This is a genomic window from Pantoea sp. CFCC18179 (assembly GCF_059412405.1).
Genome location: NZ_JBNBPM010000002.1, coordinates 458,850 through 574,192, shown reverse-complemented (window position 1 = coordinate 574,192; position 115,343 = coordinate 458,850). Strand labels below are relative to the sequence as shown.

The following is a 115,343-nucleotide window of genomic DNA, read 5'->3' as shown; positions in this document are numbered from 1 at the left end:
CGCGCCCGTCAGTGCATACTTCGCCCAATGTGCTTTCATAACTTTCTCTTTTTATCGATTGTTTGCCTGGCGACGATAGCAAAGGGGCGCAGAGAATGAAATCCGTCGCTCGCGGCCTTGCTCACATCTGTATAATAAATAAGCGAATGGTGGGTTTGTTCACCAACTGACTGTAAATTTGAAGCTTTGTCTCAAAAAGGGGTTGCATCACAGCGCGCCGAGAGTATAGTGCGCATCCACGGACGCGGGGTGGAGCAGCCTGGTAGCTCGTCGGGCTCATAACCCGAAGGTCGTCGGTTCGAATCCGGCCCCCGCAACCAATTGTCTTAAGAAGAATGGATGGGAAGTAAAGTGTCGCGAAATGCGTCAATCGGACGCGGGGTGGAGCAGCCTGGTAGCTCGTCGGGCTCATAACCCGAAGGTCGTCGGTTCGAATCCGGCCCCCGCAACCAATTGTCTTAAGAAGAATGGATGGGAAGTAAAGTGTCGCGAAATGCGTCAATCGGACGCGGGGTGGAGCAGCCTGGTAGCTCGTCGGGCTCATAACCCGAAGGTCGTCGGTTCGAATCCGGCCCCCGCAACCAATTGTCTTAAGAAGAATGGATGGGAAGTAAAGTGTCGCGAAATGCGTCAATCGGACGCGGGGTGGAGCAGCCTGGTAGCTCGTCGGGCTCATAACCCGAAGGTCGTCGGTTCGAATCCGGCCCCCGCAACCAATTGTCTTAAGAAGAATGGATGGGAAGTAAAGTGTCGCGAAATGCGTCAATCGGACGCGGGGTGGAGCAGCCTGGTAGCTCGTCGGGCTCATAACCCGAAGGTCGTCGGTTCGAATCCGGCCCCCGCAACCAATTGTCTTAAGAAGAATGGATGGGAAGTAAAGTGTCGCGAAATGCGTCAATCGGACGCGGGGTGGAGCAGCCTGGTAGCTCGTCGGGCTCATAACCCGAAGGTCGTCGGTTCGAATCCGGCCCCCGCAACCAATTGTCTTAAGAAGAATGGATGGGAAGTAAAGTGTCGCGAAATGCGTCAATCGGACGCGGGGTGGAGCAGCCTGGTAGCTCGTCGGGCTCATAACCCGAAGGTCGTCGGTTCGAATCCGGCCCCCGCAACCAATCATTTAAACACCTTAACGGGTGTTTTTTTGTTTCTGCTGTTCGGAAAAAAGCGGCATTGCTGCCACTTTTCCTCTTATCGATGCGCCAGCGCCGCGCCCTTATCAAAATACGCCTTAATGCCATGCAGAATCGCCTCAGCCACTTCATGCTGATAGCGCGGTGTGCGCAATTTGCGCTCCTCTTCCACGTTACTAATAAACGCGGTTTCCACCAGGATGGACGGTATATCCGGCGCTTTTAATACTGCAAATCCCGCCTGATCTACCGTGCGTTTGTGCAGATGATTGATGCGCCCCATGCGCGTCAGCACCTCTTTGCCAAACTTCAAACTGTCGCTAATGGTTTGGCGCTGCACCATATCGAACATGGTGTGATCGAGGTAGCGATCGCCGCTCATACTGACGCCGCCAATCAAATCGGCTTCATTCTGCGTCTGGGCAAGGAAGCGTGCTGCCGCTGAGGTCGCGCCGCTGGTTGAAAGCGCAAACACCGATGAACCACGCGCAGCCCGGCTGGTAAAGGCATCGGCGTGAATCGAGATAAACAGATCAGCACGCTGTTTACGCGCTTTCGCCACCCGCACGCGCAGCGGAATAAACACATCCTCGTTGCGCGTCATATAGGCTTTCATGTTGCGTTCTTTGTCGATCAGCGCCTTTAGATAGCGACCAATCTTCAGCACAATATCTTTCTCACGCGTTTTGTTTTTGCCGTGCGCGCCGGGATCTTCCCCGCCATGACCGGGATCGATCATGATGATAATCGGTCGATCGCGCCCCGCTTTACCAGGTAACGCGGCTTGCACCGGCTGATCGCGCTCCAGATCGCCCTGATTGTAATCCTGCAGTAATGCCAGTAAGGGATCCTCTTCCTGCGACTTTTGGCTCGGATAGAGATCGACCACTAATCGATGCTTGATGCCCGCGACAGGCGCCAGCGTGAAGGTCTTCGGCGTAATACTGCGCTTCAGTTCCAGCACGATACGCACGGTATTGGCGTCGAATTGGCCGACACGCGCGGTTTTAATGTAGGGATCGTCAACACGCACCAATTTATCGACACCTTTCAGTACCGGATTAATGTGCATATTTTCGATATCAATCACCAGCCGATTAGGATTACTCAGCGTGAACTGCTTGTACTTGAGAGGAACGTTGGATTCCAGAGTAACGCGGGAGTAAGTCGATGATGGCCAGATGCGCACCGCCACAATATGCTGGCTAGCTGCCATCCCGGTGCGCGTGACGCTAAGCAGCCATAATGCGCCTGCGCCTTGTAATAATCGTCGTCGTGTAAAAGCTTCGGACATGCCGCTCCAACTGCTGTGCTTTGTCTAAAATATCGTCATTTGATGACCAGAAGGCGAAAACTTTATTCAATCAGGAATGTCTTGTCTTGCCGGAAAAACCAGATAATGCAGGCTGTTAGCGTGGGTTGCATCAGGAAAATCGTAAAGTAACGTCAGGTCCGACGCTTGCATTAATCGGCAAAAGAGCATAAAAATACGAAAATTACGAATAAACATGCATAGAGGGTTTGCCGTGAAGGAACGTAGTACAGAGCTGGTTCAGGGTTTTCGTCATACCGTTCCCTATATAAATACCCACCGTGACAAGACCTTTGTCATCATGCTGGGTGGTGAAGCCATCGAGCATGAGAACTTCTCTAGCATCGTAAATGATATTGGCCTATTGCATAGCCTCGGCATTCGCTTAGTGGTGGTCTACGGCGCACGTCCGCAGATCGATGCCAGCATGGCCCAGCAAAATCTGGAACCGATTTACCACAAACACACCCGTGTGACTGATGCACAGTCGCTGGAACTGGTGAAGCAAGCGGCGGGTCGTTTGCAGCTGGACATCACCGCGCGTCTGTCGATGAGCCTCAACAATACGCCGCTGCAAGGCGCACATATTAATGTGGTCAGCGGCAACTTCATTATCGCGCAGCCGCTGGGTGTCGATGATGGCGTGGATTATTGTCACAGCGGCCGTATCCGCCGTATTGATGAAGAGGCGATTCATCGTCAACTGGATAACGATGCGATTGTGTTGCTCGGCCCGGTGGCCGTTTCAGTGACCGGCGAGAGCTTTAACCTGACCTCGGAAGAAGTGGCGACGCAGTTAGCGATTAAGTTGAAGGCCGAGAAAATGATCGGCTTTTGCTCTGAGCAAGGCGTAACCGATCGCGATGGCAACATTATCTCCGAGCTGTTCCCGAACGAAGCGCAAGCGCGCATCGACGAAATGGAAAGCGATGGTGATTTCCTCTCCGGCACAGTTCGTTTCCTGCGTGGTGCGGTGAAAGCCTGCCGCAGCGGCGTGCGTCGCAGCCATTTAATCAGCTATCAGGAAGATGGCGCGTTGCTGCAAGAGTTGTTCTCGCGCGACGGTATCGGTACGCAGATTGTGATGGAGTCCGCTGAACAGATTCGCCGTGCCAACATCAACGATATCGGTGGCATTCTGGAACTGATTCGTCCGCTGGAACAGCAAGGTATTTTGGTGCGTCGTTCACGTGAGCAACTGGAGATGGAGATCGATAAGTTTACCATCATCCAACGCGATAATTTGACCATCGCCTGTGCGGCGCTTTATCCGTTCCCGGATGAGTTGATTGGTGAGATGGCGTGCGTTGCCGTACATCCGGATTACCGCAGTTCTTCACGCGGCGAGCTGTTGTTGGATCGCGTGGCGCTCCAGGCACGTCAGATGGGCTTGAAGAAGCTGTTCGTGTTGACCACGCGCAGTATTCACTGGTTCCAGGAGCGCGGATTTACACCGGTGGATATTGAGTCGCTGCCTGAAAGCAAGAAGCAGATGTACAACTATCAGCGCCGCTCAAAAGTGCTGATGGCCGATTTGGGTTAACGCCTGATGTATGTGGTCGCCATGAATGGCGACCCTACAACATCTTGGACGTAAGGTCGCCATTTATGGTGACCTGGCTGAAAACCGCACGGAATTGCCAACAATCACTCCCCGCCCAACCGCTCCAGCAATCCGCTGCGACGCTGCGTACGTAACTGCACCGCGCGACGGAATACGCTTTCATCGCTATATAACGTCAACTGCTTACGCGCACGGGTAATCGCGGTGTAGATCAATTCACGTGTCAGCACCGGCAGGAATTGCGCGGGCAGCACCAGCGCGGTGTGATCAAACTCCGAACCTTGCGATTTGTGCACCGTCATCGCCCATGCGGTATCGTGCGTCGGTAGACGGCTTGGCTGCACCGCCTTGATGCTGCCATCTGGCAACGGGAAAAAGACTTTAAGCAGGCCTTCATCATCGAACAACGTAATGCCGATATCACCGTTAAACAGGCCAAGCGCATTGTCATTGCGTGTCACCATCACCGGACGACCTTGATACCAGCGACTGCCGCCCGTTGGACGACGAATCAATTGCAGTTGAATCAACTTTTGCTCAATGCGCTGATTCAATCCCTGCACCCCAAACGGGCCCTCACGCAAGGCGCACAACAACTGATAACGACCAAACGCCGCGATGATCTCCGCCGGATCGGCGCGCTGACTAATCAGCTTCAGGAATGGCTGATAACCTGCGGCAATCTCCGCCAACATCGCTAGATAAGCATCGCCATCATTCAACGGCTGGCGTGTGATATCACTGAATCCGGCCTGAAATGCAGCGTCGACAGCTTTAGCATCACCGGCGTTTATCGCGGTTGCCAGCTTGCCAATGCCGGAATTGGCATCAAAACGATAACTTTTACGCAGCAGACAAATCGCATCACGCACCGCTGGCGCGCTGTCATCATCAACACCTTCCACCGTGCAGCCGGTTAACTCGCTCAACTGCGCAGCGCGCGCCACGCTGTAACCTGCTTCGGCGCAACGACAGATATCGCCCAGCACCGCCCCAGCTTCTACCGACGCTAACTGATCGCGGTCACCGAGGAAAATCACCCGCGCCTGCGGCGGCAGTGCCGCGATAAAATTTGCCATCATGCCGAGATCGACCATGGAAGCTTCATCCACCACCAGCACGTCCAGATGCAATGGATTGCCTGCGTGATAGCGCAATCGCTGCGTTTCGGGCTGTGCGCCAAGCAAGCGGTGCAAAGTGGTGGCATCGGTAGGAAAGCGTTGGCGCTCTGCCTCGCTAACCGGCAGTTTTTGCAATGCTTTACCCAATGATTCAGTGAGTCGCGCCGCCGCTTTTCCGGTTGGCGCCGCTAATTGAATGCGCAATGCACCTTGGCTAAGACGAATCAGCGCCGCCAACAGTTTTGCCACCGTGGTGGTTTTCCCGGTGCCGGGACCGCCAGAAATCACCGCGGTTTTCTGCGTCAGCGCCACAGCCGCCGCGATTTTCTGCCAGTTGTCTGGCTCGGTGCCAAACAGCTGATCCAGCACCGCCCTGACGTCTTCTGGCGCAAAATGTTGTACCGCAGATGCAGACTGGAAGAAACGCGCCACCTGACCTTCGTTTTGCCACAGTCGATGTAAATACAAACGACCGTTACTCATAACAATCGGTGCCGCCTGTTCATCGGTACTGAGCGCTGTCCAGCCACTGACGATGGCTTGCCAATCTTGCGGCGCTCCCGCCACCTGCCAAATCGCATTGGCTAATTCCGTATGGCGGCTATTAAAAAGATTGTCGCGGCTCAATTGCTTCAGCGGCAAGCAGACGTGCCCGTCGCCCGCTTCGGCACTCAGACACGCCGCCAGTAGTAATCGCGCAGGCTGCTGATCATCCGCCAAAAGTTGGGCAAATTGGATATCCAGCGATCGCAGCAATCGCAGTTCAGCCGCCTGAGCTAATAACGCCGTCATCCCGCTCACGCTGCGGCTCCTGGCCCGCGAAACAGGCTATCCAGTTGTGAAACGAAGTCGAACGTGGGTCGCGTATGGAACACGCCATTGTCCGGCGAGCTGCCATCCATGCCGCGCAGGAACAGATAGAAGACGCCGCCAAAATGCTGCTCATAATCGTAATCCGGCACGCGATGTTTCAAATAACGATGTAGCGCCAGCGTGTAGAGTTGATACTGCAAATCGTAGCGGTGGTCGATCATCGCTTGCGCCATGGCTTGAGGCGTATAGGCTTCATGGCTTTCACCGAGCCAGTTAGATTTGTAATCCAGCAAGTAATATTTACCCTGCCAGCGGAACACTAAATCGATAAAGCCTTTCAGCATGCCTTGCACCTGACGGAAATCCAGCGGCGGCGCCTGTGCGGACAATGCATCCTCGGCAATCAACGCGCTCAAATCACGTGCCGTCAGCACATTATCAATCGGCAGATAAAATCCCATTTCCACTAAGCAATCACTGCGCTGCACGCCTGCCAAATGAATACCTTCTGCGTTTAGCGGTGTGCTGACGACACGGGCGATCCACTCGCTGAGCATCGGCTGCCAGTGCAGCGGATAACCGTTGTTTTGTAGATGCTGCGCCAACGTCTCGTCTGACGGCGGCTGCGGGAAATCCAGTGATTCGAACAGTTCATGCAAGAAGGTGCCGGGAGCCGCACCGCGCGGAAAATGATGTGGCGTCAGCGCGGCCTGCAAATCATCTTCACGATCCTCCTCGCCCGCCGCTTCAACATCAAAATTGGGCATCACCTCTAACACACGATGCGTGCCATGCTGCTGCAATCCAGAATAACTGGTGACGCGCCATGGATCGGCCAACAAACGCGTTATGCTGCGAGCAGCAAGCTGGCTGTCCGCAACTGCGTCAACCTGCCAACGCTCAGCCTGAATATTGTCCGCCACCACCACATCGGTGTCGCTGGCAGCTATTTCGTTGAGTAAGCTGGCGAGTTGTTCTGATGTCGCCGCTTCGCCACGTTGTAGCAAGTAACCCAGCGCACTTTTGTGCAAATCGCTCTCGCCCTCTTTTTTGCGCGTGCCACGAAACAGCGGCGCGACGCCCACGCTACAGTGATAGATCGAACGCGTCAGCGCCACGTACAGTAAGCGCAAATCTTCGGCCAGACGCTCTTGCTCGGCCAGCGCCAAACTCTCCTCGTCGGCTTGCAGATCCAGCACCGCGTCAAAATTTTCGCGGTCGTGATACAGCGCGGTATCCGCTTCCCGAAAACCGGCGGCAAACGGCAGCCACACCAACGGATATTGCAGCCCTTTGGATTTATGGATGGTGACGATTTGCACCAGATGGCGGTCGCTTTCGAGGCGCAATTGCTGGCTGGATGATTGGCTATCGGGCCGTGCAATTTGCTGTGCCAGATGACGCACCAACGCATGCGGGCTGTCGAGTTGAGACGCGGCTTCCTGTAACAGTTCGCCGAGATGCAGCAAATCGGTCAGGCGTCGCTCGCCGTTTTCCGATGCCAGCAAGTTTTCCGCCAACTGACGCTCCAGCATCATTTCGCGCAGCATCGGTAATACGCCACGCTGCTGCCACACCAGTTGCCAGCGGGCAAAAGTATCCACCAGTTCATCCCATCCGCGTGCATCCTGATCCAGGGCATCAAGTTGCGCGGCGTCGAAAGCAAACAGCGACGTTGCCAGCGCGGTTCGTAGCATGCGCTCTTGCTCTGGCGCTAATACCGCCTGGAGCAACCACAGCAGTTCACGCGCTTCCGGTGTGGTGTAAACGCTGTCGCGGTTGGAGAGATAGACCGACGGGATGCCCAGTTGATTGAGCGCTTCACGAATCAGGTTGGCTTCATTGCGACTGCGCACCAGCACCGTGATGTCAGACGCTTGCACCGGCCGTAACGCTAGGGCTTTGCCCAGCATGGCACGCTGTTGCTGTCCGGCTTGCAGCCAGCGGCTGATATCCGCGGCACATTGCTGCGCCATGCGCTGTTGATAATCGGCCACGCTGCAACTTTCCGGCTGTAACCAGAAACGCAATGCCGCTTGTTCAACCCGATCGATGCTCAGCGAAAGCAGCTGATTCGGCGGCGCGAACTGTACCGGCAAGAAGGGAATTTCGCTGAATAAAAACGGTGCATCGAGGCGAGTAAACAGCTGATTAACGCTATTCACCATGGCAGGAGAGGAGCGCCAGTTAGTGTCGAGCGTATAGTGGGCGCTAACTTCATTACGCGCGCGAATATAGGTAAAAATATCCGCGCCGCGAAAGGCATAAATCGCCTGCTTGGGATCGCCAATCAGCAATAGCGCGTGCTGCGGTTGATTAACATACAGCGTGCTGAAGATGCGGTATTGCAGCGGATCGGTATCCTGGAACTCATCGATTAACGCCACCGGGAAACGCTGGCGAATCGCTTGCGCCAATTGTTCACCGCTCGGCTGTTGCAGCGCTTCGTCCAGCCGACTGAGCAAATCGTCAAAACCTAATAGCGCCTGCTGGCGTTTCTCTTTCCGTACCGCAGCGCGAATGTCCACTAACGCACGCGCAATCACCAGATCGCGTAGCGATAACGGCTGGGCAATAAAGCGATCGATAGCATCGAATAAGGCATGCTGCGGCGGATTGCCCTTTTTGGTTTTCTCATCAAGCATGCGTTGACCAAAGCGCGCCAATTCAGCTGGCACCTGATAATCATGCGTTTCGCTTTGTGCCCAGAAACTGATTTTGCTAACCCAAACGGGCAAGTTTTTACTGCTGTAGCTGCGCTTATCCACATCGGATTGCCCAACCAGCGTCAACACGTCGTCACCGACCGCTTGCCATTGCGCTTTAATCGCGGCAATACGCGCCAGGTTTGCGCTGTGACGTGATGCCAGGGTTTCATTATCGCCAGGCGGTAAAAGCAGGCTGGGCGATTCACCTTGCAGCCACGGGCGCAGCGTTGCCAGCAGTTGTTCTGGACCACTCCACTCACTGACAATCACCCGTGCGACATCCAGCGTCAGCGGATAGCAATGTCGACGCCAGAAATCTGCCGTCGCCTGGCGCAGCAGCAGTTGTTCATCTTCGATTAATTGCTGTTCAAACAGCATGCCGGACTCAAACGCATTGAGATTCAGCATGCGCTGGCAGAAGCCGTGAATGGTGAAGATTGCCGCTTCATCCATCTGACGTTCCGCCGCCAGCAACAACGAAGCGGCATCAGCGGGCTGCGGGATCTCTTGCAGCAGTTGCATCAGCATTGGGTTACTGCTGACGCCGCGCAGGCATGCTAACCGCAACTCGTGGATATTGGCACGAATACGCCCACGCAATTCAGCGGTGGCAGCCTCGGTAAAGGTCACCACCAGAATCTCCTCCACCGACAGCGGGCGAGAATAGGCATTTTGCCCACCCAAGCCCAGCAGCAAACGCAGGTAGAGCAAACCGATGGTGAAGGTTTTGCCTGTTCCGGCGGAGGCCTCAATCAGACGTTCACCGCGCAGCGGCAGCGTCAAAGGATTGAGCGATTCAGGTAGTTGACTCATTGCACATCACTCTTTACAGGCAAGGATTGTTGTAACTTCTGCACTTCATCCCACGTGGTCCAGCCCGGCAGTTGCGCATAATCATCTTTGGTGGCGCCATCATGGCTACCGCCAATTTGCGAGATCATCGCCATGCCCTGTTGGCTTAACACCGCCTGATGGAAGAAGTCCGCCAAGCCAGTAGGCGTTAGTTTCTGGATCTGCTCAATGGCTTTTTCACGCGTATCGAAGGCAAAATTCTGCCGTTTAAAATCGCGATTGAAGCGGTTTGCTTCTTCATCCAGCGTTTGCGGGCGCTGTTTCATATCATTGATCAGCGACTGTTGATACTGGGCGAAATCTTCCGCTTTCATGCTGCGCAGACGCTGTTCCGCCTGCGTATAGAACGCCTGGAAGCGTTGCAGCAAATAGGCTGGCTGCTTGCTGTTACTTTGCAGCAAGAAACCGATGCCCCATTGACGGCCAATCGGCATCTGATAAGCAAATACCGCGTAACCGAGTTGTTCCTCGGTACGAAGCTGGTTGTAGAACCATGGCTGCACGATCTGGCTCAACATGGTGCTGTTCGCCATGCTTTGGTACTCGTCATAGCCCAGCGGCACATACAGCGCGGCCAATGCCGAATCGGTGCTGCTACCCGCTTTTTGCAGGTTGGCTTTCATCGCTTTATCTACCGCCACATAATCGCTGTGCCAGTAGCCATGCCCATCGCTTTGCAACTGTTGCTTTAGCTCGCCGCCGAGCGTTTTGACGCGATCGGCAGAGAGATTCCCCACTACCATCATTTCCGGCGTCGCATGATGAATCAGCGCATCACGATAATCCGTAACCTCTTTCAGCGTGATGTCTTTCACCAGATTGCGACGGGTTTCGCGCTGGGTGTAAGGCAGTTGCGACAGCATCTGCATCGGCTGAATCGCCTGCTCGAAGGCTTTGCCTTTTTCTGCCGCTTCCAGACGATCCAGATACCATGATTTGGCCTGTTCTAGCTGCTGCTGATCCGGCGTAAAGGTGGCGTAGCCTTCCACCAGCTTTTTCAGCAATTCCGGCAAGCGCTGAGTGAAGCCACTGGCGCTAAATACGATGCCATCATCTTCGCCGGTAGAGAAACTGATGCCGCCGACAGAAGCCTGCGAGTTCAGTTCATCCAGCGCCACGCTGGAAAGGTAGTCATTGAGACCAAACAGCACCTGCTGACGCGCATCGCTGATTGCCGCTTTGTTGCGCAGCGCCAGCGTAATCGCCGCTTTGGGTTCGCTGGCGAACAGCTGGCTTGGCATCCAATAGATGCGCATGCTATCGCCATTAGTCAGCGCAATCGGGTGCTGATAGTTTTTGCCGTCAGAAGGCATGATAGAGAAATCAGAAGGAATGTAGGGATTCAGCGTCGGCATCGACAGGTGTAGCTGTGTAGCGCGTTGCTGCCAATCGCTGAACTGGGCGGCGCTGATTTTATCCACCTGATACGGTGCATTGACAAAATAGGCTTCTTTGTTGTGCGGCTCTTGCGGGCTGATATACCAGATTCGCGCATTTTGCGGCGTCATTTCATCAAGGCGAGATTTGATGGCGGTGGGATCAAACTGATCGGCGAGATAAGGCGCATCCAGCGTGTGTTCGACCGGCACGCGCAGCATGGTATCCACTAACCATTCGATGTAATCCATGTCACGTGTGATCGACGGATAACGGAAATCCAGCGCCAATACATGTGAGACTTCATCAAAGTAATCCTGGCTGATGCCTTTATCGCGCAGCATGTCGAGATAGCTAAACACCGCTGCCACCACTTCGTCGCGCTGCGCCAGGCCTTTATCGGTTAACGACACGCTGATGGCAAACACGCCGCTGTTGCGCTCGGTCATTGGATCGGCCCCGGCACTGACACCGTCCGCCAAACCTTGTTTTTGCAGCCAATCATTCAACGTGTTTTTGCTGCGATTGCCGAGAATGTAGCTGATCAGCGTATCGGTTTTGCTGCGGAATTTGTCGCTGTTGTTGGCGATGCGGAATTCAATTTTTAACTGCTTGCGCGGCTGAGCGGGTACGTAATGGATGATGATGCCTTTCTGCGCATCGGTCACCACCGGGACTTCAATCTCCGGCACTTTGGTTTGGCTATTGGCCACGCGGCCAAAGGTTTTCGCCGCAATATCCGCCATTTTCGGCAGCGGTTTGTTGCTGTAGATCACCGCCTTCATCAGATTGGCTGAGTAGTGGCTATGATAAAAATCAGTCAGCGCCTGATGCAGTTTGCTGTCCGGTTTGTCACTCAACGTATCAAGGTTACCGCCTGAATAGCGCGAACCAGGATGCGCGGGATTGAGGGTTTCCGCACCGACTTGCGCCATACGCAAGCCATCACGCGAGCGCGCCATGGTCAATTCGGCATTGACCGCATGACGTTCACGATCGGCATTAACCGGATCGAGCAACGGTTCAGCAATCGCATCCGCCAGACGATCCACCGCCGGTTGCAGCGCATCGTTCTCCACTTCCAGATAGAACGCGGTGCGATACGAAGCGGTGCTGGCGTTATGGCTACCGCCGTGTTTTTTCAGAAATTCGGCAAGATTGTCGGGCTGTGGATAGAGCTTTGAGCCCATCAACACCATGTGTTCGAGATAATGCGCCAGTCCCAATTGCTGATTGGGATCATCCAGCGAACCGATAGGTAACGTCAGTGCTGCCAGTGATTTTGGTGCATCAGCATCCGAAACCAGCAGAACCGTCATGCCGTTGCTTAATGTGATCGCCTGATAACTGCGCGGATCGTGGTCACTTTTACGAATAGTTTCTTTGATAGGTTGCCAACCGCTATCGACATCGGCAAAGGCATTCAGCGCTACGGTACTCAGCAGCAGCGCGCCTATCCAGCGTGCGTTAATCCGCATTTAAACCCCTTTCATTACCCTATATCGCTGGCTGTGTGCCCAGCGATGAAATAAAACCAATTTTTATAGTGTTGGCAGTCGCGCAAGACACGCTTCTACCTGTTGCTATGCATCATTTTGCTGTGCGAGACGCACCGGTAAATACCATTGTTTTGCTGCCGCGATAATCGCCTGAACGGCATCGTCATCTAAGGTTCGGCTTAGGCGTTGCAAATAGGGATCACTGCCCTCGCCTTCCACTTGATAACCACCCTGCCAGGCTTGCAGCAGTTTGTTAAGTGCCTTTTTCTGCGTTGCTTCGTCTTCCAGCAATTGCTGTGACTTGCTATCAAAGCTGGCATCCAGCCATGCACCACCGCTTTTGTTCAACAACATCAGCGGCTGCATTAATCCGGCCTGATATCCTTCAACGTACTGATTCAGCAGAAATAATGCCTGTTCGGCTGGCAGCGCAGTGAAACGCCAATGGCTTTGCTTGCGCCCATACATGCGACTTTCACCCGATCCACCTAAGGCGCAGTACACCAGATGCTCCAGCCAAAGTAGCAAACCATCGTTCATGTTCAGCACGCCAGGCCGCCAGCGCAGCAATCCGTCAGCTTGCACCTGAGTCAGCCAGCCGGTCAATTGCACGTCACCTAAGGTGAGGTTGATTTCCCAACTTTCAGCCGCTTGACGCTGACCGCTGACTTCCGCCGCCACTTCCTGCATCTCTTCGGTCTGACTCTGCCAGAAAAGTTCCCCAAACGCGCCATAGGGCAGATTGCCTGCGGCACGATGGCGCGCATATAACTGCGCCGGATCGTCGCCGTTGACCAGCGTATTCAATAGCTGAGCGTTGATTTGGTAACGTTCTAAACTATCGGGCGCGAACGGTTCGCTATCCGGCAATTCGCTCTCCTCCATCCAGAAAGCCACACCTAAACGCTGCTGGAACCAGGCACGCACCGGATGACGCCAGAAGCGTAACAATTGCTCCAGCGATACGGTTTCCACTGGCTGCGCAGATAACGGCTGGATGAAATCAGGCTGCGCCACGCCGCTGCCGGTGGCGGCAGGCAACCACTCAGCGGCAAAGCTTTGTCCATATGCGCCCGGCTGGAAGTTTTCCGCCGCGAACGGCATACGGCTGTGCACCGTTTGCAGATGCTCACGCACGCGTTGTTCGCTGACATCTGGCTCGCACTGTTCATCGCCCGGCAAACAGAAACTTTGCCCCAAGTAATCGACCAGTTCGCTCACCAGAACCGATGGATAGCGTTCGGTATTGTCCTGAATCGCGCGGCCGATATAGCTGATATACAGCTGTTCTTGCGCCGAAATCAGTGCTTCGAGGAACAGATAACGGTCATCATCGCGACGACTTCGATCGCCTTTGCGCATTTGCTGCTGCATAAGATCGAAGCCAAGCGGCGCTAATGTTCGTGGGTAAACACCATCGTTCATTCCCAGCAAACACACCACCTTGAAGGGAATGGAACGCATTGGCATCAACGTACAGAAGTTGATTGGACCGGCCAGAAAACGCTGGCTAATGCGCTGTTGGTCAAGGCGCGATCGCAGCTCATCGCGTAAGAGCGTGACCGGAATGGGTTGTTGATATGCTGCCTGCATGCCCTGTTCAATGATCTGCTGCCATTGCGTTTCCACCAGCAACAGCGCGGCATCGCTTTCCGCATCGCCAGCGAAGAAGCACTCCACCAGCTCACGGCACAGCGGTAGCCAATCGGCAAGTGTGCGCTCAGCGGCCAGTTTTGCCCGCCAGTCTTCAAGCCGTGACAACAATTCCGCCAGATGCCCCGCCAACTCAGCGATTAAACCGCTGGATTCGTCATACGGCAGAATGCCTTGCCAGGCACCGTTGTGGCTCTCTAGCGCATAGCCGAGCAGCATGCGCTGCAAGCCGAATCGCCAGGTATGTTGTCCTGTTACCGGCAACGCTAATGCTTCCACGCTGGCATCATCCAGACCCCAGCGAATCCCCGATTCCATCACCCAACGGCGCAGCAGGCGCAATCCGCTTTCATCCACGGAGAATCGCTGCGCCAGCGCCGGAACTTCCAACAGCGCCAACACGTCTTCCGAAGCAAAACGACTGTCTGGCAACGCCAGCAAGCTCAGTAACGCCAGAATCGCCGGGTGCGCCTGGCTGGCACGACGATCCGAAATCGCGAAAGGCAAATAGCGTTCGGCTGGCGCGCTGGCAAAAGCTGCCTGAATAAAGGGCGCGTAGCTGTCGATATCCGCCACCATCACGATGATGTCGCGTGGCTTTAGGTCAGGATTTTCCTCCATCAATGCCAGCAGATGATCTTGTAGCACTTCCACTTCACGTTGCGCGCTGTGACACACTTGCAACGTAATTGAGCGATCATGTGGATCGAGCAGACGTTTTTCGCTGCTGTTAGCCAGCTCACCGGCATTCAGGCCGATCACCGCTTTGTCATCCAGATTCAGCAGATCCGCTTGCAGGCTATGCAGCAGGTTGTCCGGCGTGAGCTCAACAAAAGCATCAATATCGTTGGCAGCTGACTCCATCTGGCTGAGCAAAAACAGGTTATCTCGCCCCAACTTGCCCCATGAAGCCAGCAACGGATTTGTCAGTTGTTGTTCGCCGAGATCGTTGAATAACGCGGTTGCACCAGCAGGATGGCGGAATAGCGGCTGCATCTCGTCGGATTGAATGCGGCGGCGCTGGCGGCTTTGCAGCTTCGCTAAGAAAGCATAATCCTGAATGTCGCCCCAATAATGGCGGCAAGGATTGGTGAACAGCAGATGGATATCAATGTGACGGCCCAGCGCTTCCAGCGCTTGCAGATAGACCGGCGGCAGCGCGGAAATACCGCAGATGAACACGCGCTGCGGCAAACCAGGCGGCGGCGTTTGTGCCTGTTCCAGCTCGCGAATAAAGCGTGCATAGAGATTGGCACGATGCCACATCGGCTGACCGAGACTTTCGGTGAAACTGACCAGATCACACCACAGCGGCGCTTGCCACAATTGTGATTCGCCTAAGCCGTCAATAAGTTCACCACGCTCCCAACTGTTAAGCCAATCCGAGCGGTACACCAGATATTGGTCAAACAGGTCTGCAACACGAGCGCTAAGTTGATACAGCTTGCGCTTGTCTTCGTCGTCGTTGAGATAGTGACGCAGCGGCTGAAATGCTTCTTGCTCCAGCAGAGTCGGCAAGCGATGCATTAGCTTCCAGCTCATGCTGGCTTTGGTAAAAGCGCTCTCTTCGGGAATATCCGGCAGCACCTTAACGAACATGTTCCAGATAAAACTGGCGGGCAGCGGGAAGTCGATATTGGCGGCGATACCGAAACTGTTTGCCAGTTCCATTTGCAGCCATTGCGCCATACCGGGGCTTTGCACCAGCACTTGCTCTGCGGCAAGAGGATCGGCAAGCGGCTGATTTTCAATCAAAATACCTGCCAGATTTTTTAGCAAATCAAGCTGATTAGAGTGATAGACCCGGAACATATTTCTCCTAATGTTATACCCGTCATACTTCAAGCCACAGGTGCGTTGGCTACACTTGCTCACCCCAGTCACTTACTTGAGTAAGCTCCTGGAGATTCACAAGCTTGCCGCCTTCCTGCGACTCAAATTATTCGGGTATAAAAGTATGCATACAGCTCGGCCACTCTACCGTTTATCACCGGTGATGCCTACCGCTAGTGGCAATTGAGCTGCGCCAGCGAAGCGCTACGTTGCTGTGGCCCTGTAACGGTAACGCGTTCCAAAATGCAACCGCCAGAAAAGCTCTGCTGCTGGCGCTGTATCTGCCAATCAGCAACCTCCCGCCCCAACAGCGCCTGACCTGCGACGCGCCATGCCTGTCGCTGTTGCCACTGCTGGCTGAAACCCAACGCTAAAGCGCGATGGTATTGCAGCAATGTGCTGATGGTCATCGCTAGCAGCAGCATCGCCACCAAGGTTTCCGCTAAGCTAAAACCCTGCTGCTTCGGGCTGACACAAGGTTGTCTGCGACAACGGGCAGTAATCGATCCAGCCGTGTTCTTGTAATTCCGGCTGCGTATTGCGCATTGATACCCAGCGATATAGCCATAGCGCGCGCCCTTCTCCGTGCCCCGATAACAACGCATTGTCATCCTCCATGCGTAATAAGCAGCTTTGCCATTGTTCAGCCGTCCATTGCTGACATTGCCAGCCGGTTTGCTGCGGCCAGTTTTGCACGCTGCCCCAGGTTAAGGCAGAGTGCGCCAGCCAGAAATCCTGATGATGTTGTTGTTCATCCGCCACCAACACCATGTTTTGCGACAGTTGGCTACGCGTCGCGTGCAACGTTAATCCGCCCATTAACAACATCATCAACACCATGCCCAGCGTACTGTTCCCTGTTTGCTTCACAGATTGATTCCTTCAATCCAGCTTTCAAGCTCAACGCTTTGATTGCTGGCGTTGGCTGCCAGTTGCAGGATAAGACGTGAACCTTGCCGCTCAAGTTTGAAAGCGCTGATGGTGAGAAAGGCCGGATCGGATAATCTTTCCCAGCCAGCGCTGTTACATTCATCGACGCCACGTTGCATTTCCAGCTGTCCACTGCGCAGCCGATAACCGTAATAATCACTTTCACTGTGGCCGACACCTTCCCAGCGCCCGTTACTGTTCTCATCCCAACGCAGCAATACACAGCTTCCGTTAGCAGCAAGTGTCAGAGCCGATCCGCTGCATTGCCCATGACAATAACCTGCGCGTCGTAGCGACTTGTGCAGCGTATTGGCGATCTGCTGCAACTCTTGTTGCAACTGCACGCGCTGTTGCAGGCGCAGATTTTGCTCCATCAGCAGCGGCAAAAATCGGCCTACACTGACCATCAAAATCGCCCCGACCGCTATGGCGATCAGCATTTCCAGTAGGCTGAATCCGCTTTGCCGCACTCTGCCACTTACTCGCATCCTTTCTCTCCCGGCTGGCAGGCGCGAATACGCGCTCTGGCGGAGATGATGAGGCGCCAGCGTCCTGCGGCGCTGGCAATATCCACGCTGCCAGGGCGAGCTACATCACGGCGACCATAAAAGCCCACTTCACCATTGATCGCGACCAGGCGCACGCCTTCATGCGGCAGTTTGAATAACCAGCGTGAAGCTACAGCACAGCCTTCTGCGGGTTTTGTCCCCGCGCCCAGGCAGCCGTTTTCGCCCGGCTGTAACCACAACACCACGTCGCGATTGTGCCAGTTGGCATACGCGCGTAATCGCAGTAGATATCCCTGCAATTGCTGCACGCTGTCGCGCAGTTGTTGATACTGCTGCCAGCGCTGCCAACCTTGTAATGCGCCAACGCTGAGTATGCCGGCAATCACCATCACCAATAGCAGTTCGGGCAAGGTGAAGCCGTGGTTCGGGTTTCTGTTCATGGCGAGTAATTTGCGCGTCAGGAAGAGAGACAACAAGTGAGAGAAATTGGTGTTGGAAAGCGTTACGCAAGGAATCGCTGCGGTGTGCAGTGGGATACAGATTTTTGCGAGCGGGATTCAGAATCAGGATGGTGCGAGGGTTCGGTCACCATAAATGGCGACCCTACGACAAATGGATGCGGTTTTGTAGGGTCGCCATTTATGGTGACCAAACAGATTCAGCATAAAAAAGCCCTGCACGCTGGCAGGGCTTATCTTCAATCGTGGAAGCGTTAGATCGCGACCGGCGCTTTAATCGCCGGGTGCGGATCGTAACCTTCAATCTCAAAATCGTCGAACTGATAGTCGAAGATTGAGGCAGGTTTACGTTTGATCACCAGCTTTGGCAGCGGGCGCGGTTCACGCGTCAGTTGCAGACGTGCCTGCTCTAAGTGATTGCTGTACAAGTGCGTATCGCCACCGGTCCAGACAAAATCGCCCACTTCGAGGTCGCACTGCTGTGCCACCATATGCACTAACAACGCATAACTGGCGATGTTGAATGGCAGGCCAAGGAAGATATCGCACGAACGCTGATACAGCTGGCAAGAGAGCTTGCCGTTCGCCACGTAGAACTGGAAGAAGGCGTGGCAAGGTGCCAATGCCATTTGGTCCAATTCACCGACGTTCCATGCCGAAACGATGATACGGCGCGAATCTGGATCGCGCTTCAACTGCTCAATCACTTTGCTAATCTGGTCAATCTCTTCACCAGAAGCCTTACCCCAGCTACGCCATTGCTTGCCGTACACCGGACCAAGATCGCCGTTTTCATCCGCCCATTCGTCCCAAATGGTCACCTTGTTATCTTTCAGATAACCAATATTGGTGTCGCCTTTGAGGAACCACAGCAGCTCATGAATAATGGAGCGCAAGTGTACTTTCTTGGTGGTCACCAGCGGAAAACCGTCTTGCAAATTGAAACGCATCTGGTGGCCAAAGATTGAGAGCGTGCCGGTTCCGGTGCGGTCGGCCTTTTCTGCGCCTTCATTCAGCACATGTTGCATTAGGTCCAGATACTGTTTCATTTTACCTCTCGAGTTTGCTGCTGCGGATGACGACGATAGGCCCAGATCATCATAATCACACCGGCCAGAATCATTGGAATCGACAAGATTTGTCCCATGCTGACGCCACCTTCAAACAGACCAAGCTGCGCATCCGGCTGACGGAAGAACTCCACGATAATGCGGAAAGCGCCGTAACCAATCAGGAACAGGCCAGAAACGCTGCCCATTGGACGTGGTTTGCGAATAAACAGGTTGAGAATGATGAACAGCACGATGCCTTCCAGGCACAGTTCATACAGCTGTGACGCGTGACGCGGCAGCACACCGTAGGTGTTCATTAACTCTTGATATTGTGGATTATTGGCCGCCAGCGCGAGATCTTCGCTACGTGAACCCGGGAACAGCATGGCGAATTTGAAATCCGGTGCCACGCGGCCCCACAGTTCGCCATTAATGAAGTTGCCGAGACGACCCGCGCCCAAACCAAATGGAATCAACGGAGCGATGAAATCACTCACCTGGAAGAAGGTGCGTTTGGTGCGACGCGCGAAGATCAGCATCACCACGATTACGCCGATCAAGCCGCCGTGGAACGACATGCCGCCATCCCAAACCTTGAACAGATACAGCGGATTTTCCAGGAACAGCGGCAAGTTATAGAACAGCACATAGCCGATACGTCCGCCGAGGAATACGCCAAGGAAACCGGCATATAACAGGTTTTCAACTTCCTCTTTTTTCCAGCCGCTGCCGGGTTTGTTGGCGCGGCGCGTTGCCAGCCACATGGCAAATACAAAGCCCACCAGGTACATCAAACCGTACCAGTGAAGCGAAACCGGTCCGATAGAGAAAATTACCGGATCGAATTGGGGAAACGAAATGTAGCCGTCAGTCATCTTTCACCATCGTTTATTCTGCCGTGAAACGGGTTTTGGCAATAAAAGGCTGCGCATAATAGCACAGCCGGTTTTTACACAGGTCGCGAAGAATGTAACTAACGTCCGCCGCGAATCAGACCGCCTAAACCTCGGCGCTCCATAAAGGTTGAAACCAGATGGCGCACTTCCGATGCGGTATGTGCCGCCAATCCATGCTCGCTCAGCTTCTGCGCTTCTTCAAAATCGAGATGACGCAGCAGATATTTCACGCGCGGAATGTTTTTGCCGTTCATGCTGAGGTGGTGATAACCCATGCCCACCAACAGCGCGACACACATTGGATCGCCGGCCATTTCACCACACAAACACAGCTCTAATTTGGCCTGGCGGGCTTCATGGGCGATGGTGTGTAGCGCGCGCAACATCGCCGGATGCAGCGAATCATACAGATTGGCGACACGCGTATTGTTACGATCAACCGCCAGTAAATATTGCGTCAAATCGTTGGTGCCAACCGAAACGAAATCCACGCGATCGGCCAGATGCGGAATCATAAACAGCATGGATGGCACTTCGATCATGATGCCGATTTGCGGTTTAGGAATCACATAGCCGAGCATCTCTTCCACTTCACGACCGGCGCGATCAATCAAACGACGCGCATCATCGATCTCATCGATGTGGCTGATCATCGGCAGCAAAATGCTCAGATTGCCCGACGCCACGTTAGCACGCAGCATGGCGCGCACTTGCACCAGGAAGATTTCGGGTTGATCGAGCGTTAAGCGAATGCCGCGCCAGCCGAGACACGGGTTTTCTTCGCTGATCGGCATATACGGCAACTGCTTATCCGCGCCGACATCCAGCGTACGCAGCGTGACCGGTTTGTTGTAGAACAGCTGCAACATGCCTTGATACTGCGCCACCTGCTCCTCTTCAGACGGGAAGCCGTTGTGCAGCATAAACGGGATTTCGGTGCGATACAGACCAATGCCGTCGACCCAATTATCCAGCGCCTGTTCATGCTCCGGGCTTAAGCCAGCATTCAGCATCACCTGCACACGTTCGCCGCTTTTCAGCTCGCCCGGTTGCTCGACCACACCTTCCGCCATTTTGCTCAGCGCGTTCTCTTCGCTGATCAAACGCTGATATTCCTGCACCAATACCGGTTCAGGATCGATCAACACTTCGCCGCGATAACCATCAACGATCAGCAAACGTTTGTTGAGCTGCGCCGGCAGGATATCCGCGCCCATTACAGTGGGAATGCCCATCGCGCGCGTCAAAATTGCCGCATGCGAGTTAGCGGCACCATCGCGCACCACTACGCCAGCGAGACGTTCCTGCGGCAATTCTGCCAGCGTGGTCGCCGTCAGTTCATCGGCCACCAGCACAAAGCGTTCTGGCCACGCGTTGGTGCCCACCAAAGTATCATCGAGGTGAAACAGCAGGCGTTGTCCGAGCACGCGAAGATCGCCGGCACGCTCGCGCAGATATTGATCCTGCAAGTTGGCGAACTGTTCGGCGAACTTCTCGATCACCGTTTTGACCGCCCATTCGGCAACCGATCCGCGATCGATCTCGTCGAACAGATCTTTTTTCAAGCGCGCGTCGGTGAGCAAGTGCGAATAGAGATCGAAGATCGCCGCACTCTCTTTCTGCACGCTGGCGGCAAAACGCTTGCTGAAGCGGCGAAACTCGTTACTCGCATCCCCCATCGCCTGCACCAGACGTTCACGCTCACGCGCCACATCTAATGTTGAAGCCGCAGAAACCTGATCAAGCAGCGGCTGGGTTTCATCTACCCAACCCGGCGCAACCGCCACGCCCGGCGCGGCAGCAATCGCTTTTACCCGCGTTTGGCGAAACTGACCAAACAGTTGACCAAGTTGCGATTGCGACAACAATCCGGCCATTTGTGTGGCAAGCGTGACGAGGAAAGACTCTTCGCTTTCATCAAACTGACGGTGTTCGCGCTGCTGAACCACCAGCACGCCAAGTAACTGGCGACGACTGATAATTGGTACGCCGAGGAAGGAGCGATAACGCTCTTCTTTTACAGAAGGAATATATTTGAAGCTGGGATGGCTTTGCGCATCGGCGAGGTTGATCGGTTCGGCTAAACGTCCAACGAGGCCAACAATACCTTCGTCAAACGCCAGCGTGACCGTACGACCGCGCGGCTTTTTTAGCCCGCGCGTCGCCATTAAGTAGTAGCAACGACGATCGTGATCGGCGAGATAAACCGAGCAAACCTCGGTTTCCATCGCAAGGCAAATTTCGTTGACCAGAATGTCGAGTGCTTCATTTAAACGTGGAGCACTCGCCACTTTTTCGACAATTTCGCGTAACTGAGTGAGCATAAAGGGCGTGGCCTATCCTCTTTTACGTCGTTGGGCGGCGTTATTACGCTGCCCGGCACTCTCCTGCATCGACATCACTACGCCCGCGAATTCTTTCATCACGCGGCGATAGACATCGCGTTTGAAAGAGACCACCTGACGTACCGGATACCAGAAGCTCACCCAGCGCCAGCCGTCAAACTCGGGCGTGCTGCTGTGTTGCACATTGATCTCCGCGTCACTACACATCAACTGCAGAAGAAACCACTTTTGTTTCTGGCCGATACACACCGGCTTTGTGTCCCAACGCACCAAACGTTTTGGCAACTTGTAGCGTAACCAGTTACGGGTGGAAGCAAGTATTCGAACATCTTTGCGGTGTAAACCCACTTCTTCGAACAGTTCGCGATACATCGCCTGTTCAGCGGTTTCACCCGGATTGATGCCTCCCTGAGGAAATTGCCAGGAGTGCTGTCCAAAGCGCCTGGCCCATAACACTTGTCCTTGCCTGTTACAGATTACGATACCAACATTCGGGCGGTAGCCATCATCATCGATCACTGGACTACCTCAAAGCTAAATTTGAATAGCCTGATTGTTTCACACTCCTTACAGGCGGTAAACCACTGGATATCGTGGCGATCGCGGAATAAAAGCATGATAACTCACAGAGAATAGCCAAGTTATAAACAGCAAGGCAGATTTAAGGGTGATCTTATTCACCTTTTCTGTGGATAGCTTTGTGCAGAACACGGGAATGAATTGAATAACCGCTTCAGAAACATCTTAGTGCCAATGATAAAAATAGCCATAAAGATGTTGTATTTCATAATGATATAAATAATTCACAGCTAAAATCTCATCAGGATCAATAGCGGTATAGTTTTACATTTTGGCGATCGGTTAAAGATCCATCACCGTCGTTTTTATCCACAGAGAATGCCCTAAACCTGGTCAAAGAAAGGAAAAAAAGCGTTCAAAACGCGAAAGTCAAGGCTGTAAATGGAAACAGGGGTCGTTGCGCAGGGGTGTTATCCCACTTTTCTGTGGATAACTAGGCTCAACATCTGTTCATTGTCGATAACAAGCTGGGATAACCTTGGCATACCATTAACGGTATTCATCCTATCGCGATAAAAAAGCATGCTGAATCATGCTATTATCACGGTTATTCACCTTAATGCCGTGTGGACAAACTGATTACGATTTTACTGTTCACTCTTCAACCAATGTGAGTTTTAGCATGTCATCCGCCGCTTTATTGCCACCACCGCCTGAAAATGAAACAGAGCTGCTGCAACGCGCGCAAGGGTTAGCGGGACAAACCTTCGCTGCATTGGCGGCACAGATCAATCTGCCGATCCCGGCGAATCTCAAACGCGATAAAGGCTGGGTCGGCATGTTGTTAGAGCTGCATTTAGGTGCCAGCGCCGGTAGCAAAGCCGAGCAGGATTTTGCCCATCTCGGCATTGAACTGAAAACCATTCCGGTCGATGCGCAAGGTAAACCGCTGGAAACCACCTTTGTCTGCGTGGCACCGTTAACCGGCAACAGTGGCGTCACCTGGCAAACCAGCCACGTGCGCCACAAACTGGCGCGCGTGTTGTGGATTCCGATTGAAGGCGATCGCGCCATGCCGCTGGCGGAACGTCGCGTCGGATCGCCGCTGTTGTGGCGTCCCAATGAAGAAGAAGAGCAGCAGCTACGCGAAGATTGGGAAGAGTTGATGGACATGATCGTGCTCGGCCAGGTTGAGCGCATCACCGCACGCCACGGCGAGTGGCTACAAATCCGTCCAAAAGCCGCCAACAGCAAAGCCTTAACCGAAGCGATTGGCGAACATGGCGAACCGATCATGACTTTGCCGCGTGGCTTTTATCTGAAGAAAAGCTTCACCGGCCCGTTATTAGCGCGACATTTTTTACTGTAAATGCATATTGCTGCCGATAATTTTAGGAATGATGCGATTACTCCTAACGACGAAAGCATTTATTACTACACTTTTGCTGTTGAAGTTGCGTGAAGGAGAAAGGAATGAAAGGGTTGGCGAGTGCAGTGGGTTTAGCATTGGTAGCAGTATTGCTGAGTGGTTGCAGCAGTGATTACGTGATGGCGACCAAAGATGGCCGCATGATCATGACAGATGGCAAACCGGCCATTGATAAAGAAACGGGTTTGGTGCAATACACCGATGAGAAAGGCCATCAGATGCAGATCAATGGTGACGAGGTTTCCACCATCATTGAGCGTTAAGTGCCAAATTGCCTTGCCTGCACGCGTTTTCCCCCTGTGCAGGCGATTTCCCGAACTTTCCCCTCTTCCTTCCGCGCGGCTTCACACGTTATAGTCCCACAGGACACAACATTCCCTTTCATAATGAAAAAAGGATGCCGGCAAATGCACTATCACCGTATTCCCCATAGCACGCTGGAAGTGAGTCAGCTGGGGCTAGGAACCATGACGTTTGGTGAGCAGAACAGCGAAGCCGACGCCCACGCACAGCTTGATTACGCGGTTAGCAGTGGCATTAACCTGATTGATACCGCGGAAATGTATCCGGTGCCGCCGCGCCCGGAAACGCAGGGATTAACTGAACAGTACATCGGTAGCTGGCTGAAGAAGCGTGGCAGCCGCGACAAAATCATTCTTGCCAGCAAAGTGGCCGGCCCGGTACGCGGCGCTGATGCGTCGATTCGTCCCAATCAGGCGTTAGATCGTAAAAACATCCGCGAAGCGCTGGATGCCAGCCTGAAACGCCTGAATACCGATTATCTCGATCTTTATCAGCTGCACTGGCCGCAGCGTCAAACCAATTTCTTCGGCAAACTGGGTTATCAATACAGCGATAACAGCGTGCCGGTTACCTTGCTGGAAACGCTGGAAGCACTGACCGAACAAGTGCGCGCCGGTAAGATTCGCTACATTGGCGTCTCGAACGAAACTGCATGGGGCGTGATGCGTTATTTGCAGCTGGCTGAGAAGCATGAACTGCCGCGCATCGTCACTATTCAAAACCCGTACAGCCTGCTGAACCGCAGCTTTGAGGTCGGTTTGGCGGAGATCAGTCAGCACGAAGGCGTTGAGCTGCTGGCCTATTCCAGCCTGGCGTTTGGTACCTTGAGTGGCAAATATCTGAACGGTGCGAAACCCGCTGGTGCGCGCAATACTTTGTTTAGTCGCTTTACCCGTTATAGCGGCGAGCAGTCAAATCAGGCCATTGCCGCCTATGTGGATTTGGCGAAGAAGCATAATCTCGATCCTTCGCAGATGGCGCTGGCCTATGTGCGTCAACAGCCGTTTGTTGCCAGCACCTTGCTGGGCGCAACGACGCTGGAGCAGTTGAAGATCAACGTGGAGAGTTTCAATCTGACGCTAAATAGCGAAGTGTTAGAGGAACTGGAAGCGATTCATCGCCAATATACTTATCCGGCGCCATAAAAAAGGTGCGCATGAATGCGCACCCTACGATTTTCTGCCGTAAGGTCGCCATTCATGGCGACCTTGTTAATTACCGCACCCGCTAACGACGGCCTTTCCACCACAATACCGCAATCGCCACGGCGAATATCGCGCCGAAGCCCACGCCGGTGGCCACCGCAGGCGCACCCAATTTAATCGCCACGGTATACAACCCCAGCATCAGCAACATCGCGGCATTCTCGCCGAGATTCTGCACCGCAATCGCGTTACCCGAACCAACGGATTCCTTGCCGCGCTCCTGCAACAGCGCATTCAACGGCACCACGAAGAAGCCGCCCAGCGCGCCGATCAGCATCAGCACCAGATAGGCATTCAGCAGGCTAGTTTGCAGCGAGAACACCACCACCATCACGCCAATCAGCACACCCGCGGGCATACAGCGACGCACGGTTTGCAGCGTCACCAACTTCGCCGCCGCCGCCGCACCCATCACGATGCCAATCGCCACCATTGCGTTGAGAGTGGTCGGGGTTTTGTTATCGCTGATACCCAGCGCCACCGGCACCCACAGCACCAGCAGGAAACGCAGCGTCACGCCTGCGCCCCAGAACAAACTGGTGCCGAGCAGTGAGAAGCGCGTCTCGCCGTTACGCCACAACAGCTTGGTTGCCGCCACGAAACTGCGCAGCATGGCGCCAAAATGCCAGCTTTGCCCCGGTCGCGCCGCGCTTAAGCGTGGAATAAAGATATTTGCCACCACCGCCATCGCGTAAGTCATGGCGCACACCACCAGCGCAGCGACCAGATTCCAGTCAGCTAAAAATCCACCCGCCACCGATCCCAATAAAATCGCCGCGATGGTTGAGCCTTCCATCAAGCCGTTGGCTTTGACCAAACGATCGCCGCTGGTGATCTCCGTCAGGATGCCGTACTTGGCAGGCGAATAAGAGGCCGCACCAATTCCCACCAGCGTGTAGCCGATGAACGGATTGAAGCCAAAGCAGATAGTGAGCGCGCCCAATAGCTTGAGGCTGTTGGCGAACATCATTACGCGGCCTTTGGCAAAGCTATCCGCCATCTGCCCGACAAACGGCGCGAGCAAAATGTAAGTCGCCACAAACAACATTTGCAGGATCGGCTGGCTCCAATCGGGATAGAACTGATTTTTCAGCACCGCCAGCGTGACGAACAACAGCGCGTTGTCGCCAAATGCCGAGAAGAATTGCGCCACAATCACCGCCAGCATATTGCGCGACATCAAGGGTGCGTCCGGATTAACCGTCTGGCTCATGCCTGCTCCTGTTCCGCCAGCTGTTTCAGGCTGACATAGTCCGGTTTGCCGCTGCCGAGGATCGGCAACTGCTTCATAAAGCGGATATCGCGTGGCACCGCCAGTTCCGGCGCGCCCAGTTCGCGCGCGGCTTTCAGCAGCGTATCGCGGCTCAATGCGCTGTCGGTAGTAAACAGCACCAAGGCTTCACCACGATTACCATCTGGGCGCAGCGACGCCGCATGTTGCTTCTCGTGCGAGGCTTTCAGAGCAATTTGCTCAACGATCTCCAGCGAAACCATTTCCCCGGCAATTTTGGCAAAGCGTTTAGCGCGGCCCTGAATCTGGCAGAATCCGCCTTCATCAAAGCTGACGATATCGCCGGTATCGTACCAGCCGGCTTCCATCTCGCCTTCGCCGTTGTCCGCCACCGGCACTTCCAGCACGCCAGGATTTTCGACACGCAGATAGCCGTTCATCACGTTCGGTCCGCGCAATTGCAAACGACCGCCCTGCTCGATGCCCGGCACCGAAATCAGACGTGAATCCATGCCCGGCAGAATCCGGCCGACGGTGTGGCTTTTCGCGGCCATCGGCACGTTGATCGCCACGACCGGCGCGCACTCGGTCACGCCATAACCTTCGAGGATGCGAATGCCGTATTTTTCCATGTAAATCTGGCGGGTGCCTTCCTGCAACTTCTCAGCACCGGCCACCACATAGCGCAAGCGAGCAAAATCGTAAGGTGCGGCGAAGCGCGCATAGTTACCGAGGAAGGTCGATGTACCAAACAGCACAGTGCAGTTACGGTCGTAAACCAGTTCTGGCACGATGCGATAGTGCAGCGGGCTTGGATAGAGGAACACTTGCGCACCGGTTAACAGCGGCGTGAACAACCCCACGGTTAAACCAAACGCATGGAACAGCGGCAGCGCCGACATAAAGCGGTCGCGGGGGGTGAAATCGGCCACGGTGCGAATCTGCTCAACGTTGGCCAGCAAGCTTTTATGCGAATGCACCACACCTTTGGGATTACCTTCCGAACCCGAGGTAAACAGCACCATCGCGGCATCTTCCGGTTGCTGCGGCACCTGCGCACGGCGTGGCATCAGCAGATGCGCCAAAATCCACAATTTGTCCTGCAACGTGACGGTATCTTTTAGATCTTCAAGGTAGATCCACTGCACGTCGGTTAAACCTTGCGGCAGATGCCACAAGTTGCCTTTTTCGAGGAACTGACGCGAGGTAAACACAGTTTTGACTTGCGATGCGGTTAACGCTGCACGCATGCCATTAACGCCTGCGGTGTAATTCAGCATCGCCGGGATACGTCCGCGCAGCGAAGCGCCCAGAATCGCCGCCGCCGTCACCGTGGCATTCGGCAGCAGCAGGCCAATGTATTCGCCCTGCTTGCTGTAACGTTCCAGAATGCGGCCAACGCCGAGCGATTTCTTTAGCAATCCGGTGTAGCTATCCGGTTTGAAATTGACGTCTTCAATGCACGGTTTCATCACGCCATAACGCTGACGCGCATTAAGGAAAGCGTCGAACAGCGTTTCACGCGGACGCACCGCCATGCGCGCTTCCATCATCACATGGTGTAAGTGCTCACCCGCCAGCGTGCGGCGATCGCGTGCGCGTTTGGCTTCCGGCATCGGGATCACCGTCGGCGGCAACACGGTTAAGGTGATGCGTGGAAACAGGCGACGTTTAAAGATGCCCGCCAGACGGCCAAACGGTGTGTACTCCGCGCCTTCGATACGCATCGGCACCACGGTCGCGCCAGATTTCGCCGCCACAAAGCCGGCACCGCTGTAGATCTTCATTAGCGAGCCTGTCACGGTAATGCGTCCTTCCGGGAAGATCACCACCGGACGACCTTCATTGATCATGCGCACCAGATGCTTGATCGACATCGGCTTGCTTGGATCGAGCGGCACGAAGTCGATGATCGGCTTCAGCAGGCGCATAAACCATTGATTGCTGATCGATGAATAGACCGCGAACACCGGTTTGATCGGCAGGAACAGCGCCACCAACACGCCATCAAGGAATGACATATGGTTCGGGGTGATCAGCACTTTTTCTTTATGTAGTGCCGTGAGATCGCCGCGCAATTCCACGCGCCACAGCAGGCGGAAGAGAGTACGGAAGAAGGTGAGTAACATGCCAGCTCCTTAGCAGTCGCAAAAAATGGCTCTTACGATGCCGGATAAGCGATGACAACTCAATCCGAGGCCAAAAAAATTGCGGCGCTAGATTATATTTTCTGGAACCAAGCGGAATCACCCATAGGAATTTTGTGTGACGCGGGAAAACCGCCACATCCTGCGTTGCGCCCATAGCTGCATAAACGGCAATGATGTTTAAGGGGATAAAATGGCTAATTGCCTCATTCTTCAAGTAATTTTACCCATGACGATCTATTGCGCCTTTTCTATAACCTGCAATCCGTCCTCACATGACTGATCCTCAGCTTTAACGCTTTTTCTTATACAACAAAACGTCTGACATACTTCTGCATTCCAAACACAGCATCCACATAAAAATAAAAACCCATAAAATGCAATTTATAAAAAACAAACAACCAATTCACATTAAATAAAAAGAATAATAATTAAATCCTCCCTTCACACCTTTACCAAAGCGCTCAAAAACCACTCCATTTACATGCTACACGTTCTAGTTTAGCTTGAGTTGACCGGGCAGCATGAGCCGCCTTCTGTTCACAATAAAAATGACGCTTTGGAGTATGAACATGCCAACACCAGTTTCTTTTCGGGGAATAGCCAGCTCGTTGTTGTTACTCACTGCGGGAATGGGATACAGCAGTCTCAGCGCGGCAGCAGAAAGCACCACCTGCGCCAAAACCTACACCATCGGCTTCAGCCATCCGGTCGGTGAATCCCAATTTGCTATTGCACTGAAGAAAAAAGTTGCCGCTGCTGGCGAGAAAAACGGCTGCGTTAAAGTTCTGCTGGATAACACTCAACAGAGCAATCTGGAATCGCAGCGTTCAACGTTGGAAAGCTGGGTGACGCGCCGGGTCGATGCGATTGTTGTCTTACCGGTTGAAGCCACCGCACTTGATGGTTTGCGCAAACAAGCACAGAAAAAAGGTATCAAGTGGCTGACCTACGCGGGTGCAACGCCAGGTGCTGACGGCTCGGTCGGTTTCGATAACGTACAAAGCGGCGACTTAGTGGCAAAAGATGCCTTGAACTGGGTGAAACAGCGTTATCCAGATGGGAAAGTCAGCGCCGCCGTCACCACACTCACCCCGCTGAAAGGGTTTGCGGGTCGTTGGGATGAACCGCTGAAACAGTTTAAAGCCGCCAACCTGCCGGTAGTATCACAGCAGGATTGCGCGACCCAAGCCTGTGGTCTGCAAATTGCCGAAGACAGCCTGCGCCAACATCCTGATTTACGCGTCTTTATTGGCATCAACGATGATGCTGCACTGGGTGCGCTGCGCGCCTTTAAGAATGCCGGAATTAAACCTGAAGACGCCTATATTGCCGGTCAGGATGGCACCGTTGAGGGCCTACAAGCCGTCAAACAAGGCGGGGCTTATCGCGCCTCCGCGGCCATCTTATTGGACGACTTAGCGCGTTCCATCATTGAGAACTCGCTGGCCGCCATCACCGGCAAAGGCAGCACCAATTATGAAACGCCGGTCGAGTTGGGCACCTTACGTAATCCTCAACGACTTGATGCTCTGATTGCGCAGTACTAGGAGCCATTATGAGCATTAATCTCACGTCGAAAGGGCTGATTGTCAGTGATATTCGCAAGTCCTTTGATGCTCAGGCCGTTCTGAAAGGGGTTAATCTGGAATTTAAAGCGGGTGAAGTCCACGCGCTGCTCGGCCCCAATGGGGCCGGCAAATCCACCCTTTTAGGCTGTTTGAGTGGGGCCACCACGCCCGATTCTGGCGACATTACCATTGGCGAAAACGTCTACAAATCGTTCACACCAACCTCGGCATTTGAAGCCGGCATCGCCAGCATTTATCAACACTTTCAACTGATTGGTCCGCTCAGCGTCAGCGACAACATTTTCCTGGTTAATGAGCTGACCAGCGCAGTCGGGACGACGCAGCAACGGGCGCAGAAACAGCGCAGCCGCGAACTGCTGGAATCACTCGGCGTGGAGATCGATCCTGCGCGTCCGGTGGACGATCTCAGCGTCGGCGAGCAACAAACCGTTGAAATTGCGCGCGCGTTGCTGAAAGAACCTAAGGTACTGATTCTGGATGAACCGACCGCCGCGCTAAGCGATAACGAAGTCACCGCCCTGCTGGAACTGGTGCGACGTCTGGCGCAAGAGCATGGCCTGATCGTCATCTATGTCACGCATCTGCTGCGTGAAGTGTTGGAAGTGGCGGACAAAGTCACGGTATTGCGCGATGGCAACGTGCTGTGGACGAAAGAGATCGATGCCCTGAATCTCAGTGATTTAGTTCACGCCATTTCGCCAGAAAGTGCCGCCGCGCGGAATACGCTGCCGAAGACCTTCACCTCGTCATTAATTCATTTAGAGGATTACCGCTCAAGCTGGACCGGGCCGGTGAATCTCACGCTGCATGAAGGTGAAATCATTGGCGTATTTGGCCTGCTGGGTTCAGGGCGCACTGATTTGCTCGAAGGTCTGGCGGGCGTCAAACGCAGCAGCGGACGACTGCGTTTCGGCAGCCATAACTTACGCGCCCGCACGCCGCAAAAAGCACGTCAGCAAGGCATTGTGCTGGTACCTTCCGACCGCAAAGAGCAGGCACTGTTTGGCAGCATGAGCGCCAAAGAGAATTTGCTGCTGCCGCATTACAGCCGTTTATCGTGGCTTTGGCGTTCAGCCAAAAAAGAGAAAACCATTTTCCAGCAACTGGCCCAACGCGTGGGATTGAAACCGGTTGATCCTGAACGTGAAGGAGCCAGTTTTTCCGGAGGCAATGCGCAGAAATTGATGGTTGGCCGCTGGATGACCGGCATCGATCAAAGCCATCTGTTGCTGCTGGATGAACCCACGCAAGGGGTGGATGTTGGCGCACGCCAGGATCTGTATGACCTGATCCGTGATTACGCTGCCCAACCGCATCACGCGGTGATGTTTGCCTCCAGCGATCCGGAAGAAATAGTGGCATTGGCGACCCGCGTTATCGTGCTGGTTGAGGGGGAAGTCGCCAGCATTGTTGAACCCGACATTGGTGAAGAGAAGCTCATCGCGCTAGCGCATGGCTAACCCGACCTTGATTACCTGTAAAAGGCAAAAAGTATGTCAGACACAATTAAAACCGCCTCAGACATGACGCGCAAGCACTCTGCCGTTTCCGCCTCTGGGCAACGAAAAAAAATTGGTTTAGCCATTACGCGCTGGATATTACCGGTGGCCACCATCGCCCTGATGATCTGGTTTGCCTGGCATACGCCGGTGTTTTTCACTCTGGATAATCTGCTGTCAATCGCCACGCAGAACGCCCCCACCTTCATCGTGGCGGCGGTTTTCGCCATGCTCATGATGGCCGGTTATGTCGATCTTTCGGTGGGATCGGTACTGGCGCTGGTCGGTGTTTCAGCTGGTTTAGCGCTAAACGCCTGGGGATTGGTGCCTGGCATTATGGTGGGATTAGCGGTGGGTGTAGCGGCTGGACTGGTCAACGGTGTGCTGATTGGCATGCTCTCCTTTTCCCCGATTGTGGTCACACTCGGCGGACTCGCCGCCGCGCGCGGTCTGGCACAATATCTCGGCCAGGGATCGATTTACGGCTTTCCCGATGCGTTTGCCAATTTTGGCTCGGATAGCACCCTCGGCGTGCCAAACCTGGTGTGGATTGCTGCGCTGGTGTGCGTTATCAGCATCATCGCCACCAGCTGTTTTCCGGTAGGTCGTCAGATCATTGCGATTGGCGTGAATGCGCGCGCCGCGTTTCTGATCGGCATCCGCGTGCGTCTGGTCACCACCGCGTTGTATGTACTGACAGGTTTAGCGGTTGGCATTGCCGGTTTGCTGCAAATTGCCCGTTTAAACAGCGCCCCTTCAGGCACCTTAGGTGACGGTTTTGAGGTGATCATCCTTACTGCGGTGTTGCTCGGCGGCGTGCCCTTTACCGGCGGCAAAGGCAGCATCTGGCGAGTATTAGTCGGCGTTTGGCTGATTGGAACATTGCGCAATGGCTTGATTCTCCTGGATATCGGCACCGAACTCAGCGGCATTATCACCGGCGGCGTATTGGTGATGGCAGCTGCATTAGAAGCCGCGCGTTACTACATCCATAAATCAAAATAAGAGGAAACGAGCATGCTCATTGGCTACCTTTCTACCCTCAACTGCCGCGCAGGCGACAGTGTGGACGTGATGATCAGCAGCAGCGTTGCCGAAGTGAATGTTGACCTGGTTCGCCTGATCCACGGCGATGATAATCCCGCCGGCCCCGGCTTTATTTTTCAGCCGCTTGCTGAAGTCGCGCCTCAATCGGTTAGCGCACAACCGCAGCAGACGCCAATCGGATCCTGGGGTGAAAGCATCAAACCGCTGCAACTGGCGGCAAATCTTAACTGGAATGTGGCTCTATGGCCGACCTTGCTGCCACATCACGCCGAGCAAGGGATTCTGGCACTGCCGGATGCCGGAATTACGCTAATTCTGGATACGCAAGGCTGTTTACAGTTGCGCTACCAGCAGCAATGTTTACTGAAAAGTGACGCATTGAAATCCCGCCAATGGGCGCAGGTGAGCGTTACGCTATCGCCACAAAATTGCACCTTGCAGCTCAAAACTGAGTCATTCTGCAAGACCTATAATAGCGAAAGCGGCGTCACCTTGCCCTCTCACTCCACCTTGTTGATTGCCACCACCCAGGTTGATGATCTCGGCACACAACGTTTTGCGCGCAACGTCTACAACGGCAAACTGGCGCAATTGACTCTGGCGCTGGAGCAACACCCAGTGGCGAGGTGGGCGGCGGAGCAGCAGATGCAAAGTCAGCAGATCCCGGATACTGGCGAGCATGGCTATCATCTGCGCTTAATTAATGCCCCAACGCGCGCGATGACCGGCCCAAACTGGAGCAATGCCGAACATGACTGGAAACAAGCGCCGCAACAGTATGACGCTGTGCATTTTCATGATGATGATTTGGCCGATGCCTGTTGGCCGGTAGCGACGCGATTAACGGTGCATGCCGGTTTGAAAAGTGGCGTTTATGCCGTGCGCTTACGTGCTGCCGGGCTGAAAGAGGATTTTATTCCGCTGATCGTTCGCCCATCGGCCCAGCAGCAACCAGCAAAAATCGCCATGGTGATGGCCACTTACACCTACATCGCATACGCCAATGAGCATTTAACCGAAGGTGACTTCGAACAAGGCAGTGAAATTCCGGTACAAACCGGCGATTGGGAAGATCTGGTAGCAATTCATCAAGAGTGGGGGAAAAGCCATTACGATCTGCACAACGATGGTTCGGGAGTTGCTTACTCCAGCTCACTGCGCCCGATCCCTAATATGCGGCCTAACTATCGCTTTTGGGGCTTCCACGCGCCGCGTCGCTTCTCAGCCGACCTCTACATGGTGTGGTTACTGCATCAAATGGGCGTAGATTTTGACGTGGTGAGTGAGCACGATTTGCACGCGGATCACGCCACTCTGTTGCAGCCTTATCAAACGGTGATTACCGGCAGCCACCCGGAATATTACAGCGGCCAAATGCTCGACGCCTACGAACAGCATGTCGCGCAAGGTGGCGGCTTAATGTACCTTGGCGGCGACGGTTTTTATTGGGTGACCACGCCATTCGACGATTTGCCGCATCTGCTGGAAGTGCGCAAATCGGAAGGATTACGTCATTGGGACGCCGATCCCGGCGAACGTTATCACGCCAGCACCGGTGAACTGGGCGGCATCTGGCGCAGTCGCGGTCGCAGTGCACATCGTTTATTTGGTGTCGGCATGGGCGCGCACGGTTGGGATAATAAAGCGCCGGGCTATCGTCGCAGCGAGCGCTCTTATCAACCGGATGCGGCTTGGGTGTTTGCTGGCATTGAAGAAGAAGTGATTGGCGACTTTGGCTTGATCATGAACGGCACCAGCGGCGATGAAATTGATCGTGCCGATAGCCGTTTTGGTACGCCCGATCACGCGATTATTCTGGCTTCGTCCGAACCGCATAGCGAATGGTATGTGCCTGTTCCAGAAGACGTCACAACGGTTTCGAACAAACTTAACGCAAGATATAATCGCGACGTGCGTTCCGACATGGTGTTAGTCGAACACAGCTCAGGCGGTGCGGTATTTTCAGTCGGCTCGATTATCTTTACTGGCGCCGTGCCGGTGAACGGTGGCGAGAACAACGTGGCGCAGCTGCTGCGTAATGTGATTGAAAACTTCACCGCGAGAAATCAGACCGACATCTAAGGGATGTTACGCAAGATGGTGCTGCATCATAGCTATGAATAAACCTGCAACCATGCTGACCAGCTCTGGCTTTGCGCTTGCCACCGCCGATCAAGTCAGCAGTGCCCAATGGCGTAGCACCATCAACACACGCTTCACCCAACCGCAATTCCTGGCGCTCAATGGCTTGTTGTATCGCCCGGGAATTGGTCACTATGAATTGGCTGACAGCGTCGGCGTGGATCGCGCCTCAATGGGGCCGATGCTCAACCGCTTGATTGAACAACAGCTGGTTGAACGCCGCAAAGATCCCAAAGATTCTCGCCGCTCAATGCTGTTTCTTTTGCCGCAGGCCGAAGCGTTGTTGGAAGAGATGGCCGCGCTGGTGGATACCGTCGATAATTTGCTGATGTCGCCGCTCAACGCCTCGGAGCAGGCGGCGCTGGTGCAAAGCTGGGCGATGATGGTTGATGAACCTATCTTCCCGGCGCACGACATGGTAATCAATCCTATCATTCGCCCGTTAACGCATTATCCCTGGTTCTATTTGCGTGAAGCCTGTCGTCAATATCGTCGCTTGTGGCGCGAACATGTTGATGATGCGATCAGCGCTTCGCTGTTCAGCTTGATGGAAGTGGTGGCTAACACGCCGGGCATTGATATTCGCACTGCCGCGCAGGTGGCATCCATTGAAGAGAGCAATGCGGTACGCATGGTGATGCGCATGGTGCGTACCCGCATGATGCGCGATCCCCGCGATCCCAATGATGCTCGCCGCTCGCTTTTATCTTTAACCGAAAGCGGCGAGCTGCGTTATCGCGAACTCAGCACCCGCTTACCGCTGGTGCAAAGCGCGCTTACCCGCCGCTTGCCGCCGCTGGCGATTGGCGAATTCCATCGCCTGACGTGTTTGGTGGCGCGTTTGTAGCATCAGCTTGCCAACCGCCGCCCAACGCAGCGATCAGCGCCACGCTGCTCACCCATTGCGTGCTCTGCAACGACAACAAACTCTGCTGCGCGCTCAGGCTGCTGTTCTCCGTCGTCGCGACATCGAGATAATCAATCATCCCGGCGTCATACTGATTACGCGTCACGCGCGCCGATTCCTGCGCGGCATCGGTCGCGGCCTGCTGCGAGGCGATTTCGCCCTGTAAGGTGTTGAGCTGCACCAGATAATCTTCCACTTCGCCCATGCCGGTGAGCACCGCCTGACGATAACTGGCAACGCTGGCATCATAAGCCGCACGCGCTTGCTCAACCTTGGACGAGGTGGCGCCGAAATCCAACAACGTGCCGCTGAGTTCTGGCCCCAATGACCACACGCGATTAGGCAGTGAGAACAGGCTGTTGATCGCCGATGAACTGACGCCACCGCTGGCGCTGAGGGTTAAATCCGGATAGTAACCGGCAATCGCCACGCCAACCGCCGCATTGGCCGCCGCGACGTTGCGCTCGGCGTAGGCGATATCTGGACGGCGCTGCAATAGCTGCGATGGCACGCTGTGCGGGATCGTCGGTAATGCAGCATCCAGTTTCGCCACCGGCAAGCTGAAATCAGCCGGTGCGCGGCCCAGCAGCAGCGCAATCGCATGCTCCAACTGCGCGCGCTGCCACTGATAATCCTGCGCTGAGGCGCGGGCGCTTTCCAACTGCATTTGCGCCTGCGCTAAGGTGGCGCGCGATTCGCTGCCCGCCGAATATTTGTTTTGAATCACGGTTAAATAGCGCTGATAGGCGTCAATGCTGCGTTGATACAGCGCGATTTTCTCGTCGATGATGCGCGTCTGGAAATAGTCCTGCGCCAGTTCCGATTGCGCGCTCAAGGTGATGTTGGCCAACTCGGCTTTGCTGGCCTCCGCGCTGGCGTTGTTCTCTTCCAGAGTACGACGCAATTTGCCCCACAAATCCAGTTCCCAGCTGGCGCTGAGATCGGCGGCGTGGCTGTTGCTGACGCTGCGCTGTCCGCTGGTGCTGGCGCGGCTGCCGCTGCGCGTGCTGCTGGCGTCATAGCCGATAGTAGGGAACAACTCGGCACGCGATTGTCCCGCCAGCGCCTGCGCTTGACGATATTGCGCGGCATAATTGGCGACGTTCTGATTAGAAATGCTGACCTGCTTCAGCAAGCTATCCAGCGTGGCATCGTGGTACACCGACCACCAATCCCCTTTGCTTTGTGCATCCTGCGGCGTGGCCTGCGTCCAGCCTTTGGCCTCTTTAAAATGGGTCGGCATCGCCACGTTTGGGCGCTGATAATCCGGGCCAACCGCACAACCCGCCAACAGCATGGCGACCAAAAGCGGGGTTATTTTCACAGACATTTTCATCAATCAGGATTCCACATGACGCAACCGCTGCCACTGACGGCGTGTGGCGCGGCTTAAACGATCGAGCCAGAGATAAACCACCGGCGTAGTAAATAGCGTTAACAGCTGGCTCAGCGCCAAACCACCGGCAATCGCCAAGCCAAGCGGGCTGCGCAGATCGGCATCGCCGCCGCTGCCCAGCGCCAATGGCAGCGCGCCGAAGAACGCCGCCAGCGTAGTCATCATGATCGGGCGGAAGCGCATCAAGCAGGCTTGGGTGATCGCCTGCTGCGGCGTCATGCCTTTGCTGCGTTCGGCATGGATGGCAAAGTCGATCATCATGATGGCGTTCTTCTTCACGATGCCAATCAGCAGAATGATGCCGATCAGCGCGATCACCGTGAGCTGCGTGTTGGTGAGCAACAACAGCAACAGCGCGCCGACGCCCGCCGACGGCAGCGTCGAAAGGATAGTGATCGGATGAATGTAGCTCTCATACAGCACGCCGAGCACGATATACACCGCCGCCAGCGCGGCGATAATCAACCACGGCATGGTCGCCGTAAGCTGGGCAAACGCCGCTGCGGTGCCGGCAAAACCGGCCTGAATGGTGGATGGCAAACCGAGCTGCGCCATCGCCTGTTTAATCAGCGCCTGCGCCTGCTCCAGCGACACGCCATCATTGAGGTTGAAGGCAATGGTGCTGGTCGCCGATTGGCCCTGATGCGCCACCGACAGCGGCGCGTTGCCGCCTTTAAAGCTGGCGAAAGCGGCCAGCGGCACACGATCGCCGCTGTCGTTAATCACATACAGCTGCTGCAAAATAGCCGGATCGCGCGTGTAGCTGCCCTGCAATGACATCACCACATGATACTGATTGAGCGTGTGATACAGCGTGGCAACCTGACGCTGGCTGAAGGCGTTATTCAGCATGGTATCGAGCATCTGCACATTCACGCCGAGCCGTTTCGCGCGATCGCGATCAATGTTGATCACCACTTCCTGGCCGCCGGTTTGTGAATCGGAATCGACGCTGTTCAATTGCGGGATCGCCGCCAGCGCCGCCTGTACTTTCGGCGTCCACTCACGCAGCACATCAAGATCGTCCGCCTGCAAACTGTATTGATACGTGGCGTTGGCGCTGCGCCCGCCGATGTGCAGATCCTGCGCCGCCATCAGGAACATCTGCGCACCGGCGATATGGCTGGTTTTCACACTCAGGCGATTCGCCACTTCGGTGGCGGTAGCATCGCGCTGGTCAAAATCTTTCAGGCGCACAAAGAAGTTGGCGCTGTTACGCGAGCCAAACATGCCGCTGCCCATCGATGACATCACGCTTTCCACCGCCGGATCGGACTGAATGATTTTGGTGAATTGCAGCATTTTCGGCTTCATCGCCTGGAACGAGATGTTCTGATCGGCGCGCAACGCGCCCATCAGCAGGCCGGTATCCTGATTGGGGAAGAAGCCTTTTTGCACCACCGAAAACAGGAATAGGTTGAGCAACACCGTCAGCACCAAACTGAACAGGGTGAGCTTTTGGTGAGCCATCACCCACGCCAGAGCGCGTGCGTAGGCCGCCAGCAGCGCGTTAAGTTGGTTTTCGATAAATTGATACAGCGGATGCGGCCGCTTGGTGACTTTGGCTTTCGGCTTGAGTAAACGCGCGCACAGCATCGGCGTCAGGCTGAGCGACACAAACATCGAGATCAACAGCGAAATGGTCAGCGTGACGGCAAATTCGCGGAACAAGCGCCCGACGATGCTGCCCATCAGCAAAATCGGGATGAACACCGCAATCAGCGACATGGTCATTGATAGTACGGTGAAACTCACTTCCTGCGCGCCACGCAGCGCCGCACGCAGCGGACTTAAGCCCTCTTCGATATGGCGCGTGATGTTTTCCAGCACCACAATCGCGTCATCGACGACAAAACCGGTGGCGATAATCAGCGCCATCAGCGACAGGTTATCAAGGCTGTAACCGAGCAAGTACATCACCGCGCAGGTGCCGATTAGCGAAACCGGCAGCGCCAACGCCGGGATCACCACCGCTTGCAGGTTGCGCAGGAAGACAAACACCACGGCGATCACCAGCAGCATCGCCACCAGTAACGTCTCTTCGGTGTCGTACAGCGAAGCGCGCACCGTCGGCGAACGATCAACCACCACTTTAAGCTGGGTATCGGCGGGCAGATCTTTTTCCAATGCCGGTAACTGCGCTTTCACCGCATCAATGGTGTCGAGCATATTGGCACCGGCCTGGCGCTTGATCCCCACCATCACCGACGGCATCGAATTGAGGAAACCAGCCTGATACTGATCTTCCACCGAGTCATACACGGTAGCGACATCATGCAGCCGCACGGCTTTGCCATCTTTATAGCTGACGATGATGTCCTGATACTGCGCGGCTTTATCTAACTGGCCGTTGCTGTCCACCACCCACGATTGGCTGCTGCCCTGCAAAATGCCTTTGGGTTTGTTGGTGGTGCTGTTGGCGATGGCGCTACGTACCGTATCCAGCGAGATGCCATACTGCGTCAGTTTTAGCGGCTGCAAATCAATGCGCACCGCCGGTAAGGCGCTGCCCATCAGTGACACTTCGCCGACGCCTTTCACCTGCCCCATCGCCTGCTCAATTTTACTTTCAGCCAGATCGTAAAGTTCGCCCGGCGTGCGCGTGGCCGAGGTCAGCGCCAGCATCACAATCGGCGCATCCGATGGATTGGCTTTGCGGTAGGTCGGCAGCGATTCCATGGCACTCGGCAGCAAGCTGCGTGCGGCATTGATCGCCGCCTGCACATCGCGCGCCGCGCCGTTGATGTCGCGATCGAGATCAAACTGCAAAATGACGCTGGTCGATCCCTGCGAACTGCTGGAGGTCATCTCGGTGACGCCAGCGATTTGCCCGAGTGAACGCTCCAGCGGCGTGGCAACCGTCGCCGCCATGGTTTCTGGGCTGGCACCGGCTAAGCTGGCGCTGACCATAATGGTCGGGAAATCCACCTGCGGCAGCGGCGCGACCGGCAACAGCCGATAGCCCAACGCGCCGAGCAGCAAGATCGCCAGCGTCAGCAACAGCGTGGCGACCGGGCGGAAGATAAACAGCCGCGTCAGGTTCATCGCTGGCCTCGCGCCTGTTGCTGTTTACGCTGCACGTAACGCTTGCCGCGCTGCGCGATGGCATCAAACCACAGGTAAATCACTGGCGTAGAGAACAACGTTAATACCTGGCTGACAATCAAGCCGCCGACAATCACCAATCCCAGCGGCTGACGCAGTTCCGCACCCGACCCAGAAGCCAGCATCAGCGGCAGCGCGCCGAGCAGCGCCGCCATGGTGGTCATCAGAATCGGGCGGAAACGCAGTAAGCAGGCTTGATGAATCGCGTCACGTGCGCTCATGTGCTGTTTGTTTTCCGCTTCGAGCGCGAAGTCGATCATCATAATCGCGTTCTTTTTCACGATACCGATCAACAGGATCACGCCAATCAGCGCGATCAGGCTGAATTCGCTGCCCGCCAGCAGCAGCGTCAGCAATGCGCCGACTGCCGCCGACGGCAGCGTTGACAGAATGGTCACCGGATGAATAAAGCTTTCATACAGAATGCCGAGCACCACGTACATAGTGATCAGCGCCGCCAGAATCAGCCACAGCGTGTTGCCGGTGGCACTTTGGAACGCCGCGGTTTCGCCCTGATAACGCAAGGTAATGCTCGAGGGCAGATTGAGTTGCTGCGTCACCTCGGCAATGGCTTTCTGTCCATCTTCCAGTGAATAGCCGCTATTAAGGTTGAACGACACCATCACCGCCGGGAATTGGTTCAGGCGCATGTGCATCAACGATCCGGTGCGCTGATGAATGGTGGCGATGGAAGTCAGCTTCACCATGCCAGTGGTGGTCGATGTGCTGCTATCGCTGGTAGACGATGTACTGCTATCGCTATCGCTGCTGCTGGTTGATGAAGTGTCACTGGTGACCGGCAAATAGACATCATCAAACGACGCGGGCGATTGCTGATATTGCGGCGCGACTTCCAGCACCACGCGATACTGATTCGCTTGGGTAAAGATGGTGGAAACCAGCCGCTGGCCGAAGCTGTTATACAGCGCGGTATCGACGTCGGCGGCAGTTATGCCGTAGCGCGCGGCTTTGTCACGATTGAGCTCGACGTAAGCGACGCGGCCTTGATCTTGTAAGTTGCTGACCACGCCGTTGAACTCGGGACGCTGCTGCAAGGCGGCAATAATCTTCGGCGTCCAGCTCACCAGATTTTCGCTGTCGGCATCATCAAGCGTGAATTGATACTGGCTCGGCGAAACCTGATCGTTAACCGTCAAATCCTGCGCCGGTTGCAGATAGAGTTGAATCCCCGCCACCTGATTTGCCGCCTGTTGCAGCTGTTTGATCACCACATCCGCTTTGTCGTCGCGCTGGTCAAAGGATTTCAGGTTGATCTGGATGCGCCCGCTGTTCAGGCTGGTGTTGCTGCCATCGATACCAATGGTCGATGACAAACTCTCCACCGACGGATTTTGCAAAATCACTTTCGCCAGCGCCTGCTGGCGTTTTGACATCTCGCTAAACGACACATCCTGCGAGGCCACGGTGACGCCCTGAATCAGGCCGGTATCTTGCGTCGGGAAAAAGCCTTTGGGGATGGCGATATACAGCAGCGCGGTGAGCGCAAAGGTCGCCAGCGCCACCAGCAACGTCAGTTTCTGATGATTGAGCACCACGGTGAGCAAACGGTCGTAGCCGCGCACTAACTTATCGAACACCTCGCCGCCTTTACGTGAAAAGCGCGACTGTTTTTCCGGCGGAATGTGCTGCAACAAATAGGCGCACAGCATTGGCGTTAGCGTCAGAGAAACCAGCATCGACACCAAAATCGACACCGCCAGCGTGATGGCAAATTCGCGGAACAAGCGCCCGACCACATCGCCCATAAACAGCAGCGGAATCAGCACCGCAATCAACGAAAAGGTCAGCGAGATGATGGTAAAGCCGATTTGCTGCGATCCTTTCAGTGCCGCCTGCATCGGCGTTTCACCCTCTTCCAGCCGCCGCGAAATGTTCTCCACCACCACAATCGCGTCATCAATAACAAAGCCGGTGGCGATGGTCAGCGCCATCAACGACAGGTTATTCAAGCTGAAATCGGCCAGATACATCACGCCAAAGGTGCCAATCAGCGACAGCGGCACCGCCACGCTGGGAATCAAGGTCGCTGCCACGTTGCGCAGGAACAGGAAAGTCACCATCACCACCAGCGCCACCGACAACATCAGTTCAAACTGCACGTCGCTGATGGAGGCGCGAATGGTTTGGGTGCGGTCCGACAACACGCTCATCTTCACGCCATCCGGTAGCGCCGCCTGCAATTTCGGCAACTGCGCTTTGATGCTGTCCACCACCTGAATCACGTTGGCACCGGGCTGGCGCTGCACGCTGATGACAATCGCCGGGCTATTATTGGCCCACGCCGACTGAAAACTGTTCTCCGGCCCTTGTTCGATATGCGCGATGTCTTTTAACCGCAACGCCGCGCCATTTTGGTAGGTAACGATCAGATTGCCGTACTCATCGGCGGTGCGCAGCTGGTCGTTGGCGTCGATGGTCACCGAATGGTATTTACCATCAAATCCGCCTTTTGAGCCATTGACGTTGCTGTTGCCGATCAACGTGTTCACGTCTTCCAGCGACAACTTGTGCGCCGCCAGCGCTTTCGGGTCCATCTGCACGCGAATCGCCGGTTGATGACCGCCCGCCAGCGTCACCATGCCGACGCCATTGATCTGCGACAGCTTCAGCGCCACGCGGGTATTCACCAGATCCTGCACCTGCGTCAGCGGCAAGGTCTCGGAACTCACCGCCAGAGTGATCACCGCGGTATCGGCTGGATTGACCTTTTTGTAGGTCGGCGGATTGGGCAGATCGCTCGGCAGCAAATTATTCGCCGCATTGATCGCCGCCTGCACTTCCTGCTCGGCGACATCCAGCGACAGATCGAGGCTGAACTTCAAGGTGACGATTGACGATCCGCCAGAGCTGGTTGAGGTCATTTGGCTCAAGCCGGCCATTTGCCCCAGCTGACGCTCCAGCGGCGAGGTCACCGAGGACGCCATCACATCCGGGCTCGCGCCGGGATAGAGCGTAGTGACCTGAATGGTCGGATAATCGACCTGCGGCAGCGCCGAAGTCGAGAGAAATTTATAGGCAAAAATCCCGGCAATCAGCACGCCAACCATCAACAAAATGGTGGCGACCGGACGCTGGATAAACAGGCGAGACGGATTCATTTGGCCTCGCCGGTCGCGGTGGTTTTGCTGTTATCTGCCAGTTGCACTTTGCTGCCGTTGGTCAATCGATCGATGCCTTCCGTCACCAAACGTTGGCCCGGTTCCACGCCTTTGAGGATCGCCTGCTGATCTTCACCGAAGCTTGGCCCGGTGGTCACCGCTTTACGCGTTACGGTGTTGTCCTGATTGATGACAAACACAAAGCTGCCATCGCTGCTGAGTTGCAGCGCCTGCGCCGGGATCACCGTGGCATTTTTCAGGATGTGGGTTTGCAGACGCAGATTGACGAACTGATTGGCAAACAGCGATTCATCTTGATTAGGGAACGTGGCTTTCAGCTCAATGGTGCCGGTGGCGGTATCAATCTGGTTGCTGATGAATTGCACCGCACCTTGCGCCAGCTGCGTGCTGTTGTCCTGATCAAACGCCACCGCTGGCAGGCTTTGATCGCTGTGCAGCGCCTTAGTGAGCTGCGGGATATTGCTCTGCGGCACGCTAAACGTCACGGCGGCGGGCTGCATCTGCGTCACCACCACAATGCCGGTGGTATCGGTGGTTTGCACCATGTTGCCGGGATCGACCAAACGTAAACCCACCCGTCCGCTGATCGGCGAGGTGATGCGCGCATATTCGATATCCAGTTTCGCGCTGGCGATTTGCGCTTCATCGGCGGCAACAGCACCTTTGTATTGGCCGACAGTGGCGGTTTGCGTGTCGAGATCCTGGCGCGACAACGAATCCTGCGCCGCCAGTTTCTGATAACGGGCCAGCGTTAACTGCGCGCTTTTCAGTAATGCCTGGTTCTGATTGAGATCGCCCTGATACTGCGCCAGCGTGGCTTGATAACTGCGCGGATCGATCTGCGCCAACAACTGTCCGGCGCTGACTTTCTGCCCTTCGGTGAAGAATACTTTTTCCAGCTGACCGGCCACGCGGCTGGTCACCGTCACGCTGGCATTGGGGATCACCGTACCCAGCGCATTGAGATACACCGGCACATCGGCGGTGCTGGCGACACCGCTGTGCACCAGCGTTGCGCCGCCCATCATCGCCATGCCCGGCGGGCCGCCTGCGCCACCACGATGACCGCCACGCCCGCCCTTCTCGCCGCCTGGCGGCATGCCGCCGTGACCGCCAACCACGCGCCAGATCACCCCAGCCACAATTAACAGCACAATCAACAGAAGCAGCCATTTCAGCCAGCGAGAAAAAGCGGAGCGAGGAGCGTTAGGTGTCATCAGGATCTTCAAGTCAGCAAGGAATAGGAAAATCCCCTGTAAAACAGGGGATTATTGCAAGGTTAAACTATCACTGCGCGCATTATCAGCTTAATGCTCGAACGATTTCCATACGCGAACCGTAAGGGTTTTGTTAAGACATTCAGGCTTTCCAACCGCCGCCCAGCGCCTTGTAGAGGGTGATTTTCTGGCTCAACTGCCCCAGATGTGCGCTGATCAGCGACTGCTGCGAACTGTAAAGCGATCGCTGGGCCACTAACACATTGAGATAATTGTCTACGCCTTGCTTAAAGCGCAATTCGGAATAATCGTAGTCGCGTTGATTGGCGCCGACTTCCTGTTGCAGCGCCGTCAGCTGATCCTGCCAGGTATCCTGACCGGCCAACGCATCATTCACCTCTTTGAACGCGGTCTGAATCGCCTTCTCATAGTCAGCAATTTCAATGCGTTTCTCGATATGCGCGATATTGAGGTTGGCCTCGTTTTTACCGCCGTCAAAAATCGGCAGATTGATCGATGGCATAAACGACCACGCACCGGTGCCGCCGCCCAGCAAGCTGCCGAGCGAACTGCTGGTCGAGCCGCCGGAGGCGGTTAAGGTGATACTTGGGAAGAACGCCGCGCGCGCCGCGCCAATATTGGCGTTCGCCGCTCTCAGCGTGTGCTCGGCCGCCATGATGTCAGGCCGACGCGTCAACAGATCCGACGGCAAGCCCGCGGGCGTTGGCGGGAATTGCCAGTTGGCGTCCAGCGTGGCGTGCGACAGCAAGGTGGCCGGCAAATCCGTGCCGACCAGCAGGCGCAGCGCGTCCACATCCTGACGCACCTGGCGCGTGTAACTCGCCACATCCGCCTGCGCTGCCCGCACGGTACTTTCCGCCTGGGCGAGATCCTGATCGCTGCTGGCGCCGCCGTCGTAGCTGATTTTGGTCAGACGATACGACTCCTGCTGACTTTGCGCGGTGTGTTGCGCCAGATGCAGCAGATCGTTATCCGAGCTCAGCGTCAGCCACGCCGTCGCCACTTCGGAAATCAGCGAAATGCGCGTGGCACGTTCGGTCGCTGCGCTGGAGAGATAGGTTTCCTGCGCCTGATCGCTCAGGCTTTGCAGGCGACCAAAGAAATCCAGCTCCCACGAGGTGACGGCTAATCCGGCGTTGAGTTCGTGGTAAGTCACCGCGCCGGTGGTTTTGGTGTTGTAGAGATTGGCCGGTTCATGCGCCGAGGTTTGCCCGGCGCTAGCGTTGATTGACGGCATCAGCGCCGCACGCTGCACCGTCACGCCCTGCCGCGCCTCTTCCACATTCAACGCCGCGACGCGCAGGTCACGGTTATTGTTGAGCGACAGCTCGATCAGATTGCGCAGCGTGGCATCGGTGAAGAAGTTCTGCCACGGCAAATCCGCCACGTTACCGACCGGCGTCGCCTGATCGTATTTGGCATCCACCGGCATCGCCGGGCGCTGATAATGCGGTTCCATGGTGCAACCGGCCAATACCAGCATCAGCGGCAACAACGCCAAACGGAAATTTTTATTGTTCATTATGAATAACCTCAATGGATAGTGCCGTGCAGTTTGCCAGGAGCGCATAAATGCGCTCCCTACGTAGGGTCGCCATTTATGGTGACCGCCTAACTGTCATGCACTACCTCTGCTGCTGCCTTTTTCTTGCGCGCAAAGAACTGCGAAACCACCACGTAGAACATCGGCACAAAGAAGATGGCGAGGAAGGTGGCGGTGATCATCCCGCCGGCCACCGCCGTACCAATCGAGTGCTGGCTACCGGCACCCGCGCCGTTGGAAATGGTCAGCGGCAGCACGCCGAGGATAAACGCCATCGAGGTCATGATGATCGGACGGATACGCAAGCGCGCCGCTTCCACCGCCGCTTCCACCAGCGTTTTACCTTCGCGCTCATGCAACTCTTTGGCGAACTCGACAATCAAAATGGCGTTTTTCGCCGCCAACCCGACCGTGGTTAACAGCCCCACCTGGAAGAACACATCGTTCTGCAAGCCGCGCAGCAACACCGCGCTGATGGTGCCGAGAATGCCGAGCGGCACCACCATGATCACCGAGAACGGAATCGACCAGCTCTCGTACAGCGCTGCCAAACACAGGAACACCACCACAATCGAGATCAGATACAGCTGCGTGGTTTGGCTGCCGGACGCTTGTTCCTCATAAGAAATGCCGTACCACTGCACACGGAAGCCGCTTGGCAACTGCTTCGCCAGCTGCTCCACTGCTTTCATCGCTTCACCGGTACTTTGGCCCGGCGCAGGCGATCCGAGGATCTCTTCGGCGGTTAAGCCGTTAAAGCGCTCGAAGTGCGGCGAACCGTACACCCATTTGCCGGAAGCAAAGGCGGAGAATGGCACCATAGTGCCGCTGCTGTTGCGGAAGTACCATTTGTCGAGATCGGATGGCGTGACGCGTGAATCCGCTTTGCCCATCAGATACACCTCTTTCACGCGGCCGTTATACATGAACTGATCGATGTAGCTGGAACCCCACGCCACCGACAAAGTGTTGTTGATATCGGTCATGCTTAAGCCGAGCGCGCTGGCCTTCTCGTCATTGATCTCCAGCTGATACTGCGGCTCATCTTCCAGACCATTGAGACGCACCTGCGCCAGATGCGGATCTTTGTTGGCTAACGCAATCAGCTGGTGCGCGGCATCCATCATCTGCTGATGGCTGTGTGCGCCGGTGTCCTGCAAGTAGAGATCGAAGCCGGTGGCGTTACCTAGCTCCATTACCGCAGGCGGCACCATGGCGAAGATCTTGGCGTTCTGATAGTGGGCAAAATGCGCCATCACGCGATTGGCCAGATCCTGCACGCTTTGCCCGCTGTGGGTACGATCGCTCCAATCTTTCAGGCGCACAAACGCCATGGCGTTGCTCTGTCCACGACCGGCAAAGTTGAAGCCTGCCACGCCAAAGGTGGTGGTCACCACCGACGCTTCGTTCTGCTGCAAATAGGCGTTGAGGTCGTCGATCACCTGCTGGGTACGCTGCGACGATGAGTTCACCGGCAGCGTCATTTGCACCATCATTAAGCCCTGATCTTCACCCGGCAGGAAAGTGGTGGGCACGCGGGTGAACAAAAAGCCCGTCACGCCGACGATCACCAGGTAGATCACCAAGAACAGGCCGCGACGGGAAATCACTTTGCTGACGCCGTTGGTGTAATGCATCGCACCGCTGTCGAACTTGCGGTTAAACCAACCGGCGAATCCGGTGGTTTTGTGCTCGGCCGCCGCCGGTTTCAGTAAAGTGGCGCACAGTGCAGGCGTGAAGATCAGCGCCATGATCACCGACAGCGCCATGGCTGAAACGATGGTGATGGAGAATTGGCGATAGATAACGCCGGTCGAGCCGGAGAAGAACGCCATCGGCAACAGCACCGCCGACAGCACCAGCGCGATACCAAACAGCGCGCCCTGAATCTGCTGCATCGATTTGATGGTGGCGCTTTTCGGATCGAGATGTTCTTCGTGCATCACACGCTCGACGTTCTCCACCACCACAATCGCATCATCCACCAGCAGCCCGATGGCCAGCACCATGCCGAACATGGTCAAGGTGTTGATGCTGTAGCCAAACGCCGCCAGCACGCCAAAGGTCCCGAGCAACACCACCGGCACCACCAGCGTGGTGATCAGCGTAGCGCGCAGGTTTTGCAGGAAGATCAGCATCACGAAGAACACCAGCACTACCGCTTCGATCAGCGTTTTCACCACTTCTTCAATCGATGCGCTGACCACCGGCGAGGTGTCGTACGGATACTGCACTTCGACGTTATCCGGCAGCGATTGCTTGAGATCGGCGATGGTTTGCCGCACCGCTTTGGCGGTATCCAGCTCATTGGCGCCGGTCGCCAGACGCAGCGCAATCCCCGCCGCCGGTTTGCCATTCATGGTGGCATCGATGCCGTAGCTCTGCGGCCCAAGCGCCACGCTGGCCACATCTTTCAACCGTACCTGCGAACCGTCGCTGTTCACTTTCAGCAGCACGTTTTCAAACTGTTTCACCGTGGTGAAACGGGTTTTACCGAGAATGGTGGCCTCGGTTTTTGCGCCCTGAATGGTCGGCAAACCGCCCAATGAACCCGATGACACCTGCACGTTCTGGTTATCGATCGCGGTGGTGACATCGCTCGGCATCAGGTTGTATTTGTACAGCTTGGCCGGATCGAGCCAGATGCGCATGGCGTATTCCGAACCCAGCACCATGAAGTCACCGACACCCGGCGTACGCGAGATCGGATCTTCCAGTTTCGATACCAGCATATCGGCCAAATCGCCGTTGGTCAGCTTGCCGTCTTTGGAGATCAGCCCGATGACCATCATGAAGTTTTTCTGGTACTTACGGATGCGAATCCCTTGCTGCGTCACATCGGTTGGCAACTGCGATTCCGCCAGCGACACGCGATCCTGCACCTGCACCTGAGCGATGTCGGGATTGATGCCCTGATTAAAGGTGGCGATGATCTGCGCGCTGCCGTCCGAGGCGCTGCTGGATTCCAGATAGCGCAAGCCATCAAGCCCGTTGAGTTGTTGCTCGATCACCTGCACCACGGTGTTTTGCGTGGTTTCGGCGCTGGCACCCGGATACGTCACCGAGATCGATACCGCTGGCGCGGAGATGTTGGGATATTGATTGACCGGCAAGCTGATGGCGGCAATCGCGCCCACCAGCATCACGATAATCGCGATAACCCAGGCAAATATCGGACGTTCAATAAAAAACTTCGACATGCCGCCCCCTTATTGCGCTGCTGCGTCGGTCATGGAAAGACTGACCGCGCTGGCGGATGGCGTATCGTTGGTATTGGCGGCGGTGGTGGTGACTTTCACCCCGTTGCTCACGCTTTGCAGGTTGTTAACCACCACATTTTCCCCTTGCTGCAAGCCTGCGGTCACCAGCCATTCACCTTTGATCATCTCGCCGGTTTGGATAGTGCGCTGTTCGATGGTGTTGTCACTTTTCACCACGTAAACATACGGCTGGCCTTTGGTGTCATGCATGATCGACTCTTGCGGCAGCAAAATACCCTGCTGCTGAATGCCCTGCGGGAAGCTGGCGTGGACATACATGCCGGGCAGCAACTCATTGTTAGGATTCGGGAACACCGCGCGCAGCACCACGGTGCCGGTGGCGGTATCGACGTTCACTTCCGAGAACGCCAGCTTGCCTTGCTGATCGTATTGGCTGTTATCTTCCAGCGACAGGCCAACGGCGGCGGTGTTGTCGGCGACTTTGGCAATCTTGCCTTCCGCCAGCGCGCGGCGCAGACGCAGCAGATCGGTGGACGATTCGCTGACATCGACATACATCGGATCGAGTTGGGTAATGGTGGCGAGATAGTCGGTTTGGCCGTTGGTAACCAGCGCACCGGCGGTATACAGCGAACGGCTGATGTGGCCGGAAATTGGCGCTTTCACCAGCGTGTAATCCAGATTGACCTTGGCGGTTTCGACATCGGCCTGTGCTTCACGTTCGGCGGCAATCGCATCATCGTAAGTTTGCTGGCTGATGGCATGCGCGGCGGCGAGCGGCTGATAGCGTTTCGCCACCATCGCATCGTTTTGCCAGGTCGCCATCGCTTTGTCGTAAGCGGCTTTATAGGTGGCTGGATCGATCTGGTACAGCGGCTGACCGGCTTTGACTTCACCGCCTTCAGTAAACAGGATCTTTTCAATCACCCCGCTAACCTGCGGGCGCACCTGCGCGGTACGCACGGCGGTGGTGCGGCCAGGTAATTGGCTGACAAGCGTAACGGGTTCTGCTTTCAGGTTTACCACGCCAACTTGCGGTGTTGCGGATGCGGCGGTTTTTGCTCCGCCCTGGTCACAGGCTGCCAGTAAAAACACCACGCTGGCAGAAAGAATTTTCAGGCGCATAGTTGTTCTCTAAAAGATAGGAGGAGAATAGTCACGAATGTAATGACTCTAAAAAGCCATTGTAGGGAGGAGGCTAAGGCGGGGTTGTTAAGGTTGCGTAAAATATATTTTCCAAAGGAAAATGGTAAACCTTTCGTGCCATAAATGGTTGGGATTTTTGGCTTTTTGCGGGTTTTATGGGCCGCTATAAATGACGCCCTGACGTTCTTGCAGACATCATCTGTAGGGTCGCCATTTATGGTGACCGAAGAATGCACGGTGCGGCCATTGGAACGGTCACCATAAATGGCGGCCCTACAGTTATCCCTTGGGCTCAATGCCGCGACGCCGCAACTCGCGGCGCGCCAGATCCTTTAACCAGCACGACAACGTGACGTTATCGTCTTCGGTCAACTCGCGCAGTTGATCGTGCAATTCAGGATGAATACGCAACTGAAACGCCGTGGAGCGGCCTTCACCTTTTGGCGTGCGGTCTTTGGTTTTTGGCATCGGGGTTGGCCTCAACGAATCGCAATAAAAACGCCCCAAAGCCGTGCTACCAACACGCTTTGGGGCTGGCGAACCGAAATGGAATGCGGCATCGCGGTGCGTTAGCGCTAGGTTACACGGCAAGATATTTTTATGTTACCGGGGAAATGTTAAGACCTGGTTAAGAGGTGTGAACGATTTCGCGCGGCGGTAAATTCTGGGCAAAAAAAACCCACGCATCTGCGTGGGTCGGTGTAATAACAGGGTACTGCCGGAGCAGCTTGTTTCACACCCATCAATACCTCTGGGATGTCTATCCTCGCACCGTTTGACCGACGAAAGACAGGTGGAAAAAGCAACCGTATTCGGCGAAGTGAAACGAGGTGTGAATTTCCTGCACACCGCGCTTACACTTCTGATTTAACTAAGATTTATCTTACGCAAACATGACAAAATCGTGACTTTCACGGCGAACCTAAACGCCGCGCCAACCGTTCTAATTTAATCATCAAGCCCATAATCGTCACCACTAACACCACGGTAAGCGCGGAACCGTCCGCAATGCTGCCGCGGTCGGTCAGGCTGAAAATCGTCACCGGCAAGGTCGTCCAGCCGGGAGGATAAATCATCACCGTGGCACCCAATTCGCCCATCGACAGTGACAAGCTCAGCGCTAATGCCGATAACATCCACGGCATCAGCAGCGGCAAGGTGATGCGCGTGAGTCGATAAAAAGGCGTGGCACCCAAACTGGACGCCGCATGTTCAATCTCCGGCGCAATGCGGCTTAATCCGGTAGAAACGTTGCTGAAAGTCGCGGCAGAGATCAGCACAAAGTGCGCCACCAACACGATCAGCAAGGTACCGTTCATCTGCATGGGCCCTTGGCTGAACGCCACCAGAATACCCAATCCCACCGACACCGAAGGCACCGCGCTGGGCAGGAAAAACAGCATATTCAAACGTTTCTGCCAACGTGGTGCTTGTTGGCGCAGCGCAATCGCTGCCCAAGTGCCACACAGCAGCGCAAACAGACTGGCGGCAAAACCGACTACCAAGCTGGCGAACAGTGAATCCCAGGCCGCACCGCGGAAAGCGTTAACAAAGTGATTGAGGGTAAAGCCGCTGGGCAGCACGCCGTTCCACTGTTGCGTCAAGCTGGAGAGCAGAATCACCGATAAGGGCAGCAGGAAAAACAGCGTAAACAACATCATGCCGAGCAAACTGAGCGCCTTGCGCGCGCTGCGTGACCAAATCAACATGCTTAGCTCCTTATTCTGGCACGCGACGCGGCCAAGCGATACAGCAGGAACAGGCCGACCGACAGCAGAATGTTGATCACCGCAATCGCGCAGGCCGCGCTGTAGTCCGATTCCAAAATGGCTTTGCTGTAGACCATCATCGGCAGCGTATTGACCCCTTTAGCACCGATAAACAGCACGATGCCAAATTCATTGGTCGCCAGTAACAAGCACAAGCTGCCGCCGGCTAACAGCGCGGGTAACACGGCGGGGAAAATCACCTGACGAATCACGCGCGTCGGATGGGCACCTAAAATACTGGCAGCTTCCAACTGACTGCGATCGATCTGACGCAGTGCCGCCATTAACGGACGCATGATCAGTGGGGTGAACACGGTGATTTCGGCCAGAATCACGCCGGGCATCGAATAGAGAAAATCCACCGGCGGCAATTCGAACGGGAACAACGCCATCAATCCGCCATTCACTAAGCCCGCCGAGCCGTAGATGAAGGTGAACGCCAGCGTAATCAGAAAGGTGGGCAGCGCGATAAAGGTGTCAATGGTTAAGGTGATAAATCGGCTGCCTTTGAACGGAATGAACACCAGGATGAAGGACATCACCGCACCCAACACCAGGCAACCGAGCGTGGTGCAAAGCGCGATTTGCACGGTATTAAGCAACGCGCTGACAAAGCGCCGAGATTGCAACACCTGCCAGAATGCCGTGAAGGCAAAATGCCCGCTGTTATCCTGCAACGCCTGCTGCACGATCAGTAATAACGGATAGAAGAACAGCACCGCAATCACCAGCAGCGGCGGCATAATCGCCAGTACGCGTTGCAACTTCAGTCTTGCATGGTGCGGGTGCGCCAGAACACTATTCTCAGCCATTTCACACCTCAATTAACACGGCGTCTTCGGTTTCAAACCACAGTGTAAGCCGCTCGCCCGGCTGCGGTTGCGTGTTGAGTTGCGTCAACACCACGCGCACGCTTTCGCCCGCCACATCACAAATCAAATGGGTGAGATCGCCCTGCCAGTGCGATGCCACCAAAGTGGCTTCCAAACGATTGCTGTGCGCGCTGCGTGCACTCAATGAAATGTGCTGCGGGCGCAGACATAACAGCTTATTGCGGCTGCGCATCGCGCCTTGCGTGTAGGCGTTAACCACGCTGCCGCCGCAGGTGACATGCACTGCACCGGCCTGCGTTGACAACTCCAGCGCCGTGGCCTGCAAAATATTGGCGCGCCCCAAAAACTCCGCAGCAAAGCGGTTGGGTGGATAGCGATACAGCGATTGCGTTTCACCGTAGGCGATCATTGAGCCATCTTTCATGATGCCGATTTTGTTGGCTAAGGTGAGCGCTTCGGTCTGATCGTGCGTGACATAAAGGATGGTCAGCTCCGGCAGTTCGCGATGCAAACGCGCAAGCTCCTCCACCATGCTGTGACGGATTTGCGCATCCAGCGCCGAAAGCGGTTCATCCAACAGCAACACTTGGGGACGCGTCGCAATGGCGCGCGCAATCGCCACGCGCTGCTGCTGTCCGCCTGAAAGCTGATGCGGATAACGGGTGGCGTAATCGCTCATCCCCACACTTTTCAACGCTTGCTGCACGCGCTCGCCAATCAACGCTTTGGGCTGTTTTTGCGCCCGCAAACCAAACGCCACGTTGTCTTCAACTTTCATGTGCGGAAACAGCGCGTAGTTTTGCACCACCATGCCAAGCCCACGCTGATAAGGCGGCAAGTGGGTGATCTCGCGCCCGCCCATCAAAATGCGTCCAGCGGCTGGCTCAACAAAACCGGCAATGGCGCGCAGCACCGTGGTTTTGCCAGAACCGGATGGCCCAATCAGGGCCAATACCTCACCGGGTTCGATGGTCAACGACAGCGGTTTTAGCACCACGTTGCCATGATAGGAAACGCGCAGATCGTCGAGGACGATGCCGGAGGTGCTAAGCGGGTTGGCTTGAGTTTTCATCAGCATCGCGCGTTACTCGCTGTCGGTGACCTGGTGCCAGCGGGCAATATCCGCTGAAAGCGTTTCTGCTACCTGGTTCCAGTCTGGCTGCCAGATATTTACCCCTTCGAGCGCGCTTTTTGCCTGCTGGTAATTGTCATCAGTTGGCGTGACGTCGTTGCGCACCGGCATGCCCCAGGAAAGCGAACTCACGTTGGTCTGTGCCGCGTTATCCAGCAGGAAATTGATCAGCTTCTTACCGTTTTCGCTTTGCGGAGCGTTCTGCACCAAGCCAATCACGTACGGCAACGCCAGCGCACTGCGTTGGCCTTGTGCATCAGCAGGCCAGAAGATTTTGACGTTGGGATTGCGCGCCATCTGTGACAGGTTCATCTGCAAATCGCCGTTTGCCACGTACAGCTCACCTTTGTTGACCAACGCCGTCAGTTTTCCGGTTGAAGCGGATGGGCCAACATTATTGGCTTGCAGCTTGCCGAGATAATCAAAGCCCGCGTCTTTGCTGCCGTGACTTTGAATCGCTTGCAACATCACCGCGGTGCCATCGCCCGCCTGACCTGGCGTGGAATATTGCAGTTTATTTTTGAAGCGGCTATCCAGCAGCTCCTGCCAGCTGGCTGGGGCGCTTTTTAGCAGTTTCGCGTTGTAGATAAAGCTCAGATAGTTGTTCACCAACGGCACATAACGCGCGTTAGTACCGGCAATGTGGGCGGCGGCGTCGGGGGTAAAATCGGCTAACAGGTTCTGCGTGGCGGCGCGTTGGATAAACGGCGGCACGGTAACCAACACATCGGCCTGCGGGTTGCTGCGCTCTTTCGCCAGACGCTCGACAATCGCGCCGGAACCGCCTTCAACGTACTGCACTTTGATGCCGGTCGCTTGGGTGAAGGCATCAAACTCGGTTTGATACCAGCTTTGCGCGCCATCATGCAACCCATCAGCGGAGTAAACCGTGACCACAGAATCAGCCCAAACCGGGGCAGTAACCAATGCGAGGGCGGAGAACAGAGCGAGTCGGGAAAGTTTCATCAGGTGTTCCTCTTAGGTGGATTTTGTATTCTGGTATGTACCAGATTTTGTTTCACGCTAAGGGGAATTTATGACAAAAGGATGAAAGCGAAAAAAACCCCGGAAAAATAATTTCCAGGGTTGTTATGAGGAGCGCGAGATTTTAGTGGGTATCGACGTCAATCCGCAGGCTGTCGTGACGCCAATATTCGATATCGAAGTCCAGTACGCGGCCATGTTGATCGTAGTTCAAACGGCTGAGTTGCAGCGCTGGCAAGCCTTCCATGATGCCCAATGCGGCGGCGGCATGCGCCGGAACCGAGGTGGGGAAGAAGCTCAAATGCATGCTGGTGTAAATCAAATCGTAGTTGGCCTGATAGACCTCGGTCAGGCTGCCGTTGAGATCGTGGCGCAACAGTTCCGGCACGCGCGCCGGTAAACAATGGTTTTCGCAATAGCAAATCGCGCGGCCATCCGCGTAGCGCAAACGGGTTAGCAGGTAGATTTGGTCAAAGGGTTGCAGCTCTAAAGGCAGCCTGACATCCAGCGGTACCGTAGTGAGTTTGCCGCTGATCAACACCGTCTTAGGTTCACGCCCTTGCTCAAGACACAGCTTATGGAAGTTGGTGTTCTGCGTGGGATCGAGTCGCAACCGCGCGGGTGTGACATACCAGCCGCGACGATCGGAACGGTAAATCACCCCGCTGGCTTCCAGCTGCGCCAGGCTCTCGCGAATGGTGGTGCGCGTAGTGCTGAAGATGGCGCAAAGCTCACGCTCAGAGGGCAATTTATCGCCGCTTTGTAACGCACCGCTTTGAATGCGCGCCTGAAGTTCTGCCTTGATCAGCAGATATTGCGGGATATCGGCGTTGGTTGTTTTCATGCTGACTCGCTGTTTTTTTATGGCGTCATTATACATGCTCAGATGAATTTTTTGTTGCAGCGGCCTTTTTCCTTTGACCTTCCAATCCGGATGTTTTGATAATAACGCCAATCTGGTACAGACCAATGGTGAGAAAATGCAATCCAAGCCCTATTTGCTGTTAACCCCCGGCCCACTCTCCACCTCGAAAACCGTTAAAGAGGCGATGTTGTTCGACAGTTGCACCTGGGACGATGACTACAACCTCGGCGTGGTACAGACCATCCGTCAACAGCTGGTTGCGCTGGCAACGCCGCAAGCCGGATTCACCAGCGTCTTGCTGCAAGGCAGCGGCAGCTATGCCGTCGAAGCGGTGTTAGGCAGCGTCGTCGCCGATCACGGCAAAGTGTTGATCGTCGATAACGGTGCTTACGGCGCACGCATGATTGAGATGGCCAGCATGATGGGCATTGCACATCATGCATATTCGTGTGGCGAAGTGACCTGCCCGGATGTCGCCACCATTGAGCAGATTTTGCAGCAGGATCCAGCCATCACCCACATTGCGATGGTGCATTGCGAAACCACCACCGGCATGCTCAACCCGATTGCCGCCGTGGGCGAACTGGCGCATCGCCTGGGCAAACGCTACATCGTCGATGCGATGAGCAGCTTCGGCGGCATTCCGCTGGATATCGCTGAATTGCATATCGATTTCCTGATCAGCTCGGCCAACAAGTGTATTCAGGGCGTGCCGGGTTTTGCCTTTGTGATTGCGCGTCAAACGGAACTTGAAAAGTGCCGAGGGCGCTCGCGCTCGCTGTCGCTGGACCTGTATGCGCAATGGCGCTGCATGGAAGATCATCACGGCAAATGGCGTTTCACCTCGCCGACGCACACCGTGTTGGCGCTTGCCCAGGCATTGAAAGAGTTGCAGCAAGAAGGCGGCGTGGCGGCACGTTATCAGCGTTATCAAAGCAATCAACGTCGATTGGTGGCGGGCATGCGCGCGTTAGGTTTCGAGGCGCTGCTGGAAGATAGGCTGCATTCGCCGATCATCACCGCCTTTTACTCGCCGCAACACGCCACTTATCGCTTCAACGATTTTTACCAACAGCTCAAGCAGCACGGTTTTGTTATCTATCCCGGCAAAGTATCGCAGAGCGATTGCTTCCGCATCGGCAATATCGGTGAGGTGTATGAACAAGACATCGCGGCGTTGCTGATCGCGGTTGAACAAGCCATGTACTGGAAACAATAAGGAATGTCGTCATGTTAGGTATTAATGCTCTGATTCTGGATTGGGCGGGCACCACCGTCGATTTCGGCTCCTTCGCCCCGACGCAGATTTTCGTCGAAGCCTTCCAACAGGCGTTTGGCGTGGAAATTACGCTGGCGGAAGCGCGCGTGCCAATGGGACTCGGCAAGTGGCAACACATTGAAGCGCTGGGCAAACTGGCGAGCGTCGATGCACGCTGGCAGCAGAAGTTTGGTCGCGCGATGAATAAGCAGGATATCGACGCCATTTACGCCGCCTTTATGCCATTACAAATCAAGAAGGTGGTCGATTTCGCCGCCCCGATTGCCGGTGTCACCGAGGTGATTGACCAGTTGCGTGCCGAAGGCATGAAGATTGGCTCTTGCTCTGGCTATCCGCGCCCGGTGATGGAGAAACTGGTTCCCGCTGCGGCTGCCGCAGGTTATGCGCCAGATTATTGGGTGGCGTCGGATGATTTGCCGGTGGGCGCGCGTCCGGGTCCGTGGATGGCGCTGCAAAACGTGATTACGCTGGGCATTGATGATGTGGCGAACTGCGTCAAAGTCGATGATTCGGCACCGGGCATTGTAGAAGGAATTCGTGCCGGAATGTGGAGCGTTGGGCTGGCGGTGAGCGGCAATGAATTTGGCGCGACGTGGGACGAATATCAGCAGATGTCGGCCAGCGAAATTGATGCACGTCGCCAGATTGCCGCTGAAAAACTCTATTCAGCTGGCGCACATTATGTGGTGGATACCCTGGCTGACTTGCCTGGCGTTATCGCAAAAATTAACGCCCGCCTGAATAATGGCGAGCGTCCTTAAGCTGCTTTAGTGGTGCATCAAGCCGCGACGGCTTGATGCCACTAGGATTTACCGGCTGGCGGCGGCTTGCTGTAAATCGCATCCGGCGCCACGTTCATGTGCTTCAACACCGGCCCCATGATGTTGCCGAAAATTGGCGCGGCCACCGAACCACCAAAGTGGTCGCCTGCGGTTGGATGGTTGATCATCACCACCAGCGCCACTTCCGGATGGCTGGCGGGCGCGATCCCGGCGGTGTAGTTGACGTAACCGCCATCGTACTTACCGCTGGTGCCCATTTTCTCCGCCGTACCGGTCTTGGTTGCCAGACGATAGCCCGGCACCGCCGCTTTCACGCCGGTACCGCCCGGCAATACGTCACTCTCCAGCATGTGCACCACGGTTTGTACCACTTCCGGATTCGCCACTTGCTTACCCAGCACAGGCGGCGTCACTTTGGTGATCGACAACGGACGATAGATGCCATACGAACCGAGCGTGGCGTATTCACGCGCAATTTGCAGCGGCGTAACACGCAGGCCGTAACCAAACGCAAAGGTGGCGCGTTCGATATCCGCCCAGCGTTCGCGGTGCAGCGGGAAATAACCGACGCTTTCACCGGTCAAACCTAATCCAGTCGGTTTGCCCAACCCAAAGGCTTGATAGGTGTTCACCAGCGCTTCAGCGGGCATCGCCAGTGCAATGTGCGATACGCCGATGTCGCTGGATTTCTGCAAAATGCCGGTCATGGTCAAACGCGGCCAGTGACCCACGTCGCGGATTAAGTGGCCGTTAACGCTGTATGGCGCGGTATCGATCACCGAATCGGGGCGCACTAAATGGCGCTCCAGCCCTTCCATCACCACCAGCGGTTTCACCGTTGAACCCGGCTCGTAGCTGTCGTTGATCGCCACGTTACGCATCTGTGCCGGTGTGGCGTTATCAAAGTTGTTCGGGTTAAACGACGGATACGACGCCATCGCCAGAATTTCACCGGTATCGATTTTAATCAGCACCGCCGCGCCTGAATCCGCCTTGTTGAGCAGCACGCCGTCGCGCAGTTTGCTGTACAGCGTGAACTGGTCGAACTTATCAATACTGAGCTGCACCGTTGGCGGCTGTTGCGGCGGCTGGTAATCGATCATCGCGATGATGTTGCCTTCTTTATCCTGGCGATACACCTCTTTGCCCGGATCGCCCTGCAACACGTGATCGAAGCCTTTCTCGATGCCGTTCAAGCCGTTGCTGTCCGCGCCGACAATGCCGATCAACGGCGCAGCGGCTTCACTCATCGGATAAAAACGGCTGTCGTTATACACCGAACTGATGCCTTTCAACTTCAGCTCGGCAATATCTTTAGCGATGCCCAATTCGATTTTGCGTCCCAAATAAAGGAAACGCTTTTTCGGGTTGGCGGTGATTTGTGCACGCAGATCGTCCGGGCGCAGATTGAGTGCCGACGCCAGATACGCCCATTTGGCGCTGGTGAAATCGGGATTGGCTTCGAGTACGCGCATCGGATCGGCAATGATGTCACGCGCCGGAACGCTGAGCGCCAGCGCTTGTCCATCGCGATCCAGCAAGGTGCCACGGTTGGTCGGCAAGGTGACGGTGCGCAATGAGCGCTGATCGGCTTCATGCTCCAGCATCGGATGTTTAATCAGTTGCAAGTCACCGACAGCGACGAGCAACAGCACCAGGCAGCAAAGAACTCCCAGACAAATCAGGCGAAAACGAAACGGGTTAAATGGCGCTTTGATCTGGTCTTTTCCCAGAAATTTTTTAATTGGAGGCATAGCAATCCGCTGCGGTAAAAATGAATACCCTTCATACTTCAAGCTGCAGGTGCGTTGGCTGCGCGTGCTCGCCCCAGTCACTTACTTCAGTAAGCTCCTGGGGACTCACCCACTTGCCGCCTTCCTGTAGCTCGAATTATTTTGGGTAGAATTGAGACTGTTATAAAGAAACGCACAACTGGTTGACAGGAAAACTGTGTATCAGTTCGTTAGCAAAAAAAAACCTGCGCATCTGCGCAGGTCGGTGTAATCAAGAAAACTTTTTGATGTTCACCCATCAATACCTCTGGGACCCTGACTGTAGCAAGGGGGCACGATGGGAAACCATCGCCTAAACGCAACAGTTACCGGCAAAATGTAACCAGCGATGAGATTATTCGTTGCCCATTCACATCAGATGTTTTTTGATTTCCACCAGGCAACTCATGGCGTTTGGCCCTTGGGTTAATGACGAGGTGCCGATATCCAGCGTCAGCACATTCGGGTTGCCTGCGCGATCATACGGTTGCCACGCGCGACCAAAACCCGGATCAAACCACGCGCCGGTCGAGATGATCACTACGCCCGGCGTTAAGCCGTCGGTGAGGCTGACGCCCGCCAACATGCGGCCACGCGCGTTGCTGACTTCAATCGCATCGCCATCCTGAATCTCGCGCGCGGCGGCATCGTGCGGATGCATATACAAGGTTTCGTGTCCGGCGGTTTTGTTGGCCTGCACCGACGGCGTGGCGTCCATCTGGCTGTGCAGGCGATCTTTCGGTTGGATCGAGATCATATGCAGCGGGAACTGCTCACTGAGCGGCGCGCCAAGCCACTCTTGCGGCTCGCGCCATTCCGGATGTCCGGCGAAATCATCCAGTTGATAATCGGCGATGGTTTGGCAAAACAGCTCGATCTTGCCGCTGGCGGTTTGGATTGGATGGCTGGCCGGATCGGCACGGAAATCATCCATAAACACGTAAGGTTTGCCGCCTTCAGGGATCTCGACAAATCCGCGTTCCCAGAACTCACCAAACTCCGGGAAATGAATATCTTTGCGCGCGTGGGCCACCGCGCATTGCTGATACAGATGCTCAATCCATTGCATCTCGTTGCGACCTTCGGTGAACACCTCGCGATAGCCAAGGCGGTCGGCGATGTCGGCGAAGATATCAAAGTCGTTGCGTGCCTGATGCTGCGGCTTAATCGCCTGATGCATCGCCAGCACAAAGCGATCGCGCGATGAACCGCCGATATCGTTGCGCTCCAGCGTGGTGGTGGCCGGCAACACGATATCCGCCATCTGCGCCGCCGGCGTCCAGACGATGTCCTGCACAATCACCGTATCCGGACGCTGCCAGCCTTCGACCAGACGATTAAGCTGTTGATGATGATGGAACGGATTGCCGCCCGCCCAGTGCACTAAATGGATATCCGGATAGTGCAGCGTTTCACCCTGAAAACGATACGGCTGGCCGGGATTGAGCAGCATGTCGCTGATGCGCGCCACCGGAATGGAATGATTGCCCGGATTCGGCCCGGTGCTCATCAGCGGCGCAGGGCCATCCTGACGCGGATTGCCGACGCTGTTCATCGAGCCATGACCAAATGAGAAACCGCCGCCCGGCAAGCCTGGCTGACCCAGCATCGACGACAGCGCAATCATCATCCAGTACGGCTGTTCACCACGATGCGCGCGCTGCACCGAATAGGAACAGGTAATAAAGCTGCGTTTGCCGATCAACTGCTGTGCCAGCAAAGCGATGCGCGCCGCCGGAATGCCGGTAATGCGACTGGCCCACTCTGGCGTTTTGGCGATGCCATCGCTTTCGCCCAGCAGATAATCACGCAACTGCGGCCAGCCGGTGCAATGGCTGGTGAGGAAACTTTCATCCACGCCATTTAGACGAGTGATTTCAAAACCCAGCGCCAGCATCAGCGCCACGTCGGTATTCGGGCGAATTGGGATCCATTCGGCGTTGACGAATTCCGGACAATCATCGCGCATCGGGCTGATGTTGATGATCGGCGTACCTTTGGCGCTCAACTGCTCAAGCGCCGGTTTCAGGCTGTGCTGCCCGGCTCCGCCCGACGCCACTTGCGCATTTTTCAGCGCCAAACCACCGAAAGCGATAAAAATCTCGGCGTGTTCGACCACTTCCGGCCAATCGGTAACGCGCCCGGTAAGCGGCATGTAGGTGCCAATCACGTACGGCAGGAAAAATTGCGCCGCGCCCCAACTGTAATTGCCTTGCTGATCGACACCGCCGCCGCCTTGAAAATAGAAGCGGCGAATCAGCGTGCGCGCATGGTTGACGCGGCCGGCAGATGACCAGCCATAGGAACCATTAAAAATGCCCGATGCGCCATAACGATCGCGCACGCGGCGATTCTCTTCGGCCACCAAATCCAGCGCGGTATCCCAGTCCACCGCCACGAAATCTTCGCGGCCTCGCAAGGTGCGATCGCTGTTCTCGCGCGACTTCAACCATGAACGGCGCACCATCGGCTGGCGGATACGTTTATCCGAATAGACCAACTCAGGAATGGTGTGCAGCATCGGCGACGGATCGGCATCAGCGAAGAACGGTTCGCAGCCAATCAGGCGATCGTTTTCGGTGACAGCGGTAAAAGCGCCCCAGTGCGCCAAATGTGGCACGCGATTTTTCATGGTTTTGGGTCCGGCAGGCAGGTGTGATTATGCATGGCAGCATAACATGAGGCTGATAGAGAGCTAAAGCAGCGCTGTGAGCGCCTGATTTTCCGTGCTTTTGCGACAGCGCTGACATTCTGCCGGGTTGCTACAGGGTGGCTTTTCCGTAACACTGGTGGCATGTGTAAACGTTTTCCCGGATGTCGATAATCGCATGGCTACCATTAAGGATGTTGCCCGTATGGCGGGGGTTTCGGTCGCGACCGTTTCCCGCGTTATCAATAATTCGCCCAAAGCCAGCGAGAGTTCACGCCTCGCCGTTACTCAGGCAATGGAGCAGTTGCAGTATCACCCGAACGCCAACGCACGCGCCCTGGCGCAGCAATCCACCGAAACCCTGGGTTTAGTGGTGGGCGATGTTTCCGACCCGTTTTTTGGCGCCATGGTGAAAGCGGTCGATGAAGTCGCCGGTCAAACCGGCAACTTTTTGCTGATTGGTAACGGTTACCACAATGAGCAAAAAGAGCGTCAGGCGATTGAGCAGTTGATGCGCCACCGTTGCGCGGCGTTAGTGGTGCATGCCAAGAAAGTGCCCGACCACGATTTAGAGATGCTGATGAAGCAAGTGCCGGGCATGGTGCTGCTAAATAGGCTGCTGAAAGGCTTTGAATCCCGCTGCATCGCGCTGGACGACCGCTACGGCGCGTGGCTGGCGACGCGCCATCTGATTCAGCAAGGCCATACGCAGATCGCCTTTATCTGCTCCACCCACACCATTTCTGATGCCGAAGATCGTCTGCAAGGCTATTACGATGCGCTGAAAGAGCACGGTTTACCGTGCAATGACCGCTTTGTCGCGTGGGGCGAACCGGATGAAGTCGGCGGCGAGCAGGCGATGACCGAATTGATGGGACGCGGCAAGCAGTTTACCGCTGTGGCTTGTTATAACGATTCAATGGCGGCTGGCGCGCTGGCGGTGCTGAGTGATAACGGCATTCGCGTGCCGGAAGAGATGTCGCTGATTGGTTTTGATGATGTGTTGGTGTCGCGCTATGTACGTCCGCGTTTGACCACGGTGCGCTATCCGATTGTCACCATGGCGCAACAAGCGGCGCAGTTGGCGCTGGCGTTAGCCAACGGCAGCCCGATGCCGGAAGTGACCAATATGTTTAGTCCAACGCTGGTGAGACGGCATTCGGTGAGCGGGCCGGGTTAAATTTTGGTGCGCAAAAATGCGCACCCTACGAAAGGCTGTTGTAGGGTCGGCATTTAAGCCGACCTGGTTATAAATCCCGCGCATACACCTTCACGCGCACATCCGGGAACTCCAGCGCCTCGCACTGATATTGCCAACCAAAGCGTTCGTAGTAGCCACCAAACGTTGACCACAACCACAGCTTGTCGTGTCCGCGCTGACGCGCAAAGTCGATCACATGCTGCTGCAACGCTTCGCTCAAACCCTTGCCGCGCGCGGACTCTTCCACATACAGCGCGGCCACCCACGGCGTGAGATCCTGGCGGCTGATTAAATCGCAGCGCCAAAATCCCACGGTGCCCAACGGGATATCATCTTCCAGCGCCACAAAGGTCACCGGATAATCAGCGCCGTTAAGACTGCTGCGCACGATGCTGTCATAAAACTCGCGCGAGGTGCCTTCTCCGAACGCTTGCCACAGCCAATCGGTGATTTGCGTGGCATGGTGCGGCACCTCGCTGAGCGCGACGATCTTCATCAGATCAGCTCCAGCGCCAGCAGCTCCTGAATGGTCTGCGCCCGGCGAATTTCGCGCGCTGCACCGTTTTCGAACAACACTTCTGGAATCAGCGGACGGCTGTTGTAGTTAGACGACATCGATGCGCCATACGCGCCGGTATCGTGGAACACCAGATAATCGCCGACCTGCGCCGCAGGCAGCGCGCGGGTTTCCACTTTGCCGCCTTCTAACTGCGTGAACACATCGCCCGATTCGCACAACGGACCCGCGACCACGCTTTCGACGTTCTCGTCACCCAGCGCGCGACCATCAACCGGCAGCAGCGATATGTGGTGATAGCTGCCGTACATCGACGGACGCATCAAATCGCTGAAACCGGCATCCACCAGCACGAAGTGGCGGCTGCCCATCTCTTTCACCGCGCGCACTTGTGAAACCAGCACGCCCGATTCCGCAACCAGGAAGCGGCCTGGCTCGATTTCCAGTTTTACCGGATGACCGAGGTGCGCGGCAATACGCTCACGCGCGCCATTCCATAAACCGTAATAGTGTTGAGTATCAATGGCTTCTTCACCAAAGCGATACGGAATCGATAAACCACCACCGGCAGAAATCGCTTCCAGATCCTGACCCAGCGTGACGACCTGATCGACCATCGCGTCACACACTTGTTGCAGGTGACCGTAATCGACGCCAGAACCGATGTGCATATGCAAACCGACCAAGCGCAAACCGTGCTGCTGAATAGCCGCCAGCGCTAATGGCAAATCCGCGTGCCAGATACCGTGTTTGCTGTTCTCGCCGCCAGTGTTGGTTTTCTGGCTGTGACCGTGACCGAAACCTGGGTTGATGCGCAGCCACACCGCGTGGCCCGGCGACACTTCGCCGAGTTGATGCAGCATGTCCACCGAACCGGCATTGACCGGCACTTTCAGCTCAGCGATGCGTGCCAAGGTTGGCTGATCAAACACATCGGCGGTGAACACGATATCTTCGCCGCCCGGCTGATAACCGGCCATCAGCGCACGCTCGATTTCACCCAGCGATACCGAATCCACTTTAACCCCCGCCGCACGCATCAGGCGCAGGATGTGAATGTTCGAGCAGGCTTTCTGCGCGAAACGCACCACATCGAAGGCGCTCAGTTGTGCGATGCGCTGCTGAATAATCGCGGCATCATAAGCCCAAAATGGACCCGCATAGCGTTGAGCCAGCGGCAGTAAATTGGTGGCGTTGAGCGCCGTTTCAGTGTTGTTCAGTGGACGTGGCATGGCTAATTCTCCTGTGTCATTACGGTTATTTAGCCACAGCCGGTCGATTCAGAAAAATATCTGTTTTAGCGACAGCTATGCAAATATGATATGGATTCTGCGGAGGGCGCGATGGCAAAAATTAACTGGCGACATATCGAAATTTTTCACGCGGTGATGACCAGCGGCAACCTGACGCAGGCTGCCACGCTGCTGCATACGTCGCAGCCGACGGTGAGCCGCGAACTGGCACGTCTGGAGCAACAGCTTGGTCTGCAACTGTTTGAACGGGTGCGCGGCCGCTTGCAGCCAACGGTGCAAGGTTTGCGCTTGTATGAAGAGGTGCAACGTTCGTGGTACGGCCTCGATCGCATCATGGATGCCGCCGAAGGATTGCGTCAGTTCCGTCAGGGAGAATTGTCGATCGCCTGTTTGCCGGTGTTTTCGCAATCGCTGCTGCCGCCGCTGCTGCAACCGTTTTTGCAACGTTATCCGCAAGTGAGTCTGAACATCATTCCGCAGGAATCACCGCTGCTGGAAGAGTGGCTGTCGGCGCAGCGCTACGATCTCGGTTTGACCGAAACCCAACATGCGCCAGCAGGCACCGAACGCGTGCCGCTGCTGACCTGCGATGAAGTGTGCGTGCTGCCGCCGCAGCATCCGCTGTGCCAGCGCGAGGTGCTGACGCCGCAGGATTTCCACGGTGAAAACTACGTCAGCCTGTCGCGCAGTGACAGTTATCGTCAGCTACTGGATTCGTTGTTTCATGAGCAGGATGTGGAGCGGCGTTTGGTGCTGGAGACGCACAGTGCGGCGTCGGTGTGTGCGATGGTGCGCGCGGGCGTGGGGATTTCGATTGTGAACCCGCTGACGGCGCTGGATTACGCCGACAGCGGTGTGGTGATGCGTCGTTTCAGTATTGCGGTGCCGTTTACCGTTAGCATGGTGCGGCCACAGCATCGGCCGGCTTCAGCGCTGGTCGATCACTTCTGCGACCACCTGCAACAGCAAGTGGCCGCGTTTCCGCAACGCATTGCCGAACGGCTGGCTTAGGCGCGCACGGTTTCGCCCTGCCCGCCGGATTTGCGGAAGGTGATCAGGCAGATCACCAAGCCCATCGCCGCCAATGCCGCTGCCGCAACCGGCACCGACGTCAAACCGTAACCTTTCTCGATCACCGCGCCACCGACCCACGCGCCGAGCGCATTGCCGACGTTGAAGGCCGAGATATTCAGCGTTGACACCAGATTCGGCGCATCTTTGCCGTGGCGCACCACGTTAATCTGCAAGCCCGGCACGGTAGCAAAGGTCGCCATCGCCCACAGGAACAGGGTGATTTCCGCCAGCCACAGCGCATGGCTGGTCCAGCTAAACAGCAACGAGAATACCGCGATCAGCACAAAGCTGAGGATCAGGCTGAACGACACTTTCCAGTCGGCCAGCTTGCCGCCGAGGATGTTGCCGACGGTTAAACCGGCACCGATCAGGAACAGCGTCCAGCTCACGCCACGATCGCTGATGCCGGTGACCTGCAACAGCAGCGGCGCGATGTAGCTGAACAGCGCAAACATCGCCGCCGCAAAGAACACCGTCATCAGCAGCGACAGCCACAGTTTGCCATTCGCCAGCGCGCTCACTTCACTCGCCAGATGCACCGGCTTCTCTTCCTTGTTGGTCGGCAAGCTGACAATCAAGGCGATAAAGGCAAAGATGCCGATAATCGCCACGCCCCAGAAGGTGGCGCGCCAGCCAAACATCTGACCAAACCAGGTGCCCAATGGCACGCCGAGCACGTTTGCCAGCGTTAAGCCGGTGAACATCAGCGCGACGGCAGAAGCTTGTTTACTCGGTGCCACCAGACTCGCCGCAACCACCGCACCAATGCCGAAGAAGGCGCCGTGACACAACGCGGTGACAATGCGCGCCAGCATCAGCAAGTTGTAGGTGTACGCCAATGCGCACAACACATTACCGATAATGAAGATGATCATCAGCAGAATCAGTGTGCGCTTGCGCGGAAGTTTGGCGGTCAGCAGCGCCATGATCGGTGCGCCGATAGCCACGCCCAGCGCATAACCGCTGATCAGCCATCCCGCCGAAGGAATCGACACTTGCAGATCGCCCGCCACATCCGGCAGCAATCCCATAATGACAAATTCCGTGGTGCCGATGGCGAACGCACTCAGCGCCAGCGCCAGTAATGCAACAGGCATAACACACTCTCCCAAATAATTTTGCAGGCGGGCCGCACAACGAACGTCGTACGGTTACAGCGGACGCTTATTAAAATTTGAACTGCGTCACATTGTCATTAAAGCATAGCCTTGTGGCAGCAACCACCCTGCCCACCGCAAAGCTATTTTGCTGCACGGGCAATAATCGCTGCGCGGGAAAATGACTCGACCTCACTACTAAGACAAATCGCAGATTCCGCGCTACGCTTGAAGCGGGATGTGATGCACATCACAACGACGTGGCTTTTGGCGAGAAATCAAACAGTAAAGAGTGGACGGGCACTGCCGATACCTCAATGGATTGACCGGTTATGTGATGTCAAAAAATCGAGGGGAGAGCGTATGCGATGGCTCATCGCGCTAGCAGTTGGCTGCCTGAGTGGCTGCTCTGTTGGCCATTACGAGTACAGTAAAGAAGCGGCAAAACGCGTCGATATGACCGTCACCGGCATTCCCACGGTGCTGGGCGTTGGTGCGTTGGGCACCACCATTCCTCTCACGCCCGAATACAGTCTGACCGCCGCGCACGTGGCGAAGTACTCGTTGTATCGGGTAAAGGCCTGGCATCCAGAGTGTGATATCGCCGTGGTGTATCACAAAAATAGCGAAGCCAATCTGCCGCCGCCGTTTCGCAATAGCCATATCGGCGACAGCGTGAATTTATACGGTTACAGCTTTATTTCGGCGATGCCGGTGGCGTCGAGCGGCAAGAATCTGATCAATACCACGCTGGCGAATGACTGGAATAAAGCCAGTTGTGTGGTAGTGGCGGCCAATGCCGGCGTGGTGAAAGGCATGTCCGGCGGCGCAGTGTATAACGCCAGCGACGATACGTTGGCGGGGGTGATTGTCGGGTATAGCAGCCAGATCGACGACAATAAGAGCGGCAAGACGCTGTATAAGAATGTGGCGTTGTATGTGCCGTATGCGCGTTTTCAGGCGTGGCTGGATGGGGTGGTGAAGTCTTAACATTGTGCGATGTTTAGCAAGGTCGCCATGAATGGCGACCCTACAAATCACGCTGGAACCCACGCACCCTGCAACTGCACCTGTGGGAAGCCGCTGGTCAAAATGCGCAGTTCAGCATCGCGCGGCGTGTTGTCGCCCTGCCCCTGAATGCTGACGATATCCTGCGGACACGCAGAGAACGCCACGAAGCAATCCATCTCGGCACGCAACACAATGTAGTCGCCGGGCTTGGTCACCACCGGCAGCGTCTTCAAGGTAATGCCGTCCGGCTGCACCTGAATGTTCATGAAAATATTAAACGACGCCAGATTGCCGTGTGGCAGCGCGACGCCCAGTTCACTCATGCCTTCGAACAAGTTGTCGTGGCAGTTGCGATGCGGCTCGGTGCAGCCCAACAGCTCATAACGGCGCGCGTCACACGCTGCCATAAAGGTGTCGTGCACGCCGGGCGAAGTATCTGCCACCAGGGTTAAAATCGGATGGCGCTGGCTGGTGATAAAGCTGTCGCCGACTTTAGGATTGAGGCGCTGATTCCACACCCGCGTCGCTTCCATACACATGTATTCACTGACGTTCTCGGCGTTATAGGCCCAACAATCCACCACTTGCGTACCGTGGGTGTTAATCACCTGCACCGCTTCGCCTTTCTTCAAGCGCACGGCTTTGCCGTAGCGCGCCGGGATGGTGATCGCTTCTCGATGCTGAAATTCAGCCGACATGTTGTTCTCCTGATTAATGCTGCATGGCGCGACGATAGCGCGTCATGCGAGATTCAAGGCCGCGCGCCAACCAATCGATGACGCTATTGAGCAGCCAGTAACAGAGCGCCACCGTGAGATAGATCTCCAGCGGCGCGTAGGTATCCGAAATCGCCTGTTTGGCGGCATACATAAACTCTTGCACCGAGACAATCGACAGCAGCGCCGAGTCTTTAATCAATCCGATCATCAACCCGACCAGCGGCGACAACATCTGCGGCAGCGTTTGTGGCAGCACCACATCGCGCAACTGTTCGCGGCGACTCAATCCCAGCACGCGACACGCTTCCCACTGCCCTTTCGGCAGCGCATCAATCGCCGAGCGAATCACCTGCGCGATATACGGCGCGTAATAGAGCGTGAGCGCCAGCACGCCAACCACCGGCGACGACAGCGTGATGTCATATTCCGGTAACACAAAGTAGAGCAGATAGATCACCACCAGCAGCGGTAGTGCCTGCGTTAAGCCGCTGTAAAGATTGAGCAAGCGCAGCCAGAACGGCGACGCGCGCATCAGTAACATCGCCAGCAGTGCGCCCCACGCCAGCGAACACAGTGCGGCGATAATGCACAGTTGCAACGTGGCGACTAAACCGTCCGCCAGCGACGGCAACGAACTAATGATTGCCTGCCAATCCATTACGCCAACCTCCGTTTTGCTTCGAGACGACGCGCCGCAGCAATCAGTGGCATGGCAATCAGCAGATATCCCGCCGCCACCAGCAGCAGCACTTGCGTAGCTTCATAGGTGCGGGCAATCACAATTTGTCCGGCGTAGGTCAATTCAGTGAGCGCCACCACCGACGCCAGCGGCGTGGTTTTTAGCAAGATAGTGAATTCATTGACCAGCATTGGCAGGCTGGCACGCATCACTTGTGGATTGATCACGTACCACCACGTCAGGAAACGACTCAATCCCAGCGTGCGTGCGGCCTCCAGTTGCCCGCGCGTCACCAAACTGCGGTTAACGCGCAGGATTTCCGCCACATACGCGCCACTGTTGAGGCCGATGGCGATCACGGCGGCCAACATCGGCTGTCCCCCCAGCCCCAAACGCGGCAAGGTAAAGAACACCACAAATAGCTGCACGATGGCGGGCGTTCCTCGCATCACGCTGACGTATGCACGACCCATGGCTCGCCAGATCCAGGCACGACGCAGTTGCAGGAAGCAGCCAAGCTGCCCCATCACCACGCTGACTAATGATGCCAGCACGGTGAGCGCCAACGTCATCAGCAGGCCGTGTCCGAGTTCCGGCAGCGCGGCCACTACCTGTTGATCCAGCCCCATGCGTTACTCCGCGTTAAAGTCGTACAGGTTTTCCGCCACCGACAACTGCAATGGCGCTGGCTGATCGTTGCCTTCAATGCCAGTGTTGCAGGCGGAGACGATGAACTGCGTATCCATCACCACGCGACAGGTAATGCTGTCACCGGCTTTGGTCAGGTTAGTTTCCGGCAGAATATCGCCTTCGCGCGTCAGTTTGACGTGCATAAACAGATTGATCGGGTCCGGCAACTTCGGCACTACCATGCCGAGGCGCGCCAGCTCGCCGCTTACCGCTTCCAGGCAGCCCTGGCCTTGATAGCCGCGTTCAGCCAGAAACGCGCTGGTCGAAGCGGGCAACAATAAGTCGTGACGCTTCACGCTGTCTTTGCCCAGCACCATCATCGGACGACGACGGTTGTTGACCAAACGCATACCGGAACCGAGCAGGTAACTGTTGCTGAATACCCGCGTGTGGTGCACCGACAGCCACACCGCCGGATCGGCGAGGCTAAAGCCAAACAGCGAAGCCACCGCGCCATCGCCTAATGCCGTGATGCGCAGTAACTGGCCGCGCAGCACGCGAATCGATCCCACGCTGCCGGGCGCAATCTCAACCGTCTCGGCTTGGGTACGCAGCGCGGTTTCCTGATAATTTTCACGCATTAACAGCATGATTGATCTCCTGTGCGTGAAAATGGTCGCTGACCACGATATCGATTGGCGTCACTTGCAAACCGTTGCCCGGAATGATGTCCTGCGGGCAGGATGACACCGAGCAAATCAGGTCGCACAACGCTTCAAAGGTGATGCTGTCGCCAGCTTTACTGTTGGGATCGGTCACTTCCATGCGGCCATCGGCGGTGACCGGGCCGTTCTGGAACAGGTTGAACGGTTCTGGCAGCGAGAAGTAAGTCACGCCAAATGCTTTCATCCCTTCCAGTAAGTTATCGACGCAGTTGCGATGCCCGTCGACGCCAAAATCAACGCTGAAACGGGTGCGATCGCAGGCCGGTACGTTGGCATCGTGAATGCCAATGCTGTCGGCGAGAATGCGCAGCATCGGGCGATTTTCACTCGACCACAACGCATCGCCGGGTTTGAAGAACAGCGAACGTAACTGCTGACGCGTGTGTACCGGCGACAGCTTTTCATTCAGGTCGTCTGCATTGACCGCCACGAAATCGGCGGCCTGCTGCCCTTCGCTGTCAATCACGGTAATAAACTGGCCTTTGCGTACGCGGAAAGTTTTCCCAAAGCCCGCAGGCACCGTCAGGTTGGTGGACTGGCACATAATTACTCCTGAGGGATGAAGTCGCTGGCCGGCACGGTAAAGGTGGTGCCGAGATACTGCTGTTGCAGCTTGGTCAGCTCGCCATCTTTCTGCATTGCCAGGATATGATCGCTAATGGCTTTGTTCAGGCTGCCATCTTCTTTGCGCGTCGCCCAACCCATCCACTGCGACGGCCCAACTTCACCGACCTGTGCCACTTTTCCGGCGTATTTCTTCGCCACTGGCGCTAACACGGAAATGTCGTCGTAGACGAAATCGGCGCGCTTGGTCATCAAGGTGCTGACGGTTTGATCGAGTGAATCCACGTTGATGATGGTGATCGGTTTCTTGCCCTCTTTCTTCAACTGCTCGTTGAAGCCTTTAAGCAATTGCTCTGGCACGCTGGCGGTTTTCACTGCGCCGCGCAGGCCAGACAAACTTTCCGGGCTGAGCGTTTTGCCGCTGAACGTTTTGGCAGCATCTTCACGCACCAGCACGCCGTTGACGGTTTTGCTGTATGGCACGGTGAACAGCACTTTTTTCGCGCGTTCGGCGGTGACGTTAAGGGAAGAACCTTCGGCGTTGAACGAGCCAGAAATCAGGCCCGGCAAGATGCCGCTGAAGGCGGTTTTCTGAAACTCCAGTTTCACGCCGAGATCTTTGGCGAACGATTGCATGATTGCCACGCTGTAGCCGGTGATCTCGCCTTTGTCGTCAGTGAACTCGTATGGAGGAAAAGTTGGATCGATGCCAACGGTGATTTTGCCGCTGCTTTTGATGTCGGCCAGCGTATCGGCTTGCGCCTGCGCCAAGGTGCCAACGGAGAGAAGTGCGGCAATCAGCAGTGCTGTTTTTTTCATTATGGTGTTTCCCTGGTGTTGGTGAAATGTCTTTTTCTATAGAGCATATTTTGTGCCAGTTTTTTCATCCCTCACCAGGGAGGTACCTCGCAATTGCTCACTTAATGAATAGAATCAACAAGAAACAATTGTTTCTTGGATTTGATATTTTATTTCTTAGGTTTCATATAGCGTGAATGCGGGAAGATCATGAGGCAGAGAGTGAAAGAGGTTTGCACTATTTTGGTGAATCTTCTGGCGCACAATGCGCCAGTACAGCGCATTATTCGAGTTCGTCGAGGGATTGGTGCAGCGCTTCGATTTGCGCCAGATGATCGTTGCTGGCTTTACCCATTTGTCGGGCCACTAATGAACAGAGCAGATTACACACGCCAGACAGCGCGGCGGTGCTGTCGAAGATCAAGCTGCTGTCGGTGTGGCAGCGAATTACCCATTGCGCATGACGCGCCGGTTTGCCGGACAGCACATCGGCGATATACAGCATCGGCACTTTACGTTCTGATAACGCGTTCATCGCCGCTTCCAGCGCGGGCATGCGGCGGCGCAATCCGACGCAAATCACCACATCTTCAGCGGTGAGTGCGGCCATGTGTTCCGCCAGCGAATCACCGGGACGCGGCAGCAAACGGACATCGGAATGGATATGCACCAGATCGCGGTAAATCAACTGCGCGATGGTTTGGCTATGACGCCAGCCCATTACTACCACGCGACGCGCCTGACTGATGGCGCTCACCGCTTGTTGCAGTTGTTCGCTATCCAGCGTGCGATAGCTGTTGACCAGGTTGGCGATCTCTTTTTCCAGATGCTGCTGCATGATGCTGGCGAGCGGCGAAGCGCTGGGCGCGGCTTGCAGATAGAGCGGTGAACCGCTGCTTTGCATCTCGCGTGCCTGACGACGTGCAGCTTCATAGCTTTCGTAACCCAGATGGCGGAAGAAACGCGTGGTGGTAGCTTTGGAGACCCCCGCGCTGTTGGCCAGTTCGGTGGCGGTGTTCATCGCCAGTTGCCCCGGCGCGGCGAGCAGGACATCAGCCAAACGCTGTTCGTGGCTGGAGAGTTGATCCCAGTGCTGATGTATCCGGCCCTCTAACGTTGCCGCTTTTGCACTCATGGTGATTCCCTGAAAATAAAAAAACTATCCTGCACAGAGCGTGCCGGGTTGTCATCAGGAATTTTGTTGGCATAGCGGGAATAAAAAAGGTCGCCATGAATGGCGACCCTACAGGAGAGCGGAGAGAATTACTTACCGGTTGGACGCAACGCCGGGAACAGAATCACGTCACGGATGGTGTGGCTGTTGGTGAACAGCATTACCATGCGGTCGATACCAATGCCCAAACCGGCAGTGGGTGGCAAACCGTGTTCCAGCGCGGTGACGTAATCTTCGTCGTAGAACATCGCTTCATCATCGCCAGACTCTTTAGCATTTACCTGTTGCAGGAAACGCTCAGCCTGATCTTCCGCATCGTTCAGCTCCGAGAAGCCGTTACCGATTTCACGTCCGCCGATGAAAAATTCAAAGCGATCGGTGATTTCTGGGTTCTCGTCGTTACGACGCGCCAGCGGTGACACTTCAGCCGGATATTCGGTGATGAAGGTTGGCTGAATCAGATGTGCTTCAGCGGTCTCTTCGAAGATCTCAGTTACCACGCGGCCGAGGCCCCAGCTCTTCTCGACTTTGATGTGCAGCGATTGAGCAATCGCCACCGCTTTATCGAAGTCTTCCAGATCGTTGAGGTCGGTTTCCGGACGGTATTTCTTGATCGCTTCACGCATGGTGAGCTTCTCGAATGGCTTGCCGAAATCGAAGCTGTGATCACCGTAAGGCACTTCAGTGGTGCCCAATACGTCCTGCGCCAGGGTACGGAACAGGCTTTCGGTCAGTTCGATCAGATCTTTGTAATCCGCATACGCCATATAGAGTTCCATCATGGTGAACTCTGGGTTATGACGCGGCGAAATACCTTCGTTACGGAAGTTACGGTTGATCTCGAACACGCGATCAAAGCCGCCAACCACCAAACGCTTCAGGTACAGCTCTGGCGCGATACGCAGGTACATATCGATGTCGAGCGCATTGTGGTGGGTGATAAACGGACGCGCAGATGCGCCGCCTGGAATCACCTGCATCATCGGCGTTTCCACTTCCATAAAGTCACGATTCACCATGAACTGACGGATACCCGCCATGATTTGTGAACGGATTTTGAAAGTTTTACGCGAATCGTCGTTGGAGATCAGATCGAGATAACGCTGACGATAACGGGTTTCCTGATCGGCCAGGCCGTGGAATTTGTCCGGCAGCGGACGCAGTGCTTTAGTCAGCAGACGCAGTTCGGTGATGTGGATCGACAGTTCACCGGTTTTGGTCTTGAACAGCTTACCGCGCGCACCGAGGATATCGCCGAGATCCCACTTCTTGAACTGCTCGTTGTAGACGCCTTCTGGCAGATCGTCACGTGATACGTAGATCTGAATCTGGCCGCCAACATCTTGCAAGGTGGCGAATGACGCTTTACCCATGATGCGACGCGTCATCATACGACCCGCCACGCTCACTTCCACGCCAAGCGCTTCCAGCTCTTCGTTCTCTTTGGCATCGTAGCTGGCGTGCAGCAGATCGGATGTGGTGTCACGGCGGAAATCGTTAGGGAACGCCACGCCTTTTTCACGCAGCGCGCTGAGTTTTTCGCGACGCGCTTTCAGTTCGTTGTTTAACTCAAGGGCGGCATCAGCGCTCTGCGGTTGTTGTTCAGACATGTCGGTTCCTTATAGCCCTGCTTTTAAACTTGCTTCGATAAAACGATCGATATCGCCATCCAGCACCGCTTGGGTGTTGCGGGTTTCTACGCTGGTGCGCAGATCCTTGATACGCGAATCGTCGAGAACATAAGAACGGATCTGGCTGCCCCAGCCGATATCAGATTTGTTGTCTTCCGCTGCCTGCTTGTCCGCGTTTTTCTTCTGCATCTCATATTCGTACAGCTTGGCGCGTAACTGCTTGAAGGCCTGATCTTTGTTCTTGTGCTGGGAACGGTCGTTCTGGCACTGCACCACAATGTTGGTCGGCAAGTGGGTAATACGCACCGCAGACTCGGTTTTGTTGACGTGCTGACCACCCGCACCGGAGGCGCGATAGACGTCGATACGCAGATCGGCCGGATTGATTTCGATATCGATGTTGTCATCCACTTCCGGATAGATAAACACCGAACTGAATGAAGTATGACGACGACCGCCGGAATCGAACGGGCTCTTACGCACCAGGCGATGTACGCCAGTTTCGGTACGCAACCAGCCAAACGCGTAGTCGCCGATGATTTTAATGGTGGCGGATTTAGTACCGGCCACTTCACCGTCTGACTCTTCGATAATTTCGGTTTTATAGCCTTTGGCTTCGGCCCAACGCAGATACATGCGCAGCAGCATGCTGGCCCAATCCTGCGCTTCGGTGCCGCCGGAACCGGCCTGAATATCCATGTAGCAGTCGGCGCTATCGTATTCGCCAGAGAACATGCGGCGGAATTCCAGCTCGCCCAGTTTCACTTCCAGCGCATCCAACTCGGCAACCGCTTCGTTGAAAGTCTCTTCGTCGTCGGCTTCTACCGCCAGATCCAGCAAGCCCTGCACATCTTCCAGGCCTTGACGCATGTGATCCAACGTGTCCACCACCGCTTCCAATGAGGAGCGCTCTTTACCCAGCGCCTGCGCGCGTTCTGGCTCGTTCCAGACGTCCGGCTGTTCCAGCTCGGCGTTTACTTCTTCGAGGCGTTCTTTCTTAGCATCGTAGTCAAAGATACCCCCGAAGAACATCGCTGCGCTCGGTGAGATCCTGAATACGATTTTTGACCGGATTAATTTCAAACATGGCTTTTCAGTCTTTTTTGACGATTCGGTGAAAGGAGATAAAAACTAACGCGCTAGTTTACCCGAAACCAGGCGCAGTTTGTAGCATTGCACGCGGCCGAACACTGCACGCGTGAGGGGAAAGAAAAAATATTTTCATGATTACTGGAAAGCCGCAGCGTTTGCGGTTTCCTAAAAGCGCTGCCGCCTGCCTGGTGTGACAGAATCATCTTAAGAAAATTCCTACAAATACCAATCAATAAATGCCAGCAAGCGCCATTAAACATCATGATTTAAAAAGAAATATCGCCAATAATCCTGCCTGAGAAATTTCCTGTTTTTAAGCAGACGTGTCTCGATTAACGCCAGCAATCTAGTGATATTCAGGCCATTACTTCGCCCGCTCGCCTCTTATCATTTTCGCCTGGTGACTATCTCACTCTGGACAACGCTAACGTCCGCACCGTTTGTCACCACGCCCGCCAGGAACGCATTACCCGAGACAAGGAATGACGCACTACGCAACGCCCGTTAACGTGAGCGGGCTCGACATGTCCTGAGAGACATGAAGGAGCATTGATGACCATTCCAGGTTTGCGCACTTCCCCGCGCTTGCTTGCTGTGTTAATTCCCTTGTTACTCGCCGCTTGTGGTGGCGGAGGTGGCGGTGGCGGAAGTGGTGGCGGCAGTTCGTCGCCCGCGCCGACCGTCAATGAGCCACAAATCCCTTCACAGCCCAGCGTGACCAGTAATGCCAGCAAAGTCGGCATTATTGATTCTGGCCTGTCGCCCGGTCACAGCGAAATCAATTACGCCAACGTGCAGTTTGCCAGTTATATCGCAGGCGGCAGCAACACGCTGAATGATAATCAGGGTATCAACGGCCACGGCAGCGTGGTGGCGCTGACGCTGCTCGGTTTGTCATCCAGTAGCGCGCTGTATGTGGCGCAAGGTTCGCAGAATAATATCTTCCAATATGATGACACCGAACGCGCGGTGAACGGCTTGCTCGGCCAGGGCGTGCGCATCATCAACATGTCGTTTGCTTCGACCGATCGCCTGACCAGTCAACAAGCGCTGATCAATGCTCAACCGAGCTATCAAGCCTTGTATCGCAGCTTGCGTAATATCCAGGCGGCAGATGGTTTAGCGGTGGTGATCACCGGCAATGGCGGTACAGCAACACCTTCCCCGAACGCGCAAATCCCGCTGATTTATCAGGACAGTGCGCTGAAGAATAATATTTTGGCGGTGACCGGCATTATGCCAAATACCGCCAACGATGCGGCAAATCGTCCGGCGATGACCGGGCCGTTTGATGCCTGTGGCAACGCCGCCGCATGGTGTTTGAGCGCGCCAGGCTATACCGATTATCTCTATCAAAATTCCGATGGCAGCTGGGTGCGCGCACGCAGTTATGGCACGTCGTTCGCTGCACCACGCGCCACGGCCGCCGCTTCGCAAGTGTTGCAACGCTTCCCGTGGATGAGCGGCTACAACGTGCAGCAAACGCTGCTCACCACCGCTACTTATCGTAGTGATGCCTATAACAACGTTGCCGACAGCGCCAACGGTCGGCCTTACAACGATACCTTTGGCTGGGGCGATCTCAATCAAGCCAAAGCGCTGAATGGTCCGGCGATGTTCTGGGCCAACGATTTCCACGCCAGCCTTGATGCCGGACGTTATGTGTTTGCCAATGCCATCAGCGGCGATCACGGTTTGGTGCTGGATGGCGCGAACAATGGCGGCGTGCTGCAATTAACCGGCAACAACAGCTACCTCGGCCAAACCAGCGTGTCGGCCAATACCTTGCTGATTGATGGCGCGATTGCCGGGAATGCCAACGTCAGCGGCAGCGGCACCTTGGGCGGTTCAGGGCAAATTGGCGGCAATCTTGTCAACCAAGGTGCGGTCAATGGCGGTTTGCAGGTGCAAGGTGATTATCAGCAGGCAAGTAACGGCGCGCTGAATATCGCGCTGAATAGACCGCTGCGCGTCGCCGGACATTCGATGCTGGATGGCACGTTGAATCTCGCGCCGCCATCATCAAGTTATGTGGTGAAACAACAGGAAACGCTGCTTACCAGCAGCAACGGTGTGAGCGGCCAGTTTAGTCAGGTGAACACCGGCGTGTTCCTCGATGGTTCGGTGAGTTACAGCGCCAACAGCGTCACCGGCCAACTGACGCGAAAAAACACCGCCGCAGCGGCCTCGGCGATGGGCTTGAGCGGTGCCAGCACGCAGCAAACGGCAGCGAATCTGGAGCAGGCATTTAGCGTGGCGGATAACTGGCAACAGCAAAGCTCGCTGAGCAGCACGCAGCAATCTGCCCTCGGCGCGGCGGGTGCATTTCAGACGCTGGCGGATGTCAGCAGCGCGCAAAGCGCCATCAACTCCCTTTCTGGTCAGGCTCATGCATCTAACAATGCCGTGCTGTTTAACGCGCTCGATTATCAATCACGCCTGTTGAACAACCGCATCGCCGATGCCAGCGCCGATCAGCGTTACGGCTTCTGGCTGGAGAGCGGCCAGCTGCGCGGATCACTGGATCAGGATGGCTATCTCGGCACCGATTATCGCAACACCTTGACTGCGCTGGGTGTAGATAGCGATTTCGGCGTGCAAGGCCTGCGTTTGGGCATCGCGTGGACGCAAAACCAGATCGACTCCACTTACGCCGAAACCGGCGGCAGCAGCCGCGATCGTCTGCAAGGCGCGATGTTGTATGGTCGCTTTGATGTGACGCCTGAATGGTATTTCCAGGGCAATCTCAGCTATCAACACGGCAACAACGAACTCAAGCGTTTGGTGTTGCTGGATGAAGCCACGCCGGTTTCCTCTTCCAGCAGCAGCAACAGCTGGCAAGCGGCGCTGCAAAGCGGCTATCGCTGGACGCTGGATGACAATTATCGGCTGGAGCCCTATCTCGGCTGGCGCGAAACGGGTTTGGAAACCGGTGCATTCGCCGATCAAGGCAGTGCGTTCGGCTTAAATGGCGACGGCGACAGCTATCGTCGCAGCGTCGGTTACAGCGGTTTGAGCGTCAGCGCGCGCCAGGATTGGTCGGCCGGTTGGTGGAGCATGTTGAGCTTGTACGGCGAATATCAGTACGCGTTTAACAATCCGTCAATGGATGTCAGCGCGCGCTGGAGCGGTTTCGGTGGCGAGCAGAACAGCTTTACCATTCCGGGCATGCAGCTTGATCGTCGTTCGCAGTGGTTAGGTGTGCGGTTGGATGTGGCGCAGTCGGCTCGCGCGCGGCTGTTCCTGCGTGCCGATCAGCATTTCGCCGAGCACGGTGACGAGAAAGTGCTGCGCGGCGGCGTGGATGTGAGTTTTTGATTTAAGGTCATAAGAACGCGATAAATCGCGCCGCTACGGATGCGTGCATAACTTGTAGCGGCGCGATTTGAGCGAGAATTACAGCGGCCAAACGTGATCGATAATCAGCTGCACCGAGCGATTACCGCGATACTCGTTGATGTCCAATTTGTACGCCAATTGCACCTGACGCACGCTGCTATCCGGCCACAACGTGGTATCGACATTGAACGCAATGCCATCCAACAACGGGCCGCCGCCCAGCGGCTCGACCATCACTTTGAGATGACGCTCGCCAACTAAGCGCTGTTGTAGCAGTTTGAATTTGCCGTCAAATACCGGTTCCGGGAACGCTTGTCCCCACGGACCGGCCTCACGCAGCATTTCGGCGGTGTGCAGCGTAAACTCCTGCGCGTGCAGTTCACCGTCCGACCAAATCACGCCCTGCAACGCTTCGCCATCCAGCCATTCATCAATCAGATCGGCAAAACGCTGGCGGAATTCGTCGTACTTCTCGATTTGCAGTGACAAACCCGCCGCCATCGCGTGACCACCAAACTTGATCATCATGCCGGGATAGAGCGTATCAAGACGTTCCAGCGCATCGCGCAGATGCAATCCGGCAATCGAACGACCAGAACCTTTCAGCGTGCCGTCACCGGCGGGTGCAAAGGCGATCACCGGACGATGAAAACGTTCTTTCAAGCGTGAGGCCAAAATTCCCACCACGCCCTGATGCCATTCCGGATGGTAAAACGCCAGACCAAGCGGCAGATCGGTGTGTTGTCGCTCCAGCTCATCGCACAGCGCCAGCGCTTCACTTTTCATGCCCTGCTCGATCTCTTTGCGCGTCTGATTTAGCGCATCGAGTTCGTTCGCCAGCATGCGCGCTTGCGCGATGTCTTCAGTGAGCAACAGCGCTACGCCAACCGACATGTCATCCAGACGACCGGCGGCATTCAGGCGCGGCCCGACAGCAAAGCCAAGATCGCTGGCGGCAAGCTGGCGCGCATCGCGGTTGGCAATTTCCAGCAGCGCACGAATACCGGCACGACATTTACCCGCGCGAATGCGGCTCAAACCTTGCCACACCAAAATGCGATTGTTGGCATCGAGCGGCACCACATCGGCCACGGTGCCCAGCGCCACCAGATCCAGCAGCTCGGCTAAGTTGGGTTCGGCGCGCCCATCGTTAAACCAGTGTTGCTGCCGCAGATGCGCACGCAGCGCCAGCATCAGGTAGAAAGCCACGCCGACCCCCGCCAACGAACGCGAAGGGAATTCGCTGTCGTTGAGATTCGGGTTCACAATCGCTTCGGCGGCTGGCAAGGTTTCGCCCGGCAAGTGGTGATCGGTGATGAGTACTGGAATGCCGTGCTGGTGCGCGGTATCCACGCCCGCATGGGAGGAAATGCCGTTATCAACGGTGAGAATCATCTCCGCGCCGCGCGCTTTGGCTTGCTCAACCACTTCCGGGCTTAATCCGTAGCCGTCTTCGAAACGGTTCGGCACCAGATAATCGACATTGCCACCCAAACTGCGCAGCGCCAGCACGGTTAATGCAGTGCTGGTCGCGCCATCGGCATCGAAATCGCCAACCACCACAATGCGTTTGCCCGCTTGCAGCATCTGATGCAGCAACTTCACCGCAGCCTCAATGCCGCCGAGCGTCTGCCACGGCAACAGATGTTTCGCGCCGCGTTCCAGTTCCTGCGCCAGTTTCACGCCGCGTTGCAGATACAAACGGCGCAATAATGGCGCGAGATCGGCGGATAATTCGGCGTCGGTCTCGGCTTCGCGCCGACGCAATTCAACAGAATGCATCACGGTGCGTTAACCGCCGCGCTTCTGGCCGTCGAGCACCTGCTTCAGCTCTTGCGGTCCCTGATAGCCAGAAATCATCATGCCGCTGTCGGTAAGAATCGCTGGCGTGCCTTGAATGCCAAACAGGATGCCGAGTTTGTATTGCTGCTCAAGATTGATTTTGCAGGTCGCTGGCGCTTCCATTTGCGGGGCATCGCCTTTCATCGCCGCATCAAACCCTTTTTTGCGATCGGCGCTGCACCAGATGGCGCGCATGGCTTTTTCCACCTGGCCGTTCAGGCCTTCACGCGGGAAAGCCAGATAACGCACGGTGATGCCCAGCGCGTTGTAATCGGCCATTTGCTCATGCAGCTTGCGGCAATAGCCGCAGGTGATGTCGGTAAACACGGTGATCACGTGCTGCTCTTTCGGCGCTTTGTAGACAATCATGTCTGGCTCAAGCGCGGTGACTTTTTTGTCCAACAGCTTGTTGGTGACGTTGATCGGCTGCGTGCCGCTGACATCGTAAAGCGGGCCTTGAATCATGTGCTTGCCATCTTCAGAGACGTACAGCACGCCGCTGTCAGTTAACACGGTTTTGATGCCCGGCAACGGCGATGGCTGGATTTCTGACTGTTCCAGACCGAGTTTCTTCAGGGTTTGCTGAATGGCGCTGTCATCGGCATGCGCAAATCCAGTAAAGGCACTGACCAGCAGAGCCAGCATCGTAAGCTGCTTTTTCATCTTAAATCCTTGTTACCGCATCTCAAGCGCGCGGATGATGCTGTTGATGTAACAGACGCAGGCGCTCGGTGGCGACATGCGTATAAATTTGGGTGGTCGAGAGGTCGCTGTGGCCCAGCAACATCTGTACGACGCGCAAATCCGCGCCGTGGTTCAGTAAATGTGTGGCAAATGCGTGGCGCAGCACGTGCGGCGACAACTTTTCGCTATCGATACCGGCAAGGGTCGCATAGTGTTTGATGCGATGCCAGAAGGTCTGCCGCGTCATTTGCTGCGCGCGTTGGCTCGGGAACATCACGTCGAGCGTTTGCCCATTGAGCAGCCACGGACGACCATGTTCCATATAATATTCAATCCAGTAAACCGCTTCTTCACCTAACGGCACAAGGCGCTCTTTGTTGCCTTTACCGATCACCCGCACCACGCCTTGGCGCAAACTGAGATCGCTGATGGTCAAACTGACCAATTCGGTGACGCGTAAACCGGTGGCGTAGAGCAATTCCAACATCGCCTTGTCGCGCAGTTCAAGTGGAATATCAATGCTCGGCGCTTGCAGCAAGCGTTCAACCTGATTTTCGCTGAGATCTTTCGGCAGGCGTTGTGGCAATTTCGGCGCGGAAAGCAGCGCGCTGGGATCGTCACTGCGCACTTTTTCGCGGTACAAATATTGGCATAAACGGCGGATGGCGCTGAGGGTGCGCGCAGAGCTGGTGGCTTTGTAGCCGCCTTCAACACGTTCGGCGAGAAACTGCTGCAAATCCAACGCTTCTAGCGTCAGCAGCGTGCGTCCGTGGTGATGCAGCCAACCGGTGAGCGTTTGCAAATCCTGGCGGTAGGAGGCGAGTGTGTTCTGCGCCAGATTACGCTCAATCCAAAGCGCATCCAGAAACTGTTCGATCAGATCGCTGTCCTGCACTGTCATCTCCCGCGTGTGAAATCGTGCTCATTATGCCTGAAAGTAGCCTGCTTCTGGTACAATTGCGCCCGAGTGAGTTCAAGTCAGAGCATTAATTGCATGAATATCGGTCTGTTTTACGGTTCAAGTACCTGTTACACCGAGATGACGGCGGAGAAGATTCGCGACTTTATCGGTGAAGAATTAGTCACGCTGCACAATCTGAAAGATGACGATCCGTCGCTGATGGAGCATTACGATTTGCTGATCCTCGGCATTCCAACCTGGGATTTCGGTGAATTGCAGGAAGATTGGGAAGCGATTTGGCCGCAAATTCCCACGCTGAATCTGCGCGGAAAAATAGTCGCACTGTACGGGATGGGCGATCAGGGCGAATACGCCGAATGGTTCCTCGATGCGCTGGGCATGCTGCACGAGTTGTTGCAGCCGATGGGCGTGCAGTTTGTCGGTTACTGGCCGCTGGAAGGCTATGAGTTTACCAGCAAGAAGCCGCTCACCGCCGATGGCTCGCAGTTTGTCGGTTTAGCACTGGATGATGTCAACCAGTTCGAACAGAGCGATGAACGCGTTGAACAGTGGTGCGAACAGATTCTGACGGAAACCGCAGCGCTGCTTTAAGGCAAAATACTTGTCAGTTAAGCGTTTTTGGTCACCATAAATGGCGACCCTACAAGGGATTGGCGCGTTCTTCGTAGGGTGTGCATTCTTGCGCATCTGCATACAGATGCCAGTTAATGCGTAAATGAGCGGCAGCAGGTTTTAAGGCAGCGTTTGTTCATCACGTAGAAAACAGCAGGCGCGCAACGTTCGCCATTCAGCAGGCGGCAGATTATCGTGCATCAACCACAGCCGCCAGCGCTGACCTTGCTGATTACGTAGCACCAGCAAAACCCCATACGGCAACCAATCTGGCTTACGCTCGGCTTGCCAGCGCATGCCGCGCCACAGCCAATCGCCCTGCGCGTCCAATGCCAAACAACCCGCGCGCTGTACTAAACGACGTTCATTGCGCCAGCCTTCCGCCCATAACAACATTAATAGCGGTGCTTTACCCCACGCCCACTCAGCGGGCCAACTCAGGCTCAGCAGCAATACGCTGCACAGCAAAAACAGCGTCACATTCAGTGCGCGCGCACTGCGTGACGCCCGCAAATTACATTGCCACCGGACCGCGTTCACGATTGCGCTGCTGAATCAGTTTCACCATGCGTTTGAACTCGGGATCGACCGGTTCACCGTGATTCATCAGCCAATTGAACAAGTCAGGATCATCACTCTTTAATAGCGCAATAAATACCTGCTTATCCGTGTCATCCAACGAATCATATTCGTATTTGAAAAACGGCATGATGGCGATGTCCAGTTCCAGCATGCCGCGACGGCACGCCCATTGAACGCGGGCTTTGTCATTAATTTCCATGTCTCTCATTCCATGGCTAAAAACAGTGGGGCTCAGTGTACCTGCTTTTTTTTCTCGCTGCAGGCGCAGTGCTGATTGCTGTGCAATGTCACAGCACTTCTTCCCTGTAATTGCAGAGGTCATCACGCGATTTGTGCGCCAAATTCAGTAAACAGGTTGCAATGCCACACTGCTCTTTTAACATTGGGAACTGGATAACCTCATCAATCAGGAATGACACATGTCGATTTTTACCCTTCCACCTCGCCAGCCTGCTGCATCGTCACGCCTGCCTTTAACCCTGATTTCGCTCGACGAATGGGCGCTGGTCAAGGTGCAGGGCAATGACAGCACGTCGTATCTGCAAGGCCAGCTCACCCTGGACGTTGCCGCAATGGGCGAGACGCAACACCGCCCGGCCGCGCATTGCGATGCCAAGGGGAAAATGTGGAGCAATATCCGTTTATTCCATCGCACCGAAGGCTACGGCTACATTGTGCGTCGTAACCTGCGCGAACAGCAGTTGACCGAGTTGAAGAAGTACGCGGTGTTCGCCAAAGTCACCATTGTGGCGGATGACGATGCGGTGCTGCTGGGCGTGGCCGGTTTTCAGGCGCGCGCCGCGCTGGCGAATCTGTTCGATACGTTGCCGGATGCCAAAACGCCAGTGGTGCAGCAAGGTGAAAGCACTCTGCTGTGGTTTGAACAGCCCGCCGAACGTTTCCTATTAGTCACCACGCTTGAGCAAGCCAATGCGCTGAAAGACAAGCTCGCGGGTGAAGCACAGTTCAATGACAGCCTGCAATGGCTGGCGCTGGATATCGAAGCCGGTATTCCGGTGATTGAAACCGCCACCAGCGCGCAATTAATCCCACAAGCCACCAACTTGCAGGCGCTGGACGCCATCAGCTTTAAAAAAGGCTGCTACACCGGCCAGGAAATGGTGGCGCGCGCTAAATTCCGCGGGGCGAATAAGCGTGCCCTGTATTGGCTGGCTGGCAACGCCAGTAAGGTGCCAGAAGCCGATAGTTCATTGGAATTGCAGATGGGCGACAAATGGCGTCGTACCGGCACGGTGCTAAGCGGCGTGCAGTTGGATGACGGCAGCGTCTGGGTGCAAGTGGTGATGAACAACGATCTGGAACCGGATAGCGTGCTGCGCGTAGAAGGCGACGAGAGTGGCAAATTAACCATTCAGCCACTGCCGTATTCACTGGCAGAATAAAAAAACGGCGGCCCTTGAGCCGCCGTTTCTCTGTTACATCACGTAGAAATAGATCGCGCAGAAGTGCAGCACGCTGCCGCCCAGCACAAAACCGTGCCAGATAGCGTGGCTGTAAGGAATACGGCGCGAGACATAAAAAATCACGCCCAGCGAATAGACCACGCCGCCCGCCGCCAGTAACCATATCCCGCCCGCCGACAGTTTGATTGCCAACTGGTAGATCACCACCAGCGATAGCCAACCCATGCTGAGATAGGTCACCAGTGATAGCGCTTCAAAGCGATGAGCAAAGGCCATTTTGAACAGCACGCCCATCAGCGCCAAACTCCAAATCACTACCATTAAGCCTTGTGCCAGCGGAGAGTTCAGCCCCACCAGCAAAAACGGCGTGTAGGTGCCGGCAATCAACACATAGATGGCGCAATGGTCGAGTTTTTTTAGCCAGTATTTGGCTTTCTGATGCGGAATTGCGTGATAAAGCGTTGATGCCAGATAAAGCAAAATAATGCTGCCACCGTACAAACTGTAACTGGTAATCGCGGTAACGTTAGCTTGTGTTTCAATGGCTTGCGTTAGCATTAATACCAAGCCGATGATACCAAATATGCAGCCGATACCATGGCTAATGCTGTTGGCAATCTCTTCTGCCAATGAATAGCCTTGGGCAATAATTCGGTTCTGTACCATGTAGGTGTGTTCCTGAACAACGGAGGGAGCAATTGTGCTTTTTGTGCGCAACCAGAGTAACCAGGAAAATTTTCAGTGTACACATGTACGCTAAAATAATTATGTGAATGGGTGTGAATGATTAAGAGCGATTTTGACAAGGGCCGCCAAAAATGGCGACCCTACGGAGGTTGGCTTATCTTCCGCCCGCAGCATCAATAAAGGTGCCGGTAACATACGATGCGGCATCGCTTGCCAGCCAGACAATCGCCTGGGCTATTTCTTCGGCTTGGCCGCCACGTCCCATCGGCAGTGAACTTGCCAAACGATCAACTCTGCCCGGCTCGCCGCCATCGGCATGCATTTCGGTATAAATCAGGCCAGGACGTACGCTGTTTACGCGAATGCCCTGCGCCGCCACTTCTAGCGATAAGCCCTTGGTTAAGCTATCCATCGCCCCTTTCGATGCGGCGTAATCGACATATTCACCTGGCGCGCCTAAGCGGGATGCGGCCGAGGATACGTTGACAATCGCGCCACCTTTGCCACCGTAATGCGTTCCCATGCGCTTAACCGCTTCGCGACAGCAGATAAAGGTGCCGGTGACGTTGGTAGCGAACACGCGCTGAATACGCTCAGCGTCGAGATCTTCAACACGACACTGCGTAAAGAGAATGCCGGCGTTATTGACCAAAACGCGTAATGCGCCTTGATTATCGATTTCGGTAAACATGCGCAGCACCTGCGCTTCTTCAGCGATATCAGCCTGAACGGCAAATGCGCTGCCGCCCTGCGCTTCAATCTCTGCTACCACCGCTGCGGCTTCGTCCGCGCGTTGTCGATAGTTGATCGCCACGCGATAACCGGCCTGCGCCAGCAATAAAGCGGTGGCGCGTCCAATGCCGCGACTGCCGCCAGTAACCAAAGCCAGATCCATTTTTGCCTCCAAAACAAAAGGGCCGCAATCGGCCCTTAAATTAATCAGCGTTAACAATAGCCTGATTTATTGGTATTCGCTCATTGGCACACAGCTACAGAAAACGTTACGGTCGCCATACACATCGTCCAAACGCTTCACCGTTGGCCAATATTTGTTGGCGCTGCCCGCCGGGAAGACCGCCAGTTCGCGGGTGTACGGATGTGTCCATTCGCTGACGATTTCCATCTGCGTGTGCGGCGCGTTCACCAACGGATTGTCTTCCAGCGGCCATTCGCCATCAGCCACGCGATCGATTTCCATGCGGATGGCCAGCATCGCATCAATAAAGCGATCGAGCTCGATTTTGCTTTCTGATTCCGTTGGTTCAACCATCAAGGTGCCGGCAACCGGGAATGACATGGTTGGGGCGTGGAATCCGTAATCGATCAGACGTTTAGCGATATCCAACTCGCTGATGCCGGTTTGCTCTTTCAATGGACGAATGTCGAGAATACATTCGTGCGCCACACGACCATCGCGACCTGCATACAGAATCGGATAAGCCGATTGCAGGCGGCTAGCAATGTAGTTGGCGTTGAGAATCGCGACCGAACTGGCTTGCTTCAAGCCTTCTGCGCCCATCATGCGGATGTACATCCAGCTGATTGGTAAAATAGATGCGCTACCAAACGGTGCCGCTGAAACCGCGCCTTGCTGCGTCAGTACGCCATCAATTTGCACCACGCTGTGGCCCGGCACGAACGGTGCCAAATGCGCTTTCACACCAATTGGGCCCATACCCGGACCGCCACCGCCGTGCGGGATGCAGAAGGTTTTGTGCAGGTTAAGGTGCGAAACGTCCGCGCCGATATAACCTGGCGTGGTGATACCGACCTGCGCGTTCATGTTGGCGCCATCGAGATACACCTGACCGCCGTGCTGATGCACGATCTGGCACACTTCACGAATGGTTTCTTCATACACGCCGTGGGTGGATGGATAGGTCACCATGATGCACGACAGTTGCTCGCCAACCTGAGCGGCTTTCTCACGCAGATCGCCGAGATCGATGTTGCCTTGTTTATCACACGCGACCACCACCACCGCCATGCCCGCCATTTGCGCGGATGCTGGGTTGGTGCCATGCGCAGAACTTGGGATCAGGCAGACATTACGGCCGCCTTCATTGCGGCTTTCGTGGTAGCGGCGAATCGCCAGCAGACCGGCATATTCACCTTGTGCGCCGGAGTTCGGCTGCATGCAAAGTGCGTCGTAACCGGTTAATTGCACCAGCCATTGCGACAGCTGACCAATCATCTGCAAGTAGCCCGTCGCCTGCTCTGCCGGGCAGAACGGATGCAGCTCGGCAAATTCAGGCCAGGTGATTGGAATCATTTCCGCCGCAGCGTTGAGTTTCATGGTGCACGAGCCGAGCGGGATCATCGCCTGGTTCAGCGCCAGATCTTTTTTCTCCAGGCTGTGCATGTAACGCATCATCTCAGTTTCGCTGTGATGACGATTGAATACGGGATGCGTCAGGAATTCACTTTCACGCACCTGTCCAGCAGGGATCGCGCTGTTTTCCGCAGCCACTGCCGCATCCAGTGCGTCAATATCCTGCCCGTGCGCATCGCCCAGCAGAATGGCCAGTAGCGCCAGCACATCTTCACGCGTGGTGGTTTCATCCAGCGTGATACCAACGGCGTTAAGCACGTCGCTGCGCAGGTTGACGCCAAAGCTCAGTGCGCGATTCAGCACCGCGGCTTTATCGGCCACTTCTACGGTCAACGTATCGAACCAGCTGTTGTGGCGCAGTTTCAAACCACCATTTTGCAGGCCAGCCGCCAGAATGCTGGTGAGGCGATGAATGCGTGAAGCAATGCGCTTAAGGCCAACCGGGCCATGATAAACCGCGTACAGGCCCGCGATATTGGCCAGTAATACTTGTGAAGTACAGATGTTGGAGTTGGCTTTCTCACGACGGATATGTTGCTCACGGGTTTGCATCGCCATGCGCAGCGCGGTATTACCGGCGGCATCACGAGAAACACCGATGATGCGGCCAGGCATCGAGCGTTTGTGCTCGTCGCGGCTGGCGAAGAAGGCGGCGTGTGGACCGCCGTAACCCATCGGTACGCCGAAACGCTGTGCAGAACCAAACACGATGTCAGCGCCCTGCTTGCCTGGTGCTTCTAACTGCACCAGCGCCATGAAATCAGCCGCCACGCTAACCACCACTTTGCGGTTTTTCAGTTCTGCAATCAGTGAACGGTAATCATGAACTTCGCCATGCGTACCCACCTGTTGCAGCAGTACGCCAAACAGGTCGTCGTGATCCAGCATTTTGTCGGCGCTGTCGATGATCAGTTCAAAGCCAAAGGTTTCTGCGCGGGTGCGCACTACATCCAGCGTTTGCGGATGGATGTCATCGGCGATGAAGAATTTTGTCGCGTTCTTCAGCTTACTCACGCGCTTCGCCATCGCCATCGCTTCGGCGGCCGCGGTGGCTTCGTCGAGCAGTGACGCGGATGCGATATCCAATCCGGTCAGATCCAACGTCAGCGTCTGGAAGTTCAGCAACGCCTCAAGACGACCCTGCGACACTTCTGGCTGATATGGCGTATACGCGGTGTACCAGCCTGGGTTTTCCAGCATGTTACGCAGGATAACTGGCGGGGTGATCACCGCGCTGTAGCCCATACCAATCCAGGATTTATAGCGTTGGTTCTGACTGGCAATGGCTTTCAACTCGGCCAGCGCTTGTTGTTCGGTCGCGGCATCGCCAACCGCAGGCGGGCCCGGCAGTTGAATGTCGGCAGGAACAATCGATGCGATCAACGATGAGAGCGAACTGGCACCAATCGTTTCCAGCATCAAGGCCTGTTGTTCCGGCGTAGGACCGATGTGGCGCTCAATGAAAGCACCGTTGTGTTCAAGCTGGCTGAGAGTCTGAGTCATGTGCAGTAAATCCTGAGTCGGGCTGGGTGACAAAAAAGGCATTAAATCAGGCAAAAAAAGAAGGTGCCGCCACGCGCCACCTTCTTTAGCTTACCGGTTACTCGTCGATTGATGCTTTGTAGGCATCGGCGTCCAGCATGGCGTCGAGTTCAGACTCGTCGCTGGCTTTGATGCGGAACAACCAACCATCGGCATATGGCGCGCTGTTAACCAGCTCCGGTGAATCACCTAGCTGGTCATTCACCGCCACGATTTCACCGCTCAGTGGTGCGTAGATGTCGGAAGCCGCTTTTACGGATTCTGCAACCGCGCAATCATCGCCCGCAGCGAAGGTTGTGCCCACGTCTGGCAAATCGACAAACACCATATCGCCCAGCAGATCCTGTGCGTGTTCAGTGATGCCCACGGTGAAAGTGCCGTCAGCTTCTCTACGGACCCACTCGTGACTATCGCGATATTTCAATTCACTTGGCACATTGCTCATTGGCCATTTCTCCTGAAAAAATTACTGGGCGACCGGTTTACCGGCTCGAACAAAAATAGGTTTGGTCACTTTCACCGGCATTTCCCGGTTACGGATTTCGACAATGGCCTGCTCGCCAATACCTGCCGGCACGCGCGCCAATGCGATGCTGCAACCCAGCGTTGGTGAGAAGGAACCGCTGGTAATAATACCTTGCTGTGGCTGACCTTGTTCATCGGTGAAACGTACCGGTAAACCGTTACGCAGCACGCCTTTTTCGGTCATGATCAGCCCAACCAGTTTTTCGGTGCCGTGCTCACGCTGCGATTGCAAAGCATCACGACCAATGAAATCGCGATCGTTCGGTTCCCAGGTGATGGTCCAGCCCATGTTGGCCGCCAGCGGCGAAACGCCTTCATCCATCTCCTGACCGTACAAATTCATGCCCGCTTCGAGACGTAAGGTATCGCGTGCGCCGAGACCAGCGGGTATGACGCCAGCAGCCAGCAATTGCTGCCAGAAAGCAGCGGCTTCCGTTGCCGGCATGGCAATCTCATAACCGGCTTCGCCGGTGTAACCGGTGGTGGCGATGAACAGATTTTCTGCTTGCACGCCAAAGAACGGTTTCATGCCCGCAACAGCGGCACGTTGCGCATCGCTGAACAACGTCTGGGCTTTTTGCTGCGCATTCGGACCTTGCACCGCGATCAATGCCAGATCGTCACGTTCGGTCAATTCCACGCCGAACGGCTGAGCATGCTGTTTAATCCACGCCAAATCTTTCTCTCGTGTGGCAGAGTTCACCACCAGACGGAAGAAGTCTTCGCTCATAAAGTAAACAATCAAATCATCAATGACGCCAGCAGAAGCATTCAGCATGCCGGTGTACAGCGCTTTGCCTGGCTGGGTTAATTTGGCGACATCGTTCGCTAACAGATAACGCAGAAATTCGCGGGTGCGTGCACCGCGCAAATCAACAATGGTCATGTGGGAAACATCAAACATGCCGGCATCGTTACGCACCGCGTGATGCTCATCCATTTGCGAGCCGTAATGCAGCGGCATCATCCAACCATGGAAGTCCACCATGCGCGCACCGCAGGCTTGATGCTGTTCGAATAGAGGCGTTTGCTGAGTCATAACCATCCTGTGAAAACAAGTGAGTGTGACGCGCCTGCGCCGCCTTCTCAGGCTGACGCAAACGTTCTCTTTATGCTGAAGTTATCACCTAATGCGGCAATTAACCATGAGGAAAACGAGGGCGAAACACTACCACCTTTCCAGATGCCATCGAACATCACCCAGCACAATTCACTGCATTATTGTGATTAACCTCGCACAAAATACGACTAAATTACTTTGATGCAGCAAATTGAGGGAATCCACGCCACAACTTTATGAAATGGTTCGGTCTGGGCGGAGCATTAACATGAGATTAACTAATGCGAATTGATGGGTAAAATTAGAATAAATCAAATGAGGCGCGATTTGGGTGCATCGTTGCATCACAACGGTGCACCAAACAAAAACGGCGCCTGATTAGGCGCCGTTGGTAGAAGAGATTAACGTATCCAACTGGGGAGATCGTTGAGTCCCATCGCTTGTTTCAGCATTAGCGGTTTAACGCCTGGCAAGGTGTCTGCCAGCTTTAAGCCCACATCTCGCAACAGTTTTTTCGCTGGATGCGTACCGGCAAACAATTCACGGAAACCCTGCATGCCTGCCAGCATCATCGCTGCGCTGTGTTTGCGGCTGCGCTCATAACGACGTAAATAGAGGTGCTGACCAATGTCTTTGCCTTCCTGATGCAAACGGCGAATTTCACCAATCAATTCAGCCGCATCCATAAAGCCCAAATTTACGCCCTGCCCGGCCAGCGGATGAATGGTATGCGCGGCATCGCCGACTAACGCTAAGCGATGCGCGGCAAAGTTACGTGCATAGCGCGCCATCAGCGGGAAGGTTTTGCGCTCGCTTTCCACCTGACACAAGCCAAGTCGCATATCAAACGCCACCGATAATTGCTGATTAAACAACGCTTCCGGCATGGATTGCATGCGCGTTGCTTCCTGCGGTGACAGCGACCAGACAATTGAACAAAGATGCGGATCCTGCATTGGCAGGAACGCCAGAATACCGTCGCCGTGGAAAATCTGCCGCGCGATGGCATCGTGCGGCATATCGGTGCGAATGTTGGCAACCAAAGCGTGATGTTCATAATCCCAGAAGGTCAGCGGGATATCGGCTTTGTCGCGCAGCCACGAATTGGCACCGTCTGCTGCAATCAGCAAACGTGCGCTCATCATGCTGCCATCTTGCAGCGTGACAAAGGCTTCGTTATCGCCAAACGCCACATGCTGCAACTGCGCAGGGGCGAACAAGCTGATATCGCTGCATTGACTGGCACGCTGCCACAATGCGCTGTGAATCACTTCATTTTCAATGATATGGCCGAGGTGCGATAAGCCTTGTTGCTCGTCATCAAAACTGATCGAGCCGAAGCTGTCCTGATCCCACACTTCCATGCCGTGATAGGCGCTGGCGCGCAGAGCCAGAATGCTCGACCACACATCGAGCTTTTGCAGCAGACGTTCGCTGGCAGCGTTGATGGCGGAGACGCGAATCGAAGCGCTCGCCGCCAGATCAAATTGTGGCTCAGGTGCTTTTTCCAGCACGGCAACGCGCAAGCCGCTGCCTTGTAATCCGCATGCGACGGCCAAACCCACCATACCGCCACCGGCGATTGCCACATCAAAAGTTTGCATTGCTGCCCCTTAATTCATGCTTAACGCTTGACCCAGCCGAGCGTGCGCGCGGCAAGTGGGTTTCGCAGCCATGGCAGATGGTCCATTGCCACCAGCCCAAGATTTCGTCCTGCTACTAACGGCGCATATCGATTGGCAAACATGCGCACTAAACCGTCGGTGACGCCAATTGTCGCGGCGCGATCGGGCTGACGCCGCGCGGCAAAGTGCTGCAGTACCGCATAACTGCCGGGATCCTGCTGCTGACGATGCGCGCTTGCCAGCGTTTCCGCCAGCGACATCACATCACGCAGGCCAAGATTGAAGCCTTGCCCGGCAATCGGATGCAGCGTTTGTGCCGCATTGCCGACCAACGCCAGACGATGCGTCACCTGACGTTCGGCGGTTTGCAGCGCCAGCGGATAGAGTTCGCGTTGACCGGTATGCGTGAATCGCCCCAAGCGCCAGCCAAAGGCACGCTGAAGGTGTTGCAGGAAGGTCGCATCATCCCACTGTTGAATCGCGGATTGCGCGTCAATCGGATGGCACCACACCAACGACATCCGATTGCCCGACATCGGCAACAACGCCAGCGGGCCGTGTTCAGTGAAGCGTTCAAACGCACGGCCTTGATGCGGCAGTTGCATCGTGACATTGGCGATCACCGCCAACTGCTGATAATCGTCACGCTGCCAGGTGATGCCGCAAGAGGCAGCGAGCGGCGAACGTGAACCATCAGCAGCCACCAGCAATGCGCCATCGAGTTGCTCGCCGCTGTTCAGCGTGATTTGCATATTGTCTGCGCTTCGCGTCACGTTGGTTACGTGATCCGGACAGCGCAGCGTGACGCCAGGCGCCGTTTTCAGGCGCTGGAACAGGCGTTGGCCGACATCGAAAAGCTCGACCACCTGGCCCAACGCAGGCAATTGGTGATCTTCAGCCTTAAGTGAGACAAAACCGGTATGCCCGCGATCGGAAACGTGAATATCGGTGATCGGCGTGCCGCAATCCGCCAGCGAGCGCCACAGATCGATATCCGCCAGCTGCTGGCAAGTACCCGCAGCCAGCGCAATGGCGCGTCCGTCATAGCCCGGATGCGCGCGGCTGTCGGGTTGGCTGCGTTCGATTAACGTGACCGGCAATTGGCCTTGCGTCAGATGCGAAATCGCCAGTGCTAATGTCGCTCCGGTCATGCCGCCGCCAGCAATCAAAATACTCATGCGTGGCGTGCCGCCGCCATCAAGGCTTCGATTGCATCAGCATCTTTTACCACGCTGTCGGTGAGGTTTTCGTTACCCTCTTCGGTGATAACGATGTCATCTTCAATGCGGATGCCAATGCCGCGATATTGTGCCGGCAATTTGGCGTCTGGCGCGATGTACAAGCCCGGTTCGATGGTTAACACCATGCCCGGTTCCAGGATGCGATCGCGGCTTGGCGTGCCGTAATGGCCGACATCGTGCACATCCAGTCCCAGCCAGTGGCTTAATCCGTGCATGAAGAACGGGCGATGCGCCTGCTCTTCAAACAGCGTGTCGATATTGCCATCCAGAATGCCGAGATCGACCAGGCCAGTAATCATAATGCGCACCACTTCGTCGTTGACGTCATGAATGCTGATGCCCGGACGGAACATCGACAACGCTTTGTACAGCGACGCCAGCACGATGTCGTAAATCTCACGCTGCGGTTCACTGAACTTACCGTTCACCGGGAAGGTACGAGTGATATCGCCGGCGTAACCGTGGAATTCACAGCCTGCGTCGATTAACACCAGATCGCCGTCGCGCATTTCGCTTTCGTTTTCGGTGTAATGCAGGATACAGCCGTTTTCGCCTGAACCGACGATGGTGTTATACGACGGAAAACGCGCGCCGTGGCGATTGAATTCGTGGTGAATTTCGCCTTCCAGCTGATATTCAAACATGCCCGGACGACAAGCTTGCATCGCGCGCGTATGTGCCAGCGCGCTGATTTTTCCGGCACGACGCAGAATCTCAATCTCTTCGGCGCTTTTGAACAGGCGCATATCGTGCACCCAGGGACGCCAATCGGTGACGGTGTTCGGCGCGCTGAGATTTTGGCGGAAGCCGCGACGCAGTTTTTCCAGCGCGCTGAAAACCAACTGATCCGCCTCGGCGTATTCGCCCTGAGCGTGGTAAACCACATCCAGACCATTCAGCAATTGGTGCAACTGCTCGCCAATGTCATCCCACGGCAACGCGCGATCAACGCCCAGTTTTGCCGGTGCCGCATCTTGTCCCAGACGGCGGCCGAACCAGATTTCAGCGGTGAGATCGCGTACGCGGTTGAACAGCACGCTGTGATTGTGTTTGTCATCACTTTTGATCAGCACCAGCAGCGCTTGCGGTTCATTGAAACCGGTGAAGTACCAGAAATCGCTGTTTTGACGGAAGTTATATTCGGTGTCGTTGCTACGCGTCACTTCAGGTGCCGCAAAAATCAACGCCGCACTGCCCGGCTTCATGCGAGCAATCAACGTCTGACGACGCTGCTGGAAGGTATCCAAAGTAATCATGTTTGCACTCCCTGTTGAAGACGGGCGACAACGTCCCGCATTAACGCGCTTAGTGTAACGTGGGTTTTTGCACTTCAGGTGCTGTTGGCTGATGCTGACGCGTGAAGGTATCGTGGCAAAGCAAAGCCGCGACGCGCACGTACTCAATCACCTCTTCCAGCGATTGCTCTAGCTCTTCCTGATCTTCATCTTCGTCATAACCGAGTTGGGCGATAGTGCGCAAATCGTCAATCGCTTCACCGGTTTCACCGGTGACCTTTTCCAGTTTCGGTTGCGTAACGCCCAAACCCAGCAGGAAATGATTGACCCAACCGGCCAGCGCATCAGCGCGGTCGAATACCGTGATGTCATCATCTTCCGGCAGCATCAGCTGGAACATAAAGCCTTCGTCTTCCAGGGTGTTAGCCAGGCTTTCGTGCAGCGCTTGCAACGGTTGCGACAGACTTTGCGAAAACGCCATGCCTTCGTTGGTGAGGTCGTGCACCATGGTTTTCCAGCTGGTGTCCTGATTGCCGCCACAGAGAATTCCGGAAAGAAGTCCGTGCATTTCGGCTGGCGTCATGCCCACGCCCTGCTGTGAAAGGGCCGCGGCTAGCGCGTTGTAACTCGGCGTTGCGTTCTGTAAAGACATAAGCTTTGGTCGTCGTTGGCAGAATAAGTTCGTGTTATGCTACCACCAGGTGCCTCTGGGTTTCCAGAAAAGGGGTTGTAAGTTATAACTCGGGTATATATAGTTTCGCACCTCCCAACCCATTGACCGGTAAGGGAGATGCGATCGAAGTAATCAGTTAGGATGGTGGCATGTCTGCACAACCAGTAGATATTCAAATTTTTGGTCGTTCTTTGAGAGTGAATTGCCCGCCTGAACAGCAAGATGCGCTGAACCTGGCCGCAGAAGACCTCAATCAACGGTTGCAAGATTTAAAAGTTCGCACTAGAGTCACCAATACAGAGCAACTGGTGTTCATCGCCGCGTTAAACATCTGCCACGAGCTGGCACAAGAGAAAGGTAAGACGCGCGACTATGCAGCAAACATGGAACAACGTATCCGCATGCTGCAGCAGACCATTGAACAAGCGTTAGTTGAGCAAGGTCGCATAACTGATCGCCAGGGCCCTAATTTTGAATAACACTTCATGGTCCTCATGCTAGAGTGACGGTGAAGTAAATTTTCTCTGAGATGTTTGCAAGCGGGCCAGTCCCCTGAGCCGATATTTCATACCAACAGAATGTGACGCTCCACAATTTGTGCGCATGCTCGGTCCGTCCGAGAAGCCTAATAGTTGTGACGGCATGTTCACCTTGAACCAAGGGTTCAAGGGTTACAGCCTGCGGCGGCATCTCGGAGATCTCCATTTAGTTCTAATCTGTAATCCCCCGGTTTGCATGAAATGCTATAGTGGCTGGCAACAGCCCACTCTGCCGGGGATATCATGTCAGCACCCTCTCTTCTCGACCGTCAAGACATCCGTCAGCATGTGCGCCATTTGCGCCGCAATCTCACGTCTGAACAACAGGAACTGGCCGCCGATCAGTTGGCTGAACACGCCATCAATATCGCGACCATCGCCAACGCGCAGCACATCGCGTTGTTCTTATCGGTTGATGGTGAGATCAATACGCGCCCGCTGATAGCCAAACTGTGGCAGCAAAAAAAGCAGGTTTATTTACCCGTTCTCCATCCCTTTTCGCCAGGCAACTTACTGTTTACCCGCTACACGCCAGAAACCTCACTCACGACGAATAAACTGCGCATTCCTGAGCCACCATTAGACATTACGCAAATGGTCACGCTGGATCAGTTAGATGTGATGCTGGTGCCGCTGGTCGCGTTTGATCAGCATGGTCAGCGTTTAGGCATGGGCGGAGGATTTTATGATCGCACGCTGCAAAACTGGCAGCAGCATGGCTTTATACCGATGGGGATTGCGCATGATTGCCAGCGCGTCGCTGAACTGCCGGTCGCCGCTTGGGATGTGCCACTGCCCGCGATTCTGACGCCAGCCAAACTGTGGCAATGGTAGAAAACAAAGGGCGCCAATGGCGCCCTGAGTGATCAGTACAGCAGACGGGCGCGAATGGTGCCCGGAATCGCTTTCATTGCTTGTAGCGCTTTATCCGCTACATCCTCTTCCGCATCGATATCAATAACCACATAACCCATCACCGGCGTTGTTTGCAGGTACTGAGCGGCGATGTTGATGCCTTGCTCAGCAAAGATCTGGTTAATCGCTGTCAGCACGCCTGGGCGGTTTTCATGAATGTGCAGTAAACGGCTCGCGCTGGCGGCATGCATCGGCAGTGATACTTCCGGGAAGTTAACCGCAGACAAGGTAGAACCGTTATCAGAGTACTTCGCCAGTTTACCTGCCACTTCAATGCCGATGTTCTCCTGCGCTTCCTGCGTTGAACCACCGATGTGTGGTGTCAGGATCACGTTGTCGAACTCGCACAGCGGGGAATTAAATGGATCGCTGTTGGTGGCCGGCTCAACCGGGAAGACGTCGATAGCCGCGCCAGACAGATGCTTATTCGCCAACGCATCGCACAGCGCCGGGATATCAATCACTGTGCCACGTGCGGCGTTGATCAGCAGTGAACCTGGCTTCATCAGCGCCAACTGCTCTGCGCCGATCATATTCTGCGTTGAAGCGGTTTCTGGCACGTGCAGGCTGACCACGTCGCTCATGTTGAGCAGATCCGACAGATGACGCACTTGAGTAGCGTTACCCAACGGCAGTTTGCTTTCGATATCGTAGAAAAACACGTGCATACCGAGGCTTTCCGCCAGCACGCCCAATTGCATACCGATGTGACCATAACCTATGATGCCGAGCTTTTTGCCGCGCGCTTCGAACGAGCCATTTGCCACTTTGTTCCAGATGCCACGGTGTGCTTTGGCGTTGGCTTCAGGAATGCCGCGCAGCATCAGCAGCATTTCGCCAATCACTAACTCAGCAACGGAGCGGGTGTTCGAGAACGGTGCGTTAAATACCGGTACGCCGCGTTTCGCTGCCGCGCCGAGATCAACTTGGTTGGTACCGATACAGAAGCAACCCACCGCCACCAGTTTTTCAGCAGCAGCAAAGATCTCTTCAGTGAGTTGGGTACGGGAACGGATACCAATGAAGTGCGCATCGCGGATGGAGGATTTCAGCGACTCCGCATCCAGCGCCCCTTTGTGAAACTCGATGTTGGTGTAGCCTGCTGCACGCAGGTTTTCCAGCGCACTCTGGTGAACGCCTTCCACCAGCAGGAACTTAATCTTGTCTTTTTCCAGTGATACCTTTGCCATTTCCCGACCCTATTCAGAATTCAATGAGGACTACCATAAGGTAGCCTTCTGTCAAAATATCAAAAATTTCGAGCGCAGCAATACAAACGATTGCCTGGATGGCAGCACGCGCCCACGTTGCGGCAGCACAATGCCGTACAAAATCGTGACATCTTAAGTGGACAGAGTACGAACTCGCTGTTGATGAATCTTTTGTGACATAAGTCACCAAATTTCACCTGCGCGAGAAAAGATGTTTTGCAGATGGAAATAACCGGCGCCATATCTGCGCCGGACAGATCATTTTACGATGGTTTTCACGCCGTCAGCGGTGCCAATCAGCGCCACATCTGCGCCACGAGCGGCAAACAGACCAACCGTCACCACACCTGGCAGCGCGTTAATGGTTTTTTCCAGCTCAGAGGGATTCACAATGCTGAGATTATGCACGTCGAGAATAATGTTGCCGTTATCGGTAATGACGTTCTGGCGATACTCCGGCAAGCCACCCAGCTTCACCAATTCGCGTGCGACAAACGAGCGCGCCATCGGAATCACTTCAACCGGTAGCGGGAATTTGCCCAGCACATCGACTTCTTTCGATACATCGGCAATGCAGACGAATTTCTTTGCCACCGCAGCCACGATTTTCTCACGCGTCAGCGCTGCGCCACCGCCTTTGATCATTTGCATCTGCGGATTGATTTCATCTGCGCCATCCACGTAAACCGACAGCTCATCAATCTCGTTAAGGTCGAAAACATGAATGCCTAAAGACTTCAGTTTTTCGGTAGACGCTTCCGAACTGGAAACCGCGCCTTCAATCTGATCTTTCATGGTGCCGAGCGCATCAATGAAATGCGCGGCGGTTGAACCAGTGCCAACGCCAACAATGGTGCCGGGCTCAACGTATTTCAGCGCTGCCCAACCTACCGCTTTTTTCAGTTCATCCTGGGTCATGGTATGTTTAAAACCTGTGCGACATCGAAGTGCGCGTAGTATAAAACAAGGCGTCGCAAAAAAGCGCGGCTGTTAAACAGCTGATTGAAGTCTTTGGAAGCCAGCCCGCAAAAATGTGCCCCAGCACAATTTGACAGTTTTATGGCATAGTAATGTCCATCCTGAACGAGAGAGAAAAACAATGAAACGCCCGGATTATCGAACGCTTCAGGCGCTGGATGCGGTGATTCGCGAGCGCGGCTTTGAGCGCGCAGCGCAAAAACTGTGTATTACGCAATCTGCGGTTTCTCAGCGTATCAAACAGCTGGAAAATTTATTCGGTCAGCCGCTGCTGGTGCGTACTGTGCCGCCGCGTCCGACGGAACAGGGACAGAAGCTGCTGGCGTTGTTGCATCAGGTTGAGCTGCTGGAAGAGGAGTGGCTGGGTGATGATAACGGCGGCACCACGCCGCTGCTGCTGTCGTTGGCGGTTAACGCCGACAGTCTGGCAACCTGGCTGCTGCCAGCCTTAAAGGATGTGCTGGCCGATTCACCAGTGCGCCTGAATTTGCAGGTTGAAGATGAAACGCGCACGCAGGAACGTCTGCGTCGCGGTGAAGTGGTGGGTGCGGTGAGTATCCAGCCGCAGCCGTTGCCAAGCTGTTTGGTCGATCAATTGGGCGCGCTAGATTATCTGTTCTGCGCTTCGCCTGATTTCGCCGCACGTTACTTCCCGAATGGCGTGACACGTTCTGCATTGCTAAAAGCGCCGGCGGTGGCGTTTGACCATCTGGATGATATGCATCAGGCGTTTTTGCAGCAGAACTTTGACCTGTCGCCCGGCAGCGTGCCGTGCCACATCGTTAACTCATCAGAAGCGTTTGTGCAGTTGGCGCGGCAAGGTTCGGTGTGCTGTATGATTCCGCATTTGCAGATTGAGCGTGAACTGGCGCAAGGTGAACTGGTTGATTTAACGCCCGGACTCTATCAGCGTCGCATGCTGTACTGGCACCGTTTCGCACCAGAAAGTCGTTTGATGCGCAGTGTGACAGATGCATTGATTGCGCACGGACATCGTGTGCTGCGTCAGGATGTTTTACCTGCCTAATAATCAGGTCGCCAACGCTGGCGACCTGTTACCTTCAAAGCCTTATGGCGTATTCGGTTTGATTTCGAACACCACATCCACTTGATCGTCAAAGTGAATGCTCTGCTGCTCATAGGTTTGCTGCGCGGTGGTATCCGCGGGTGCCGCGGCGGCTTTATACATGCGCGCCATCGGCATTGGCTGGTAGTTGGCGACGTGATAACGAATGCTGTACACCGAACCCAATTTAGCATTGAAGCCTTCTGCCAGCGCATTGGCTTGCTGCGTGGCATTGGCGATCGCTACTTTGCGCGCCTGCTCTTTATAGCTGTCCGGATTCGCCACGCCCAACTCAACGGAACGAATTTCATTCAGGCCCGATTTTAACGCGCCATCCAGCAGTTCATTCAATTTATCCAGTTGGCGTAATGTCACCTGCACCTGACGTTGCGCGCGATAGCCTTTCAATACCGATTTACCCTCTTTGGTGTAATCGTATTCCGGCTGCGTGCTCAGATTGGCTGCATCAATGTCTTTTTTCTCAATGCCATTTTTTTGCAGGAAATCGAAATATTGCGCCACGCGATCGTCAGCTTGTTTTTTTGCTTCCGCTGCGTCTTTCGACGAAACACTCACCACAATTGCCAGCGTTGCGATATCCGGCTTGGCATCTACGCTTGCCTGCCCAGATGTCACCACATGCGGTCCATTCGGCAATTCACCCGCCTGAACCAAACCAGACAGAGCGCCCGTGCTCATTGCGGCGGCCAGCGCCAGTGCTTTCAGTTTCACGAAAGTCCTCCTTGAGGGATTCAATTTACAGGTCGCCACTATGGCTAAACCCAAAACACATTACCATGCGTGATGCTCTGAGTTTTGATTCCGCAAAAAGTTCGGGCAATCTGCTGTTTTAACCTCGCCGCGATCGCAAATTTTACTGAACAGATTGGCTGAAAAATTACTTAAACGTTTCTATTAAAGAAACACTTCTGGGTTCGGGAGAGTTGCATTATGACAGAACAGCCGCTTAGCCAAACCGTTGCCAGCGTGCGCGCCGGAAGGACGCGTTTTCTCATGCTTGGCCTGGTGTTTATTAACATCATTATCAACTACATGGATCGCACAAATCTGTCAGTTGCCGCAACATCAATGGCGGGAGAATTGCGCTTTACGCCGATGGAAATGGGCTTGATCTTCTCGGCTTTCGGCTGGATCTATGCTGCTTTGCAGATCCCCGGCGGATTCCTCATCGATCGGCTTGGTGCGCGCGTAGTGTACGGCGTTGGCTTGTTTGCCTGGTCATTAATTACTGCGCTACATGCGCTCGCCAACAGTTTTGGTGCGCTGTTTGGCCTACGGCTTGGCGTCGGCGCATTTGAAGCGCCGGTGATGCCATCCAATAACCGCGTGATTTCCAGCTGGTTCCCGGAGCAGGAGCGCGCCAGTGCGATTGGCATCTACTCCTCCGCGCAGTTTGTCGGTTTAGCCTGCATGACGCCGCTGCTGTTTCATGTGCAGGATGCCTTTGGCTGGCGCGGGCTATTTTTGATTACCGGTGCAGTCGGCATGGTTTGGGCGCTGGTGTGGTACGCGCTGTACCGCGAACCCAACCAGCACCAAGGCGTGTCAGAAGCTGAACTGCGCTATTTGCGCGATAACGGCGCATTGCTGGAAAGCCGCCAACATGCTCAGCAACCCAAAGCGCGCTGGCGCGATTTGGCTCAGATGTTCAGCAGCCGCAAACTGGTCGGCATTTATATCGGCCAATTCACCATCTCCGCCACATTCTGGTTCTTCCTGACCTGGTTCCCGACCTACTTAGTTGAATACCGCCATATGGGATTCATCAAAAGCGGCTATGTCGCTTCGGTGCCCTATTTTGCGGCGTTTTGTGGCGTGCTGCTGGCGGGATTTGCCTCAGATCGCATGATTAGGCGCGGCGTTTCGCCTAGCATTGCGCGCAAGTTGCCGGTGATTGTTGGCCTGTTCCTGACGCTGTTTATCCTCGGCGCCAATTACACCAATGATTCGACGCTGATTATCCTATTTATGTCGCTGGCGTTCTTCGGCAACGGTCTGGCGACCATCACTTGGGTATTTGTCACCGCGCTGGCACCGCACCATTTGATTGGCTTAGCGGGCGGCGTGTTTAACTTTACCGGTGCGTTGTCATCTATCGTGGTGCCGATTGCCATTGGCGCATTAATTGATGGCGATAACTTCGCGCCAGCATTGGCCTTTATTGCCGTGCTGGCGGCTATTGGCATCTGTAGTTATCTGTTTATTGTCGGGAAGATCGATCATGTTAGCGCGGCGTAAGCACAATCTGCGCCAGCGATTGCAGCTGTTGCAGACGCTGCGTGATATGCGCCTGATCATGCTGCCAGATTTTGGCGAAGGCCAGCGCCGCGCGATTGTTATTGATCGGTCGCGCCATGCTGATTTCACCGTCATCACGATGCCAAACCAGATGCTCCTCGGCCCGCTTGCGCGCCAGCAGCGGCGCGATTTGCTGCCACTGTTCATCGCTAAAACGTGGACGCAACACCTCATCACTTTCCGCTGCCAGCAGCGACACGCCAATCACCGATTGCCAGGCTGGCAGCATCCGGAAACCGGCCAGCGCCTGACTGGCGTTAGTGCGTTCACCAGGTTCGGAGTGCCAGATGTAGATCACCTGATCTTCCCACAGCACACCAAGCGCCACCACGATATCGCGCGGCGCGTGGATCTCCAGTTGCGGCAAGGCTTGGGCAAACAGCGACGATCCACGAATCGCCTGCGCCGCCAGCGCATGAATGCCGGGCCCCGGCAGATAACGGCGATGCTCATCCTGCGTCGTCAGCCCGATGGCCGCCATGGTCATCAACAAGCGATTCACACGCGTGCTGTTCATCCCCATCTGGCGCGCCAATTCACGACAACCCACGGCTTTATCACTAGACACCAAATATTGCAGGCAGCGAATACCGTCAATCAGGCTTTGGTTGGGTTGAGAAGACATAAATCACCTGCGGCGGGCAAAATCCAATCTTAGCCTTAGTGTTACAGGAATGAAATGATGCAAACATTCTCTTCACAAAATGCACGACACTTTCCGCAGCAACAGCTCAAAACTGATTTGGTTGTGACCGGAGGCGGATTGGCTGGCGTCTGCGCGGCCTTAGCCGCCGCACGCGATGGCCTCAAGGTGGTGCTGATCCAGGATCGTCCAGTGCTGGGCGGCAACGCCTCCAGCGAAGTGCGTTTGTGGGCCAATGGCGCCACATCGCACATGGGCAATAACAATCGCTGGGCACGTGAAGGCGGCATCATGGGCGAGATCATGGAGGAGAATCTATGGCGCAATAAAGAAGGCAATCCGGTGCTATTCGATATGGTTTTGCTGGATTTGGTGCAATCGCAGCCTGGCCTGACGTTACTGCTTAATACCGTGGTCACCGATATCGAAAAATTGGGCCGCCGCTTGCAAGCCGTGCAGGCTTTTAACGCGATCAATCAAACCGGTTATCACGTCAGCGCTCAGCAGTTCATCGATGCTAGCGGTGATGGCGTGTTGGGCTATCTGGCCGGTGCGGCGCATCGCGTAGGCGCAGAATCGATGGAAGAGTTTGGCGAGAAGATGGCGCCGGGCGAAAATTTTGGCCACAAGCTCGGCCATTCGATCTACTTCTACACCAAACGTACCTCCCAGCCAGTGCGCTTCGTGCCGCCCTCTTTTGCATTGAAAGAGATCACCGCTATTCCACGTTACAAACGTTTGACCTCCGATCTTAACGGCTGCGATTTGTGGTGGCTGGAATGGGGTGGACGGCTGGATACCGTTCACGAAAGCGAAACCATCAAATGGGAACTGTGGAAAATCGTCTGGGGCGTGTGGGATTACATCAAAAACTCCGGCGAATTTCCCGATGCCGACAACCTTACGATCGAGTGGGTTGGCCTGATTCCCGGCAAGCGCGAAAGCCGGCGTTTTCTGGGTGATACCTTGTTGTGCCAACAGGACATTATCGAACAGCGCGATCATTACGATGCGGTGGCGTACGGCGGTTGGTCGATTGATCTGCATCCGGCCGATGGCGTCTACAGCGAACATGATGGTTGTCGCCAGTTCCACAGCAAAGGCACTTACACTATTCCTTTCCGCGCGTTGTATAGCCAATCGCTGGATAATTTGCTGCTAACTGGACGATTGATCTCTGCGACGCATGTGGCTTTCGGCAGCGCCCGCGTGATGTGTACCTGTGGCGTGTTGGGTGAAGTGGTTGGGCGCGCGGCAGCACTTTGTCAGCAACAACACTTAACGCCAGCCGAGTTGGCACAACCCGATCATGTTGAGATGCTGCAACAGCAATTGCTCCTTCAGGGCGCGTTTATTCCGCGCCAGCCGCTGATTAATCCGGCGCGAGATGCGCAGATTGCCGTCAGCAGCACATTACAGCTGCGCGCTCTGCCCGCCGATGCCGGTTGGCATCAATTAAAATCACGCTGCGCGTTGTTGTTGCCGCTGAAAGCGGGCGAACGTTTACCGGCCATTACCGTACAGTTGCGCGCGACACAAACGCAGAAATTGCAGGTGTCGCTGCTGACCAGCGACAATCCCGCCAATACCTGCGGCGATCGTCACATTGCCAGTCACAGCATTAGCGTTAATCAGCAAGGGCAATATCACCTCAACTTTGCTTATCGCGCAGAAGTTGATCGCTATCTGTTTATCGCCTTCGAAGAGAATCCGGCGGTGGAGATTGCGCTCACCAGCCAACGCTTGCCGGGCATCATGATGGTGTTCAACAGCCTCAATCCGCGCGTGGCAAAACGCACGCGGCAAATTAACGATGGTGATTACGGCATCGATGAGTTTGATTTCTGGTTGCCACACCGGGCTCCACAGCAAATCCTACTGGCCTTTGCGCTCGAAACGCCGCTGCAACTGTGGCATCGCGACTATTTGCTCAACGGCAAATTACGGCCAGAACAGCACACCAATTGCTGGGTGCCGGCGAAGGATGATGCGTATCCCAATGTCAGTTGGCAATGGGCTGAATCGCAGCAGGCGCGGCAAATATCTTTGTTGTTTGATAACGACTTTGATCATGCGATGGAAACGGTGCAAATGGGCCATGCTCAGCCGGTAACGCCGCACTGCACCACGCATTATCGACTCTGGCTGGATGAAATTTTACTGGCTGAGGTGACGGAGAATCATCATTCGCTATGTCATCACGCGATACCGCAAGGCGTGAGTTTCCGTCGGATTCGGCTGGAGTTACTTGCCAGTGCGGGCGCGCTGCCCGCACTGTACGGTTTGCATCTGCATTAGAGCGCGGCGATGCCCTGGCGCGCTAACTGGATGGCGATAAACCACATTACGCCGCCCACCAGCAGATTGATGATGCGCTGCGCACGCACGGTGCGCAGACGCGGCGAAAGCCATGCTGCTAGCAGTGCTAAGCCGAAGAACCAAATGATTGAGGCGCTAACCGTGCCAAAAGCAAACCAGCGACGCGCATCTTCCGACGGCAATTGACTTCCCAAACTGCCCAGCACCACAAAGGTATCCAGATAGACGTGCGGATTGAGCCAGGTGACTGCCAGAATCGTGGCGATAATGCGCCAGCGTCCCTGCTTCAGTTCCGCATCGGAAGTCAGCGTTACATCGCCTTGCCACGCGCTACGCAGTGCGCCCCAGCCGTACCACAGCAGAAATGCCACGCCCGCCCAGGTAATCAGCATCAGCAGAATTGGCGATTGATTTAGCAGCGCGCTGCCGCCAAAAATCCCGCCGCAGATCAGTGCAATATCGCTGAGCGCGCAGAGTCCAGCGGTCATCAGATGGTAATGGCGTTTAATGCCCTGATTCATCACAAACGCATTTTGCGGGCCTAATGGCAGAATCAGCGCAGCACCAAGAGCAAGTCCTTGTAAGTAAACAGATAACACAGAATTAGTCCTGAATAACGGGGAGATGCGATGCAGTATAGTGACGCGGAGATATTAGTGGAAATTGAAAGATTTAATCAGCCATTAGCGAAAGTGATAAAAAAGGCACCCGCAGGTGCCTTTCATTATTACTCGGTGCGAGCGGGAAGTTGCTCGCTCTTAACTTGATGCAAATGCACATCCATCTGCGGATAAGGAATGCCAATGCCGTTGGCATCCAGCGTGCGTTTGAAGTTCTTCATCAGATCCCAGTAGACGTTTTGCAGGTCGCTGCTCTTGCTCCAGCAACGCACCACAAAGTTCAGCGAGGAAGCGGCCAACTCATTGAGGCCGATCTGGATGCCTAAATCTTGCAGCACGCGCTCATCCGCTTCGACCACTTCACGGAACAGCGCAATCACCTGATCAACGTCCGCATCGTAGGCCACACCGATAATAAATTCGTTACGGCGAATTGGCTCACGTGAGAAGTTGATGATATTGCCAGCGATGATTTTACCGTTTGGCACCACCACGATTTTGCCATCGGCGGTTTTCAGCGTCGTGGAGAAGATTTGCACGTTCTGTACCGTGCCCATCACGCCGCCCAGATCGACAAACTCACCGGTTTTGAACGGGCGGAAGGTCACCAGCAACACGCCCGCCGCGAGGTTGGAGAGCGAACCTTGCAGCGCCAAACCAACGGCTAAACCGGCGGCACCCAATACAGCGATCACCGAGGCGGTTTGCACGCCAACGCGTCCCAACGCGGCAATAATGGTGAAAGCGATAATGCCGTAACGCACCATGGCTGACAGGAAATCAGCTACCGTGGCATCAATATGACGCGCCTGCAGTACGCGGTTAATCGCATTTGAGATAATGCGCGCGATAAACATACCAATGATAATGGTAATGATCGCCGCCACAATATTGACCGCATAGCTCAGGATCAATTCCTGATTGCGCACCAGCCAGCCGCCAGCATTGTTAATGCCATCAACGACATTTAAGTCTTCCATTTGTTAGCCCTGTTGTTGAGTTTCCCGGGGGGAAAATGCCAAAAACTGCCAGATTGATTCCGACAACCCGATTACAAGGGTAAACAAAAATGTTTACGAGCGCCAAAAATGGTCTGAATTTGCGGGGTTTTCCAGACGCGACGCATAAAAAAAGGCCCTTTTGGGCCTTTTTTGTACTGTAAGGAAAAATTACAGCACGTCGACAGCGTTCAGCTCTTTGAAAGCCTGCTCCAGGCGAGTCACCATGGAAGCCTGCGCAGAACGCAGCCATACGCGTGGATCGTAGTATTTCTTGTTCGGGCTATCTACGCCTTTCGGGTTGCCCAACTGGCCTTGCAGATACGCTTCGTTCTCTTTATAGAACTTCAGAATACCGTCCCATGTTGCCCACTGGGTATCGGTATCGATGTTCATTTTGATTACACCGTAACCAATTGATTCTTTGATCTCTTCTGGAGATGAACCTGAACCACCGTGGAACACGAAATCCAGCGCGTTGTGCGGCAGATTGTGTTTCTTGGTCACGAATTCCTGAGAATCGCGCAGGATGGTTGGGGTCAGTTTCACGTTGCCTGGCTTGTACACGCCGTGCACGTTACCGAATGAAGCGGCGATAGTGAAACGTGGGCTGATTTTGCTCAGCTCGGTGTAAGCGTAATCAACGTCTTCTGGCTGGGTGTACAGTGCAGAAGCGTCCATGTGGCTGTTGTCCACGCCATCTTCTTCACCACCGGTGCAACCCAGTTCGATTTCCAGCGTCATATCCAGTTTCGCCATGCGCGCCAGATATTTAGAAGAGATCTCGATGTTTTCTTCCAGAGATTCTTCAGACAGGTCAATCATGTGAGAAGAGAACAGTGGTTTGCCAGTTTTAGCGAAATGCGCTTCGCCAGCATCCAGCAGACCGTCGATCCACGGCAGCAGTTTTTTGGCGCAGTGGTCGGTGTGCAGGATGACTGGCACGCCATACTGTTCAGCCATCAGATGCACATGGTGCGCACCGGCGATAGCGCCGAAGATTGCCGCGCCCTGTGGCTTATCGGTTTTGAAACCTTTACCGGCGATGAATGCAGCACCACCATTGGAGAACTGAACGATGACCGGCGCTTTCACTTTGGCCGCAGCTTCCAGTACCGCGTTGATGGAATCCGTGCCGACGCAGTTAACTGCTGGCAGAGCGAATTTGTTTTCTTTCGCTACTTGGAAGATTTTCTGAACGTCATCACCAGTGACAACGCCGGGTTTTACGAAATCAAAAATTTTAGACATGGTTGTGTCCTGTTTCGTTTATCGCTCATCCCATGATGGGACTTCGAATTATTTGCCTTTATCAGGCAAGTCTTCAGGCGACGCCGAAGCGTCGCCCCCAAAGAGTTACTGCTTGGCGCGCTCTTCCAGCATAGCAACTGCTGGCAGTTTTTTGCCTTCCACGAATTCGAGGAATGCGCCGCCGCCAGTAGAGATATAAGAGATCTTATCTTCGATACCGAACAGGTCGATAGCAGCCAGCGTATCGCCGCCGCCCGCGACTGAGAACGCTTCGCTGTCGGCAATGGCGTTAGCCACGATTTCGGTGCCTTTACGGAAGTTCGGGAATTCGAACACGCCCACTGGGCCGTTCCACAGAATGGTTTTAGCGCCTTTCAGGATCGCTGCCATGGCCTGTGCGGTTTCATCACCGAAGTCCATAATCTCTTCGTTATCCGCAACTTCGGAAACCTTTTTAACGGTTGCCGGTGCAGTTTCAGAGAATTCCGTGCCTACGCGAGAATCGGTAGGAACTGGGATGCCGTGCTCGTCACGCAACTTTTTCGCTGCTTCAACGAAGTCTGGCTCAAACAGTGATTTGCCAACGTTGTTGTCGATTGCCACGAAGGTGTTAGCGATACCGCCACCGACGATTACGGTGTCAGCGATCTTAACCAGCGACTGCAACACATCGAACTTGGTAGAAACTTTAGAACCACCCACCACAGCAACCAGCGGACGCTCTGGGTTGCTCATCACTTTACCCAGCGCTTCCAGCTCAGCTGACAACAGCGGGCCAGCACAAGCGATTGGCGCGAACTTGCCAACACCGTGGGTAGAAGCCTGCGCGCGGTGTGCGGTGCCGAATGCATCCATCACGAATACATCGCACAGTGCGGCATAATCCTTTGCCAGACCTTCTTCGTCTTTTTTCTCGCCTTTGTTAAAGCGCACGTTTTCCAGCACAACCAGTTCACCCGCATTGACTTCAACACCTTTGAGGTAATCTTTTGCCAGGGTAACGTTGGTGCCGTTCAGCTTGTCTTTCAGGTAGTTAACAACTGGCAGCAGGGAGAACTCTTCATTGTATTCACCTTCGGTCGGACGACCCAGGTGAGAGGTAACCATCACTTTCGCGCCCTGTTTCAACGCCGCTTCGATGGTTGGCAGAGAAGCACGGATACGTGCATCTGACGTCACTTTCCCTTCTTTTACTGGCACGTTGAGATCGGCACGGATCAGAACGCGTTTACCAGCAAGATCCAGATCGGTCATCTTAATTACAGACATGGTGAACCCTCTCGTTGATTCTCATAAGTTTTGCCAGACGCAGTCCGCGTCTTACCTGAAACCACTTGCGGCCATTGCTAACGTGGTGTCGATCATGCGGTTAGCAAAGCCCCATTCGTTGTCACACCAAACCAGTGTTTTGATCAGGTGATGACCGCTGACCCGCGTTTGCGTGCCATCAACAATGGCACTGTGCGGATCATGGTTAAAATCTACTGAGACTAAAGGTAATTCCGTATAGTCAACTATACCACGAAACGCCCCTTCTGACGCGTTTTGCAGCAAGGCGTTGACCTCACAAGCCTTCACCGCTTCACGCACCGAGACGCTCAAATCAATGGCTGTCACGTTAATGGTGGGCACGCGCACCGCAATGGCTTCAAAGCGATCGTTAAATTTCGGAAAAATACGAGTAATGCCCGCGGCAAGACGCGTATCTACCGGAATGATCGATTGGCTGGCGGCACGTGTGCGGCGCAGATCGCTGTGATAGGCATCGATCACCTGCTGATCGTGCATCGCCGAGTGAATCGTGGTCACAGTGCCCGATTCAATGCCAAAGGCGTCATCCAACAGCTTGATCACCGGAATAATGCAGTTGGTGGTACAGGATGCGTTGGAGACGATGCGGTCAGTTTGTTTAAGAGCTTGTTCGTTCACGCCGAACACCACAGTGGCATCCAAATCGTTGCCGCCCGGATGCGAGAACAACACTTTTTTCGCGCCTGCCTGCAAATGGGCTTCGCCATCTGCACGGCTGCCATACACACCGGTGCAATCCAGCACGATATCGACATTCAATTCACGCCACGGCAGCACATCGATTTCCGCCTGATGCAAAATGCGGATGGTGTCATCGCCGACAAACAGTTGATCGCGCTCCTGGCGCACATCAAACGCAAATCGACCGTGGCTGGTATCGTACTTCAGCAAATGCGCCATACCGGCGGCGTCGGCCAATTCGTTAATCGCCACCACCGTAATTTCAGCCCGGCGACCGGTTTCATACAGCGCACGCAGCACGTTACGCCCGATACGACCAAAACCATTTATTGCTACGCGAACGGTCATTTCTACCTTCAACAACACCCGAAAAAACGTGCCGATTAGCCTGAGCGTTTCGCGCCATTTTGTACAGGGAATTATTGCCGTTCGGAACGCGTTCGCTATGCGATTAAAATCCTAACTGAAACGGTTCAGCTAGAGTAATGCATGGGAGGAATAACAGGAATGATTGCGATCAAATCCGGTGCGGAATATTGGATCTACGTCACAAATTTTCGCTAAATGGATTATTACTTCAGGAATAATTGAACCGTTTCAGGTTATAGAAAAGGCGACCTACGCGGCCGCCTTTGTGTTGCAGAGTCGCCATTGCTGGCGACCGCAAATTACAGAATCGATTTCGCGGTTTTCACCACGTTCTCAACGGTGAAGCCAAACTCTTTGAACAGCTGATCCGCTGGAGCAGACTCACCGAAGGTGGTCATGCCGACGATCGCGCCATTCAGGCCGGTGTATTTGAACCAGTAATCGGCGATACCGGCTTCGATCGCTACGCGCGCCGCCACTGCTTTCGGCAGCACGGATTCACGATAGGCAGCATCCTGCTTATCAAACGCATCGGTCGAAGGCATAGACACCACGCGCACTTTACGGCCTTCGCCGGTCAGTTGCTCGTAAGCGGCTACAGCCAGCTCGACTTCTGAACCGGTAGCGATCAGGATCAGCTCCGGCGTGCCGTTGCTGTCTTTCAGCACGTAACCGCCGCGCGCCACGTTTGCCAGCTGCTCAGCCGTACGATCCTGCTGCGCCAGGTTCTGACGCGAGAAGATCAGCGCCGATGGGCCGTCAACACGCTCGATGGCGTATTTCCACGCCACCGCCGATTCAACCTGGTCGCACGGACGCCACAGGCTCATGTTTGGCGTTACGCGCAGGCTGGCCATCTGCTCAACCGGCTGGTGCGTCGGGCCATCTTCGCCCAGACCAATCGAGTCGTGGGTGTAAACCATCACCTGACGGATTTTCATCAGCGCAGCCATACGCGCCGCGTTACGTGCGTATTCCACGAACATCAGGAAGGTGGCGGTATACGGCAGGAAGCCGCCGTGCAGCGCGATACCGTTGGCAATCGCGGTCATACCGAATTCGCGCACGCCGTAATGAATGTAGTTACCGGCCGCATCTTCGTTGATTGGCTTAGAGCCCGACCACATGGTGAGGTTGCTTGGCGCGAGGTCAGCGGAGCCGCCCAGATATTCCGGCAGGATTTTGCCGAAGGCTTCGATGGCGTTCTGCGAGGCTTTGCGGCTGGCGATTTTCGCCGGATTGGCCTGCAACTGCTCAATGAATTTCTGCGATTCGGTGGCCCAGTTAGCGGGCAGCTCGTTGTTGACGCGACGCTTGAACTCAGCTGCCAGTTCCGGATGGGCAGCGGCGTAGGCAGCGAATTTCTTATCCCACGCGGACTCTTTCGCCTGGCCCGCTTCTTTGGCATCCCACTGCGCATAGATGTCAGACGGGATTTCAAACGGACCGTGGTTCCAGCCCAGTTGCTTGCGGGTCAACGCGATTTCATCGGCACCCAGCGGTGCGCCGTGCGAATCGTGGGTACCGGCTTTGTTTGGTGAACCGAAACCAATCACGGTTTTGCACATCAGCAGTGAAGGCTTGTCGGAAACCGCTTTGGCTTCTTCGACGGCTTTCTTAATCGCGTCGGCATCGTGACCGTCCACGCCGCGCACCACGTGCCAGCCGTAGGCTTCGAAGCGTTTTGCGGTGTCGTCGGTGAACCAGCCATCCACGTGACCGTCGATAGAGATGCCGTTGTCATCATAGAAAGCCACCAGTTTGCCCAGCTTCAGGGTACCGGCGATGGAGCAGACTTCGTGTGAGATGCCTTCCATCATGCAGCCGTCGCCCATGAACACGTAGGTGTTGTGGTCTACGATTTCATGGTCTGGACGGTTGAACTGCGCCGCCAGCGTGCGTTCAGCAATCGCAAAGCCTACCGCGTTAGCGATGCCCTGACCGAGCGGGCCGGTGGTGGTTTCGACGCCTGCGGTGTAGCCGTATTCTGGATGGCCTGGAGTTTTAGAGTGCAGCTGACGGAAGTTCTGCAGCTCGCTCATTGGCAGGTCGTAGCCAGTGAGGTGCAGCAAGCTATAAATCAGCATTGAGCCGTGACCGTTCGACAGCACGAAGCGGTCACGATCTGCCCACAGCGGGTTAGTAGGGTTATGGTTCAGGAAGTCACGCCACAGCACTTCGGCGATGTCCGCCATGCCCATTGGGGCACCCGGATGTCCCGAATTGGCTTTCTGTACTGCATCCATACTTAACGCGCGAATGGCGTTGGCAAGCTCTTTACGAGAGGGCATCTTCTACTCCAGGTCGGATTAATGCTCCGCCACGCTTAACTTATTGTAATTAATCAGTTATAAGGCGAAGCGAGAAAAAAGTCGCACATCAATGTACATGAAAATCAGGGCAAAAGTACATGCATCAAGATGCTAAATCGCGGCAACTCGGTTGCATTTCCGGGCTTGTCTGCTAGTCATTGCACAACTTGCGAGCTATAACCAAAACGTTTAAACACCTGCGTAGGTTTCAGGTGTTTGTTTTCTTTACCTTGTTACTCAAAGGATGTGGATATGAAAGTAAAAGCCACCGTGCTTGCTCTGGGAATCGCTGCGCTACTCAGCGGCTGCGAAGGAATGGATAACAATGCCCTGCTGCAATCCGGCGCGCAGGCGTATCAAGCCTATGCGCTGAGCGATTCGCAGGTGAAACAG

Annotated in this window: 89 protein-coding genes, 7 tRNA genes, 1 other RNA gene and 1 pseudogene (2 of these 98 cut by a window edge); 31 read left to right on the top strand and 67 right to left on the bottom strand. The window is 55.2% G+C overall.

The annotated features are described in order from the left end of the window. Nucleotides 1-39 carry the beginning of a murein transglycosylase A gene (gene mltA / locus ACPUC7_RS07160; protein ID WP_494922319.1) on the bottom strand. Its footprint begins 1,110 nt before the window's first position, so the window shows 39 of its 1,149 coding nt (coding positions 1-39); it begins with the start codon at nucleotides 37-39; its stop codon lies beyond the left edge, outside the window. A 204-nt stretch (nucleotides 40-243) separates the two neighbouring features. Between mltA and ACPUC7_RS07155 the strand changes: the two genes are divergently transcribed. The 7 genes from ACPUC7_RS07155 to ACPUC7_RS07125 all read left to right on the top strand — a co-directional run bounded on the left by ACPUC7_RS07155 (nucleotide 244) and on the right by ACPUC7_RS07125 (nucleotide 1,112). Further along, nucleotides 244-320: transfer RNA gene (locus ACPUC7_RS07155), tRNA-Met, on the top strand. 55 nt (nucleotides 321-375) lie between these two features. Further along, nucleotides 376-452 (top strand) — tRNA-Met (locus ACPUC7_RS07150). 55 nt (nucleotides 453-507) lie between these two features. After that, nucleotides 508-584 (top strand) — tRNA-Met (locus tag ACPUC7_RS07145). A 55-nt stretch (nucleotides 585-639) separates the two neighbouring features. Next, nucleotides 640-716: transfer RNA gene (locus ACPUC7_RS07140), tRNA-Met, on the top strand. Nucleotides 717-771: 55 nt separating this feature from the next. After that, nucleotides 772-848: transfer RNA gene (locus ACPUC7_RS07135), tRNA-Met, on the top strand. A 55-nt stretch (nucleotides 849-903) separates the two neighbouring features. After that, a tRNA-Met gene (locus ACPUC7_RS07130) sits at nucleotides 904-980 on the top strand. Between the two features lie 55 nt (nucleotides 981-1,035). Next, nucleotides 1,036-1,112, top strand: a tRNA-Met gene (locus ACPUC7_RS07125). Between the two features lie 76 nt (nucleotides 1,113-1,188). Here the strand turns inward: ACPUC7_RS07125 and amiC are convergent. Further along, a complete protein-coding gene (gene amiC, locus ACPUC7_RS07120) occupies nucleotides 1,189-2,424 on the bottom strand; it encodes an N-acetylmuramoyl-L-alanine amidase AmiC (RefSeq protein WP_494922318.1) in 1,236 nt (411 codons plus the stop codon). A gap of 214 nt (nucleotides 2,425-2,638) precedes the next feature. Between amiC and argA the strand changes: the two genes are divergently transcribed. Then, nucleotides 2,639-3,985: an amino-acid N-acetyltransferase gene (argA, locus tag ACPUC7_RS07115; protein ID WP_494922317.1), complete on the top strand. Its 1,347-nt coding sequence runs from the start codon at nucleotides 2,639-2,641 to the stop codon at nucleotides 3,983-3,985. A gap of 104 nt (nucleotides 3,986-4,089) precedes the next feature. Here the strand turns inward: argA and recD are convergent, their stop codons facing one another. The 12 genes from recD to rppH form a co-directional block, all read right to left on the bottom strand. Then, a complete protein-coding gene (recD, locus tag ACPUC7_RS07110; protein ID WP_494922316.1) occupies nucleotides 4,090-5,928 on the bottom strand; it encodes an exodeoxyribonuclease V subunit alpha in 1,839 nt (612 codons plus the stop codon). Continuing rightward, the gene (recB, locus tag ACPUC7_RS07105; protein ID WP_494922315.1) at nucleotides 5,925-9,461 is read right to left on the bottom strand and encodes an exodeoxyribonuclease V subunit beta; all 3,537 of its coding nucleotides are present in this window, start codon (nucleotides 9,459-9,461) and stop codon (nucleotides 5,925-5,927) included. Before recB ends, recD begins: the two co-directional genes overlap by 4 nt. After that, nucleotides 9,458-12,355, bottom strand: coding sequence for a pitrilysin (gene ptrA / locus ACPUC7_RS07100; protein WP_494922314.1), 2,898 nt, complete (start codon nucleotides 12,353-12,355; stop codon nucleotides 9,458-9,460). The genes recB and ptrA overlap by 4 nt, the downstream gene beginning before the upstream one ends. Before the next feature lie 105 nt (nucleotides 12,356-12,460). Then, complete coding sequence (gene recC, locus ACPUC7_RS07095) at nucleotides 12,461-15,841, bottom strand: exodeoxyribonuclease V subunit gamma (protein WP_494922313.1); 3,381 nt, start codon at nucleotides 15,839-15,841, stop codon at nucleotides 12,461-12,463. Nucleotides 15,842-16,035: 194 nt separating this feature from the next. Further along, nucleotides 16,036-16,293 carry a prepilin-type N-terminal cleavage/methylation domain-containing protein gene (locus ACPUC7_RS07090; RefSeq protein WP_494922312.1) on the bottom strand — a complete coding sequence of 86 codons (258 nt, stop codon included), beginning with the start codon at nucleotides 16,291-16,293 and terminating at the stop codon, nucleotides 16,036-16,038. 16 nt (nucleotides 16,294-16,309) lie between these two features. Further along, a complete protein-coding gene (locus ACPUC7_RS07085) occupies nucleotides 16,310-16,732 on the bottom strand; it encodes a DUF2509 family protein (protein WP_494922311.1) in 423 nt (140 codons plus the stop codon). Next, complete coding sequence (locus ACPUC7_RS07080) at nucleotides 16,729-17,280, bottom strand: prepilin peptidase-dependent protein (protein WP_494922310.1); 552 nt, start codon at nucleotides 17,278-17,280, stop codon at nucleotides 16,729-16,731. The genes ACPUC7_RS07085 and ACPUC7_RS07080 overlap by 4 nt, the downstream gene beginning before the upstream one ends. Next, on the bottom strand, nucleotides 17,271-17,741 hold the full coding sequence (locus tag ACPUC7_RS07075) for a prepilin-type N-terminal cleavage/methylation domain-containing protein (protein WP_494922309.1): 471 nt from the start codon (nucleotides 17,739-17,741) through the stop codon (nucleotides 17,271-17,273). The genes ACPUC7_RS07080 and ACPUC7_RS07075 overlap by 10 nt, the downstream gene beginning before the upstream one ends. A 272-nt stretch (nucleotides 17,742-18,013) precedes the next feature. Beyond that, a complete protein-coding gene (thyA, locus tag ACPUC7_RS07070; protein WP_343552367.1) occupies nucleotides 18,014-18,808 on the bottom strand; it encodes a thymidylate synthase in 795 nt (264 codons plus the stop codon). Further along, complete coding sequence (gene lgt, locus ACPUC7_RS07065) at nucleotides 18,805-19,686, bottom strand: prolipoprotein diacylglyceryl transferase (protein ID WP_343552368.1); 882 nt, start codon at nucleotides 19,684-19,686, stop codon at nucleotides 18,805-18,807. Before lgt ends, thyA begins: the two co-directional genes overlap by 4 nt. Before the next feature lie 98 nt (nucleotides 19,687-19,784). Next, nucleotides 19,785-22,031 (bottom strand): phosphoenolpyruvate--protein phosphotransferase, encoded by a 2,247-nt coding sequence (gene ptsP, locus ACPUC7_RS07060; protein ID WP_494922308.1) that lies wholly within the window; start codon nucleotides 22,029-22,031, stop codon nucleotides 19,785-19,787. 12 nt (nucleotides 22,032-22,043) lie between these two features. Beyond that, entirely contained in the window at nucleotides 22,044-22,571 is a 528-nt protein-coding gene (rppH, locus tag ACPUC7_RS07055) for an RNA pyrophosphohydrolase (protein ID WP_007890933.1), read from the bottom strand. 682 nt (nucleotides 22,572-23,253) lie between these two features. Here rppH and mutH point away from each other — a divergent pair. The 3 genes from mutH to ACPUC7_RS07040 all read left to right on the top strand — a co-directional run bounded on the left by mutH (nucleotide 23,254) and on the right by ACPUC7_RS07040 (nucleotide 25,448). Further along, nucleotides 23,254-23,940: a DNA mismatch repair endonuclease MutH gene (gene mutH, locus ACPUC7_RS07050; RefSeq protein ID WP_494922307.1), complete on the top strand. Its 687-nt coding sequence runs from the start codon at nucleotides 23,254-23,256 to the stop codon at nucleotides 23,938-23,940. 104 nt (nucleotides 23,941-24,044) lie between these two features. Then, entirely contained in the window at nucleotides 24,045-24,263 is a 219-nt protein-coding gene (locus ACPUC7_RS07045) for a YgdI/YgdR family lipoprotein (protein WP_343552371.1), read from the top strand. Nucleotides 24,264-24,407: 144 nt separating this feature from the next. Then, nucleotides 24,408-25,448: an NADP(H)-dependent aldo-keto reductase gene (locus ACPUC7_RS07040; protein ID WP_343552372.1), complete on the top strand. Its 1,041-nt coding sequence runs from the start codon at nucleotides 24,408-24,410 to the stop codon at nucleotides 25,446-25,448. An 82-nt stretch (nucleotides 25,449-25,530) separates the two neighbouring features. Here the strand turns inward: ACPUC7_RS07040 and lplT are convergent, their stop codons facing one another. Both lplT and aas read right to left on the bottom strand, forming a co-directional pair. Then, a complete protein-coding gene (gene lplT / locus ACPUC7_RS07035) occupies nucleotides 25,531-26,721 on the bottom strand; it encodes a lysophospholipid transporter LplT (RefSeq protein WP_494922306.1) in 1,191 nt (396 codons plus the stop codon). After that, on the bottom strand, nucleotides 26,718-28,868 hold the full coding sequence (gene aas, locus ACPUC7_RS07030) for a bifunctional acyl-ACP--phospholipid O-acyltransferase/long-chain-fatty-acid--ACP ligase (RefSeq protein ID WP_494922305.1): 2,151 nt from the start codon (nucleotides 28,866-28,868) through the stop codon (nucleotides 26,718-26,720). Before aas ends, lplT begins: the two co-directional genes overlap by 4 nt. Nucleotides 28,869-29,458: 590 nt before the next feature. On the opposite strand from aas, the gene ACPUC7_RS07025 reads away from it, so the two are divergent. The 5 genes from ACPUC7_RS07025 to ACPUC7_RS07005 are packed head-to-tail and all read left to right on the top strand — an operon-like array spanning nucleotide 29,459 to nucleotide 36,013. Continuing rightward, on the top strand, nucleotides 29,459-30,436 hold the full coding sequence (locus ACPUC7_RS07025) for a sugar ABC transporter substrate-binding protein (protein WP_343552375.1): 978 nt from the start codon (nucleotides 29,459-29,461) through the stop codon (nucleotides 30,434-30,436). An 8-nt stretch (nucleotides 30,437-30,444) separates the two neighbouring features. Next, complete coding sequence (locus tag ACPUC7_RS07020) at nucleotides 30,445-31,938, top strand: sugar ABC transporter ATP-binding protein (RefSeq protein ID WP_494922304.1); 1,494 nt, start codon at nucleotides 30,445-30,447, stop codon at nucleotides 31,936-31,938. 33 nt (nucleotides 31,939-31,971) lie between these two features. Then, nucleotides 31,972-32,982 (top strand): ABC transporter permease, encoded by a 1,011-nt coding sequence (locus tag ACPUC7_RS07015; RefSeq protein WP_494922303.1) that lies wholly within the window; start codon nucleotides 31,972-31,974, stop codon nucleotides 32,980-32,982. Nucleotides 32,983-32,994: 12 nt separating this feature from the next. Further along, nucleotides 32,995-35,106 (top strand): N,N-dimethylformamidase beta subunit family domain-containing protein, encoded by a 2,112-nt coding sequence (locus ACPUC7_RS07010; RefSeq protein WP_494922302.1) that lies wholly within the window; start codon nucleotides 32,995-32,997, stop codon nucleotides 35,104-35,106. A 34-nt stretch (nucleotides 35,107-35,140) separates the two neighbouring features. Further along, nucleotides 35,141-36,013 carry a MarR family transcriptional regulator gene (locus tag ACPUC7_RS07005; RefSeq protein ID WP_494922301.1) on the top strand — a complete coding sequence of 291 codons (873 nt, stop codon included), beginning with the start codon at nucleotides 35,141-35,143 and terminating at the stop codon, nucleotides 36,011-36,013. Between the two features lie 4 nt (nucleotides 36,014-36,017). Here the strand turns inward: ACPUC7_RS07005 and ACPUC7_RS07000 are convergent. The 13 genes and pseudogenes from ACPUC7_RS07000 to phnR form a co-directional block, all read right to left on the bottom strand. Then, nucleotides 36,018-37,409 (bottom strand): annotated as a pseudogene (locus tag ACPUC7_RS07000) (efflux transporter outer membrane subunit); the annotation flags it as partial. 3 nt (nucleotides 37,410-37,412) lie between these two features. Next, nucleotides 37,413-40,514 carry an efflux RND transporter permease subunit gene (locus tag ACPUC7_RS06995; protein WP_494922300.1) on the bottom strand — a complete coding sequence of 1,034 codons (3,102 nt, stop codon included), beginning with the start codon at nucleotides 40,512-40,514 and terminating at the stop codon, nucleotides 37,413-37,415. Continuing rightward, nucleotides 40,511-43,693 carry a multidrug efflux RND transporter permease subunit gene (locus tag ACPUC7_RS06990; RefSeq protein ID WP_494922299.1) on the bottom strand — a complete coding sequence of 1,061 codons (3,183 nt, stop codon included), beginning with the start codon at nucleotides 43,691-43,693 and terminating at the stop codon, nucleotides 40,511-40,513. Before ACPUC7_RS06990 ends, ACPUC7_RS06995 begins: the two co-directional genes overlap by 4 nt. Further along, on the bottom strand, nucleotides 43,690-44,931 hold the full coding sequence (locus tag ACPUC7_RS06985; RefSeq protein WP_494922298.1) for an MdtA/MuxA family multidrug efflux RND transporter periplasmic adaptor subunit: 1,242 nt from the start codon (nucleotides 44,929-44,931) through the stop codon (nucleotides 43,690-43,692). Before ACPUC7_RS06985 ends, ACPUC7_RS06990 begins: the two co-directional genes overlap by 4 nt. Nucleotides 44,932-45,073: 142 nt before the next feature. Continuing rightward, on the bottom strand, nucleotides 45,074-46,474 hold the full coding sequence (locus ACPUC7_RS06980; RefSeq protein ID WP_494922297.1) for an efflux transporter outer membrane subunit: 1,401 nt from the start codon (nucleotides 46,472-46,474) through the stop codon (nucleotides 45,074-45,076). An 89-nt stretch (nucleotides 46,475-46,563) separates the two neighbouring features. After that, on the bottom strand, nucleotides 46,564-49,695 hold the full coding sequence (locus ACPUC7_RS06975) for an efflux RND transporter permease subunit (protein ID WP_494922296.1): 3,132 nt from the start codon (nucleotides 49,693-49,695) through the stop codon (nucleotides 46,564-46,566). A gap of 9 nt (nucleotides 49,696-49,704) precedes the next feature. Further along, nucleotides 49,705-50,841, bottom strand: coding sequence for an efflux RND transporter periplasmic adaptor subunit (locus ACPUC7_RS06970; RefSeq protein WP_494922295.1), 1,137 nt, complete (start codon nucleotides 50,839-50,841; stop codon nucleotides 49,705-49,707). Between the two features lie 300 nt (nucleotides 50,842-51,141). After that, a complete protein-coding gene (locus ACPUC7_RS06965) occupies nucleotides 51,142-51,330 on the bottom strand; it encodes a YlcI/YnfO family protein (RefSeq protein ID WP_343552387.1) in 189 nt (62 codons plus the stop codon). Nucleotides 51,331-51,773: 443 nt separating this feature from the next. Continuing rightward, entirely contained in the window at nucleotides 51,774-52,571 is a 798-nt protein-coding gene (locus tag ACPUC7_RS06960; RefSeq protein ID WP_343552388.1) for an ABC transporter permease subunit, read from the bottom strand. Between the two features lie 2 nt (nucleotides 52,572-52,573). Continuing rightward, entirely contained in the window at nucleotides 52,574-53,443 is an 870-nt protein-coding gene (locus ACPUC7_RS06955) for a 2-aminoethylphosphonate ABC transporter permease subunit (protein WP_494922294.1), read from the bottom strand. A 1-nt stretch (nucleotide 53,444) separates the two neighbouring features. Further along, on the bottom strand, nucleotides 53,445-54,542 hold the full coding sequence (phnT, locus tag ACPUC7_RS06950; RefSeq protein WP_494922293.1) for a 2-aminoethylphosphonate ABC transport system ATP-binding subunit PhnT: 1,098 nt from the start codon (nucleotides 54,540-54,542) through the stop codon (nucleotides 53,445-53,447). Between the two features lie 6 nt (nucleotides 54,543-54,548). Beyond that, nucleotides 54,549-55,562 (bottom strand): 2-aminoethylphosphonate ABC transporter substrate-binding protein, encoded by a 1,014-nt coding sequence (locus ACPUC7_RS06945; protein ID WP_494922292.1) that lies wholly within the window; start codon nucleotides 55,560-55,562, stop codon nucleotides 54,549-54,551. Between the two features lie 142 nt (nucleotides 55,563-55,704). Continuing rightward, nucleotides 55,705-56,424, bottom strand: coding sequence for a phosphonate utilization transcriptional regulator PhnR (gene phnR / locus ACPUC7_RS06940; protein WP_343552392.1), 720 nt, complete (start codon nucleotides 56,422-56,424; stop codon nucleotides 55,705-55,707). A 136-nt stretch (nucleotides 56,425-56,560) separates the two neighbouring features. On the opposite strand from phnR, the gene phnW reads away from it, so the two are divergent. Both phnW and phnX read left to right on the top strand, forming a co-directional pair. Beyond that, nucleotides 56,561-57,664 carry a 2-aminoethylphosphonate--pyruvate transaminase gene (gene phnW / locus ACPUC7_RS06935; RefSeq protein ID WP_494922291.1) on the top strand — a complete coding sequence of 368 codons (1,104 nt, stop codon included), beginning with the start codon at nucleotides 56,561-56,563 and terminating at the stop codon, nucleotides 57,662-57,664. A gap of 11 nt (nucleotides 57,665-57,675) precedes the next feature. After that, nucleotides 57,676-58,485 (top strand): phosphonoacetaldehyde hydrolase, encoded by an 810-nt coding sequence (gene phnX, locus ACPUC7_RS06930; protein ID WP_494922290.1) that lies wholly within the window; start codon nucleotides 57,676-57,678, stop codon nucleotides 58,483-58,485. A gap of 41 nt (nucleotides 58,486-58,526) precedes the next feature. Here phnX and ACPUC7_RS06925 read toward each other — a convergent pair whose 3' ends face one another. Continuing rightward, a complete protein-coding gene (locus ACPUC7_RS06925; protein WP_494922289.1) occupies nucleotides 58,527-60,260 on the bottom strand; it encodes a penicillin-binding transpeptidase domain-containing protein in 1,734 nt (577 codons plus the stop codon). Between the two features lie 388 nt (nucleotides 60,261-60,648). Further along, nucleotides 60,649-62,910, bottom strand: coding sequence for a molybdopterin-dependent oxidoreductase (locus tag ACPUC7_RS06920; protein ID WP_494922288.1), 2,262 nt, complete (start codon nucleotides 62,908-62,910; stop codon nucleotides 60,649-60,651). A 196-nt stretch (nucleotides 62,911-63,106) separates the two neighbouring features. Between ACPUC7_RS06920 and galR the strand changes: the two genes are divergently transcribed. Continuing rightward, the gene (gene galR / locus ACPUC7_RS06915; RefSeq protein ID WP_343552397.1) at nucleotides 63,107-64,108 is read left to right on the top strand and encodes an HTH-type transcriptional regulator GalR; all 1,002 of its coding nucleotides are present in this window, start codon (nucleotides 63,107-63,109) and stop codon (nucleotides 64,106-64,108) included. A 67-nt stretch (nucleotides 64,109-64,175) separates the two neighbouring features. Here the strand turns inward: galR and ACPUC7_RS06910 are convergent, their stop codons facing one another. Both ACPUC7_RS06910 and lysA read right to left on the bottom strand, forming a co-directional pair. Further along, nucleotides 64,176-64,625, bottom strand: coding sequence for a GNAT family N-acetyltransferase (locus ACPUC7_RS06910; RefSeq protein ID WP_494922287.1), 450 nt, complete (start codon nucleotides 64,623-64,625; stop codon nucleotides 64,176-64,178). Further along, complete coding sequence (lysA, locus tag ACPUC7_RS06905; RefSeq protein WP_494922286.1) at nucleotides 64,625-65,878, bottom strand: diaminopimelate decarboxylase; 1,254 nt, start codon at nucleotides 65,876-65,878, stop codon at nucleotides 64,625-64,627. The genes ACPUC7_RS06910 and lysA overlap by 1 nt, the downstream gene beginning before the upstream one ends. Before the next feature lie 111 nt (nucleotides 65,879-65,989). Between lysA and ACPUC7_RS06900 the strand changes: the two genes are divergently transcribed. Next, nucleotides 65,990-66,910, top strand: coding sequence for a LysR family transcriptional regulator (locus tag ACPUC7_RS06900; protein ID WP_494922285.1), 921 nt, complete (start codon nucleotides 65,990-65,992; stop codon nucleotides 66,908-66,910). Here ACPUC7_RS06900 and ACPUC7_RS06895 read toward each other — a convergent pair. Then, on the bottom strand, nucleotides 66,907-68,070 hold the full coding sequence (locus ACPUC7_RS06895) for an MFS transporter (protein ID WP_494922284.1): 1,164 nt from the start codon (nucleotides 68,068-68,070) through the stop codon (nucleotides 66,907-66,909). The two genes, ACPUC7_RS06900 and ACPUC7_RS06895, sit on opposite strands and share 4 nt — an antisense overlap. Before the next feature lie 363 nt (nucleotides 68,071-68,433). On the opposite strand from ACPUC7_RS06895, the gene ACPUC7_RS06890 reads away from it, so the two are divergent. Continuing rightward, the gene (locus tag ACPUC7_RS06890; protein ID WP_494922283.1) at nucleotides 68,434-69,060 is read left to right on the top strand and encodes a serine protease; all 627 of its coding nucleotides are present in this window, start codon (nucleotides 68,434-68,436) and stop codon (nucleotides 69,058-69,060) included. 47 nt (nucleotides 69,061-69,107) lie between these two features. Here the strand turns inward: ACPUC7_RS06890 and ACPUC7_RS06885 are convergent, their stop codons facing one another. The 9 genes from ACPUC7_RS06885 to prfB form a co-directional block, all read right to left on the bottom strand. Further along, a complete protein-coding gene (locus tag ACPUC7_RS06885; RefSeq protein ID WP_494922282.1) occupies nucleotides 69,108-69,779 on the bottom strand; it encodes a DUF1989 domain-containing protein in 672 nt (223 codons plus the stop codon). Between the two features lie 13 nt (nucleotides 69,780-69,792). Beyond that, nucleotides 69,793-70,458: an amino acid ABC transporter permease gene (locus ACPUC7_RS06880; protein WP_494922281.1), complete on the bottom strand. Its 666-nt coding sequence runs from the start codon at nucleotides 70,456-70,458 to the stop codon at nucleotides 69,793-69,795. Continuing rightward, entirely contained in the window at nucleotides 70,458-71,108 is a 651-nt protein-coding gene (locus ACPUC7_RS06875) for an amino acid ABC transporter permease (protein WP_494922280.1), read from the bottom strand. The genes ACPUC7_RS06880 and ACPUC7_RS06875 overlap by 1 nt, the downstream gene beginning before the upstream one ends. Nucleotides 71,109-71,111: 3 nt before the next feature. Further along, nucleotides 71,112-71,759 (bottom strand): urea carboxylase-associated family protein, encoded by a 648-nt coding sequence (locus ACPUC7_RS06870; protein WP_494922279.1) that lies wholly within the window; start codon nucleotides 71,757-71,759, stop codon nucleotides 71,112-71,114. Continuing rightward, complete coding sequence (locus tag ACPUC7_RS06865; RefSeq protein WP_494922278.1) at nucleotides 71,743-72,378, bottom strand: DUF1989 domain-containing protein; 636 nt, start codon at nucleotides 72,376-72,378, stop codon at nucleotides 71,743-71,745. The genes ACPUC7_RS06870 and ACPUC7_RS06865 overlap by 17 nt, the downstream gene beginning before the upstream one ends. A gap of 2 nt (nucleotides 72,379-72,380) precedes the next feature. Then, nucleotides 72,381-73,217 (bottom strand): transporter substrate-binding domain-containing protein, encoded by an 837-nt coding sequence (locus ACPUC7_RS06860; RefSeq protein WP_494922277.1) that lies wholly within the window; start codon nucleotides 73,215-73,217, stop codon nucleotides 72,381-72,383. Between the two features lie 262 nt (nucleotides 73,218-73,479). After that, entirely contained in the window at nucleotides 73,480-74,331 is an 852-nt protein-coding gene (locus ACPUC7_RS06855) for a MurR/RpiR family transcriptional regulator (RefSeq protein ID WP_494922276.1), read from the bottom strand. A 128-nt stretch (nucleotides 74,332-74,459) separates the two neighbouring features. Then, nucleotides 74,460-75,980 carry a lysine--tRNA ligase gene (gene lysS / locus ACPUC7_RS06850; protein ID WP_494922275.1) on the bottom strand — a complete coding sequence of 507 codons (1,521 nt, stop codon included), beginning with the start codon at nucleotides 75,978-75,980 and terminating at the stop codon, nucleotides 74,460-74,462. A 9-nt stretch (nucleotides 75,981-75,989) separates the two neighbouring features. Then, nucleotides 75,990-77,088 (bottom strand): peptide chain release factor 2 gene (gene prfB, locus ACPUC7_RS06845; protein ID WP_343552411.1). Its coding sequence is split into 2 segments (ribosomal slippage): nucleotides 75,990-77,012 and nucleotides 77,014-77,088, totalling 1,098 coding nucleotides; the frame shifts between segments, so codons are not numbered across the junction. Nucleotides 77,089-77,645: 557 nt separating this feature from the next. On the opposite strand from prfB, the gene ACPUC7_RS06840 reads away from it, so the two are divergent. Then, nucleotides 77,646-80,411, top strand: a complete 2,766-nt coding sequence (locus tag ACPUC7_RS06840) for an autotransporter domain-containing protein (RefSeq protein ID WP_494922274.1) — start codon at nucleotides 77,646-77,648, stop codon at nucleotides 80,409-80,411. 78 nt (nucleotides 80,412-80,489) lie between these two features. On the opposite strand, the gene recJ is transcribed toward ACPUC7_RS06840, so the two are convergent. From recJ to xerD, 3 genes are read right to left on the bottom strand one after another with little or no spacing between them, the layout of a single operon-like run. Beyond that, complete coding sequence (recJ, locus tag ACPUC7_RS06835; RefSeq protein ID WP_494922393.1) at nucleotides 80,490-82,214, bottom strand: single-stranded-DNA-specific exonuclease RecJ; 1,725 nt, start codon at nucleotides 82,212-82,214, stop codon at nucleotides 80,490-80,492. A gap of 9 nt (nucleotides 82,215-82,223) precedes the next feature. Continuing rightward, complete coding sequence (gene dsbC, locus ACPUC7_RS06830) at nucleotides 82,224-82,937, bottom strand: bifunctional protein-disulfide isomerase/oxidoreductase DsbC (RefSeq protein ID WP_494922273.1); 714 nt, start codon at nucleotides 82,935-82,937, stop codon at nucleotides 82,224-82,226. 22 nt (nucleotides 82,938-82,959) lie between these two features. Then, nucleotides 82,960-83,859: a site-specific tyrosine recombinase XerD gene (gene xerD / locus ACPUC7_RS06825; RefSeq protein ID WP_494922272.1), complete on the bottom strand. Its 900-nt coding sequence runs from the start codon at nucleotides 83,857-83,859 to the stop codon at nucleotides 82,960-82,962. Nucleotides 83,860-83,952: 93 nt separating this feature from the next. Between xerD and fldB the strand changes: the two genes are divergently transcribed. Then, the gene (fldB, locus tag ACPUC7_RS06820; RefSeq protein WP_494922271.1) at nucleotides 83,953-84,471 is read left to right on the top strand and encodes a flavodoxin FldB; all 519 of its coding nucleotides are present in this window, start codon (nucleotides 83,953-83,955) and stop codon (nucleotides 84,469-84,471) included. A gap of 141 nt (nucleotides 84,472-84,612) precedes the next feature. On the opposite strand, the gene ACPUC7_RS06815 is transcribed toward fldB, so the two are convergent. Both ACPUC7_RS06815 and sdhE read right to left on the bottom strand, forming a co-directional pair. Next, the gene (locus tag ACPUC7_RS06815; RefSeq protein ID WP_494922270.1) at nucleotides 84,613-85,032 is read right to left on the bottom strand and encodes a protein YgfX; all 420 of its coding nucleotides are present in this window, start codon (nucleotides 85,030-85,032) and stop codon (nucleotides 84,613-84,615) included. Beyond that, nucleotides 85,007-85,273 carry an FAD assembly factor SdhE gene (gene sdhE, locus ACPUC7_RS06810; RefSeq protein WP_343552417.1) on the bottom strand — a complete coding sequence of 89 codons (267 nt, stop codon included), beginning with the start codon at nucleotides 85,271-85,273 and terminating at the stop codon, nucleotides 85,007-85,009. The genes ACPUC7_RS06815 and sdhE overlap by 26 nt, the downstream gene beginning before the upstream one ends. Before the next feature lie 220 nt (nucleotides 85,274-85,493). On the opposite strand from sdhE, the gene ygfZ reads away from it, so the two are divergent. Continuing rightward, nucleotides 85,494-86,477 (top strand): tRNA-modifying protein YgfZ, encoded by a 984-nt coding sequence (gene ygfZ / locus ACPUC7_RS06805; protein WP_494922269.1) that lies wholly within the window; start codon nucleotides 85,494-85,496, stop codon nucleotides 86,475-86,477. Between the two features lie 33 nt (nucleotides 86,478-86,510). Here ygfZ and trhA read toward each other — a convergent pair whose 3' ends face one another. From trhA to ACPUC7_RS06760, 9 genes are all read right to left on the bottom strand, one after another. Next, the gene (gene trhA / locus ACPUC7_RS06800; protein ID WP_343552419.1) at nucleotides 86,511-87,164 is read right to left on the bottom strand and encodes a PAQR family membrane homeostasis protein TrhA; all 654 of its coding nucleotides are present in this window, start codon (nucleotides 87,162-87,164) and stop codon (nucleotides 86,511-86,513) included. Nucleotides 87,165-87,339: 175 nt separating this feature from the next. Then, nucleotides 87,340-88,080 (bottom strand): SDR family oxidoreductase, encoded by a 741-nt coding sequence (locus tag ACPUC7_RS06795; RefSeq protein WP_494922268.1) that lies wholly within the window; start codon nucleotides 88,078-88,080, stop codon nucleotides 87,340-87,342. A 66-nt stretch (nucleotides 88,081-88,146) separates the two neighbouring features. Beyond that, nucleotides 88,147-91,020, bottom strand: a complete 2,874-nt coding sequence (gene gcvP, locus ACPUC7_RS06790) for an aminomethyl-transferring glycine dehydrogenase (RefSeq protein ID WP_494922267.1) — start codon at nucleotides 91,018-91,020, stop codon at nucleotides 88,147-88,149. Nucleotides 91,021-91,117: 97 nt separating this feature from the next. Beyond that, complete coding sequence (gcvH, locus tag ACPUC7_RS06785; protein ID WP_494922266.1) at nucleotides 91,118-91,504, bottom strand: glycine cleavage system protein GcvH; 387 nt, start codon at nucleotides 91,502-91,504, stop codon at nucleotides 91,118-91,120. Between the two features lie 21 nt (nucleotides 91,505-91,525). Next, nucleotides 91,526-92,623, bottom strand: coding sequence for a glycine cleavage system aminomethyltransferase GcvT (gene gcvT / locus ACPUC7_RS06780; RefSeq protein ID WP_494922265.1), 1,098 nt, complete (start codon nucleotides 92,621-92,623; stop codon nucleotides 91,526-91,528). 422 nt (nucleotides 92,624-93,045) lie between these two features. Then, nucleotides 93,046-94,248, bottom strand: coding sequence for an FAD-dependent 2-octaprenylphenol hydroxylase (gene ubiI / locus ACPUC7_RS06775; RefSeq protein ID WP_494922264.1), 1,203 nt, complete (start codon nucleotides 94,246-94,248; stop codon nucleotides 93,046-93,048). Between the two features lie 20 nt (nucleotides 94,249-94,268). Further along, a complete protein-coding gene (gene ubiH / locus ACPUC7_RS06770; RefSeq protein WP_494922263.1) occupies nucleotides 94,269-95,447 on the bottom strand; it encodes a 2-octaprenyl-6-methoxyphenyl hydroxylase in 1,179 nt (392 codons plus the stop codon). After that, a complete protein-coding gene (gene pepP, locus ACPUC7_RS06765; protein ID WP_494922262.1) occupies nucleotides 95,444-96,766 on the bottom strand; it encodes a Xaa-Pro aminopeptidase in 1,323 nt (440 codons plus the stop codon). Before pepP ends, ubiH begins: the two co-directional genes overlap by 4 nt. A gap of 49 nt (nucleotides 96,767-96,815) precedes the next feature. Next, on the bottom strand, nucleotides 96,816-97,397 hold the full coding sequence (locus tag ACPUC7_RS06760) for a YecA/YgfB family protein (RefSeq protein WP_343552427.1): 582 nt from the start codon (nucleotides 97,395-97,397) through the stop codon (nucleotides 96,816-96,818). Nucleotides 97,398-97,567: 170 nt separating this feature from the next. On the opposite strand from ACPUC7_RS06760, the gene zapA reads away from it, so the two are divergent. The 3 genes from zapA (at nucleotide 97,568) to ACPUC7_RS06745 (ending at nucleotide 98,791) form a co-directional block, all read left to right on the top strand. Then, a complete protein-coding gene (gene zapA / locus ACPUC7_RS06755) occupies nucleotides 97,568-97,897 on the top strand; it encodes a cell division protein ZapA (protein ID WP_007890288.1) in 330 nt (109 codons plus the stop codon). Between the two features lie 39 nt (nucleotides 97,898-97,936). After that, nucleotides 97,937-98,120: non-coding RNA, 6S RNA (gene ssrS, locus ACPUC7_RS06750), on the top strand. 80 nt (nucleotides 98,121-98,200) lie between these two features. Next, nucleotides 98,201-98,791, top strand: coding sequence for a 5-formyltetrahydrofolate cyclo-ligase (locus tag ACPUC7_RS06745; RefSeq protein ID WP_494922261.1), 591 nt, complete (start codon nucleotides 98,201-98,203; stop codon nucleotides 98,789-98,791). A 32-nt stretch (nucleotides 98,792-98,823) separates the two neighbouring features. On the opposite strand, the gene serA is transcribed toward ACPUC7_RS06745, so the two are convergent. Both serA and rpiA read right to left on the bottom strand, forming a co-directional pair. After that, complete coding sequence (gene serA, locus ACPUC7_RS06740; RefSeq protein ID WP_343554625.1) at nucleotides 98,824-100,062, bottom strand: phosphoglycerate dehydrogenase; 1,239 nt, start codon at nucleotides 100,060-100,062, stop codon at nucleotides 98,824-98,826. Between the two features lie 279 nt (nucleotides 100,063-100,341). After that, nucleotides 100,342-101,001 (bottom strand): ribose-5-phosphate isomerase RpiA, encoded by a 660-nt coding sequence (rpiA, locus tag ACPUC7_RS06735; protein ID WP_494922260.1) that lies wholly within the window; start codon nucleotides 100,999-101,001, stop codon nucleotides 100,342-100,344. Between the two features lie 181 nt (nucleotides 101,002-101,182). Between rpiA and ACPUC7_RS06730 the strand changes: the two genes are divergently transcribed. Further along, complete coding sequence (locus tag ACPUC7_RS06730) at nucleotides 101,183-102,088, top strand: LysR family transcriptional regulator ArgP (protein ID WP_007890292.1); 906 nt, start codon at nucleotides 101,183-101,185, stop codon at nucleotides 102,086-102,088. Between the two features lie 42 nt (nucleotides 102,089-102,130). On the opposite strand, the gene ACPUC7_RS06725 is transcribed toward ACPUC7_RS06730, so the two are convergent. Next, the gene (locus ACPUC7_RS06725; protein WP_343554627.1) at nucleotides 102,131-102,859 is read right to left on the bottom strand and encodes an oxidative stress defense protein; all 729 of its coding nucleotides are present in this window, start codon (nucleotides 102,857-102,859) and stop codon (nucleotides 102,131-102,133) included. Nucleotides 102,860-103,078: 219 nt separating this feature from the next. Here ACPUC7_RS06725 and ACPUC7_RS06720 point away from each other — a divergent pair, with 219 nt between their 5' ends. Then, nucleotides 103,079-104,386 carry an MFS transporter gene (locus ACPUC7_RS06720; RefSeq protein WP_494922259.1) on the top strand — a complete coding sequence of 436 codons (1,308 nt, stop codon included), beginning with the start codon at nucleotides 103,079-103,081 and terminating at the stop codon, nucleotides 104,384-104,386. Here the strand turns inward: ACPUC7_RS06720 and ACPUC7_RS06715 are convergent. Continuing rightward, entirely contained in the window at nucleotides 104,373-105,071 is a 699-nt protein-coding gene (locus ACPUC7_RS06715; RefSeq protein ID WP_494922258.1) for an IclR family transcriptional regulator, read from the bottom strand. The two genes, ACPUC7_RS06720 and ACPUC7_RS06715, sit on opposite strands and share 14 nt — an antisense overlap. Nucleotides 105,072-105,128: 57 nt before the next feature. Between ACPUC7_RS06715 and ACPUC7_RS06710 the strand changes: the two genes are divergently transcribed. Next, a complete protein-coding gene (locus tag ACPUC7_RS06710) occupies nucleotides 105,129-107,387 on the top strand; it encodes an FAD-dependent oxidoreductase (protein WP_494922392.1) in 2,259 nt (752 codons plus the stop codon). Here ACPUC7_RS06710 and argO read toward each other — a convergent pair. The 6 genes from argO to tkt form a co-directional block, all read right to left on the bottom strand. Further along, nucleotides 107,384-108,007, bottom strand: coding sequence for an arginine exporter ArgO (gene argO, locus ACPUC7_RS06705; RefSeq protein ID WP_494922257.1), 624 nt, complete (start codon nucleotides 108,005-108,007; stop codon nucleotides 107,384-107,386). The genes ACPUC7_RS06710 and argO overlap by 4 nt on opposite strands. A gap of 128 nt (nucleotides 108,008-108,135) precedes the next feature. After that, a complete protein-coding gene (gene mscS, locus ACPUC7_RS06700) occupies nucleotides 108,136-109,008 on the bottom strand; it encodes a small-conductance mechanosensitive channel MscS (RefSeq protein WP_494922256.1) in 873 nt (290 codons plus the stop codon). 189 nt (nucleotides 109,009-109,197) lie between these two features. Beyond that, on the bottom strand, nucleotides 109,198-110,277 hold the full coding sequence (gene fbaA, locus ACPUC7_RS06695) for a class II fructose-bisphosphate aldolase (protein ID WP_494922255.1): 1,080 nt from the start codon (nucleotides 110,275-110,277) through the stop codon (nucleotides 109,198-109,200). Between the two features lie 105 nt (nucleotides 110,278-110,382). After that, nucleotides 110,383-111,546 (bottom strand): phosphoglycerate kinase, encoded by a 1,164-nt coding sequence (pgk, locus tag ACPUC7_RS06690; protein ID WP_494922254.1) that lies wholly within the window; start codon nucleotides 111,544-111,546, stop codon nucleotides 110,383-110,385. Nucleotides 111,547-111,597: 51 nt separating this feature from the next. Then, nucleotides 111,598-112,617, bottom strand: a complete 1,020-nt coding sequence (gene epd / locus ACPUC7_RS06685) for an erythrose-4-phosphate dehydrogenase (protein WP_007890301.1) — start codon at nucleotides 112,615-112,617, stop codon at nucleotides 111,598-111,600. A gap of 320 nt (nucleotides 112,618-112,937) precedes the next feature. Next, nucleotides 112,938-114,929 carry a transketolase gene (tkt, locus tag ACPUC7_RS06680; RefSeq protein WP_494922253.1) on the bottom strand — a complete coding sequence of 664 codons (1,992 nt, stop codon included), beginning with the start codon at nucleotides 114,927-114,929 and terminating at the stop codon, nucleotides 112,938-112,940. A 273-nt stretch (nucleotides 114,930-115,202) separates the two neighbouring features. Between tkt and loiP the strand changes: the two genes are divergently transcribed. Further along, on the top strand, nucleotides 115,203-115,343 hold the beginning of the coding sequence (gene loiP / locus ACPUC7_RS06675) for a metalloprotease LoiP (protein ID WP_494922252.1). Its footprint extends 612 nt past the window's final position; only the first 141 of its 753 coding nucleotides appear in the window; the start codon lies at nucleotides 115,203-115,205; its stop codon lies off the right edge, out of view.

Bases quoted from the DNA above. Each gene is read 5' to 3' on its own strand.
- ACPUC7_RS06895 (WP_494922284.1), bottom strand. From the start codon at position 68,070: ATGCCTGTTGCATTACTGGCGCTGGCGCTGAGTGCGTTCGCCATCGGC.
- ACPUC7_RS06760 (WP_343552427.1), bottom strand. From the start codon at position 97,397: ATGTCTTTACAGAACGCAACGCCGAGTTACAACGCGCTAGCCGCGGCC.
- thyA (WP_343552367.1), bottom strand. From the start codon at position 18,808: ATGAAACAGTATCTGGACCTAATGCAACATGTGCTGAATGAAGGCGCA.
- ACPUC7_RS06710 (WP_494922392.1), top strand. From the start codon at position 105,129: ATGCAAACATTCTCTTCACAAAATGCACGACACTTTCCGCAGCAACAG.
- phnT (WP_494922293.1), bottom strand. From the start codon at position 54,542: ATGCTGATGAAAACTCAAGCCAACCCGCTTAGCACCTCCGGCATCGTC.
- gcvH (WP_494922266.1), bottom strand. From the start codon at position 91,504: ATGAGCAATGTGCCAAGTGAATTGAAATATCGCGATAGTCACGAGTGG.
- phnW (WP_494922291.1), top strand. From the start codon at position 56,561: ATGCAATCCAAGCCCTATTTGCTGTTAACCCCCGGCCCACTCTCCACC.
- mutH (WP_494922307.1), top strand. From the start codon at position 23,254: ATGTCATCCGCCGCTTTATTGCCACCACCGCCTGAAAATGAAACAGAG.
- ACPUC7_RS07015 (WP_494922303.1), top strand. From the start codon at position 31,972: ATGTCAGACACAATTAAAACCGCCTCAGACATGACGCGCAAGCACTCT.
- tkt (WP_494922253.1), bottom strand. From the start codon at position 114,929: ATGCCCTCTCGTAAAGAGCTTGCCAACGCCATTCGCGCGTTAAGTATG.
- ACPUC7_RS06955 (WP_494922294.1), bottom strand. From the start codon at position 53,443: ATGGCTGAGAATAGTGTTCTGGCGCACCCGCACCATGCAAGACTGAAG.
- ACPUC7_RS06920 (WP_494922288.1), bottom strand. From the start codon at position 62,910: ATGAAAAATCGCGTGCCACATTTGGCGCACTGGGGCGCTTTTACCGCT.
- gcvT (WP_494922265.1), bottom strand. From the start codon at position 92,623: ATGACTCAGCAAACGCCTCTATTCGAACAGCATCAAGCCTGCGGTGCG.
- dsbC (WP_494922273.1), bottom strand. From the start codon at position 82,937: ATGAAAAAGCAGCTTACGATGCTGGCTCTGCTGGTCAGTGCCTTTACT.
- aas (WP_494922305.1), bottom strand. From the start codon at position 28,868: ATGTTACTCACCTTCTTCCGTACTCTCTTCCGCCTGCTGTGGCGCGTG.
- fldB (WP_494922271.1), top strand. From the start codon at position 83,953: ATGAATATCGGTCTGTTTTACGGTTCAAGTACCTGTTACACCGAGATG.
- recC (WP_494922313.1), bottom strand. From the start codon at position 15,841: ATGTTCCGGGTCTATCACTCTAATCAGCTTGATTTGCTAAAAAATCTG.
- amiC (WP_494922318.1), bottom strand. From the start codon at position 2,424: ATGTCCGAAGCTTTTACACGACGACGATTATTACAAGGCGCAGGCGCA.
- pepP (WP_494922262.1), bottom strand. From the start codon at position 96,766: ATGATTACTTTGGATACCTTCCAGCAGCGTCGTCAGACGTTGATTGCT.
- ACPUC7_RS06875 (WP_494922280.1), bottom strand. From the start codon at position 71,108: ATGGGGCTGGATCAACAGGTAGTGGCCGCGCTGCCGGAACTCGGACAC.
- fbaA (WP_494922255.1), bottom strand. From the start codon at position 110,277: ATGTCTAAAATTTTTGATTTCGTAAAACCCGGCGTTGTCACTGGTGAT.
- ACPUC7_RS06715 (WP_494922258.1), bottom strand. From the start codon at position 105,071: ATGTCTTCTCAACCCAACCAAAGCCTGATTGACGGTATTCGCTGCCTG.
- ACPUC7_RS07040 (WP_343552372.1), top strand. From the start codon at position 24,408: ATGCACTATCACCGTATTCCCCATAGCACGCTGGAAGTGAGTCAGCTG.
- ACPUC7_RS07080 (WP_494922310.1), bottom strand. From the start codon at position 17,280: ATGCGAGTAAGTGGCAGAGTGCGGCAAAGCGGATTCAGCCTACTGGAA.
- ACPUC7_RS06990 (WP_494922299.1), bottom strand. From the start codon at position 43,693: ATGAATCCGTCTCGCCTGTTTATCCAGCGTCCGGTCGCCACCATTTTG.
- lysS (WP_494922275.1), bottom strand. From the start codon at position 75,980: ATGTCTGAACAACAACCGCAGAGCGCTGATGCCGCCCTTGAGTTAAAC.
- zapA (WP_007890288.1), top strand. From the start codon at position 97,568: ATGTCTGCACAACCAGTAGATATTCAAATTTTTGGTCGTTCTTTGAGA.
- phnR (WP_343552392.1), bottom strand. From the start codon at position 56,424: ATGAAAACAACCAACGCCGATATCCCGCAATATCTGCTGATCAAGGCA.
- ACPUC7_RS06960 (WP_343552388.1), bottom strand. From the start codon at position 52,571: ATGTTGATTTGGTCACGCAGCGCGCGCAAGGCGCTCAGTTTGCTCGGC.
- ACPUC7_RS07075 (WP_494922309.1), bottom strand. From the start codon at position 17,741: ATGAACAGAAACCCGAACCACGGCTTCACCTTGCCCGAACTGCTATTG.
- ACPUC7_RS07010 (WP_494922302.1), top strand. From the start codon at position 32,995: ATGCTCATTGGCTACCTTTCTACCCTCAACTGCCGCGCAGGCGACAGT.
- ACPUC7_RS06720 (WP_494922259.1), top strand. From the start codon at position 103,079: ATGACAGAACAGCCGCTTAGCCAAACCGTTGCCAGCGTGCGCGCCGGA.
- argA (WP_494922317.1), top strand. From the start codon at position 2,639: ATGCATAGAGGGTTTGCCGTGAAGGAACGTAGTACAGAGCTGGTTCAG.
- serA (WP_343554625.1), bottom strand. From the start codon at position 100,062: ATGGCAAAGGTATCACTGGAAAAAGACAAGATTAAGTTCCTGCTGGTG.
- lplT (WP_494922306.1), bottom strand. From the start codon at position 26,721: ATGAGCCAGACGGTTAATCCGGACGCACCCTTGATGTCGCGCAATATG.
- trhA (WP_343552419.1), bottom strand. From the start codon at position 87,164: ATGGTACAGAACCGAATTATTGCCCAAGGCTATTCATTGGCAGAAGAG.
- ACPUC7_RS06910 (WP_494922287.1), bottom strand. From the start codon at position 64,625: ATGAAGATCGTCGCGCTCAGCGAGGTGCCGCACCATGCCACGCAAATC.
- ACPUC7_RS07025 (WP_343552375.1), top strand. From the start codon at position 29,459: ATGCCAACACCAGTTTCTTTTCGGGGAATAGCCAGCTCGTTGTTGTTA.
- ptrA (WP_494922314.1), bottom strand. From the start codon at position 12,355: ATGCGGATTAACGCACGCTGGATAGGCGCGCTGCTGCTGAGTACCGTA.
- sdhE (WP_343552417.1), bottom strand. From the start codon at position 85,273: ATGGAAATTAATGACAAAGCCCGCGTTCAATGGGCGTGCCGTCGCGGC.
- ptsP (WP_494922308.1), bottom strand. From the start codon at position 22,031: ATGCTCACTCAGTTACGCGAAATTGTCGAAAAAGTGGCGAGTGCTCCA.
- lgt (WP_343552368.1), bottom strand. From the start codon at position 19,686: ATGACTGACGGCTACATTTCGTTTCCCCAATTCGATCCGGTAATTTTC.
- ubiI (WP_494922264.1), bottom strand. From the start codon at position 94,248: ATGCAAACTTTTGATGTGGCAATCGCCGGTGGCGGTATGGTGGGTTTG.
- ACPUC7_RS06945 (WP_494922292.1), bottom strand. From the start codon at position 55,562: ATGAAACTTTCCCGACTCGCTCTGTTCTCCGCCCTCGCATTGGTTACT.
- recB (WP_494922315.1), bottom strand. From the start codon at position 9,461: ATGAGTCAACTACCTGAATCGCTCAATCCTTTGACGCTGCCGCTGCGC.
- ACPUC7_RS06980 (WP_494922297.1), bottom strand. From the start codon at position 46,474: ATGAACAATAAAAATTTCCGTTTGGCGTTGTTGCCGCTGATGCTGGTA.
- lysA (WP_494922286.1), bottom strand. From the start codon at position 65,878: ATGCCACGTCCACTGAACAACACTGAAACGGCGCTCAACGCCACCAAT.
- ACPUC7_RS06900 (WP_494922285.1), top strand. From the start codon at position 65,990: ATGGCAAAAATTAACTGGCGACATATCGAAATTTTTCACGCGGTGATG.
- recJ (WP_494922393.1), bottom strand. From the start codon at position 82,214: ATGCATTCTGTTGAATTGCGTCGGCGCGAAGCCGAGACCGACGCCGAA.
- ACPUC7_RS06965 (WP_343552387.1), bottom strand. From the start codon at position 51,330: ATGCCAAAAACCAAAGACCGCACGCCAAAAGGTGAAGGCCGCTCCACG.
- ACPUC7_RS06855 (WP_494922276.1), bottom strand. From the start codon at position 74,331: ATGAGTGCAAAAGCGGCAACGTTAGAGGGCCGGATACATCAGCACTGG.
- ubiH (WP_494922263.1), bottom strand. From the start codon at position 95,447: ATGAGTATTTTGATTGCTGGCGGCGGCATGACCGGAGCGACATTAGCA.
- xerD (WP_494922272.1), bottom strand. From the start codon at position 83,859: ATGACAGTGCAGGACAGCGATCTGATCGAACAGTTTCTGGATGCGCTT.
- ACPUC7_RS06730 (WP_007890292.1), top strand. From the start codon at position 101,183: ATGAAACGCCCGGATTATCGAACGCTTCAGGCGCTGGATGCGGTGATT.
- mscS (WP_494922256.1), bottom strand. From the start codon at position 109,008: ATGGAAGACTTAAATGTCGTTGATGGCATTAACAATGCTGGCGGCTGG.
- pgk (WP_494922254.1), bottom strand. From the start codon at position 111,546: ATGTCTGTAATTAAGATGACCGATCTGGATCTTGCTGGTAAACGCGTT.
- ACPUC7_RS07005 (WP_494922301.1), top strand. From the start codon at position 35,141: ATGAATAAACCTGCAACCATGCTGACCAGCTCTGGCTTTGCGCTTGCC.
- ACPUC7_RS07045 (WP_343552371.1), top strand. From the start codon at position 24,045: ATGAAAGGGTTGGCGAGTGCAGTGGGTTTAGCATTGGTAGCAGTATTG.
- ACPUC7_RS06925 (WP_494922289.1), bottom strand. From the start codon at position 60,260: ATGCCTCCAATTAAAAAATTTCTGGGAAAAGACCAGATCAAAGCGCCA.
- ACPUC7_RS06880 (WP_494922281.1), bottom strand. From the start codon at position 70,458: ATGGATTGGCAGGCAATCATTAGTTCGTTGCCGTCGCTGGCGGACGGT.
- ACPUC7_RS06860 (WP_494922277.1), bottom strand. From the start codon at position 73,217: ATGAAAAAAACAGCACTGCTGATTGCCGCACTTCTCTCCGTTGGCACC.
- ACPUC7_RS06970 (WP_494922295.1), bottom strand. From the start codon at position 50,841: ATGCGCCTGAAAATTCTTTCTGCCAGCGTGGTGTTTTTACTGGCAGCC.
- ygfZ (WP_494922269.1), top strand. From the start codon at position 85,494: ATGTCGATTTTTACCCTTCCACCTCGCCAGCCTGCTGCATCGTCACGC.
- ACPUC7_RS06870 (WP_494922279.1), bottom strand. From the start codon at position 71,759: ATGCTGTTAATGCGTGAAAATTATCAGGAAACCGCGCTGCGTACCCAA.
- ACPUC7_RS06745 (WP_494922261.1), top strand. From the start codon at position 98,201: ATGTCAGCACCCTCTCTTCTCGACCGTCAAGACATCCGTCAGCATGTG.
- gcvP (WP_494922267.1), bottom strand. From the start codon at position 91,020: ATGACTCAGACTCTCAGCCAGCTTGAACACAACGGTGCTTTCATTGAG.
- epd (WP_007890301.1), bottom strand. From the start codon at position 112,617: ATGACCGTTCGCGTAGCAATAAATGGTTTTGGTCGTATCGGGCGTAAC.
- ACPUC7_RS07020 (WP_494922304.1), top strand. From the start codon at position 30,445: ATGAGCATTAATCTCACGTCGAAAGGGCTGATTGTCAGTGATATTCGC.
- ACPUC7_RS06885 (WP_494922282.1), bottom strand. From the start codon at position 69,779: ATGTCGGCTGAATTTCAGCATCGAGAAGCGATCACCATCCCGGCGCGC.
- rpiA (WP_494922260.1), bottom strand. From the start codon at position 101,001: ATGACCCAGGATGAACTGAAAAAAGCGGTAGGTTGGGCAGCGCTGAAA.
- ACPUC7_RS06840 (WP_494922274.1), top strand. From the start codon at position 77,646: ATGACCATTCCAGGTTTGCGCACTTCCCCGCGCTTGCTTGCTGTGTTA.
- ACPUC7_RS06890 (WP_494922283.1), top strand. From the start codon at position 68,434: ATGCGATGGCTCATCGCGCTAGCAGTTGGCTGCCTGAGTGGCTGCTCT.
- phnX (WP_494922290.1), top strand. From the start codon at position 57,676: ATGTTAGGTATTAATGCTCTGATTCTGGATTGGGCGGGCACCACCGTC.
- ACPUC7_RS06975 (WP_494922296.1), bottom strand. From the start codon at position 49,695: ATGTCGAAGTTTTTTATTGAACGTCCGATATTTGCCTGGGTTATCGCG.
- ACPUC7_RS06995 (WP_494922300.1), bottom strand. From the start codon at position 40,514: ATGAACCTGACGCGGCTGTTTATCTTCCGCCCGGTCGCCACGCTGTTG.
- ACPUC7_RS06985 (WP_494922298.1), bottom strand. From the start codon at position 44,931: ATGACACCTAACGCTCCTCGCTCCGCTTTTTCTCGCTGGCTGAAATGG.
- ACPUC7_RS06795 (WP_494922268.1), bottom strand. From the start codon at position 88,080: ATGGATCTGGCTTTGGTTACTGGCGGCAGTCGCGGCATTGGACGCGCC.
- galR (WP_343552397.1), top strand. From the start codon at position 63,107: ATGGCTACCATTAAGGATGTTGCCCGTATGGCGGGGGTTTCGGTCGCG.
- ACPUC7_RS06865 (WP_494922278.1), bottom strand. From the start codon at position 72,378: ATGTGCCAGTCCACCAACCTGACGGTGCCTGCGGGCTTTGGGAAAACT.